Below are 115,343 nucleotides of genomic sequence, written 5' to 3'. Positions count from 1 at the left end.
TCTCAGCAAGTTATTATTGAGACGCTGCGCTAAAGGACTTTTAGAATAAAAGGCAAAATAAACGCTAAAAGCGAGTGTTAAGTTTTTTAAATTAGCGAAGTTGAAGCTAAACCTTATCGTGGCATCAACGTATTAAGTACCAAGTGAAACGCTATAAGCAATCAAGGTAAATACATGTCGAACCCTAAAATGACCCAATCTAAAATCCCCTCTTCGCGTTTAGCAAGGTTAGGTAAATTTGGTGGCTTAACTGCCAAAATCGTTGGCAACATGCTTGTAGATGGCACTAAGGAACTAACCCAAGGCAAAAAGGTGAGTCGAAGTCGTTTATTATTAACGCCAGATAACGTCGAACATGTTGCCAACCAGCTCGGTCATCTGCGTGGTGCAGCGATGAAGTTAGGGCAAATGTTATCCATGGATGCAGGAGAACTACTTTCGCCTGAGCTCAGTCATATTCTTGCTCGCTTACGATCTGACGCAACGCCTATGCTACACAAGCAACTCAAGGCGATACTCGATGAAAATTGGGGCAAAGATTGGCTAAACAGATTTTCTCATTTTGATTTAAGACCCTTTGCCGCGGCCTCTATCGGACAAGTACATCTAGCCCACTTAGAAAACGGTAAAAAATTGGCTGTTAAGATTCAGTATCCTGGTGTGCGACAATCCATAGCCAGCGACATTGATAATGTTGCGGTGTTACTCAAGTTATCAGGGTTATTACCCAAACATCTAGAAATGGATAAGCTGCTAGAGCAAGCAAAGTATCAACTGCAAAATGAAGCAGACTATCATCTTGAAGCAGACTATATCGCAAAGTACCAGACCCATATCAACACCAATGAGTTCTCACTACCTCAGGTCGTATCTGAACTATCAAACAAAAATATACTAGTGATGGATTTTGTTGAAGGGATCAAAATCGAAGAAGCAGTCAGTTATCCTGCAGAGCAAAGAAACAAAATCGTCGCCAATTTAATTGCACTTTTTCTACAGGAACTCTTTGATTTCAGATTGATGCAAACAGACCCAAATTTTGCCAACTTTTTATATCAACCACACACAGAAACAATCGGTCTATTAGACTTCGGCGCCACAAGAGCAATCCCAGAAACCATTTCCAAGGGATATCGTTCACTCATGAATGCCGCTGTGCAAAAAGATAAACAGGCAATGCAGGTTGCCGCCAAGCAAATCGGCTTTTTTGGTTCAGCAATCGATCAAAGCTACCTCGACGACGTGTTGGATATTTTTGAGCTAGCATGTGAGCCTCTTCGCGTTAACCAAGAATATGACTTTGCATCAAGTAACTTAGCAACACGGGTGAAAACCAAAGGCTTGGCAATAAAACAACAAAAACACCAATGGCATACTCCACCAGTTGATGCTGTATTTATTCATCGCAAGATAGCAGGCATTTATTTATTGGCAGTAAAGCTGAAAGCCAAAGTCAACGTGCACAGCTTGTTTCAGGCGTATGTGCTGTAGAGGATCAACTTTCTCGAGGCGTGTGAACATAGGTATGTTGTATGTAGTGAACGAGCTTGACTAAACCACTCAACATAAGGCCAATATGGCCACCCCAGTTTAATTACGAAAGAACCTTATTGCATACCGAGGCATCACTTCTCATCAGCCTCGAAATCCATCTAGCGATAGTAGTAACATGCCATGTTATTACTATCGCAGACTGCAGAAGGTTCATGTGTGTTAGGTTTCTTTTTCGAGAAAATCTACCGCTGTAAAATTACTTTTGAAGCTAAAAGCTCGTGGTGTATCTCCATTTTCCCTTAGATACTCTAGCTTTTCTAAAGCCTCATCTATTGACGGTATGTGCCCCTCAGGAACCCACCATAATACATAGCTATCCGTTGGGATATTATCGAACCATTCCTTTTTACGGCGAAGAAAATCTCGATGGTGAGTTCTAAAGATGAAGTTTTTCAGTGCATCAACAGATTTCCACACTGACATATTTACAATAATATTTGGGTCTTCAAAAGCCTGAATATCAGTAGCATCGCCACTTTCATCTTTTAACCGCCAAATAAAACCATCGCTAAATTCAGCTAACTGATTAATAGGATCTAAATTATCTACAAATTCCTTAATTTCAGGTGCGTCTAATGAATATTTGGCTTTAGCTATATTTAACTGTGCTAGGTGCATTAAATCCTCCTTGATGCCTAACGTCCGCTTAAGGGCCGGATAAAACATGGCAATACTTGCGAGTAACGAGAATGAGCCAAGCGTTTTGCGTCCTTTTGAGTACCCTGTTAGGTGAGTGTTTAATCAAGCCCTAAATCTTTTACAATATGTGACTTTAATGTAATTTGCTCTAACGGAACTCCATAGTCTTCATGCAGAATCCTCTTTAAGTAAGCTATAACCGGCTCTATTTCGATAAGAACACCGTTGTTTTGCTCACACGAATTAACGATATATAGAGCTAAGTCACCTACTTTTCCAAGTAAATAGGCGTCTTCATCTGGAATTGAAATATCATACTCTTCTTCAATTTGTATTAGAATTTCGACTGTCTCTAATCCCATGCTTATTCACCAAACGCCGCGTTAAACGGCTAAGTAATAGTTGGCTAAAATGTGTAGCGAAGCGGAACCGAGCCAACTGTTACGTGTCCGCTTATTTGAACCCCTTGTTATATGCCTAGCTGCACCACTCTGCTAGAGCATCACTTGATGAACAACCATGTAGCTTTAAATCTAAAGGATTTTCACCAAATGCGAGTGCAAATTCCTGCTTTCCTTCGACAGTTAACAACCAGTTCACGCCTGATCTAGCTATACCCCAAACAGTTGCTGTTCTGAACGTGTCAAAGTCAGCATCCTCAATTATTGTAGAGGTGACTTTTACAGAGACCGGCTCAATAACAGACTGAAGTAATTGCTTCGCGAGTTGCTCAATATGCTCCTCATAAGTTTTACCTTTCGGAGTAATAATCTGAGGCTCACTGCTATCAAGAGAAGCTTGAATTTTAGTAATTACGTCGACTTTTCTCATGGCATATAACGCTCCGTTAAGGGGCGGATAATGCGTGGCTATAATCGTGAGGAACGAACGTCAGCCACGCGTTAGACGTCCATGCCTTAAACGGCTTGTTATGATTCGTTTTGCGATTTTATTTTGTGCATAAATGAATACCCATCTACATCTCTGGGTAAAACAACTTGATGGTCGGTTTGCACCTTCGGGTTAGTCACCCAATCAATAAAACCCTGTATATCTGCAACAAACGCCTCAACTTCTTGGTTTGTGAAATTTACATTTAATTCGTTTTCACCAGATAAAGTTAATAGATCTGCATGGGCTAGTACTTTGTTGCGCCAATCTTTGATACCTGAATTTTTGTAAAATTCATACAATAGATCAAATTGATTTTGTAATAGTGAGGATTTGGTTTGATTGATAAATCTACGCAAAGACAAGTTTTCGTTACCCATACTCTTAGGTGGATCCATAAGAGTAGCAACTTTAAGGCATATTCTTTCAAGGTAAGCTCGCTGCAAGCGAGAAAAAACAAAGCCATTAAATTTATTTAATTCAGTTATATTGGCTTCTTGTGAAAATAACTGCATATAAAGTGTTAAATCAGTACATATACCTGTGAAGTATTGTTTAAGAGCTTGTAGTTCATTTTGGTTTATATCAGATAAGCTAAAATCTATTTGATTCATAGGATCAAGATGCGCCATCTCAGGAAACCTTTTGACGAAGTCATCAAAGGTACTAGTAGTTACTTTATCGTTACTCATTGACTTCCTCAGAATCATAACGCCAAGCTAAGTGGTGAGTAACTCGTGCCATGTCTGAGCGAATGCGAGTCGGCACGCGTTACGAATCCATCTTGAGCGCCTTGTTATACGATTATAAATTTCTTGCACAAACACAACCATTTAAAACCGAAACTTCAAATATGACAACAAACCTTGCCACTTAACTAACTACGCGAACAAAAATTAATTTTTGACCTTTCATCTACTTGTATGTGACGAGGTTTCAGCACACGCCTTGATTGCGTTAACAGCAAACTCACAGCGCGACCCAATCTCACTTAAAGCGAACGATTAAACTTAAATTGTGCGAGTTTGCAAACAGATAAAATGCAAACTAAACCGAGCCGAAACACTCAACTCACCCACTGAATACACCCAACTTTCCAAATCGTATAACGCCCTGCTAATAAGTGAACCAAGTGCTGGCGGGCGATTTGCTCAGCAAATGGCATGACAGCCTTGGTGAATCTCAGTTTAGCAGCTTGTTAAGTGGCATTTTCATTCTGTTCTACAGATTTCCGGATCTCCGGCAATTGGTACTGTAGTATGCCAAAAATTACAATAAGCGGAATTAATGCAAGCCATAATAATCCATCAAGAAACCACAATGAGGCGAAGAGGATCTGAATAAATACATATAAGGTCAACTTGAGCAAAGATGGAAGTATGAGCATTTGCCCTATTACTAGAAATGGTAAACCAAAGAGCAAAGTACCAAACACAACAAGTGCTGGATGAAACCCAAGAGATTCTGCACCAACCAACCCTTGGTAGAAGTCATAACCAAAAATTACAAATATTGGAAATAGTGACAAAGCCAAATAGAGCGCACTATGCCTTTCCTTAGCTATCAACTTCGAATGTTCATCATTTTTCTGTTGAAGAGTCTTCATGCCATCTTTTGCCATTTAACGCCCTGTTAAGGGGCTTTTTATCAGCCTGCTAAAATGTGTAGCGAAGCGGAACTCAGCAGGCTATAAAAAGTCCCGATTAAACAGCTTGTTATATGCGAATCATGCATACTTAATTGTTTAATGCATAAATTTTATTTATTTCTTTTACACTTAATTTTGATAAAGAACTTTCAACTTGCTCTAAGCTATGTTTTAAATTGAAATACATTGTATGAACTTCACCTTGAGCATTAGTATGTACAGTCTTATCTTCCCAATCGAGATCGCAAGTTTCAGTTACATAATCGTCAATAAAATCGAAAAGTTCATAATCTTCGATACTTACTTTTACAGCACCGTACTGATCTAGGCCGATTTCAATGTGAGGCAATATTTTCTTCATAGCATATAACATTTGTATAGTGCGCATGCGCGTTTACCATGTCAGACCAGTAAAAACGCGCACCACTAAATTATTGAATTGATTCAGCTTACTTAAATTTTATTCAATACACCAGTCTGAAAAACGCGCATGCGCATTTATCTTGCTCGCTTTGTCAGCACAAGTGAGATTAACCATCTGAAAAGCGGCTATATTCTCATTACTCACAAGTGAAAACGCGCAAACGACACGTCTCTAAAACAGTAAAAAGTGGCTAAACCCAATAATACTGTATAAAAACACAGTTATCGCAAGGCTGGTTCAAATCGAATAAAAACTCAAGCTACTTATAAAAAGCCTATAAGCGAATATCGACCGAAATTGGACAGTGATCGCTTAGCGCATTAGAAAGCTCTCTAGAGTACTCACCTTCGAATACCAGCTGCTCAAAAGAACCTTTGACGTAATTGGCTTTAGCGTTGCTATCAAACACGATGTGGTCAATGTAGTCTTTGTAGTAACCGCCCCAGCATTTTGAGTCTTGGGTTAATGTAGGTGACCACAACTGACTCTTATTTGCGCTTTTGTCGCCGCTTTCGTTTGAGGAAAGACTAGGCTCATTATCAGCATTTTGGTTATTTAATGCCTGCCATAAGCCCTGCTCTGGCGTGAATTCATTGGCAATATCTTGCGAGAATCTGCGGTTAAAATCGCCTAATACAATAAATGGTGTTTGCTCCGTTTTGCGGGCATCAATCCAATTTTTTAGTGGTTCCACCTGTTTACTTAGCACTTCACACGCTATCTTGCGCCTTTGCTGTTTCTCATCGGTATTTGGCATAGCTGCTATCGCTTGTTGCTCTAGCGACTTATCAAAACAACCTGACTTTAAGTGCACCGCAAGCAGTCTCACTTCATTACCGCCTCTACTGATAGTCACGTCCATACCATAACGAACACGGCCGACATCGAGTGCTTTGTATTCTATCGCATCGATTTGTAATCCAGCAGATTTGCGTACGGCGACGCCAACTCGCTGTACCCAGTCTTTAGTCGAGAAATAATAGTCATATTGATCGCCCAAAACCTTGTGCGCCCATTCTTGCCCTTCTACTTCTTGCAATGCGATAACATCAGCGTCTAACTGAACTGCATAGCGAGCTAATTCAGCATAATCCGCCTCAGCTCTTTGGTTGTATTCGTGAGAGCTAAGCCAGGCGATATTCCAGGTTGCTAGCTTGATTTCAGCATTACTATCAACATTCTGTGTGTCAGCACATCCGCCAATAAGCGCTATGGCAGGGAGCAGTGCAATCAGTGTTCTTTTTATCATTATTTTATTAAGCCTTTCGCATGAATAGTTTGATATATGTAGTCTGTAAGACCTAGGTGGTAAAAAATAAAGCCTTCCAATGGAAGGCTTTAACATAAATTTATGTATGACTAACGTTTTAACGCTGCATCAATCATTTGCTGTGCTTGTTCAAGTAGCAACTCTAGATGCTCGTTCGATACCAAACTCTCGCCGTACAGCTTAAACAAAGCCTCGGTACCTGAAGGCCTTGCAGCAAACCAGCCATTAGCCGTAGTGACTTTAACGCCGCCAATGGCTGCGCCGTTGCCAGGTGCATGAGTTAACACAGCGGTTATTTCATCTCCCGCTAGCTCAGTTTCAACAAAGCTCTCTTGAGTTAGCGAGGCAAACTTAGCCTTCTTCTTAGCGCTAATTGGGCTATCGATACGTTTATAGAAGCACTGACCAAACTCTTGCTCAAGTTCAGCATAGCGCTGCGCGGGTGTTTGCCCAGTGACTGCGAGTATTTCGGCAGCTAATAACGCTAGAATGAATCCGTCTTTATCGGTACACCAGGTTGTCCCGTCACGCTTTAAAAATGCAGCGCCGGCGCTTTCTTCGCCGCCAAATGCGAGTGTTGCATTGGCTAAACCATCAACAAACCACTTAAAGCCTACAGGTACTTCAACACACTCGCGTTGATGCTTGTGGCAGACTTTATCAATGATGGCGCTTGAAACTAGGGTTTTACCTATACCTAATTCCTTTGACCATTGCGGGCGATATTGGCACAAATAATCAATTGCGACCGCCAAAAAGTGGTTTGGATTCATTAAGCCTGTTTGCGGACAAACAATGCCATGACGGTCGTAGTCTGGGTCGTTGCCTAGGCAAATATCGAACTCATCCTGGTGCGCAAGTAGTCCCGCCATAGCATAAGGTGATGAGCAATCCATGCGGATCTTGCCATCTTTATCTAAGGTCATAAAACCAAAACTTGGGTCTACAGCGTCGTTCACAAGAGTAATGTCTAAACCGTATGTTTCAGCGATATGCTGCCAGTAATAAATACCTGAGCCGCCCAATGGGTCAACACCTATCTTGATATTTGCTTTAGCAATCGCATCTAGATCGATTACATCGCTCAAGCAATTCACGTAAGGCGCAATAAGATCTTGAGATTCTATCCACGGCATTGTCGCGGCAATACCATAGTTAACCTTAGTGACACCGCTTAGTTGCTTAGCAAGATACTCGTTGGCGCGTGACTCGACCCACTTGGTGATCTCGCCTTCTGCTGGGCCACCGTGAGGCGGGTTATATTTAATGCCGCCATCTTGTGGTGGATTGTGCGATGGCGTAATGATTAGACCATCAGTTAACGCTTGTGCATTTACATTGGCGGCAACAATGGCTTGTGAAATAACAGGCGTTGGAGTAAAGCCATCATCTTGATGAACAATCACTTGCACCTGATTAGCACTTAACACCTCAAGCACTGACAAATACGCTGCGTAAGATAACGCGTGGGTGTCAAAGCCCACAATCATTGGGCCATTAATGTCGGCCTGCTTGCGGTAATCAACCACGGCTTGGGTGATTGCCCAAATATGATTTTGATTAAAGCTTGAGTTAAGTGCACTGCCACGATGACCAGAAGTACCAAAACTCACCGCTTGCGTCGCGTCTTCTACATTTGGAATATTGCGATAGTAAAGGCTCATTAGCTTTGGAATATTAACTAGATCAGCCTGAGTAGCTTGCGTCCCTGCTCTATTGTGTACTGCCACAAATTGCTCCTATTAAATATGCTCTACTAAATATGTTTTACGATCGATAACGCTACGCTTTCATCACAACCTAACTGCAATAGCACTTCTTTTAAAATATTGCGTTTCTTTGCGGTGTTGTTATTGGTGGTAACCCAATATGTTGTATCTTCAATTTGCTTAGGATTAGCAGACTGACTTGCCGCCAATAACTCTTGCTTTGATCGAGCAAAATACAAGCGCCCTTTGCCTTGAACCTGCAAAACTTGCTCAAAACTATCGCCGGCAACTTGTGCCAGGCTTTGTAATAAAAACATAAAACGCCCGACGGCACCTTTTTGCTGTGCAATGAGATGTTCGTTGACGATTGTTGCAAAATCATTACTGCTAGCAACAATATTGCTCTTTGTTGTTTCTTCACCCGCAGCTGGTGATGTGACTTCAGCAACTTGTTCAGCCGTGTTGCCTTGCGGCTCTTTTACATCAGCAATATGCTTAGTGCTCACTAGCTTTTCTACCGCTTCTTTCGCTTTGTTAAACAAAGCGTTTTGTTCTTCATTTGACAGCGGTTTGGTTTCTAGGCTTGGTTGGCTTATATGGACATTGCTTTGTTGATCGATATTTTCAACAGTTAACCCTAATAAGCGACGAAGAATATCTGAGGCGCTTTCACCAATGCGCTCTGTTTTACTCGCAATGAAACTATATAATTCTTCATCAATTTCGATGTATTTCATCTCAGTCATTTCCTTTGGCCTTAGGGTAGGATGGATCTTAATTTTGATTAATTTGTGAGATCGCCATGCGATCGCTTATCGAGTTAGTGTAAGACAAGCTGATAGTGATAATAAAGTGTAAATTAAACAAATACCTTGTGCTTGACCGATATTCGTGATGACTGAGCGTTTTTCATGCTTTATCGGCGCAATAGTTTGGTATTTGAAGCCAAGCTTGATCGCTAGCGATAGATAAATCTCGCCAACTACAGCTTGTGATCTTGATCTCACCTTGTGTTTAGCACACAATCGCCGCAGCAAAATTTACTTCCAAAAATAATAAACAATTTACCTCTGAACACACGTATAGGATAACTATGCATTATGAAACGCGCGGCCAAGGACAACCCGTTATTCTCATTCATGGGTTGTTTGGCAATATTGATAACCTAAAAAATTTAGCCATTAGCCTAGAGTCTGACTTTCAGGTTACCCGCGTCGATGTGCCCAATCACGGCTTAAGTACTCATTGGCAGCACATGGATTACGTTAACCTCGCGAGCGCATTTATCGAATTGTTAGATTCGCTAAACATTGAAAAAGCCAACTTTGTGGGGCATTCAATGGGCGGCAAAATCGCCATGGCAATTGCACTGCTGCACCCGAAGCGTGTGAGCGGTTTAGTTGTCGCCGACATTGCGCCCGTTGCTTATCAGCCAAGACATGACGATGTATTTCGCGCATTAAACTCATTAAATCTTAGTGATACCGACCGTAAACGTGCGCTAGCACACATGCTTGAGCACAATATTGATGAAGGCACGGCGCAGTTTTTACTTAAGAACCTGCAGCGTAGCGATGGCGGGTTTAAATGGAAAATGAATTTGACAGGTTTACAGCAAAGTTATCCTGACATTATTGGTTGGCCATTTACAAAGCAAAGTCAGTTGCCTTGGCAACCTTTTCAGTTACCCTGCTTGTTTGTTCGTGGCGGTGACTCCAACTATGTTACCGCTGAGCATCGACAAGAAATAATTGAACAATTTCCAAAAGTTGCTGCGAAAACGCTTAATGGCACTGGTCACTGGCTACACGCACAAAAACCAGAAATATTTAACCGAATCGTTAAAGACTTTCTTGTACAAAATCAGAGCAATTAGCCTTGGTTTTCAGCAAGCACAGTGGTTTTTTAGTTTGCATCAATAGCAGACACTTAAGCGATGTGATATATTCGCGCCTCTTTTTCACCGTACTTGTTGTTCAGGCTTAAAGGAATATAAGGTCACCCGATGTTAAACCAATACATGGAACAGATTGAAACACTTGGGTTAAACTTTTTCTTTGCTGCCATCTTCTTTTTTATCGGCATGGCAATCCGTGACGTATTAAAACAAGGCGATGTGCCAAAGTTTGGTCAGTACATTGTATGGTTAGTATTATTTCTTGGGTGTGCAGGCTTCGTCGCTAAAGGCATTATCCAAATGACCTGGGAAAGCTCAGGGATTGGTTAACAGTTAAATGGCAAAAGAAACAACAGATAGAACGACAATTGACCTTTTTGCCAACGAGAAACGTAGAGGAAGACCAAGAAGTAATCCTCTTTCCCGTGAACAGCAATTAAAGATCAATAAACGCAATCAAATTCAGCGCGATCGCGCAAACGGTTTAAAGCGAATAGAGTTAAAGGTGTCACAAGATTTGTATGACGCCTTGAACCAACAAGCTTTGGCCAGTAACATCAGTCGAAGCCAGCTAATCGAGAGTATTCTCCAGCAGCAAATCGACAACTGATTCGAATACGTAAACGCTTATAGCGCAACAATTTAAGAAAGGATAGACAATGGCAACTGTAGGTCTTTTTTTCGGTAGTGACACAGGTAACACCGAAGCTGTAGCCAAAATGATCCAGAAAAAACTGGGTAAAACTATGGTTGATGTAAAAGACATCGCCAAAAGCACCAAAGAGCAAATCGCTGAGTTCGATTTACTGCTTTTTGGTATCCCGACTTGGTACTATGGTGAAGCACAATGCGATTGGGATGACTTCTTTCCTGATCTTGAGCAAATTGACTTCACTGACAAGTTAGTCGCAATCTTCGGTTGTGGCGACCAAGAGGACTACGCTGAGTACTTCCTTGATGCAATGGGCATGGTTGGCGATATTGTTGAAGCCAAAGGCGGCATCATTATCGGTCACTGGCCAACAGAAGGTTACGATTTCGAAGCATCTAAAGCATTAGTTGATGACAAGCACTTTATCGGTCTAGGTATCGACGAAGATCGTCAACCAGAGCTAACTGAAGAACGTGTTGATGCTTGGGTTAAGCAAATCTATGATGAAATGTGCTTAGCTGAGCTTGCTGACTAATATGTAGTCATCTATTGTAAATTTAAAAGCGGCTTTAGCCGCTTTTTTACTATCTAACGTTTAAAATTAGCGAGGCTGATATTGCTACAATTTAATCAAACTACACGGCTTGTCATTGACGATGTTGTTGTGCAATATCATATCTTTAACCCTAGTGAACCTGTAATGGTCACCTTCCCGCCTGTTTGTCAGGCAATCGCCAAAGACGCTAACTTGGACGATGCATTTGTTTGGGGATTTGATTACTTCGCCAAGAAACACATGAATGTCATCGCCTTTAATCATATCGGCGAAGGCAACTATTTCGACTCACCCAAGCTGTTAGCATTCATTGACGATTTAGCGCCACAACTTAAGCAATTCCCGGCAAGTATCGGCTATGGCGCAAGCCTTGGCGGCTTCGCGTTAGGTTTGTTGGCTGACAGATTGCAGCTTTCCAAAGCATTATTATTGATGCCCCAAAGTACCTACTGCAAGCAAACAGCACCTTGGGACCCTATCGTTGTAAATTCTGTACCTAGCTCGCGCAGCGACATGGCTACACTTGATGCGAAAAGCTGCAAGACGCCCTTAACCATTATTTATGATCCCCTGTCATTACAAGACAAAAACCACATGGATCGCTTTGAGCAAACGCTAACTAAGTTCAAGGTGTATGCTGTTGGCCATCGCATACCAAGAGCACTGCAACATTTGGGTATTTTAAACGATGTTATTTTGCAGTTCAGAAAAGGCGACATTGATGAAGATGCATTTTATCGAGGAATTAGAGGCCGTCGCTACTTAACTTATTACTATCGCGATGCTTATAAAAAACCGACTTCTAGCTACACCAGTAAACGCCTAATGGTCATCTATCGCCATAAAGCAACATATCGCTTAAAAACAGTGAAATTTGAGCCGGCTAAAATAGCTGATCGCTTAAAAACCAGTGTCCAAAAGCGTATCAACAAAATTCGTAAAATATTCAACAATGACAACTAATCCACTTTTAGCAGATCAAAATGGCGTAAATCCAGACGGAACAAATCAAAACGGCGCAGCAAACGGCAGCTCCAAACACTGGGATATCTTTTGTCTAGTTGTAGATAACTATGGTGACATAGGCGTAACCTGGCGCCTTGCCAAGCAACTCGCCAATGAGCATAAGATTAAGGTTAACCTGTGGGTTGATGACCTAAACAGCTTTGCTCACATTTTACCTGAGCTAACCCCTTCAAGAGCAAAACAATCCTTTAATGGCGTAACCATTTATAAGTGGGACGAGACTAATCTAGCGCCATTTACGCCAGGCTCGGTACTTGTAGAAGCGTTTGCCTGTGAGTTACCAAATGCAGTAAAAGACAAACTGAATCAACACAAGCAGACGTTTGGCACACAACCTGTCTGGATTAACCTTGAGTACCTTTGCGCCGAAGACTGGGTTGAGGGTTGTCATGCTCTGCCGTCAATGCAATCAAATGGCTTACAAAAGTGGTTTTATTTCCCAGGGTTTACCACCAAAACAGGCGGGCTAATTTGCGAAAGCAATTTACTCGAAACCTGCGAGCAATGGCAAAGTGACGCTAGCAATAAACTGGCGCTGCTCAATGAATTTGGCATTACTGGCATAAAGGCCAATGATTATTTTATTAGCCTCTTCAGCTATGAAAATAACACTATTAGCGCGCTATTGAATCACTACGCCAGCAAGCCAGAGCAAGCCACGCATGTACTTGTGCCGCAAGGTCGCAGTGTTGCCAGCGTTGAACAATATCTACAGGCTGAATGTGGTTTGACTTACGCCACACTTACACTGGGCAAGCCAGTCACCATAGGGCAAATTACCTTGCACCTATTGCCAATGACTAATCAAGAAAGTTACGACAAGCTACTTTGGAGCTGCGATCTCAACATTGTCCGCGGTGAAGATTCATTTTTGCGCGCGCAGTGGGCACAAAGGCCGTTTATTTGGCATATCTACCCGCAAGATGAAGACTATCACCTAGTTAAGCTCAACGCTTTTTTAGCGCATTACTGTAAAGACTGGCCACAAGATGTTGCTGAGCATTACGTCGAGCTGGTAAATGGATTCAATGTCTACAACGCACAGCAAGTCGCTTGTGAGCTACAAGCGTTCGACGACCAGTTAGAATTCATTGAGCAAATGGCAAAAATTTGGCCACAGAGTGCGATTAATGATACAGATCTAGTATCTCGACTAGTCCAATTCGTCAAAAGTCGTTAATATACGGCAACAAAACAACACCTTGAAATAGGAACTAATGCAATGAAGACTGCTCATGAACTCCGTCCAGGAAACGTGATCATGTTAGATGGCAGCCCATGGGTTGTGCTAAAAACAGAAACTACTCGTTCAGGTCGTAACGCGGCGATCGTTAAGCTAAAGCTTAAGCACGTGCTACAAAACTCAACCACTGAACAAACCTTCAAAGGCGAAGACAAGATGGAAGACATCATTCTTGATCGCCTAGATTGTACCTATTCATACTATGCAGATCCTATGTATGTATTTATGGATGAAGAGTACAACCAATACGACGTTGAAGCTGAGAACCTAGGCGATGCTAAAGACTACATCGTTGATGGTATGGAAGAGCAATGTCAGGTGACTTTCTACGAAGGTAAAGCGATTTCTGTTGAATTGCCGACAACAATTGTTCGTGAAGTAACTTACACAGAGCCTGCTGCTCGTGGCGATACTTCAGGTAAAGTGATGAAGCCAGCTACCATCGAAGGCGGCGCGACAATCACTGTAGCAGAATTCGTTAAAACAGGTGACAAGATTGAAATCGACCCACGTACGGGCGAGTTCAAAAAGCGCGTATAGTATTTTGCGTGCTAAAGCCTAGTAACGCTTAGTTACCCTAGAAAATGCCAGCACTTCGCTGGCATTTTTGTTTGAATAAGTGATTAGCTCCAAATCAAACCCATCATTCAGTACAACTCTCTACCCGCAACATATCTACAACACCGTAATCAGTAGATTATTTCGCTAACTCGCTCAAATATTTTATAAAATCCCTTTTAACCACTGCCGATATTGGTTATGGTGCGCTTAATCACTCATGAAGTAACGAGACAGCTATGCGCCCTATAATTAAATCTAATAAACTCGACACCGTCTGTTATGACATAAGAGGACCGGTTCACAAAGAAGCAAGGCGCCTAGAAGACGAAGGTCACCGCATTCTAAAACTCAATATTGGTAATCCTGCGCCGTTCGGATTTGATGCACCCGAAGAAATTGTACGCGACGTTATTCTTAATCTGCCTAGCGCGCAAGGCTACTGCGAATCTAAAGGATTATTTTCTGCGCGTAAGGCAATCGTGCAGCATTATCAATCTCATGGTATTCAGGGCATCGACGTTGAAGATGTCTACATAGGTAATGGTGCGTCTGAGCTGATTTGTATGGCGCTACAAGGGCTGTTAAATAATGACGATGAGGTCCTAATCCCCTCGCCTGATTATCCATTATGGACTGCAGCGGCAAACCTAGCTGGCGGTAAAGCTGTGCATTACCGCTGTGATGAAGAATCAGATTGGTTCCCTGATCTTGAAGACATCAAAGCAAAGATCAGCCCTCGTACCCGTGGCATTGTAATAATTAACCCTAATAACCCGACTGGCGCAGTCTACAGCCGCGAATTATTGCTAGAGATTGTTGAGCTATGCCGGGTGAATGACATCATTTTATTCGCCGACGAGATCTACGACAAAATCCTTTACGATGAGGCCCAGCATATTCACGCTGCATCATTGTCAGACGACATCTTAACCGTGACCTTTAATGGCCTATCAAAGGCGTATCGTGCAGCTGGTTTCAGGGTTGGCTGGATGGTGCTCAGCGGTAACTTAAAAGCAGCGAAAAACTACATTGAAGGCTTAGATATGCTGGCCTCAATGCGCCTTTGCTCAAACGTACCTAACCAACACGCCATACAAACCGCGCTAGGCGGTTACCAAAGTATTAATGAGCTTATTCTGCCGTCAGGGCGCTTAACCGTGCAACGAGATGTGTGTATTGAAGCGCTAAATAGTATTCCAGGCGTTAGCGTTAAAAAGCCAAAAGGCGCGTTATACGCTTTCCCAAAATTAGACATCAAGAAGTTCAACTTAAGGGATGATGAGCGTTTAGTATTAGACCTGCTTAAAAGCGAAAAAATGTTATTAGTACAAGGCACCGCATTTAACTGGCCAGAGCCAGATCACTTGCGAGTGGTGTTTTTACCGCACAAAGAAGACTTACAAAAAGCCATGCAAGGTTTTGGTAACTTCTTAGAGCACTATCAACAATAACCACTTAATCTCTGAAATCGCTAAAACAATACTAAAGCCATGCGTTTAAGCATGGCTTTTGTGTATTTAACTAAAAGTACCACGTTAACTAAGTAACAAGTGGTCTAAAGCAAGGGACTGAACAAATAAAAGAACTGCTCTACAAAACGCTTATAAACAGGTCTGCTACGCCATTCATCAATATCAACCGTCTGCGACTGTTCTATGTATTGTTGCTGCAACTGTGCAAGCTTTTGACAGAATTGAACATCATCAACAGCAAGGGTTAGTTCAAAGTTAAGCCACAAACTGCGCATGTCGATGTTAACGGTACCGATTAAGCAGTGCTCGTCATCCATTAGTACAGATTTGGTATGTAATAACCCACCAGCAAACTGATGAATTTTTACACCTGCATCTAAAAGCTCAGAAAAAAATGAGCTGCTTGCCCATTTAACCATAATTGAATCATTATCTTTGGGGATAATGATATTTACATCTACACCCCGCAGTGACGCGGTAACAAGAGCATCAATTAAGTTATCACTGGGAACAAAATACGGCGTAGTGATCACCACCCGCTTTTGGGCCTGATATAAGCTTTGTAGCAGTACCTGGTGAATTACATCTTCAGGCATACCTGGGCCAGATGGAATAGTTTGCACCAAAGACGTGGTAGGTGAGCATTGGGCTAACGTTGGATGCTCAGGCTTAACTCGCTCACTGGTCTCCACCTCCCAATCCCAGGCAAAGATGCAGTTAAGCACAGGAACAACTGGGCCTGTTACTCGCACCATTACATCGACCCACTGACCTACGCCACTGTCCTGCTTGAAATACTGTGGGTCAACTAAATTCATCGAACCTGTATAACCAATGACATTATCAATCACCACTACTTTGCGGTGTAAACGTAAGTCTAAACGCCTAAAGAACATACGAAGCGGACTAACCTGTAACGCTGGGCGGATATCTATGCCAGCCTGCTGCATCTTCTTAGGCAAAGCAGATTTAAAAAACGGTCTACTGCCAGCAGCATCGAGAAGTACCCTAACTTGAACGCCGCGTTGAGCAGCATCAAGTAGAGCCTGCACCACTTCATCAGCTAAGCCTCCCGCATGCCAGATGTAGAATGCCATGTGAATTTGCTCTTGAGCCTGCTCAATATCACTAATAATTGATCGTAGAATTTGATCGGGAGTGTTTTGCAGCGCTAACTCATTAGACACTAACGAGGGAATATGCAGTTGGCTATTACATAGATTGCTAATTGTTGTCGCATAATTGCTTTGATTTTGTGGCTGATGTGAGCTGTGACTATAAAGCTTATTAAACCACTCAGCATAAGGCTCAAACATCGCTTTGGCACGGCTTGCTCGGGTTTTACCTAGGTTTAATTCGCCAAATAACATGTAGGCAAAGATACCGGCGAACGGCAAAAAATAGATGATCAAAAGCCAGGCAAATGAAACACCAATACTTCTGCGCTTGATAACAATACGAATACCAATGGCCGCAAGTATCAGCCAGTAAGCAATAACGCCTACAATCGCTAGAAGTTGGGTTAATTTATCCATTGTTAGCGCAAGTACTCTTCGTTATATATTTAACTACCGACATTGTACTCACATAAGGTTAATTGGGTATAGTGCAAGCAGAAGGTAAATTAAGGTTAAACGCTACAGATGAAAAAAAGGCGGATAATAAAAGGGTTTGCAATCATCACCGCACTTTTTGTCGCGCTAGCCGTGCTGTATTTTTCGCTGATTAAGTATCTAAATGGGGAGCCGCAGATCATGTTGAATAAGCAACAAGCTCAGTTTATTGAGCAATGTGGCGAGCAACACTCTCAGCAGTATTTAGACTCAAACGGAGTGCTAAACCTCGCTGTATGGAACATTTTCAAGCAAAAACGCAGTCATTGGCAGCAAGAGCTATCTAAGTTGGTTCAATCACATCAATTGATATTGTTGCAAGAAGCTAAACTTAATAATGGCCTACATGACTTTGTCAATAGTATTGAGCAACACGCACTTATGGCAAAAGCCTTTAAGCTTTTCAACACTCCTGTGGGAGTGATGAACCTATCACAGAGTAGAGCGACTCAGGCCTGCGTGTACACAGAGGTAGAGCCCTATATACGATTCGCTAAATCAAGTCTGGTAGCCGAGTACCCCTTATCTAACGGCCAATCATTATTAGTCGTCAATCTTCATGGTATTAATTTTGACTTCAAACTGCATCGCTTTGATAAGCAGATAAACCTTGTATTTACCCAGCTAGAACATCATCAGGGCCCAGTGATTTTTGCCGGTGATTTCAATACCTGGAGCCTAGATAGACTTAGCATCATTCAACAGCTTGCTAAGCGCCATCATCTTGTAGAAGTGAGTTATGATGTTGATGTAAGAACGCGTATTTTTGGCTTACCCTTAGACCATATTTATTATCGTGGAATGAATTTAATTCAATCCAAATCTGTCAACTCAAGTGCTTCAGACCATACTCCAATAACCGCTAAATTTAAAATTGAAAGATAACACCAACATAAGATGAATTAATTTGAGCTAAAAAGTGCCCGTTTTTTTACCATGAATCGCTTGCTAGCCAGTAACTTGTTCGCTGTATAAACATTATGGAGAATTCAATGAAACAAAGTACTTTTATGGCGTGGATCACGCGTATGCCGCTACTCAAGCGCTGGGCATTAATGCATTGCTTTCAAGAAGAAAATGTATCTGAGCATTGCCATCAGGTTGCTGTTATCGCCCACCTGCTAGTCGTCATTAAAAATAAACGTTTTAATGGCAAATTAGACCCACAAAAAGCCGCAACGCTGGCGTTATACCATGAGGTGTCAGAAACCAAGCTGCAAGACATGAACAGCAACACCAAGTATCACAGCCCAGAGTTCACCCAGGCCTTTAAAAAGCTAGAAGATTTAGCTGAGAAGGAATGTCTTGCCACCTTACCAGAAGATTTACGTGAAGAAATGGCGCCGCTAATTGTGCAGTCTCAAGTTGACCCTGAGTACAAAGCGATAGTGAAAGCGGCAGATATTCTCCAAGCATATGTTAAAACAGCCAATGAGCTAAGGTTCAGCAATGATGAGTTTTGTCATGTAAAAGACAATCTCGATGCCAAACTAGCAGAGCTGATTGCGACCATGCCCGAGGTAAAGTGCTTTGTAGATATCTTCCTTAAAAGCTGCACTTCAACGCTAGACAAGTTGTCGCAAACAAACTGATCCTTACGCTATGGTTGAACAGATATAACAAGCGCGACTCACTTATACTAACCACATGATATTAGTGTAGTTTAATGATTGCGTAGTCAAAGCTATCTGTTACAGTTAAACGTGTATGTGTTAGATTTAAACCAAGCTTGGCTTCGAGGTGTTCATGGATTCAAAACCACAATTCGACAACCTAACCATTAACCCACAAACCCAAGCCTGGCATCAGCGAATTCACGGTGAAGATAAACATCGACGGCACGATCACCGCACACCATTTCAGCGTGATCGCGCTCGGATCCTCCACTCAGCGGCGTTTAGGCGATTACAGGCAAAAACTCAGGTACTCGGTATTGGCATGAACGACTTTTACCGTACTCGCCTTACCCATTCGTTAGAAGTATCGCAAATCGGCACAGGCATCACCGCCCAGCTAAAACGTAAATACCCGCAGCTTAAACCTGTATTAGATTCTAACAGCCTGATTGAATCACTCTGTTTGGCCCATGACATTGGGCATCCGCCATTTGGTCACGGCGGAGAAGTGGCACTTAATTATATGATGCGCAGCCATGGAGGCTTCGAAGGAAATGGGCAAACCTTTCGCATTCTGACCAAACTAGAGCCCTATACCCCCAACTGGGGAATGAACCTCACCAGGCGCACGTTACTGGGTATTTTGAAGTATCCAGCGCATTATTCCGCATTAGTGGTACCTCAACGCCATCCCGAGGTGAGTAATTTTCGTCAATTAAAGCCGGCTAACTGGTTATCGGTAAAAGGCGTGTTTGATGACGACAAAGCATCACTAGACTGGGTGTTAGCCAACCTGACCGACAAGGATAGACAAGCATTTATTTCATCGGCTCAAGAAGGCACTAACCCTAACTATCCGCATCTAAAACCGCTACATAAGTCGCTTGATTGCTCGATTATGGAGTTAGCTGATGACATTGCATACGCCGTCCACGATTTAGAAGATGCAATTGTGATGGGCATCGTCAATCAGAACCAATGGCAGCATTCAGTGGTTGAAAAACTACAGCAAATTAATGAGCCTTGGTTAAAACAAGAAATCGCCACAATCGGCATTAAGCTATTTTCAAACGAACATCACCTTCGAAAAGACGCGATCGGTACCCTAGTCAATGGCTTTGTTACCGCAATAGAAATCATCGAGAAGAGTGAGTTTGAAGACATCTTGCTTAAGTACAATGCCAAGTTAGATAGCGACTTTGCAAAGGCATTAGACGTGCTAAAAGCCTTTGTATACCGCTTTGTTATCCGTAAACCCGAAATTCAGATGCTCGAGTTTAAAGGCCAGCAAATCGTGATGGAGCTATTCGAAGCCTTTGCCTGCGATCCTGAAAGGCTATTACCAGAGAACACACGTTGTCGCTGGCAACAAGCCAATGCCAACAACGACAATGCCATGCGAGTGATTGCAGATTATATATCCGGGATGACAGACGAGTTCGCCTCTAAGCTCCACCAGCAATTATTTGGCACCAAGAACATGGGGTTGATTGATATCTCACAGGAAAGATAAGCAGCTGAAGCAAGATAAGCGCATCTAACTAAATTTATACGCACATCAAACTGTTAACTATCAGATAAATAATGTAATAATATCGAAATTAACAAGGATAATACCAATTGGGATAAGTGAGTGTTCAGATATTACGCGGAAAAAATCGCTTAGAACAAGGCGGAAATTGCAGCTAGCTAGTTGTTCTACCTTCAAAATGTTCAACGAAGTTATAAGCCATTTTTACAGGTAAAAAGTAGCCAGTAAGAATGATCACATTTTTATGCTGATTGGTATCATAATAAAAGGAAGTTTCATGGCTAGCTGGTGCGTTTTAGGTCACAGCAAAGTACGCAACTTACGTTATGTAAGTTTCAATTCGATCAATTTTTACCTGCGTTTTGTCGCACTTTTTTTCCTAACTTGTGCGCTATTCACCGGCCCTAACGCGATTGCCTCAACGCATTCCACCACGGCTAGCTCTTCAGTTAATAGCTCGTTAAGTCGGCAGCAACTCGATCAAAATTGGACCAATAGCGATTATCGTGATTATGGTTTAACGCAAGCACCCCAACCTAGCTGGGTTAAACCTAATACCATAGATCAGCCTCAAACAAGGCCTGATCACCAAATAACTAACGGCGTTTATTACCTACTCGTCGACAACCAATACAAGGTGACTGACAATCAAACCCGCGTGTTTAATCACTTTGCTACCCAAGCAACCAATAGCAAGGGGCTGGAAGCGACCAGTCAAATTGATATTGAATACGACCCTTTCTATGAAAAACTTGAGCTTCACCAAATTCGTATTCACCGTGGCAATCAAGTTATTGATAAAACACGTACCAGCCAATTTACACTAACCAAAGCTGATACCGACAGCGACCTCATTTACGATGGCACAATGCGCGCATTATGGGTCGTCGACGACGTGCGCCGTGATGATATTGTCGAGTATAGCTATAGCCTTATTGGTCAAAACCCTGTCTATCAAAACCAATTTAGCCGCACCCGCACCCTGCAATGGAACGTGCCAGTTCATAAACAATCAATACGAGTACAATGGCACAAATCCGAGCCTTTATCCTATCGACTCCATAACAGCGCAGACGAATTCATAGTCAGCCAGCATAGCGATTATATTGACTATCAATTAACGGTTAGTCAGCAATCCCTTGCACCTGATCTAAATGATTCACCACAATGGTATAAACCATTTGCCTGGGTTGAATTTGCCCAAACGAGTAATTGGGAGCAGATTGGCAAGTGGGCAGCAGCTTTATTCGAGCAAGCTGCCAACGCAAAACCTACCGAGCCTTTGCAAACATCCATCGCAAGTACCGCTGAAAAACTCACAGCGCCCTATAGTAAAACCCAGGATAAAGTCATGGCCTTGATTGACTTTGTGCAGCAAGACATTCGCTATCTTGGCATTGAAATGGGCGTTAACAGCCACCTACCAGCGAGTCCAGCAGATACGCTTACTCGCAGGTACGGCGACTGCAAAGACAAATCCCTACTGCTGGTGGAGCTACTAAAGCAAATCAATGTCAAAGCATCGCCGGTGTTGGTAAACACCACCATTGGCCCTAAACTCGACACTTACCTGCCTGCCGCCAACCTTTTTGACCACGCCATCGTCAATATTCAAGTCAATGGTGTCGACTACTGGGTAGATGCAACAAGGCAAAACCAGGGTAAGGATTTAACCAGTCTATACTTGCCTGACTACGGCCATGTATTGGTTGCTGACAAGCACACCCAAGCACTCACTAAACTACCAGCTGCGCCAGAGCGGCAAAGAATCGTCTTTAAAGAGGTTTACGATCTTTCTAAAGGCTTAGGTAAAACCGGTGAGCTAACGGTAGAAACCAAGTACTTTGGGGCCCAGGCTGAGCGTATTCGTAATCAATTGCAGCGCAAAGGGTTAAATAAACTTGCGTCGCAATATCAAGATTATTATCAAGGACTGGTAGGAGAGCTAGAGGAGAGTCAACCGCTAAGCTTTGTTGATGATGACAAAACCAATCAAATTACGGCGACCGAGCACTACCGAATTAGCCAACCTTGGGTTGAAGATGAAGCGGCAGAAGAGCCAGGTGAGTTTTATTTTTACGCCTATGAAAATCAGATAACCTCATATCTCACCCCGCCGAAAGGTGAGCCAAGGTTGATGACGCAAGCGTATCCGCTGTCAATCAAAGGCGAGCTAATTGTTAATTTGGATGACCGCAACTGGTCATTTGAAGATGAAACAATTGACGAGCAAAATGAATTCTTTGATTTTAACTATCAAGTTAGCTTCCAAGACTCCAACAATCAGCTAAGGATTGAATACCAATATAAACACAATACTGACGTCATTAACCCCGAGAAATTTGACCAATGGGTAAGTGCATTAAAACGCGTTGATAAGTACGCTAGCTATGGCTTAGTTAGCTATGAGCGCTCGAGTAGTGATACTGCAGCAGCACAAACCGCGGCAACTGATACCGGCTCTTCCGAGCAGAGCTTGCCTTGGTGGGTAGAAGATCTGCAAATGTGGATTTTGGCGGGCATGCTGGCACTACTGTTGTTCGTCTATGCGTTGGTGAGCTTAATCATTGATGAAGAAGTTGAGCACGAAAGTGTGTTTTACCCAGTATCAATCTCGAAGTTTGTGCTGTTAACCATATTAACCTTAGGGATCTATCCATACTATTGGCACTACAAAAACTGGCAGTACATTAAAAAGCAAGACTCGCCAACAATTATGCCGTTCTTTAGAGCATTCTTTGGTACGTTATGGTTTTATCCGCTATTCGCACAAATCAACAAACGTACACAAGAAAGTAAAAGCCACAAGTTCATTCCGTTATGGCTCGGTGCCATCCTCGCATTGTTACTGATCACAGTTACGGTTGCAGACCGCTACTTTGATGAGTCGACCATAGTGCTTTGGGTAACCATTGCGGTGACCTTGCCATTAGTCATTCATATCAATGGCATTAATGGCGCAAACTCTAGCGCACTTAAAGCTAACTCGCGCTGGCGCCCACGTAACTACATTATGGTGTTAATGCTGCCTTTGTTTGCCATGTTGCTGGCAATGGACATCAAACTTCTTCCAAGCGACAAAATAGTATCAGGTGAAGATTTGTGGGGGCACGACATTGAGTTTATTAGAGACAATGGTTTGCTTGCAGAAGATCAAAAGCCCATTTACTTCTACAGCAATGACTTTCTCTCGAATCGTAATGACGGTAATGGCATTACCGAAACTGGGGTGTTCTCATACTGGGTTGAAGAGGATGAGCTTCGCAGTGAACAAGCAAAGTTTGCTGAAATTACTGACGTTGAAGTCTACTACCCTGAATCGAATGACGAAAATACGGAAGTCACCGTTTACTATGGAGATAAATTTTTATTGCTCTATCTTTCATCGATAGACAAATTAGACAAAAAATTTGTCGAACTACTCGAACAACGCTGGCAACAAGCTAACGCTCAAGAGCTTTCCGATCAGTTAGATTCAGACTCACAATTTAAAGTTAATGTGATAACGCAACAAGGCAGTGAGTAAACTTCCAATAGACCACAGCCGCTAAGTTACATTAGCGGCACTTTGGCCGAGACCAATTGCTTCTTACTATTAGTCAAATGTACCAATACTTAGCTTTAAGCTTCGCGTACTTCAATTTGATTCGATTTAGCTATGCCACATGGCTGAGTGCAATTGCTGCAGTGAATCTTTTTTGCGCAATTTATCAAGCACATTTGCCATACGGCTTGCTTAGTTTCACTATCAAGGCAACGAATATCTGCCGCACATAAGGCACCAGTACCTATTAGTTGTGCTAATTGCTCGTATGACAGTGAAATATTCATCTGCTTCATGCTTGTACCCTACTCAAAACAACATGGGTTTACATTAACCTTATTGATAATGATTATCAATTGCATGTTAAAAAATTTCCTGTATCTCTTCCGCCTATGTGAGCTTGATCTACACTTAAAGTAAGCGGAACTGACTAATTGTTTGCTGTTGCGATTAGCCATTGTTTTTTAACCCTGACTTGAGGTGATCAATGCTCCTAGATATGGCCAAAAAAAGTCCGTTGTTTGCAGGTAAGAAAAAAACGAGTAACGAAAAAATATTACCGACATGGAAAATTCTCATTGTCGATGATGAGCCTGATATTCACAGTGTAACTAAGCTGGCATTATCTCGGTTCAAACTTGACGATAGAGGTTTGTCGTTCGTTAACGCCTACAGTGGTGAACAAGCGAAGGAAGTATTAAAGGAACATACTGATATCGCAGTCGCCTTTGTCGATGTGGTGATGGAAAGTGACCACGCCGGATTAGAGCTTGTACGCTGGGTTCGGGATGATTTGAAGAATAAAAACGTGCGTATCATTTTACGAACGGGGCAACCGGGGCAAGCCCCTGAAGAAGACGTCATCGTTAATTATGATATTAATGATTACAAGGCAAAAGCCGAACTAGACTCTCGTAAACTATCTACCAGTATGTACTCTGCGCTACGTTCTTATCGCGACATCATGGAGATTGAAGCCGCTAGGCTCACCCAGCATAAGCACCGTCAAGGCTTAGAAAAGGTCATTGAAGCTACATCGGGTCTGTTTGAGTTAAGAACCCTGCACCGTTTTGCTGATGGCTTGCTTAACCAAGTTGCAGGATTACTTAATCTGCAAGCAGAAACCCTACTCCTAACCTGTAATTCTATCGACGCAATTAGTGGTCATGTTGAATCATCAGAAATTGAAGTGCTTGCGGGTACAGGTAAGTTTGAAAACTGTGGCAGCGAAAAAATCCCCGAGTCTATCTACACCCTGCTCAATCGCGCTTTAGCGGAGAAACAATGTTTATATGTTGATAACGCATTTATTGGTTATTTCCCAACGAAAACCAGTAAGTGGATCAATTTGCTATATGTCGACGGCGTAAACGAATTAAGTGAGCTAGACAAAAAGCTGATTGATATTTTTGCTATTAATGTTGGCGTAGCCTTTGAGAACTTGTTGCTTAATCAGGAAGTTGAAGATACGCAATCAGAGTTAATTCTCCGTTTAGGTGATGTAGTTGAAAGCCGTTCAAAAGAAGCCGCCAATCATGTTAAGCGTATGGCTGAGTACAGTTATGAACTGGCGATATTAGCGGGACTCACTGAGTATCAAGCAGATCTGTTAAAGCACGCCTCACCTATGCATGATGTTGGCAAGATTTCGACGCCAGATGCAGTGCTGCTAAAACCAGGAAAGCTTGACGATGATGAATGGAAAATCATGCAGCAACATCCGCAGATCGGTTATCAAATTCTTGAAAGCTCCAACAGACCAATTCTGAAAGCTGCCGCAACTATCTCACTGCAACATCACGAAAAATACGACGGTAGCGGTTACCCTAATGGCTTAAAGGGTGATGATATTCATATCTACGCGAGAATTGTAGCTATTGCCGATGTATATGACGCGCTCACTCACAAACGTTGTTATAAGGAAGCATGGGCGCTAGATGATGTGCTTGAAGAAATGAAACGCTGTAGCGGTACCCATTTTGACCCGCATTTGCTTGCACTATTTATCGACAATATTGATATTTTTGAACGTATTAAGCTGCACTGGCAGGATGTACCGAGCGCTTAACCAATACTCAATAGCAATTCGCCCCTACCTACATACGAGAAAGCTCAGCATTTGCTGAGCTTTTTGTTGTAGAGTTGCCGCGCTTATCTGAAGCAACTTGCGTATCGCGTGCAATGCGATAAGTACAGATTTACAGTACTGGAATAATCACCGGGTGTAGCACCGTTTTACTGCTATCTTGCAGCTTACCAGCAAACTCTACTTGAAAACGCGAGCCCTTAACTAAGGTCTGCATCACTTTTTCTGGAACCATAAATTGCGATTTAATTGATTTACCCGCAGCTAAAGTTTTGCTACCTAGTGCTTGAGTAAACATCATGTCGTCACTCCATGCCCATACCTTTCTATTCCGCGCATCAAATAACACTAAATCTGCAGTTTTGCCTGAGTTAAAGTTAATCTTCACCGATTGCTCGAGCGGGTTGGTGATGGTTAAGCGAAATACCCCTTTACCGTTTTGACTTGCCTGCTCGTCAAATACTAAATGCCCATGAAGCACTGACTGGGTATGAGGCGCAACTTGTTTACCAATCGTCACATCAGCCATGGAAGACTTAAGCTCCTTGATTGTCGGTTTCGCTTTGAGCTGTTTATCTTGTGTTTGAACAGCGCTTGCCTGCTCGTTTACTTGCGCAGGCTTCTTCGCCACGTCCGCGTCTGCTTGATTGGACTGACTGCAAGCACTAATTATGGTTGCAGACAGAGCTGCAACCACAAGCAGGCTAGAGTTTGTTACGTAACTTGCTGACATTAAAATCCACCTAATTTTTCAAACAATTTGTCTTTTAGCTTGTCTTTGGCTTTTTCAGTTTCTTGCTTAAGCTTTTGATTGAGTAACGCTTCTGTATCAAGCGCAAATTTTGGCTCGGCAAAGCTTCCGCTAATGCTCAATGGTATATCAACGCCTGATAGCGAATCATCACCGCCTTGCCCTGCAAGTGAACCCACTACACTGGTTGTTAAGCTATAGTCGATAGTTTGCGTATCGATATTGGCATTGCCTTTACCGGCAAGCCTCAACAATGGTGATGCCATAGCGAGATCTGGGTTATTTAGTACCGATTTTGCTAAGGTAAATGACCCTGTCAGGCTAGTGAAATCGGTTTTTTGCTCTTCAGGCTTAGCACTTGATAAATCGCCAGACAGCTTTTGTTTAGCACTGCGGATCATTTGCGGAATGTTCACGCCATACAATGAACCGTCTGCAATCTCAAAGTTACCCTTGGCATTAAGGTTGCGCTTTAGGTTATCTGGGATCAAGCTTTTACCGCTGCCAGTCACTTTGATATTGGCGTTGCCTGAAAGCATATCCACTTCAGCAGCATCGGTCAGTAAAGGTCGGAACTGCACGCCATTTACCGACATATCAAAGTTATAGCTTGACACTTTAGCGCGACCATCAAGTTTTGCTTTTGTGAGTAAGCTACCCTCATACATGTCGGCGCTTAAATTACTCAGGTTAATCACGCCATTTTTAATGCTGGTCGTCATGTCCCAGTTTTCAGTCACCAGTTTCTGCGCTTTAATTGATTTGGCCTTAAAGGTGAAGTCAACATCAAGCGTTTTTAAGGCTGATAAGTCAGGTTCAGTAGCAGGAGTTGAAGCTTGGTTACTATCATCAGGTGCTTGTTGACTCTCACCATCTTGCCGAGCAGGCATGTAAGGGTTTAAATCAATTTCATTAAAAGCAAGGTTTACGTCAATTTGCGGCACCTTAGTACCGTAATTGACCTTGATATCGCCGTTACCATTAATGGCATCAACTTGAATTTGGCTAAGAACTAACTCAAGTGCTTTGCTGGCAAGGTTAACGTTAAGCTCGGCGCTGACATTACCCACAACTTTATTATTCGGTAGATTAGCACCCGTCAACGTGTTCTCGATACTAAAGCCAGACACAGACACGCTTTGAATATCCTTACCTACAGTTAATTGCCCTTTGCCTTGAGACTTGGCGTTCATGTCAGGTAACACAGCCTCAAACACATAAGAAAAATCTGCGGTTTTACCTAATTCGAACTCACCCAATTTAAATGACGTCAGGGTAAACGCTTGTTTAGTTGCGCTCTGTTCATCAATCAGGTTTATTTGGGTGTTGGTTACACTAATGCCGCCTACATAAACACTGCTTGGATCAAAGCTTGATTTACCGTCCGCTTTAGGTTCAGATGCTTCAGACTTTGCTTGCTCTTCTTTAGTTAGACCATCAAAACTGGTGCGGCCATCTTTGGTGGTGACTAAGTTAACCACCAAACCATCAAGTACTAGCTCTTCAACTTCAATCTGTTTGCTCAGCAGTGGCATCAACGACACATTAGCCACCACTTGATTGACTTGAACCATTTGCGCATCGCTAAAACCTTGAGGGTTCGATAAAGCAATGCCACCAAGGTTAATGCCAATTGATGGGAAAAAGCTCCAGCTCAAATCTTGATTAATTTGCAGCTTGCGCCCGGTTTCCGTTTCAACCGCTTCAATAATTTGAGGCTTGAAGTCATTCAAGTTAAAGATTTGAGTGATATAAACCACGAAACCTGTTACCAGCAGTGCCAGCGCAATAACAACCCACTTAATAATTTTCATTACCGCATCCTTGAGAGATAAATTAAGTCAATATTAGCTTATTACTGAGAGATCTAACGGTTTGTTACTGCAAGCAACACCATTTAGATCGCCATAGATATGCATACCTGGTCTAATTTCTACGCCAGCTATGTTTATTGAACAGTTTACTTCGCCAAGATCGCGCTTGGCGGTTTTAATCGGATTAGTTCCCAGCGCTTTAACCGCAACATTAAAGCTATTGATAGTACCGGCATCGCGAATACACCCTTTGATCACCACACCTTCCCAACCACTGTCCATTGCGCTTTGCGCGATCATGTCACCGAGTAGCGCACGATTCATCGAGCCTTGCCCATCGACGACTAGCACTTTACCGGCGCCGGGTGTTGCTAACAGCTGTTTGACCTTAGAGTTGTCCTCAAAGCAACTGACAGTGACTACCTCGCCATGGAAAATCGCCTTCGCCCCAAAATCACGCCAGTCAAGCTGGATTAACGTCAAGTCGTCTGGGTAATGGTCAAATAAATCGGGTAGTAAATCTAACATCGCCACTCCTTTGCCGTTCGCGCACAGTGTTGCGCGTTTAATCGTCTAAATTTGTTTAAGTTAGATTACTGATTTAATAGAGGTTCAACAAGCGTATCAAGGTGTTATTACAGCACTATTTACATTAGAGGTTAAATTACACTGAGCCTAAATTGGGTTATCAGCTCTAAAATCAAACACTGCAGTTTGCACGCCGTTTTCGGTTTCGAAGTTTAATGTCATGCGCCAAATCATATAGTCACTACTACATGAGCCATATATGAGGTTGCCTTCAAAGAGTTGCTGGGCATTGTTGACAGGGCTAGCAGCGAGCTTGCCTGGGATAACTCCCATAAACATATCGCGGCCTTCAACTACATAACTGACATTGTTAACAGTTTGATCAAAATTAACTGCTAACTGCAGATTTTCCTCACTTGGCGCATGCTCTGGATAAAGCGTTAACGACACGCCTACCCCATCCACAAGCTGCTTACAAGCCCCTTGCTGAAACTGGCATAAACTTGGGTCTTGAACAAAATTTTCATCTGCGCTAGGGGAAGAGTCACCGCATGCCGTAAGAAAAGCCGAGAAAACTAATAGAAATAAGGTGATGCAACGCATTTGTGTCATTTTTAACCTAATAAACATAATTTTTAACATTATCTTGTAGACCTTGATCTAGATCAAATTTCATCTACGGCCAATAGTATCTTTTTTGAATCAGCTCACGTATCATTAACACGCTTCATGATGAATGTTAAAATCATGTTGTAAACCATTGACAAACGTAAGATTAAACGCGCGTCAACAGCGTGTTTTTTGAGCATTGTTAAAATAAACAGGTAAAGCTTGCCTTTACTATAACTACAAAGTCAAAGTAATAAGCCGTGGAAGCATTATGATGAACCATTCCCAGTCTACAGGCGCTGATTACAACTACACTATTGTTCGCCAATTTGCTCTCACAACTGTGTTGTGGGGTATTGTTGGTATGGCAGTAGGTGTGTTAATTGCGGCCCAGTTAATCTGGCCTCAGCTGAACTTCGAAACTCCTTGGTTAACCTATAGTCGTTTACGACCATTGCACACCAATGCAGTTATTTTCGCGTTCGGTACATCAGCCCTATTCGCAACATCCTACTATATCGTTCAACGCACATGTCAAACCAAACTATTTGCCCCTAAATTAGCGGCATTTACGTTCTGGGGATGGCAAGCCATTATTTTATCAGCAGCAATCACTCTGCCATTAGGCTTTACCTCAGGTAAAGAGTACGCTGAATTAGAATGGCCAATCGACATCGCCATCACCGTCGTTTGGGTGTGTTACGCCATTGTATTCTTTGGCACCATTATTAAACGAACTACCTCGCACATTTACGTCGCGAACTGGTTCTTTGGTGCATTCATCATCACGGTTGCAGTGCTTCATATTGTTAACTCTATGGCTGTTCCAGTCAGCATGCTTAAGTCGTACTCTATGTACTCGGGCGCTGTCGATGCTATGGTGCAATGGTGGTACGGTCACAACGCGGTTGGTTTCCTACTAACAGCGGGTTTCCTTGGTATGATGTACTACTTCGTACCTAAGCAAGCTGGTCGCCCTGTTTATTCTTACCGTCTATCTATTGTTCACTTCTGGGCACTGATTGCACTTTACATTTGGGCTGGTCCTCACCACCTTCACTATACAGCGCTACCTGACTGGACTCAGTCTCTCGGTATGGTGATGTCGCTAATCCTATTTGCTCCATCTTGGGGTGGTATGATTAACGGTATTATGACGCTTTCTGGTGCTTGGCATAAACTGCGTACTGACCCAGTACTGCGTTTCTTAGTTGTTTCATTGTCTTTTTACGGTATGTCTACCTTCGAAGGCCCAATGATGGCAATCAAAACTGTTAACGCCCTATCTCACTACACTGACTGGACTGTTGGTCACGTGCACTCTGGTGCGTTAGGTTGGGTTGCAATGGTATCAATCGGTTCTTTATACCACTTGATCCCAGTACTGTTTGGTCACGGCCGTATGTACAGCACAAGCCTTGTTAACGTTCACTTCTGGTTAGCGACGATCGGAACAGTGTTATACATCGTATCTATGTGGATATCTGGTGTTATGCAGGGTCTAATGTGGCGCGCGGTTAACTCTGACGGTACGTTAACTTATAGCTTCGTTGAGAGTTTAGAAGCCTCTTACCCATTCTACTTTGTTCGTTTTGTGGGTGGCGCATTCTTCCTTGCTGGTATGTTAATCATGGCTTACAACGTGATTCTTACTGTTAAAGCGAAGAAAGATTCTCTTCCATCACTTTCAGAAGCATAAGGAGCCGATTCGATGAAATTTAATCATGAGTTAATTGAAAAGAACATCGGCTTATTGGGTATTTTCACTGTTATCGCCATTAGCTTTGGTGGTCTAGTGCAAATTACACCGCTTTTGTTCCAAAAAGACACCACAGAGCCAGTTGAAGGCCTACGCCCTTATTCTGCGCTTGAACTTGAAGGTCGCGACATCTACATCCGTGAAGGTTGTTATAACTGTCACAGCCAAATGATCCGTCCACTGCGTGCCGAAACCGAGCGCTATGGCCACTACTCTGTAGCAGGCGAAAGTGTTTGGGATCACCCATTCCAATGGGGTTCAAAGCGTACTGGTCCTGATCTAGCACGTGTAGGCGGTCGTTACAGCGACAAGTGGCATGAGGTTCACTTAATCGACCCACGTATTGTGGTACCTCAATCAAATATGCCTGGTTTCCCATGGCTTATGGATAACACCCTAGACGGTAAGTTAACCCGTAAGAAAATGGAAATCTTGAGCAACTTCCATCCTGATCACAACATGTACAGTGAAGAAGAGCTTGCCGGCGCTGAAGAAGCGGTGAAAGGTAAGACTGAAATGGAAGCGCTAATCGCATATTTGCAATCATTGGGTCACGCACTCAAGTAGGAGGCAATGATGGATTACGGCACTTTTCAAGGCATATTAACCATTATCGTAATGGTCACCTTTGTCGGTATTTTCTACTGGGCGTACAGCTCTCGTAGCAAAAAGAAGTTTGACGAAGCAGCAAACTTAGTCTTTACCGACAAAGAACTTGCTGAAATGTCGAAGGACTCAGGAGAACAAAAGTAATGAGTAACTTCTGGAATATTTGGATTATCATTCCAACACTTTTGGTCATCTTTGGCTGTGTAGTTCTACTTATCGCTTGTACTAAAAACAGCACAGGCGTAGAAGAAGGCAAGTCAATGGGCCATAGTTTTGATGGTATCGAAGAACTAAATAACCCACTGCCGAAGTGGTGGTCTTATATGTTCTACGTCACTATCGTATTTGGCGTAGTTTATCTACTGCTATACCCAGGTCTTGGTAGCTACCAAGGTCTATTTGGCTGGACCAGTGCTAACCAAAGCGTACGCTCTATGGAAGAGTCAAAAGCTGCGGTTGAAACTGCAAAAGCAAATAACCACCTTTCACAGTATGATGCCGAAGTCGCCAAAGCTGATGCGAAATATGGCCCTATTTTCGACAAGTACTTAGCAACGCCATTAGAAGAGCTAGTAAAAGACGAGCAAGCATTAAATGTTGGTAAACGTTTGTTTATTAACAACTGTGCACAATGTCACGGCTCTGACGCTCGTGGTTCTAAAGGCTTCCCTAACCTAGCTGATGGTAGTTGGTTATACGGTGGTGAGCTTGCAGATATCAAGAAGAGCATCATGGATGGTCGTAAAGGTATGATGCCGCCAAAAGGTGGCTTACCAATCGAAGATAGCGAGCTAAAAGGTTTAACCGAGTATGTGGTTAAGCTTTCTGGCCGCGAGCATGACGCAGCACTTGCAGCACAAGGTCAAGGCTCATTCATGAAAGGTTGTTTTGCTTGTCACGGTATGGACGGTACAGGTAACAAGTTCATGGGTGCACCAAATCTAACTGATGACGCTTGGTTATACGGTGCGAGCCGTGGCGCTATTGAAGAGTCAATTAGAGATGGCCGCGCAGGCGTAATGCCAGCTTGGAAAGATATCTTAGGTGAAGAGAAAGTTCACGTTATCTCTGCCTATGTTTATAGCTTATCTAACAAATAGTTAGCATAAAACTTCATCAAAAGCCTCGATACAAATCGAGGCTTTTTTTTAAGTGAACATTAAGTTATTTCAAGGTAAAATATCTCTACTAATTTATGTCGTATTTTTATTAGGAATTTGTATGTCTGCTCCCCTTCCCTGGTACAAACAATTTTGGCCTTGGTTTCTGATCGTATTACCTATGTGTGCTGTTGTAGCTAGTGTAACTACCCTTAAAATTGCTATGGATAATTCTGACTCATTAGTTGCAGAGGACTATTACAAGCAAGGTAAAGGCATCAATATGGATCTTAAGAAGATCAAACATGCAAAAACCATAGGTATGCAATACCTAGTGACAGTTGATGACCACCAGCTGGTATTGTCTCAACAAGGCGGCCCAGAATACGGCGCAGCATTGACCGTAGACTTCTTTCATCCAACCCTTGAAGACAAGGACTTTGAAGTTTTGGCAACGGCAGACGCCAAAGGCAATTATAAAATAGCACTTCAAGAATCAATTTCTGGTCCTTGGGAGGTGCGTCTTGAAAGCTTTGATGGTAAGTGGCGTATTCAACAGCGCATTGATATTCAAGATGACGTTGAGTACTGGTTAAATTGAGCAATTGCGCACCACAATCACATGCAGATGAAAACAAGTGTTATCACTGTCATGAGCCTATTCCAGCCAATTTACATCTGACGACAAATATCAATGGTCAAGCGCAGCCGATGTGCTGCCTTGGCTGTCAGGCTATTTCACAAACTATTGTAGATTCTGGGCTAACCAGCTATTACCAATACCGTAGTGAACCTGGCACCAAAGGCGCTGAGTTAGTTCCTTCACAATTACAGCACTTTAACGCTTACGATCTTGAAGAAGTACAGCAAGACTTCGTTCACAAAGACCAACAACGATCCGCTACATCATTAACCATTGAAGGCATTACTTGCGCCGCATGTGCCTGGTTAATTGAACACAAATTAAAGTCTATTGATGGCATTCATTCGATCATGGTTAATTCAACCACCGAGCGTGCGATGGTGTCATGGAACAATGAGCAAATATCGCTCAGTGAAATCCTAACTGCGGTCAGCAAAATTGGCTATCAGGCTGCGCCCTACCAGGTTGATGAGCAAGAAAAAATTGCCAAAAGCAACAGCCGTAAATTCTTATTGCGTTTAGGCCTTGCCGGCTTTGCCACAATGCAAGTTATGATGTTTGCCCTGGCATTGTATTCAGGTTATTTCACCGATTTAGAGCAAGAGTATCGCGATTACTTTCGCTGGGTCAGCATGATATTTGCCGCGCCAGTGGTATTTTATTCAGCTCAGCCATTCTATTTTAGCGCCATAAGAAGCTTACTTGGCGGTAAGTTGAATATGGATTTTTCAGTATCACTTGCTATTGCAGGCGCCTATATCGCCAGCATCGTCGCGACGGTACAAGGCGACGGCGAAGTCTATTTTGAGTCGGTATCCATGTTCACCTTCTTTTTGTTGCTTGGGCGCTATTTTGAGCAAGCGGCAAAACAAAAGGCCAGCGTCAGCTCAAGTAACTTACATAAGTTAGTGCCACTTACAGCAAATTTAGTTACCGATGAAGGCAGTAAACAAATCGCCGCAAAACAGCTAAAACTAGGGGATATAATCAGCGTCAAACCAGGAGAAATGATTGCTGCCGATGGCCTAATAACCAAAGGTTTAAGCGCAATTGATGAATCAATGTTGACTGGTGAACACTTGCCCGTTAACAAAGTGATTGGTGATAAAGCCTATGCCGGCACCATCAATAGCGAGCAGCCTATTGAGTTAAAAGTGACCGCGATTGGACAAGACCAATTAGTTGCCGAGATCATTCGTTTGCAGGAAGTGGCTAGTAACACTAAACCCAAAGTGGCACTGTTGGCAGAGCAAGCCGCCAGTTATTTTTCCGCTATCATTATCGCCATAGCCGCCATTACCTATATTGTTTGGCAGTTTGTCTCTCCTGAAGATGCATTTTGGGTCACTTTGTCGGTATTAGTGGCAACCTGCCCTTGCGCACTCGCATTAGCCACACCCACGGCGATAACCTGTGCCACCACGTTGTTTACCAAACTTGGGATCATCACCCGTAAATCAGGCGTGTTTGAAAAACTCCCCAAAATTGATCAGGTTGTGTTTGACAAAACCGGTACCTTAACCCGAGGTCAATTGACCATAGATAGCATTGAATTGCTAGGCAATGATTTTGATAAACAGCAAGTTTGTGAGTTAATTGCTGCGCTAGAGTCATCAAGTTATCACCCGATTGCGCAAGCCTTTAAACCCTTCCCAGCAATGCAAGATGTCACGGACATAGTGCATCACACTGGCGCAGGCATTAGCGCAACTTTCAATAACCAAGCGACCAGCGCAGATAACAATTCCAATAAGGTTAAGTTCGGCTCTGCAAGCTTTGTTAATGCAAACAATAATTCGCACACTTTGGGCAACGCCAATTCAAGTACTGTAGCTCACCAGAAACAACAAGTTTATTTATCGATTGATGACCAGCTAGTCGCCGTATTCACGCTAAGCGATGCAATACGTGAAGATAGCAAGCACACCATTGCAGATTTGAACAAACTTAATATTGCATCGAGCATTGCCAGCGGCGATCAATCAGGCCATGTCAATTACGTCGCAGACACCCTCGGCATTGCTGAAGTACAATCAGGACTCTCACCTCAAGGTAAACTTGATTATGTACAGCAGCTACAAGTAAATAAACAGGTCGCCATGTTTGGCGACGGTATTAACGATGCGCCAGTACTTGCCGGTGCCAACCTCTCTGTAGCGATGGGCAGCGGTACTGCACTCGCGCAAAATAGCGCTGATTTAATCTTACTTGGCGACAAACTGTCTCGATTTAGCCAGGCAATTGATATCGCCAAAAAGACCCACCGTATTATTCGTCAAAACTTGATTTGGGCGCTGGGATACAATGTGCTGATCATCCCATTAGCGGTAACCGGACACGTGTTTCCTTATATCGCTGCAATTGGCATGTCGTTAAGTTCGATTATTGTTGTCAGTAACAGTCTACGTCTGCTTAGGACTAAATTATGAGTATTATCTACGTACTGATCCCCATTGCGATGTTGTTTGTGCTTATCGCTGTGGGCATCTTTTTTTGGGCTGTGCGCAGCGAGCAATTTGATGATTTAGAGCGTCAAAGCGTGTCAATTTTATTTGACGATGACACTAAGCCTGCTGCCAATTCAGGCTCGTCAAACCAAGCTGACGGCGATAGTAAAACCGAAAATAGAGCCGCAGAAAGTAACCAACAATCATCAGCCCAAAAAGAGCCTAACTAATGGAGCTTTCAATTTGGGGCGCATTTATGGTTGGACTAATGGGCGCCGCACATTGCTTTGGTATGTGCGGAGGCCTTGTTGGCGCGTTTTCAACGAGTATTGCTAACTCCAACCAAGGTAATTATCTTGCACGCCAATTGGGCTTTCTTGTTAGTTACAACCTAGGGCGCATAATCAGTTACACCCTGGCAGGTATGTTAGTCGGTGGCGGCGCAGCTGCGCTAAGTCAGCTATTTGCCATTGATAATTATCTGGTTTTTTTGCGGTTATTTGCCGGCATTATGATGATTGCGACTGGGCTTTATATTAGTCAGCTATGGATGGGTATCACCCACATCGAGAAAATGGGCCAAGTCATTTGGCGTTTTCTTAATCCTATCGCTAAAAAGCTGCTGCCAATACGTCATCAAGGCCAAGCCCTTGTAGCGGGATTAATATGGGGCTGGCTGCCATGTGGGCTAGTTTATAGCACCCTAACCTGGTCTATCGCATCAGGCAGTATGCTCCAAGGCGGCCTTATTATGCTGGCCTTTGGTTTAGGTACTTTACCAGCGCTACTAAGCGCTGGTGTGGCAGCAAAGCAGCTTGCACAATGGGTGCAACACAAAGCGGTACGCCTTATCAGTGGCTTACTGATTATCGCTTTTGGTATGCAGACGATTTACATAGCAATTGCCCAGCTAAGCTAGCTGAAAACTCAGATTTGGTTTAACATAGGCGGGTTAGAATTGATTGAGACAAGGTATGCCTACAGATCTAAATAAAGCTCGTCGCGCGTCAACAGGTGGTTGTGCAATTCATTGCCATGATTGCAGTATGGGAGCATTGTGTATTCCCTTTACCCTTAACGACTCAGAATTAGATCGTCTCGACAATATAATCGAGCGTAAAAAGCCAGTGCAAAAAGGTGATCAGATTTTTAAATCTGGTGATCAACTCAAAGCACTTTATGCGATTCGCTCAGGTACCATCAAAAGTTACACCATTACAGAACAAGGTGACGAGCAAATTACTGGCTTTCATTTAGCTGGCGATGTAATTGGTTTCGATGGCATACATGATTTAGAACATCAGAGTTTTGCGCAAGCGCTAGAAACCTCAATGGTGTGCGAGATCCCATACGATACGCTTGATAACCTTTCAGGCACCATGCCTAAACTTAGACAGCAAATCATGCGCTTAATGAGTAATGAGATCATGAGCGACCAAGAAATGATTTTGCTGCTATCTAAAAAGAATGCTGAAGAACGTCTCGCCGCATTTATCCATAACCTAGCCACTCGTTTTGGTAGCCGTGGATTCTCACCAAATGAATTCAGGTTGACTATGACTCGTGGTGATATCGGCAACTATCTTGGCTTAACCGTTGAGACTATTAGCCGTTTACTAGGCCGCTTCCAAAAAGCGGGAATGATCGAAGTTAAAGGTAAATACATTGTCATTGTCGACCAGCAAGCACTAAGCGTACTTGCCGGAAGTGCCAGAATTGCAACGTAAAAAGTAGCTTTTTTGATCTAATTCAATGTTTATTTTTCCCACAGTAGTGATACTGTATTTAGTAGAAAAAGCTAAAATACAATTGCTTGGGAGTGAACATGAAGGATTACAACAAAGTACTCGTCGTCATCAACCCGACTACAGATCATCAAGCGGCATTAGACCGTGCGGTAGACTTGGCATCCAAAAGCCAGGCTGAAGTTATCGCCTTCTTGTCTATTTTTGATTTTTCTTACGAAATGACCTCTATCTTGTCACATCAAGAGCGTGAAGCGATGCGACAAGGCGTTATCGATCAGCGTAAAGCCTGGCTCGATGATATTCTCGTGCAATACCAACCGCGCGGCGTCAATATTCACTCAGAAGTAGTTTGGCATAACCGTCCATTTGAAAGTGTTATTAACTACGCAATGGAGCATGATGTCGACTTGATCGTCAAAGGCACCCATGACCATGACAAACTCAAAGCGGTTATCTTCACGCCTACCGACTGGCACTTGATGCGCAAGGCACCTATTCCGGTGTTGATGGTTAAAGAGCATGACTGGCCAGTTAATGGCAAGATTATTTGTGCAATTAACGTAGCTTGCGAAGATGAAGAGCACCAAAACCTCAATGGAAAAGTCATCCAATATGCTAAGCACTTAGCTGATAAGTTCTCTGCCTCGGTCCACCTAGTTAATGGCTACCCAGGTACACCTGTTAATTTGGCTATTGAGTTACCAGACTTTGACGCTAACAGCTATAACGACACCATCAGAATGCAACATGAGCAGCGAGTGCAGTACATAGCGCAAACCTATGAGATCCCATTTGAGAACTGTCATGTTGAAGAAGGTTTACCTGAAGATATCATTCCAGATATGGCGCAAAAGCTTGATGCCGAGTTAGTTATCTTAGGGACCGTTGGTCGTACTGGCTTCTCTGCAGCGCTTATTGGTAACACCGCTGAGCATGTGATTGACAGCATTAACTGTGATTTACTGGCAATCAAACCTGATGGTTTTAAATCACCACTTGAAGAAGAGTAACCGCTTCATAAGCGTCACAGAGCTTAACGGTAAGCAAAGTTTGAGCTGGTACATTCGAGCAGACAAAGCCCAATGATTTTTCATTGGGCTTTTGATTTTAACCACAGGGAAAATTCGTACTAGCTGGTCTTACGATTTACCTTTTCATCATCGACTCCATACTGATCAATGCTTCACAACTCCCCCGCTTTTTAATTCACTTTTTGTAGCTAAACTTTTTGTAACTCAACTTTCTGCAACTCGAGAATGTCATCACATACTGCGTTAAGTAGCTCACCGTCGTGACTGACAATGACTAGCGTAATGTTAGTTTCGCGCACAAACGAGACTAAAAGCTGCATCACTTGTTTGGCAGTGATAGGGTCAAGCCGCGATACGGCTTCGTCAGCGAAAATAAACTCAGGTTTCAGTAGCATAAGCCTTAGTAAAGCAAGTCTTTGTAACTCACCACCAGATAATTGGCTAGGAAGCTTATCTAATAAACTAGCGCTCAAATTTAATTTTGGCAGCAGCGTCTGTACCTCATCGGATTTTACATGCGCTAAAGACGTCAAATCTTGCAATTGCACTCTAATGCTGCAACTTGGCTCAAAGCTACTAATTGGGTCTTGATACAGCTTTAACCAACGAGCTTTGTTTTCATGCGCTACTTTGAGCTCACCCGCAATTGGCTCAATCAAACCTAACAAGGTATCACCTAAGGTGGTTTTACCTACGCCGCTGTCGCCTGCTAAGCCAATGATTTGTCTCTTATATATAGTGAAGTCTATCGGCTTGATAATGGCTCGCAGCGCCCTTCCCACTTGCAGCTTTTTTGCTTGAATAAGCGGAGTTCGCTCATCATCTTGTCGACTGACATCATTACCTTTTGCACTAGGAAACACTTGTAGCGGTTTGGCTCGATGATTAACATCAGCGCGCCAATGCTTAGGGTTGGCTTGAATTAGGCTATTTGTGAATTCATGACTGGCATCAAGCTCAATTGTCGCGGCATTAATTGATTCAATTAACAGGCCCTGCTTGATAACTAAGACCTTGCCACCAATGGCTTTTACCAAGTTCAAATCATGGGTCACGCAAATGAGTCCAGCTTGAGCGCCATAAGCATTGAGGTTAGCGTAAAGCCGCTTACAGCAGCCATCATCTAGCCCTTTAGTAGGCTCATCTAGCAGCAATAGTCGCGAGTTGTTGGTGGTAGCACATAAGTAGGCAAGACGCTGCGCCATTCCGCCCGAAAGATGTCTTGGGTACTTGTCATAGGCACTTATCAAGCCCGCATCTTGCATCTGCTCGAGACTATGACTCACGGCTGCTCGCCTACCAATGCCATTTAAGCAGGAGTGGATTTCGCTGAGTTGTTGATAGTTAACCATTAACGGGTCAAGTAATGTCACAGGCTCTTGAGGAAGCAAAGATATGCTTGTGTCCCACAGCGCCGCCAGCTGTTTGTCTGACAAAGCCACGCCATCAAATGTGATTGTGCCTCGTCTAATTAACCCTGGGGGAAGGCAGCCCATAATGGCTTGCAAAATTAAGCTCTTGCCCGCGCCTGTTTCTCCAATAATACAAACAGGGTTATTGATATTAACCTCAAATCTAATTGGCGCGACAAGTAGTTGCTTGTTAGCACTAGCAGTCGATAGCTGATTTGATTTGAGCTTGGTTAACAACTGCTTAAAGTAAGCTGAGTGTGAAGCCAACTCAATGCTGAGGTTTTCAACTTTAAGCAACGAAGGTTTTGACTTGAGTTTAGGCGCAGGTTTGGGTTTAGAGATAGTTTTGGGTTTATAAATAGGTTTGGGTTTAGAAATAGATTTGGGTTTAGAAATAGATTTGGATCGAGAGGCCATCATAGTTTGCTCACCTCGGCCGGAGATTGGTTTTCTGCCGTACTTTCCTTTGCAGAGCTGTCGTTTGCAAAGTTGCCGTTTGCAGAGTTATCACTCGCCAGATGGCACTCAGGCGAAACTTTGCTAGACGTTCTATCACTGTCAGCCATCAAGTGAAAACTTAGCACCAGCAGTGAAATAGCCACTAATGGCTGCGCGACCAACCAAGGTGCTTGTTGATAGTATGGAAATAGCTCAACACTCATTAATCCAAGCTCCGCGGTAGGAGGCTGAATGCCAACATACACAAACCCAAGCCCTGCCATCATCAATATCGCGTTAGCCGCACCAAATGCCATCATGGTAGACAGTGTCGGCGCAAGATCTGGGATGATATGACGCTTTATCAGGTAGCGGTTGTCAAAACCCAACAAGCGTGAATTTTCAGCTCTAGGACTCGCGAGAATGGCTTTAGCTCGTTGACGCGTTACCCGGTAATACTCAACCCATTGCACCAACGCAATGGCGATATAAATCATCAATAATGACCCGGGCACCATTGCAGATAACAACAGCACAATCACTAATGCTGGTAAAGCCAAAACGATATTACTCACCCCATCGATAAAGCCCGCCAGCCTAGCCGGGCTAAATACAGAGACTAAACCTAAGCCTACCCCAACTATGCTCGCCGTTAGTACGCAAATAACCCCAAGCATTAATGACAATACAATGGCACTGGCAAGGCGCATTAACATGCTACGACCATACTGATCCGTACCTAACCAATGCTCTAAACTCGGTATGGTCAACGTATGCTGCAGGTTCTGCCCATCTATCGAAAAACCGCTAAAACAAAGCACCAACAGACTGAGCCCAAGCATGGCAATTAGCAAAACTAGGCCAACAAATTGCTTTACGGACATGCGATTAAAAGCAGATACAGTCAATTGCAACAGACTTGTAGGATAATTTGTTGGCATTTATTCGAGCCCTCTTGGGTCAAGCTTGTAGCAAATCAAATCGGTTATGGTGTTTACCGCGACAAACAAAAAGCCCATCATCAAGGCGCAGCCTTGGATAACAGGTACGTCTCTGGCAAATATCGCGTGGGCAAGCCCGTGGCCAATTCCCGGCCAGCTAAACAGCGACTCAATCATCACTATGCCTTCAATCACAATTACCAGTTGAATGCCAAGATAAGTCACCACAGGCGCGGATATATTCTTTACACCGTGGCGTAGCAATGTTTGCTTAACCGTTAACCCTTTAAAACGAGAGAACTGATAAAAGGCAGATTGGCTCACATCAAGTGCGTTGACGTATATAACCCGATTAGTCACAGCTGCCAAGCTTATGCCTAAGGTAAATGCAGGGAGCAATAAATACTGCCAGGAGCCGTAGCCCGCAACAGGCGCTAAGTTAAGCTCAATGGCAAATATCGCAATCAAAACAATGCCAATCACAAATACTGGCATTGACTTAGTCAATACAGATATCAAACTAATGAACGGGTTTAGGATGCGCGGATACTTCACACTTAACAGTCCAAAAGGGATTGATATGAGTAACGCGATAAGCACCGCAGATATTGCCAGCACCAGTGAATGGCCAACTTGGTGGTATAGCATGTCAGATACGTTCTGGCCGCTAACTAGCGAGGTGCCAAAATTAAAACGAATGAGATCGTTAAACCAATACATCAAGCTCTCAACAAGCCCTGCATCTAGATTCAATTCAATCGCAACTTGCTGCGCAGCCAACATCGACACATTGTCTTGCCCATAGCGCCCTGCGGCAATGCGGTAGGCCATGTCACCGGGCAGAGAGTGCATGATCAAAAACGACAACACGCCCACAACCAGCATTACCGAAAACAGTTGTAATATGCGCCGATATAAAATATCTATTACCATTGTTCACACACCCGCTTATTTTCGCGCCTATTCGTCGTGAACCTCATTGTCGATTTGCTCACTTTCGATTTACTACTTGCTCTGAACCTTGTCATTTGCGCGGCTCACCTTCTGAACGTTCCTTAAAACTCAGCTGATTGATGAAATAGCTGCGCTCAAACGGGTCGAAAGAGAAATTTCTGATACGTTTATTTACGCTGATGTTTTGCCGATAATGGGCAATGGCAAGCACAGGGAATTGTTGTTCAATGACGTTTAGCGCATCTTGTTTTAGTTCACTTGAAACGTTAGATATCTGAGCTTGTTTAAACAGAGCGTCGACAGCATCGTCTCGCCAGTTCATCGCCCCCAATCACCGCCGCCATTGGCGTAATCCTGCAAGATTGTCATCAACGGGTCGGCTAGAAAACCAAAATTTCGCGCCATCAATCCAACTTGTAAGCTGCCATCATGGTGACCTGCGGGGATCATGCTTGAGTTAGTTACATTGATATCAAGCTTAATACCAAGCTTTGCCCACTGCGCCTGCACGGCTGTCGCCACTTTAGTTAACTCAGGTCTATCGGCATAGGTCACTAGCGTTAGTTTAAAAGGCTGCTTGTGAGCATCGAGCAGTATTCCATCGATTTGTTTCCAACCAGCTTGCTTGAGTAACTGCTTAGCAAGCGTTAAACGCTCAGAGCTTGATTGCAGCTGTTTTTGATGTTGTGTACTTGGTAACTTATGCCACTGTGTGAAACTTAGTGGTAATAAGCTTGTACTTGCCGCCGCTTTATCGCCGATGATGGTAGCGGCTATACCTTGCCTATCAAGAGCAAGACTCAGTGCTTGGCGTACACGCACATCGTGAAGCTGGCTATCACCGCTGTTTAATTTCAGGAGTAGCGTTCTTGGGATCGGCGCAGAGATAATCTCAACCGGCGCATCTGCTAATTGTGGGAATGACGATGATGCCAGCGTAAATACAATATCTGCTTCTTGTGATTTCGCTTGCAGCACTCGACTTTCCGCTCTATGACCAGTTAAGTAGCTGGCATAGGTAATTGACGGTTTTTGCCCCCAATAACTATCATTTGCCTTAACAATGAGTTTATGTGGTGGCGAGAAATGCATAAGTGAGTAAGGCCCGGTGCCAATAAGCTCGGTGACCTCGCCATCTGTAAAGCTTGCTGGGGCGATTATCGCATTAGCATAATGGGTGAGCAGTAAACCCAGCATGGGATAAGGCTTGTTTAAAGCAATCATTATCTCTCGCTCATCAATAGCCTCAATTGATGCTATCGGAGCCATTCGCAAACTGCCGTGAGTCGCTAATGCGGCTTGCAGACTTTGCTGTACGGCGTGGGCGTTTAACTCGCTGCCATCATGGAATGTCACCCCTCACGCAAGTTAAAATGCCAGCTCAATCCGTCACTGGTTTGCCAGTAATCTGTTGCTAATGCAGGTTTTAATTGCCCTTTTTTGTCGACATCCAGCAGAGTTTCAATCACCTGCATGCGGGTATAGATATAACCATGCTTGGCTGGCTCAAATGAGGTGAACTCCCATGGGCCACTAATGGATACAGTGTTATGCCGCTGCACCTGATAAAACTTATCCGCAAGAATGTGGTTAAACAGCATTGCAACGAGTATGAATGCAATGCTTGCAACAATAAGCAGTTTGACCCGAGCAACTAACACTCGTCGAATAAGCTGCGCGGTTAATGGATGGGACATATAGGCTCAATAAAACCGTCATTAAACTTGGCGGCTAACAGTGGCACAAAATTTTAGAAGATACAGAGTGTTATACGCAATTACAGCCAAGGTTCTCAAGGGAACAGATCACATATCTTTAAGCTGATTGAGCTAAGCTTTTCAAAAACAGATCTCAGCTGCATTTTGAGTAACTAGCACTTGCTAGTAGTCGAGCAAATGCTTGTTAACAACTCGTTAGTTTAGGTCAAGTAATGCCGCGCAAAGCTTTACCATTCTTGCTAATACTGGAATAATACGCGCCCTGAAACTCAAGTAAGCAAGCGGTCAAAGGTATGTCTGAACTGGCACAAGAAACCATCAAGAAAAATATTACTCGTATGAACAAGTTACAAAAGCGTCTGCGTCGTGAAGTTGGCAGTGCCATTGCTGACTACAACATGATTGAAGATGGCGACAGAGTAATGTGCTGTTTATCTGGCGGTAAAGACAGCTATGCCATGCTAGACATCTTGCTTAATTTGCAGCAGCGTGCACCAATCAAATTTGAAATTGTGGCGGTAAACCTTGATCAAAAACAGCCAGGGTTTCCAGAAGATGTATTACCAAGATACCTAGATCAAGTAGGCGTTGCTTATCATATTCTTGAAAAAGACACCTACTCAATCGTTAAAGAAAAAATCCCTGAAGGTAAAACTACCTGCTCTTTATGCTCGCGCCTACGCCGCGGCACGCTATACGGCTTTGCTCAACGTATTGGCGCAACTAAAATTGCCCTAGGGCACCATAGAGATGACATCATCGAAACCATGTTCTTAAACATGTTCTATGGCGGTAAGATGAAAGCCATGCCGCCTAAATTACTGTCTGACGATGGCGCTAACATGGTGATCCGCCCGCTTGCCTACTGCCGCGAAAAAGACATTGCCGAATACGCAAAACTCAAAGAATTCCCGATTATTCCGTGTAATTTATGCGGTTCACAGGAAAACCTTAAGCGTCAAGCAATTAAAGATATGATGAAGCAATGGGACAAGCAGCACCCTGGTCGCATTGAAACCATCTTTACTGCGATGCAAAACACCGCGCCATCTCAGGGTGTTGACCGTGAGCAGTTTGACTTTGTAAGCCTTAAGCGCGATCCAAATGCACCAATGAAGGGCGACGTGGCTGAAGCTGACTTGCCAGCATTTGATTTCTTAGATATCAGTAACAGCGGCCACATTAATCTTGATGAAGCTGCACCTGATAGAGGCCAGCGCATTGATGTGGTGGAGACCTTCCAGCCATAAGCTTGGTCTAGACATAGCGAAATAAATATCGACTCTGAAACAAAAACAGCCTCAAATGAGGCTGTTTTTTTGTGCTTGACTAGGGCCTGTTAATCTTTGCTGATTAGAATTTGTTCGAATTAAAAGCACTTTAATTGAGGCGTGAGCGATGACGTCTAGTCACCTACACAAATTCGCTCGCAATAATGAGTAAAGTGCTTTTAAACGAACCTTTCAGGCAGCGCTTGTTGTCATTTCTACTATGTTAACGACTTACTCATGTGGAATAACCACACATCAAAGTCGTTGCCTTGTATAAATTTCCAACAAGCAGCTGTAAAAATAATCTTGAAAGATCAATAGGCCCTAACCTCTTATAACTAAATGTAAGCGAACTAATTCAAATGGGGGCTGATCACCGTTGGCATTTGACTAAACTCGACCTGCTTCGCGTTTTCGATTAACTCACGAGTTAAGGTTGCACTGTAGTGTTCACCTTGCATAGATTGCTCTAATTCCACTGATTTGCCATCGATCAACACACTGTTAAGCTCTGATTCAAATTGCAGCTTAATGCCCGCAACAGGATCAGAAAAATACTTCATCGGAAAACCCAGTAAGCTATCAAGCAGTTTATCCATGTCTGCCATCAGGTCTGTTAGCTCGCTTGCTGAGTAACTCTGCTTAACTGATTTCGCGCGCACTTGCACCGCTATCCCACACTGTTTACCATCGCCATCAACGGTTAGGTTGATCAAGGCGCGATCAGATTTAAGCTGCGGGTCGTAAGGAATAAATAGTCGCTGCTCAGCGTTATAGGTCAGTGGGAACTGTTGCTTCTCTGTACGTATATCGCCACTCACTATCTTGCAGCCCGGTTTTTCAGGCACAGAAAAGACTAAATCAACTAATGGATGATTACTCTTATGAGCACGCTTAAGCTTGTCATAAAAGCCGTTGTATTCGAGTGAGATAGTTTCACTGTAAGCAACACTGGAAAACAGGCTAGTTGTGAAAAGACCAGTAACAGATAATGCGACAATAACTGCTTTACGCATTGACGGCGGTTCCTTGTAATAGTTTTTTATTGTGACGCAGCATATCGAGTAGCTCGTCGATATAAGCTTGTTTACGCTCAGAATAATGCATAAGCCCATAAACTAACTCTTCGGCAGTAGGCTCTATGTGCTGGGCACGAAGATCAGCTCGAATTGAGCGAAACATCTTGTATGCCTGATTGTTGTTTAGGTTATTCATATAGGCGATTACTGAGTCTTTCGGTGAGTCAAACACCGCTACCTCATGGTTCAACCCCGGTGTACGCGACAATGGCACGAGACCGCAACCTTTTGAGAAGCACCACTGACCAAAATAGTTATTACCTTTTTGTGAAAAGCGCGAGCTACCCCAACCGCTTTCATTGGCGGCTTGTACCAGCACAAGTTCAACAGGGATAGTGTCGACTTTAAGCAACAACTGCCTGAGCTGTTTAATGCCAATGTCTTTACCCGCCAGTCGGTAACGTTTAGCGATTCTATCAAGTTGAAGCTTTTCTGCTGCAGTGAGCTGCTCGCCTTCTTGCAGGTGGGCAAGAATAGATTGGATTTGTTTGCGCTCATTAATGATCATGGTGTTTTCTTCAATCACTAATGGGCGAAAGTAGTTAAAAAAGGTCAATTTTTTCTGAGTGACATCGTCCACCGCTTTAAAGTCTGGCAGTGGTGTCTCGTCTTTTTCAACTTCAGATTTAATGACTCTTGAAATACTAGGTAACTGTTTATCAATAAATGGGATCACTCCTGCTCTAAACACAATAATCAGTACTACTATGGTTGCCAAAGCTAGGGTAAATTTTCCAACGCGACCTGTTTTCAAGCTGTCATCCTTATCGCAATAATTTGCATGGATTATAAACCGAACTCGTCATAAAACAGAAATCTATTCTTGTTTGGCTTGGGTAACTAATTGCATAAGTAAAAACAAAAAACGAGCACCTAAGTGCTCGTTTTTACTATGTGTTTAGTATTTGGTATCTAGTAACTAATAGCTAAAGCACTTGTGCAATCGCTTTACACACAACTGGTAAGTTTGCCTTTGTTAAGCCAGCGACACTGATGCGGCCAGAGCCAACAATATACACACCAAACTCGTCTTTTAGTCGCGCCACTTGCTCTTTGCTTAGGCCAGAGAAACTAAACATACCATTTTGTTTGGCAATAAAGCTGAAGTCTTGGGTCACCCCCTCTGCTGCCAATGTGGCAACAAACAGCTCGCGCATCTGGGCAATACGGCTACGCATTTGTGCAAGCTCTTGCTCCCACTCAGCGCGAAGCTCAGCGTCGGCTAAAATTGTCGACACAATTAAGCCGCCATGTGCAGGTGGGTTTGAGTAGCTAGAGCGAATGGTTTTCTTAACCTGGCTAAATGCGCGCTCAGCTTCTTCGCTATTTACTGCTACTAAGGTAACTGCGCCAATACGTTCATTGTATAAACCAAAGTTCTTAGAAAATGAGTTAGCAACGATAAGCTCAGACACTTGCGCAGCAACGGTGCGTAGACCTTGCGCATCTTCTTCAATACCCGCGCCGAAACCCTGATAAGCAAAATCAAATAAAGGCACTAGCTGCTGCTTAACACATAACTCGCCAATTTGACGCCATTGGTCGATCGTGAGGTCAATACCGGTTGGATTATGGCAGCAACCGTGCAATAGCACGATATCGCCAGCTTTTGCGTTAGCAAGACTGGCTAACATTGCATCAAAGTCAATGTCGTGTTGTTCAGCAACATAGTAATCGTAAGTTTCGATATTTAGACCAGCGGCACTGAAAATACTCTGATGGTTAGCCCAGGTTGGGTTACTTACCCAAATCGTGTCCGCACTGGTGTTATTAACTAAGAACTCTGCCGCCATACGCAGTGAGCCGGTACCACCTGGAGCCTGCGCTGTACGCGCGCGCTTATCTGCAATAATTGGGCTAGCATCACCAAAAAGCAAAGCTTGTACTGCTTGGTTATAGGCTTGTACACCGTCAATGCCTAAATAGCTTTTAGATTTCTCAATCTCAATCAACTTAGCTTCAGCTTTCTTCACTGAAGAAAGTACCGGCGTCTGCCCTGCTTCATCCTTATAAATACCTACGCCTAGATTAACTTTAGTTGGGCGTGTATCGGCTTTAAATGCATCGGTTAAGCCTAAAATCGGATCCGCTGGAGCTTGAGTGACATTAGAGAAAATCATACTAGGTGTCCTAAATTTCTTTTAAGGGTAACAATTGAGGGTAATTGATGTTTCAACCAGCGTAACTTATACCATTGTATTGCCGTGGTGAGTAGCGAGAACTCATCATGTTGTTAAGAAACTCATAATTTATGAACAATACTCAGTTTTCGTCCTACAAAATTATTAAATCAACAATAGTTTTAACCTAATAGACAAAAATGTCGACTCAAACGCCAGTTTCGCAAAACAGATGGATGGTAGAGTTGAATTAGGGAATAGTTCGCTCAGGACTGAAAACAAAAAAGCACCTTTAAAAGGTGCTTTTTAAACGTCTAATTAGACTCAGTTTAAGGTTTTGAGCCTATTTTTGGCTTGGCAAAGATAGCGTAGTTAAACCTAGCATCTTCTGCATAACACCAACTACCTGGCAGCTATAGCCAAACTCGTTGTCGTACCAGACATAAAGAATAGCGCGCTTACCATCAGCAATCGTAGCTTGTGAATCAACAACACCAGCATAACGAGAACCAACTAAGTCATTTGACACAATTTCAGTCGACTCAGTGAAGTCGATTTGATATTGCAGATCAGATTGCAATGCCATGTGCTTCAAGTAATCGTTCATTTCGTCACGATCAGTTTCACCGTTTAGGTTCAAGCTGATAATCGCCATCGATACATTTGGAGTAGGTACGCGGATAGCATTACCGGTTAGCTTACCTTCAAGAGCCGGTAGCGCTTTAGATACTGCTTTCGCAGCACCTGTTTCAGTGATAACCATGTTTAATGGTGCACTGCGACCGCGGCGGTCAGCTTTGTGGTAGTTGTCGATAAGGTTTTGGTCGTTAGTGTACGAGTGAATCGTCTCAACGTGACCATTCTCAATACCATACTTATCGTTAACCGCTTTAAGAATTGGGGTAATGGCGTTAGTAGTACAACTTGCCGCAGATACGATAGTGTCAGTATCTAGAATGTCACTGTCGTTCACACCGTAAACGACATTTTTGATTGCGCCTTTAGCAGGAGCAGTCAATAGTACCTTGCTAGCACCTTTACTCTTAAGGTGCAGACCTAGGCCATCTTCGTCTTTCCAGATACCCGTGTTATCAACTACTAGCGCATCATTGATGCCATATTTTGTGTAGTCAACTTCATCTGGCGAGTTTGCGTAGATAACTTGAATGTAAGTACCGTTAGCAATAATTGCATTGTTTTCTTCATCGACTTCAACCGAGCCGTTAAATGCACCATGAACTGAGTCGCGACGTAGCAAGCTTGCACGCTTTTCAAGGTCACCCTTCTTACCACCACGCAGTACAATTGCACGTAAACAAAGCTTGTTGCTTTGACCTGTACGTTCAATCATAAGACGCGCTAATAAACGACCGATACGACCGAAACCGTATAATACAACATCACGTGCTGGTGTGTCGTCACCATAGTTCATTGCACCTTCTAGCTCACGAGTCATGTAAGCTTGGATTTCAGATGCATCTGAATGGTTTTTCCAGTAGTTAACCGCTAGCTTACCGATATCAACTTTACAGTGTTTAACAGCAAGTTTGCTTAATGCTTCTACGAATGGGAAGCTTTCACGTAAACGTAGCTTTTCACCAACGTGACGACGTACTAATCGATGAGCTTTGATAACCTCAATGGTTGAAGCACTTAATAACGGCTTACCATACAACATAACCTCAACACCTTGGTTACGGTATAGCTTACCGAGCAATGGTTGCATTGCTTCTGCCATTTCAAATCGTTCTTGCCAGCTACGTAAATGTTTATCTGCGCTCATGAAGGGATCCTTTATCTCACTTTTCGTCATTTATTTGAAGAAAGGTTTGAGTAACAAAAAGAAAAGACCAATAATGATTTTATAATAGGGGCTCAGCCCCGCTAGGTCGGCGACATTGTAATGAAATCTCATCGATTTCGCCAGTAACAAATTTCCTGTAAACATGTAATTTTATTAGACAAATTTAAGATTTGGAGTCAATTTGAGACGGAATTTTGTAATAATTACATCAATTGGTTTGTCGGGGTTATTTTTCGGGCTTTTTGGCTGCGAAAATGACCGAAATAGCGACCAGATTTGTAAAAATAATCCTCAACTTTGTGCTGATCTTCATCGAGATAGTTGGTGTCGATACGAAAAAGGCGACCTGATCCGCCATCGTTACCAATTAATGAACAGCCAAACACCGAGTGGTAAACAATTATTCGACCTTCTCATTCACCTTGAAGATTACAGTAACTGTATTGAACTTGCTGCAGGCGTTGAGCACATCTTGCATCCTGAGCGAACTCAAGACAGAAAACGTGCGTTTGCAGTGAGCACGCAAACGCTAGCTGAGCTGCGCGAATACACTAAAGATAACCCCGATTTACATTTGGCCTACTATCGCTGGCTCAGATTTAATGACTTCCCCTCTTTGCAAATCGTATTAGACCAGTTTGCACAAGGATTAGTTAACGACAACCAAATAAAGGCATCATTAGCAAGTCACTTTGTGCGCATTGACCAAGCAAAATCAAAAGCACTTTATTTAGAACTACTGTCCGTCGACGACCCAGATGGCTTTAATACTGACTGGTTATTGGGTTTAGCTTCGGTTTATCAAAGGTTGCAAGATTTTGAAAATGCCTACTTGTTCACCAAGGCTAATATTCTCATGACAGACAATAAAGCCGATGAAAGACAGCTACTCGGCTTCATTAATGGCAATAAACAATTGGCAAACCAACTAGACACCCAAGCACAAGCGTTAGTTGATTCCATCGAAAGTGGAAATTTTGCCACTTCAGAAATTGGTCAAAAATTAATTAACCTGCAATAAACCAATTCGTAAAAAACGTCTATCATAGGTGTTAACTTGACGTGACACGTGTTTTTGTAAAAAAAATACGAAATTGTTAGTCGATATGACGATAAAAAGCGCATTTTAGCTTGACCAAGTCGTACAATTTGGTAATTTTACTACCAGGCGTTAGACGAACCACCAGATTATTTTCACTAGAGGGATATGAGATGACTATCCGTGTTGCAATTAATGGCTATGGCCGTATCGGTAGAAATGTTTTACGTGCACTTTACGAAAGCGAAAAGGATTACCCAATCGAAATCGTCGCACTCAATGACTTAGGCGATGCTTCAATCAACGCACATCTAACTAAGTACGACTCAGTACATGGTCGCTTCAATGCAAGCGTTGAACATGATGAAGAAGCTATTTATGTAAATGGCGACAAGATCCTAACTTTCCAAGAGCGTGACCCTTCTAAGCTTCCTTGGGCTGATCTAAAGGTTGACGTAGTTTACGAATGTACTGGTATCTTCACTTCGAAAGAATCAGTTCAACCTCACCTAGATGCTGGTGCTAAAAAAGTCATTATTTCTGCGCCAGGTAAAAACGTTGATGCGACCGTAGTATATGGCGTAAACCAAGAAGTATTAACTGCAGACATGACAGTTATCTCTAACGCTTCTTGTACCACTAACTGTTTAGCGCCATTTGCTAAGCCGTTAAACGATGCTGTTGGTATTGAGTCTGGTTTAATGACCACTATTCACGCATACACCAACGACCAACGTCTGTCTGACGTTTACCACACTGACCTGCGCCGCGCTCGTGCTGCTGCTATGTCGATGATCCCAACTAAAACAGGTGCGGCTGCAGCTGTGGGTCTAGTCGTACCAGAGCTTCAAGGTAAGTTTGACGGTATGGCTGTACGTGTACCAACAGTAAACGTGTCATTGGTTGACTTAACCTTTGTTGCTGGTCGCAACACTAGCGTTGAAGAAATTAACCAAATCGTGACTGATGCTGCTAAGCAAATGCCACTAGGCGAAGTACTTGCGGTTAACGAGCAGCCTTTGGTGTCTATCGACTTTAACCACAACCCTTACTCGTCAAACTTTGACGCGACACAAACCAAGGTTAACGGTCGCCTAGTTAAAGTGATGGCTTGGTACGACAACGAATGGGGCTTTAGCAACCGTATGCTAGACAATACAGTTGCACTAATGAACGCCAAGTAATTTCGCTCAATTAGCCAATTCGAATCATCAAAAGCCTCGCTCATGCGAGGCTTTTTGTTTTGGATATTAGCTATGCGCTCTAACTTCCACCCATAAAAAAACCGCTTCGAAAAGCGGCTTTCATATAACAAACTCAAAATTAGAGCAATTAAGCGTTACCCTTCACTTTCATATTTAGGGTTTTAGCAAAATCTAGCATGCGAGTTAGCGGAATGAGCGCCTTTTCACGCAGTGCATCATCTACAAAAACCTCGTGCTCTGCTTTATTTTCTGCAGTAAGCGAGGTGTAAATGGCTTGTAGGCCGTTCATTGCCATCCACGGACAATGAGCGCAGCTACGACAAGTTGCGCCGTTACCGCCTGTAGGTGCTTCAATTAAGGTTTTACCTGGTGCAGCTTGCTGCATCTTGTAAAAAATACCTTTATCGGTTGCCACAATGAAAGTATCATTATCCATTGTCTGCGCGGCTTTAATTAGCTGACTAGTTGAGCCAACCGCGTCGGCAATCGCTACCACATTTGCAGGTGATTCAGGGTGAACCAATACCGCCGCATCAGGGTATTGCTGTTTTAACTGCTTAAGTGCGTTCGATTTAAACTCATCGTGCACGATACAGTCGCCCTGCCACATCAGCATATCTGCGCCAGTTTGTTTGGCGATGTAAGAGCCTAAATGACGGTCTGGGCCCCAGATAATCTTTTTACCTTCGCTATCAAGGTGTTCAACAATTTCTAGTGCGATGCTTGAAGTGACAACCCAGTCTGCACGAGCTTTAACTGCAGCAGAAGTATTAGCGTAAACCACAACAGTATGGTCTGGATGAGCGTCACAGAACTCGCTAAACTGCTCGATTGGGCAACCAAGGTCTAGCGAGCAAGTCGCTTCTAACGTTGGCATGTACACGGTTTTTTCTGGGCTTAAGATCTTTGCTGTTTCGCCCATGAACTTAACACCCGCGACAATTAATTTATCAGCAGGATGATCACGACCAAAACGCGCCATCTCAAGCGAGTCAGAAACACAACCACCGGTTTCTTCCGCCAGCGCCTGAATTTCAGGGTCAGTATAATAGTGTGCAACAAGTACCGCGTTTTGTTCTTTTAGTAATTGCTTGATACGTGCTTTGTAAGTTGCTTTTTCATCGTCAGACAACACGGCAGGTTTAGCTGGAAATGGATAGTCAATAGTTTCAATTTGAGGTGCCGACAGACTCATAATACTTCCCAATACAAAATAAGTGGCGCAATTATACGAAAACGTCACATAAAACAAAAGGACGCAGTTTGCGTCCTTTTTAAATAAATGTTCAATTATTCAACATAATTTGAACAGGTTGAATTACTTCATCGCCATCAGCATTTCTTGTGGATTCTCTAGATAGTGTTTCCACAAGTTACAGAAGCGAGCAATAGTGCCACCATCAATCACGCGGTGATCGCCAGACCAACTTACTTGCATGATCTTACGTGCTTCTACTTCACCATTATCATTAAAGCGCGGTAAGTTTTGCAGCTTACCGAGAGCAACAATTGCCACCTCTGGTTTATTGATAATTGGCGTAGCGACTGTGCCACCTAAGGCGCCAATGTTTGAGATGGTAATGGTACCTTCTTTAAGATCGGCTGGCGCAACACGGCCGCTACGAGCGTCGTTGGTCAAACGGGTGATATCAGCTGCAACATCTAAAATCGACTTAGCTTGTACGTCTTTGACATTAGGTACTAGCAGGCCAACTTTTGAGTCAACTGCCATGCCGATATTGTGGCTTGCTTTGTACGTTAGCTCACTACAATCAGCATTCACTTGCGAATTGAGAATTGGGTACTCATTGATCGCTAGCGACATCGCCTTCATAAAGAATGGCATCATGGTTAGCTTAACGTCTTCAGTCGAGTAGCGTTTCTTCATTGATTCACGCAGCGCAACGAGTTCAGTTAGATCAAACTCTTCGCAATAGGTGAAGTGCGGAATGGTAGACACAGACTCTACCATCATCTTCGCCATCACAGCCTTAACGCCTTTGATTGGCTCAACGAGATCACCAGCGCTTGCCACAGGAGCTGGAGCAACAGGAGCATTTGTAGTAACGGGTGCGCTTGGTGTTGCAACTGTCTTAGCAGCACTAACTTGACCACCTTGACTATGACGCTCAACATCTTCTTTGTATACGCGGCCATTTTTACCGCTGCCTTTTACTTCAGCGATATTAATATCAAGGCTACGTGCTAGGCGGCGAACAGCTGGACTTGCCAGTGCTTTACCTTGCGCAACGCCCTCACTCGGTGCTGCTGTAGCAGTTGTTGCTACTTCAGCTTGTTCAGCTGGCGCAGCTGCCGGCGCAGCACTGCCTTCGACTTCAATCGCAAATAGTGGCGAGTGAACTTTAGCGAGCTGGCCTTTGCGGTAATAGTGCTTGACCATTTTGCCCGCCTTAATTGCTGGAATTTGCACAAGCGCTTTATCAGTCATCACATCAGCGATGGGTTGATCTTCTTCGACCATTTCGCCTTCTTGCACTAGCCATTCAACCAATTCACACTCAACAATACCTTCACCGATATCGGGTAATAAAAAGTCTTCTACAACCGCGCCACCAGTGCTAGTAGTAACAGGGGCAGTTGTATCAGGCGCAGATTCAGCTGCGCTAGCACTTGCTTCATTAGTGTCGTCAGCTTGCTCAGCGGCAACCTCACCCGCGTCACCGTCAACATCGACTGCGTAGAGTGGCTTGTGCACAATAGCAATGTCACCTTTAGCGTAATACAGCTTAGTGATCTTACCTGCGTGCGGCGCTGGGATTTGCACTAATGCTTTGTCAGTCATCACATCGGCAATCGGTTGGTCTTCAACGACGATATCGCCTTCTTGTACTAACCAATCAACCAGCTCACACTCAACTACGCCTTCGCCAATATCTGGCAAAATAAAATCTTTAATCATTGCCAACTACTCCTAGAAGCCAACAGAAGCTTTAATGGCTTCGTATGTTTTATGCTCATCTGGCATGTATTCTTTTTCATGAATTAGCGGGTACGGCGTATCTAGACCACACACTCGGCTAATTGGCGACTCTAGGTACAAGAAGCACTCTTGTTGAATAGTCGCGGCAATTTCACCAGCAAAGCCACCAGTTAACGGCGCTTCGTGGTTGATCAGTAGGCGGCCTGTTTTTTTAACTGATGCGGCAACGGTATCAACATCCCATGGTGCGAGTGAACGTAAATCGATGATTTCGCATGAAATGCCTTCTTTTTCAGCTTTCTTGCATGCATTCTCAACAATTTCCATTTGCGCGCCCCAAGCAAGCACTGTGATATCAGTACCTTGCTTAACCACTTCTGCTTTACCTAGTTCGATCTCGTAATCGCCCTCAGGTACTTCGCCCACCGATGCGCGGTAAAGGCGCTTAGGCTCGAAGAATACGACTGGGTTAGGATCGCGCATTGCCGCAAGTAACAAGCCTTTTGCTTGCTCTGGGTTTCTTGGCACCACCACTTTCAAACCAGGGGTTTGAGTAAAGTAAGCTTCTGGAGATTGTGAGTGATAATGACCACCAGCAATACCACCGCCATAAGGGGTACGGAACGTCAAACCGCCAACGTCAAACTGATTACCACTACGGTAACGAAACTTTGCCGACTCATTGACGATTTGGTCAAACGCCGGGAAGATATAGTCAGCGAACTGAATTTCAGCGACGGCAGTTAAACCTGCAGCAGCGTAACCGTTAGCAAAACCAGCAATACCTTGCTCAGTTAGCGGCGTATTGAAACAACGCTCTTTACCAAACTTTTCTTGCAGTCCTGAAGTTGCACGGAAAACACCGCCAAAGTGGCCAACGTCTTCACCAAATACGATCATTGATTGGTTTTTTTCCATCTCAATGGATAACGCCTCATTAATGGCGTGTAACATATTCATTTGAGCCACGGCTTAAATTCTCCCTGCACTTTTAGGATAAGCATTTGGATACTTGTTAATATGCTCTTTCAATTCACTTAGTTGCTTCTTAAGCGCTGGTGTTGGCTTGTCAAAAACATCTTCAATGATTTCATCAATATGTGGAGCAGGCAGTTTTTCAGCGGTTTTCACAGCTGACAATACTTCTTCACGATACTTTTCGTGTAGCTCAGCGTCTGTGGCTTCGTCTAACCAACCCTTGTTGATCATCCATAACTTAAAGCGCTTAACTGGGTCATGTTGCTGCCATTTTGCTTCTTCTTCTTTTGAACGATAGCCTGATGGGTCATCTGATGAAGAGTGAGCGCCAAGACGGTATGACATGGCTTCAATCAATACTGGTCCATTGTGCTCAAGTGCATAAGCTCGAGCCTGCTGAGTTGCAGCTAACACGGCCAACATGTCGTTACCATCAACACGGATAGTGTGCATGCCGTAGCCTACACCACGGCTAGCAATACCATTGCCTGCATATTGCTCTTCAGTTGGTGTTGAAATTGCGTAACCATTATTACGGCAAAAGAAAATAGTGGGTGATTTAAGTACCGCAGCCATGTTTAGACCTGCGTGGAAGTCACCTTCCGACGCTGCACCTTCACCAAAGTAACATACAGCCACATTGCGCTTGCCTTGTAGCTTAAGACCATAAGCGACACCCGTTGCTTGTGGAATTTGCGTGGCTAGCGGCGATGAAATGGTTTGGTAATTTAACTCTTGGCTGCCATAGTGGATCGGCATTTGACGACCTTTACCAAAGTCTTTCTCGTTACTGAACATTTGATTCATAAACTGCTCAGTCGGAAAGCCGCGGTATCTTAGTGCCGCGTGTTCACGATACTGCGCAAGAATAACGTCGCCATCATCAAGCGCTGCAGCACTGCCAATCACGGCCGCTTCTTCACCAGTACATGTCATATAGAAACTAATACGACCTTGACGCTGGGCACCGAGCATACGCTCGTCTAGCACTCGCGTGAATACGCAAGTGTCATAAATTTTGTTCGCTAGCTCTTGATCAATATTTGGCAAAACCGCTTGTTCATAAGTGGTGCCGTCCGCTTGCAAAATGCGCAAGGTTGGAATGTGCAATGACGCTTTATCTAAGAAGCTGACACGATGCACAGTGTCATTATTCGTTGTTGCGTTGCTCATATTGTGCTCTTAGTTATAGGGTAAATAGTTACCTGATATTATAATCTGCTGATAAACATTACGTTAACGTAAACTACCTAGCAATAGTCATTATTTGCCGTGGCTCATTTTAGCACTTGGGCAAATGTATATAATGGTTTACGACTGCGACAATGTTACTGCACATCTTCATTTGGTGCAGGGATCAAACATAATACTGTGCGTTGCCCGACAGGAACTTTTGCATTTGGGAATACAATTGCTTCAATATCATGCTCAATGATGACTTGTTGGCCACCTTCAGTGGCTAACACCTCGCCTTTATTAAATTGAGTAAAGTTCTCTGTACTATCTGCAAAGCTGAATGTGAAGTCTTCAAAGTGTTTATTCACTGAGCGTGACACTTTATATAGGTTTAGCTGCTCAGCTTCATAGGCTGGTAATTCAACTTCAGTTTGAGTCACAAGCGCGGTTAGCATGGCTTTCGCTTTAGCAAATTTACTCATATCGTTTTGCCCAAACGGCATGACCTTACCTAACTCAACCGTAAACGCATCGGCGCCAAACTCATTAGATGAATAGTAGCTAAATGTGGTTGTCGGTTCGTGGTGATACAAAATGGTATCGACACCACATGCGGCCAAAAACATCATCTGCTCACCACTGTAGCTCTTACCATGACGATAAGGGTAAATGGCAAACTTCTCATGCTTTGATGGTTTTATTGCGGTGTGCAGGTCATAGTGAATACGCTGTTTGTCATCATTTTGCTCAAAGAAGTCTCGTACATAACCTTCTAAGGCTTTAGCGCGCACTCGCTCTTGGTTTTGGGTGTCACCGTTTGCATGCCCGCCGCTAAATAAACGGTTCATGTTCTCTTCGACAAATCGGGTCTTGTTGTGAATAGATGGCGGATTGCCAATTAGAAACAATACTCGTTGCTTTAGCGTTAACTCGCCAGTTAATAAGCCAGTAATCAACTCATTGCAAATTTCAATTGGCGCCGTCTCGTTACCGTGCACAGCGCAAGACAGTACGATGTCCTTTTGATAGTCCTTAGGTGTAAAGCAAATTACCCCAGTATCGAGCACTTCAACGTTAACATTGCTGTTGGTATTTACCTTAAATGGTGCGTCGATTGCTTGTGGGTGAGCTAACGTAAATGCGAGGAAATCATTATCTTTAATTGATGCTTGTAACACTCTTCTCTCCTTAACGGTGTTTTATTTGGCGCAGATTCTAACACACGCCACCATCCTTAGGGTTATATGCTAGGTAAATTTGTTTTCACAAATGACTTGCAATCAACTAATAATTTTTTATTATAGCCATCTAAACGTCTAACAATCTAAATATCTAAACGTTTAAACATCTATTGTATGAGTGAGGGGTTATCCATGGCATTAGCAACATTTGGCGCAGGCTGTTTCTGGGGTGTTGAGTATTTCTTTCGTGAAGTTGAAGGTGTATCAGATGCTGTTTGCGGTTATATGGGCGGAGATGATAGCAAGGTAACCTACGAGCAAGTAAAACAAGGTAATACCGGGCATGCCGAAGTGGTGCAAGTTGAGTATGACCCAGAACAAGTCAGTTACGAGCAGCTGCTTGATATCTTTTGGACCAACCACAACCCAACCACCCTTAATCAGCAAGGTGGTGATATTGGCAGTCAATATCGCAGTACAGTGTTCTTTCATAACGCAGAGCAAAAGCAATTAGCCGAGGCTGCAAAAATAGCGCTAATCAAGAGCGGCAAATGGGGCATTAAGCAAATTGTTACTGAAATTGTGCCTTTGCAAAGCTTCCACCGCGCAGAAGAGTATCATCAGCAATATTTAGAGAAAAATGGTCTGCCGAGCTGCCATATTAGTTACTAGATTGATATCCACCTTGATGCTGTAGTGCATGGATAGCTTTACAGCACCGATTAAGCTAATCGAAATACTCGTTGTAAGATCCCTTTACCCTCTTAGCTAAATTCCCTACAATCCCCAGATTATGCGAATGCATTTCATTGGAGAATTAAAATAATGTCTGAATCTCGTCACAGTAATCTGCTTATCTTAGGCTCAGGTCCTGCAGGTTATACAGCTGCCGTTTACGCTGCTCGAGCAAACCTAAAGCCTGTTATGATCACTGGTATGCAACAAGGTGGTCAGCTAACCACTACCACTGAAGTTGAAAACTGGCCTGGCGATGCTGAAGGCCTAACTGGCCCAGCTTTAATGGAACGAATGAAAGAGCATGCTGAGCGTTTCGAGACTGAGATTTTATTTGACCACATTAATGAAGTCACATTAACTGAGCGCCCTTTCAAGCTTAAAGGTGACAATGGCGAATACACATGTGATGCACTAATTATCGCAACGGGTGCATCTGCACGTTACTTAGGTTTACCATCAGAAGAAGCATTTATGGGCCGCGGCGTATCAGCTTGTGCAACTTGTGATGGATTCTTCTACCGTAACCAAAAGGTCGCGGTTATTGGTGGTGGTAACACAGCTGTTGAAGAAGCACTTTACTTGAGCAATATTGCTTCAGAAGTTCACCTAATTCACCGCCGTGATAGCTTCCGCTCAGAAAAAATCTTAACTAAGCGCCTAATGGACAAAGTTGAGAACGGTAATATCCTACTACACCTAGACCAAACCCTTGAAGAAGTGGTTGGCGATGACATGGGTGTAACAGGTCTTAAAAAGAAAAGCACTAAAGACGGTAGCATTACCGATTTAGAAGTAGCAGGTGTTTTCGTTGCTATTGGTCACTCTCCAAACACAGGTATGTTTGAAGGCCAATTAGATATGAATAACGGCTACATTAAAGTGAACAGCGGTCTTGCGGGCAATGCGACTCAAACAAGCATCGAAGGTATTTATGCTTGTGGTGATGTAATGGACCAACACTACCGCCAGGCGATTACCTCTGCAGGTACAGGTTGTATGGCTGCACTAGATGCTGAGCGCTACCTAGACGCTAAAGGCTAACCACTAAAGTAGTTACATAAATGCTAAAGGGCTCAACTGTATAAACTCAGCTGAGCCCTTTTGTTTGTCTTGAACAAAGTAATAACTAAACTAGTTTACACTTTGAATTGATCCACTAGTTTAGCCAGATCAGCGGCGCCTTGGTTTATTTGCTCGCTGTTGTCGTTTATTAACGCATTCTGCTGATGGTTCTCTAGCGACATTTCGTTGATACGGGTGATATTAACGTTTAGCTCGCTAATCACTCTATTTTGCTCTTCAGTTGCATTGGCAATATGACCATTCATATCTGAGATTTGTAAAATACTCGCCTTAACCTGCTCTAACACATCAACAACGGTTGCTGTTTCACTGACGGTTTCAGAAGACGAAGCTTTAGCTTTAACAACAGACGCATTGACGCTGGCAACTGAGCTTCTTATCGCTTCAATAATATTATTAATCTGCTGGGTTGAATCCTGGGTGCGACTTGCAAGGGTACGCACCTCATCAGCTACCACAGCAAAGCCGCGACCAGCTTCACCTGCCCTTGCAGCCTCGATTGCGGCATTTAGTGCAAGCAAGTTTGTTTGCTCAGCAATACCGACTATCACCTCCAAAATCTGCCCAATTTCACTTGAGCTTACTGTTAAGCTGTGGGTCATTTGCTCAGTATGTTCAAGCTCTTGCGATAACGAATTAATTCTATCCATAGCGCTGCTGACGGCTAGCGACGCAGTGGTGGTTTCGTTTTCAGCGCTTTTGACGGTGTGATTAGCATCTTGTGCATTGGCAGCGACATCTGTTGCGGTAACCGCCATTTGGTTAACTGCTGTGGCTACGCCTTCGGTTTCGGCTTGCACATTGGTTGAGATGTCGTTGGCTGTATTAGCGATGTTAGATAAGTTGGCCGCTAAATCGCTGCTATCCACCACCAGCTCACTGACTGATTTCACCAACTGCTGGATTTTCTCGGTAAATAAATTGAAGTACTCAGCAATTTGTTTAAGCTCATCACTGCCTTCTTGAGATAAACGTAAGGTTAGGTCTCCCTCACCTCTGGCGATATTTTCAAAGGCTTCAATGGTTTGCTTCATTGGTGAAGCAATACTGACCATGATAACGTAAAGCAACAAGAATACCGGTATCCACACCGCGATTAGTAAGCCAAGGTATTCCCAGATAAAGTCCCACACCGCAACATCTATATCATCCACATAAACGCCGGTACCAATAATCCAACCCCAGGCTTGATGCTTGATCACCATCGACATCTTAGGGCTGGGCTTATCTTGATTAGGTTTATTCCACATGTAGTCTACCCGCGCAGTTTGAGCGCTGCGGGTTTTCACTATCATCTCATCAAACAACATAACGCCATTAGGGTCTTTGAGCTGTCTGACATTAGTACCAACCAACTTCTTAGAAAACGGGTGCTGGATCATCACTCCCTGGTCGTTTATCGAGAAGTAATAGTCATTGTCCGAATACCTTAAACTATTGAGTTTAGTAATCGCAGCTGCTTTAGCTTGCTCTTCAGTCATGCTACCTGACACTGCGTGCTGACGATATTGCTCGACAACAGTGTGGGCAACCTCAACCAGCGAAGTGAGTTTTGACTGCTTTTCATCAACAAGGTATTGCTCAACCTTATTAACGGCAAAGCCGAAAATGAGTAAGGTTGCAATAATGGCTAGTGCAACCATAAACAATAGCCGATTGGCTATGGTAGTTTTACGAAAATATAGGGTAATTGCGTTCATATAATCACCAAACCTTTATTTGTAGGCACAAACACTTCCTGGTGATGCAGACATCAAACTTTAACGATGTGCGGCGTTCCTGCCGTTATTATTAATAATGTGCAACATCATCCATTAACTGTTGTTGTTAAAGGCTTATTTGTCAAAGTGAACATCAGTTTATTCGGCAAAAAACATCAAAAACCGTGAATTTTTTTACTTTGTAGGTAGATGAGCAAGTTAACTACTTTTATGTCCAAATAAAGTAAGTATGGAACTGCGTTAAGTAAGCTGTTGATGCATGAAATGTCATAACTATGACACAACACCAAGGTTCTCAACTTAAACCCTAAGTATCTAGGCAAATAAATTAATAACAGGATTTTGATGAAAGGAGAGTAAAACGAGTAATCGAGAATAATACATGTCCATTAGCGGCCCGTATTATCCAACTGAGATAACAGGCAACTATTTACTGCATGTAGGAAGATCTATTAGATTGGCGCTAATGCACTTAACTAGTACAAGTAGCGGGCACAACTAACTAGCGTGCGAATAGCTTACTTAGCTATGCCGCCACAACCTGTTTGGCTGGCATACGACGCATAGGTTGCAGTCTGTCGTGCATGACTTTAATCGTGTCAAACTGCTGCAGTAACTTAGACTCGGTTAACTGACAGTTATGCGATAAAATCATCACCGTTGATGCTTGTAGGCTGTCATCAACAACCATGACGAGTACTGACTCACCATTGCATTTCAAGTTAAACAACTTACCTACTTCACTGTAAACACATTCATTACTGGTTTCAAAAAACCACGACTTAGGCATTTGCGGCTTAAGTAGGAAATGAGCCGCTGTCGCATTTAAGGCTGTTTGCACAATGGCAGCATCTGATAGCTTTAGGATTTTAGGTAGGCGCTCCAACATAGCAATATAGAATTTTGCGTGCTCGACACAAAACTCACTGGTGCTCAGTGCGTCTGGGATAAGTAGCTTAGCTTTATATGGGGTCAAGAACTCCATCTCGGAACCCAGTGAGATGCTTAATTGGCCATAAGCTTCATTGAATTCCCAATGCCAGTCCTTATTTGGCATCAATAACATCGCTAGTCACACCTTTATGTTGAAGATGATTCATATACTAGATGATATTTCAAGCGATTACAAAATTTTTTAACAAAAAATGAGCTATTAATCATGCAGTTACCGCGATCTAAAGATCTTACTTTTTGATCGCGGCACGATTTTTGATCAACAGCTTAGATCAAATTAGCGATCGTGACTATTTGACGTCACATTGATCGACAATCTGCTTCACTAGCTGTGGTCCTTGGTAAATAAATCCAGAATAGATCTGAACCATTTTAGCACCGGCCGCAAACTTATCTTGCGCATCTTTAGCACTGTTAATACCGCCTACACCAATCACAGGCATAGCACCGTCTAAATTATCTACAAGCTTTTTAATCACTTGCGTTGATAAATCGGTCAGAGGCTTACCGCTTAGTCCGCCGGTTTCTTCTGCATGCAATAACCCTTCTACAGCATCACGGCTTAGTGTAGTGTTAGTTGCAATGGCTGCATCAAAGTTATTTTTGATCAAAGAGTCTGAAATACTTTTGATCTCATCATCAGTTAGATCTGGCGCAATCTTTAATGCTACTGGCACATATTTACCGTGCTTTTCAGCTAGCTCGGTTTGTTTAGCTTTGATTGAACTCAGTAAATCATCAAGCAGTTCACCATATTGCAGTGTGCGCAAACCCGGTGTGTTTGGCGATGAAATATTCACAGCGATGTAGGCTGCATGCTGATAAACCTTGTCCATGCAAATAAGGTAATCATCTTTACCCTGCTCTACTGGCGTATCTTTGTTTTTACCAATATTTACACCAACCATGATATCGGTTTTCTTCGCTACTAGGTTGCGTACTAGGTTATCAACACCTTTGTTGTTAAAGCCCATGCGGTTGATAATGCCTTTGGCAGGCTTTAGGCGGAATAAACGAGGCTGATCGTTACCAGGTTGTGGTCTTGGGGTAACCGTTCCAACCTCAATATGACCAAAACCCATCGCGTGAAACGCATCTATTGACTCACCGTCTTTGTCTAAACCCGCAGCTAATCCAACCGGATTAGGAAAAGTTAAACCCATACACTCTACTGGTGCAGGCTTTACTGTTTGACGATAAAAACAATTCAAAGGGTTGTTTCCCGTCATTTTCAGACTACCGATAGCAATGTTGTGCGCTACCTCTGGGTCCATCTGAAACATCACTTTTTGTGCGAGCTTGTAAAACATGTTTTCTCCTAGGCCTAAAAAAAGCCCTAGCTATTGCTAGGGCCCTTTTATTATAAAGAATTATTGCTGTCCTTCACAATGGAGGATGAGCAAGTTTAATTCACGTAATGCAACTGAGAACTTAGCAAATTCGTGCGTTTGCGAAACTTTGAAGTCAGACAACATATGGTACCAACGTTCTAGTAACGAACCATTGTTAGTAATCCACTCGTTAATCACGGTATCAGCGTCACAACTATCAGTGCAGGTTCTTAGTACTGCTGAGCTTAGTGCGCGTTGTTGCCAATCAAGCTCTTCCCTGAAGGCTGCACGAGCAAGTGCTTGCCAATGGTTTGTTACCGGCTGAGCGCTAATTTGTTCTAAGAACCAATGCAGCTCAACCTTCGCACCTAACTTGAAGTAAGTTTCAGAGACAAGCTCTACCGACTTATCTTCAATCTGTGCAATCTGAGCGATATCGAGCGCTGAGAACAAGGTGCTCATCTTAGCAACCACATTCGCTACGTCTGTTGGCACATTCTCTCTGGTTAACGCATGAATTTCTGCATTAATTGCAGTCACTTCCGCTTCAATCATGTACTGATCAACATTATCTTTAAGCTGATTGAACACTGGCTTAAAGAAGGCAACGGTTTGCTCGATGTTATGTGCACGATTACGGTGGCGGATAAACCAACGACATGCGCGGCGCATGTTGCGGCGCAATTGGTGCAGCATTTCACCTTGAACGATTGCTGGAACAATACCGTTTAAATCAGTAATTGATTTAGTTAACTCCTCTAAACCAAAGACTTCGCGCGCCATAGTATAACTGATGGCAGCTTCTGCAACTGAGGCACCTGTCTCATCTTGCATACGCTGTACGAAATTAAAGCCCATGTCATTAACTAGCTCATTGGCTAAAGAGGTAGCAATAATTTCGCCGCGTAGAGGATGGCTTGGCATTCTGTCAGCGTATTTTTGCTGAAGCTGTTTCGGGAAGTACTCCACCAGTAACTTACTTAAGAAGCTATCTTCAGTGATTTCTGGTGTTACGAGCTGCTCTTTTAACACCATCTTAGCGTAGGCAACTAGCACTGATAGCTCTGGGCGAGTTAAAGTCTTACCGTTTGATAGACGTTCAGCGAGATCATCCTCTGTAGGCAAGAACTCTAACGCACGATCCAGCTTGCCTTCTTTTTCAAGATGGTGAATGAAGCGAATTTGTTCTTTAAGCTGGGAAACACCATGTACTTGAGTTACCGAAATGGTACGAGTTTGGTCATTACAATCCTGCAGTACAATTTCACTCACTTCATCAGTCATATCTTCAAGCAACTTGTTACGTTGCTTCATGGTGAGTTCACCGTCTGCAACCAGCGTGTTCAAGAAGATTTTGATATTCACTTCGTTATCTGAGCAGTCTACACCACCCACGTTATCAACAAAGTCGGTATTCATGCGGCCGCCATTAGCTGCATATTCAATACGCCCAAGTTGAGTACAACCTAAGTTACCACCTTCACCGATAATACGTGCACGTACTTCGCTACCATTAACGCGCAGCGCATCGTTCGCGCGGTCTCCCACCTCGGCATGGGATTCTGACGTCGCTTTAACGTAAGTACCAATACCGCCGTTCCAGATTAAGTCTACTTGCATTTTAAGTAGGCCAGTCAACAGCTCGTTAGGGGTCATTGAATCTTTGTCAGTCTCAAGCATTTGCTTCATTTCATCAGTTAAACTGATTGATTTCGCTGAGCGCTTGAACACGCCGCCGCCTTTCGAAATAAGCTTAGCGTTGTAGTCTTCCCAGCTAGAGCGAGGCAGGTCGAATAAGCGTTTACGCTCTGCATAGCTTTTAGCCACATCTGGATTTGGATCAATGAAGATATGCATATGGTTAAATGCAGCAACAAGCTTGGTGTGCTCAGATAACAACATACCATTACCAAATACGTCACCAGCCATGTCACCTACAGCTAAACAGGTAAAATCTGTGGTTTGGCAATCAATACCAATTTCACGGAAGTGACGCTTAACCGACTCCCACGCACCTTTCGCGGTAATACCCATCTTTTTGTGGTCGTAACCATTACTACCACCAGATGCGAACGCATCACCCAACCAGAAACCATATTCAATTGCGATTGAGTTAGCTATGTCCGAGAAGGTTGCCGTACCTTTATCGGCTGCAACAACCAGGTAAGCATCGTCTTCATCGTGACGAACTACATCTTTTGGTGGAACAACTTCACCGTTAACAATGTTATCGGCCAAATCTAACAGACCGCGAATAAACAAGCGGTAACAAGCTTGGCCTTCATTGAAGAACGCCTCACGACCGCCTTCGGTCGGCAGTTGCTTACAAACAAAGCCACCTTTTGCACCCACAGGCACAATTACCGTATTTTTAACTTGCTGTGCTTTAACTAGCCCCAGTACTTCAGTACGGAAGTCCTCACGACGGTCTGACCAACGCAATCCACCACGGGCAACTTTACCACCACGTAAATGCACACCTTCAACGCGCGGAGAGTATACGAATATCTCGAATTTAGGCAGCGGCTTAGGCATTTCCGGGATCATCTCTGGTGAGAACTTAAAGGAAATGTATGGCTTGTTTACACCGCCTTCTAACTGTTGATAGAAGTTAGTACGCAGTGTTGCGTTAATTAAATCAAGGTAGCGACGAATAATACGGTCGTCATCTAGGCTAGATACGTCATCGAGTTGCTTGTTGATTTGATCAACAAACTTATCAAGTGTGCGTGTCTTAAGCTTAGGATTAAACTTACGGATGAACATTTTCACCAATAAGTCAGCAATTTTCGGGTAACGGCTAAATGTCTCTTCAATGTATGACTGGCTAAACGTCGCATCGATTTGGCGCATGTATTTAGCGTAAGCGCGTAAAATCGACACTTCGCGACCATGCAAACCACTTGATAGCACCATGCGGTTAAAGCCATCATCTTCAAGTTGCTTTTCCCAAACTTGTGCAAGTGCATCTTGGAAGCGGTCTTGGCTATCTGCCAGGTTATCCGTCGCTGCGCCCTGCACTGTCATTAAGAAGTCTAGTACCCAGAAGGTATTTTCATCAGCTGTCTTAATTTCATATGGACGCTCATTAATTACCCGTAGACCAAAGTTTTCAAGCATTGGTAGCACGTCTGATAGATGAATAGGCTCATCTTTATGGAACAGCTTTAAACGCACTTTATTGTCATTTAACGCTGACTCCTGTGGCTGATAAAACAGCATGCCTAGCTTGTGCTCATCATCCAGCGCTTCAAGGTGTTGAATGTCAACCACAGCTGAGCTTGGCAGTACATCGTCTTTATAGCTTTGCGGGAAGGCATTGAGGTAACGCTTGGTTAGCCCTGTACCTTTTTGTTCACCTACAGCATTATTAAGTGCGGTATGTAGTTTGTCTTCCCAAGAGCGCGCCGCTTCAGTTAGGTTTTGTTCGATTGCAGCCACATCCACATCCATATTGTTATTATCGACTTTTACGATGTAATGAGTACGAGCCAAAGTAGACTCTGAGAAGTATGTGGTAAATTCCACGTCTTCATTACTGTTAAAATGACGCGCCAAAATACGCTGAGTATCTTCACGCAGCTTAGTGTTATATCTGTCTTTAGATACATAAACTAAGCAAGAGAAGAAACGGCCAAACCCATCTTTACGAACAAATAACTTAAGCTTGTCACGGTCTTGCATTTGCAGCACACCATGAGCAGTATCAGAAAGCTCTTCTACTTTCGCTTGAATCAACTCATCACGCGGCAGCGTCTCAAGAATATTGGTCAACGCTTTATAGTCATGTGAGCGCGGCGTTAAGCCGGACATATCCAACACGCGCTTAACCTTTTGCGCAAGTAAAGGGATTTCACGTGGGCTGCGGTTATACACATTTGATGCATACAGACCGATAAAGCGGTCTTCACCAATCACATTACCTTGCTTGTCAAAGCGCTTAACACCGATGTAGTCAACATAAGCTGGGCGATGCACGCGGCTTTTAGCTGAGCTTTTAGTTAACACGAGTAAACTTTCATCCAGCGCTTCTTTACGCGCACTTTCAGACAAAGTCGATAACAACAAGCCTTTATCAGATGTATTCTCTTTCGACTTTGCCATCAAACCTAAGCTTGTGCTCATGTCAGGCACTAGCTCCACGTCACCTTTAACACGTTTTAGGTCGTAATAGCGGTAACCCAATAAGGTGAAATGATGGTCATTGAGATAATTCAAGAATTCAATAGCTTCGTTTAGCTCTTCTTTGCCACCTGGGAATGGGCGCTTAGGCATCTGTTTGATGGTATCGCCAAGCTTGTCAGATAAGTTTTTCCAGTCATTGACCGATGCAGACACATCATTAAGCACAGATTGAATTTCTTTTTCTATGGCTTTGATATCAGCGTTACTGTTTTGACGGTCGATTTCGACTAGGAATACCGCAACTTTATCGCCGTCTTGTTTGGCATCTTGGATATACGATACCTGCTCAACAAGTTTACCTTTGCGCTGAACATTCAATGGAGTATGCAGCATCACGTGGGCGGTAATTCCCATGCGATTAAACGCCATAGTCAGTGAATCAACCAAAAATGGCATGTCAGGTTGGATCACTTCAATAATACTGTGAGTCGACTGCCAACCATGCTTGGCCTGACTTGGATTAAATACACGAATATGGGTTTGGTCAGCTGCGGTTTTATTTAAGGCATTCCAAAGACTCACCACAGCGCCGTATAAATCACTGTCGTTACGCGCATGTAAATCGTCTTTTGACATATGCGCATACAAACATGTGGCGAACTGCTCGACTTGTTTAGCTTGTGAATTAGGGATTTTGGAGTGAATAAGAGTGACTACATTTTCCAGTAGTACTGAAGGCATTGCATCTTTCAAGGCCATGTTGCAGATTCCTTAAGCGTCTATGGCAGCGCTTTTATCATTATTTGAATGCTTCGCTTGTGATTCAGATGTCGTTAAACAAAAACGAACTGAGATCTGGCGCAAAGTTTATTACTAAATTGCTGCTTTATCGAGAAAAATTTTAGTGGTAGATCCTGTAATTTTCCAGTTTTAAACGAGGTGCTAGCGTTAAAGTGATAATTGAATCGCATTAATAGGTTATATATGCAAAAAAAAAGAGAAGCATTGCTTCTCTTTTGATAAAAAACACTAACGTTTACTTAGGATTACGCCAGAAAATTGCGGAGAGCGCAGGAAGAATAATAATTGCACCCAGCATGTTCACTAAAAACATAAAGGTTAACAAAATTCCCATATCCATTTGGAACTTCAGCGCAGAGAAAAACCAGGTGCTCACACCGATTGCTAAAGTAAGACCTGTAAAGATAACCGCACTACCACGCTCAACTAAGGCTTCAAAATAAGCTTGCTGCACTGGCATACCGTTAGATAACTTGCCCGACATTGTCGATAAGATATAAATACCGTAATCAACACCAATACCTACGCCCAAAGCAATGACAGGCAAGGTACTTACTGCAAGACCAATTTCTAGCCAGGTCATTAAAGCTTGCGCCAACGTTGACACCACATAAAGCGGGATAATCACTGCAACGGTAGCTTTTACAGAGCGGAAACTGAGTAAACAAAGCACAAACACTGCGCCATATACGTAGAGCATCATAGGTAATTGGGCATCACTTACCGCTTCGTTCGTTGCCGCCATAACACCTACTGGACCCGATGCTAGCTTAAACTGAATCTCATCTGTATTGAGTTCACTTGCAACCGCTTTAACTTTATCAACTACTACCTCAATCGTTTCAGCCTTATGATCTTTTAAGAACAGATATACTGGCATGACTGAACAGTTACCATTTAACAAACCAGACGTCGTCGGAACGCGCCCTACTGCTTGCACCAAGCTTGCGGTAGTACGCGGTAACACCTGCCACTTAGGATTACCTTCGTTAAAGCCCGCGTTCACGCGTTTTGCAACAGATGCCAAACTTGCCGTTGACTCAACGCCAGGCGTGTTTGCTACCAACCATTCAAACTGATCAATGCGCTCTAGAACGCTATGATAAGTACACGCTTCCGGTGTTGCTTCAACAATCACTGACATCACATCTGTGGTAATTGAGAAATGATCGGTAATGAAAAAGGTATCCTGGTTATAACGAGAGTCTTGATGAAGCGCTGGCGCCCCACCTTGTAAGTCACCAATTTTCATCTTGGCAGACTGCTGATAACCAAAACCGTAAAGCACTGCGGTAAATGCCAACACCACAACGGCATATTTTGGCGTAGCAAACTGCGACAGTTTGTGCCAAATCTGTTTAACCTTTTGCTCGCTCTCTTCACTGCTTGACAGCTTTGACAAGTCAGTAAATGAAATAACCAAAGGCAATAAGATAAGGTTAGTTAAAATAATTACAGCAACACCCAGCGACGCTGAAATCGCAAGCTCACGGATAATACCGATATCAATTGCCAGCAGTGTTAAGAAACCTACAGTGTCAGACAGCAAGGCTACACCACCTGGCACTAACAAACTTCTGAACGCACTTGCTGAAGCCGCTTTTGTCGCTTGCCCTTTCACCACGCGGCTACGCACGCCGTTGATCATCTGTACGCCATGACTCACACCAATGGCAAATACCAAAAACGGTACCAGAATTGACATAGGGTCGAGGCCAAAACCGACAACGGTTAATAAGCCTAACTGCCATACAACCGCCATTAAGCTGCATAGTAAAGGTAGAATCGTTAGGATGATTGATTTAGAAAACAGGTAAACCATCACTGCTGTAATAGCGATAGCGATTAAAAAGAACAGTAATACGCCTTTAGCGCCTTCCGCCACATCACCAGCCATTTTAGCAAAGCCAATGATATGAATTTTAATTTTGTCGTTTTCATACTGACCGCGAAGCTGCTCTTCAAGTTGTTTCGCAAACGCAATAGTATCAAGTGGCTCGCCCGTTTGTGGGTCAAACTCCATCAACTGAGCAGACACCATGGCAGCGGAGTAATCGGTTGCGATTAGACGTCCTACAATCCCTGCCTTTTCAATGTTGTCACGCACCACACCTAAACCGTATTCGTCTGTGGTGAAGTCTGCCGGAATAACTGGCCCGCCAGCAAAACCATCTTCAACAACCTCAGTGAAACGAGTCGATGGTGAAAACAGCGATTTAACCTGCGAGCGTTCAACGCCGGGAATAAAGAATAATTGGTCATGCACATTTTTCAGTGCATCAAAGAACACAGGATTGAAGATATCACCACTGGTGTCTTCAACTGCCACCATAATACTGTTGGCCCCACCAAAATTCTTTTGGTGTTTGGTGTAGGTTTTCATGTACTCATGGTTTAGCGGGATGTTCTTACTAAAAGCCGCATCCATTTTAAGTTGGCTTGCTTGATAGCCTAAAAACACTGTCATTAAAATAAATGACAAAATCACCCAAACGCGATTGCGAAATAAATGGCTCTCAAATCCATTAACGAGTTTCTCTAACATCGTGAAGCCCTATTATTGTTGTTATATCCACTTATACAGCGCCTTAAGGCAACTGAAATAGCCCTTTGGAACCGGCAAACCATAATTGGCCTTGATTGTCGCTAGCGACACTAACAATGTTTTCACCTTGTCTGCGCGCTAACACTTCAGCAGTGCCATTATTCATTTGTAAAATAACCCCGGCATTACCGACAAGTAGTAAGCCTTTGTCATCAGTCACTATGGCGTTGTTGATTGAAGACTCAACTGGCAACTCAACTTCTTGCCACTGAGATAAGCTCAAATCAGCTTTAAATACATTGCCTCTGAGGCCCATTACATAAACATCTTGCTGATGCTCAATGGCGCTGAACATGGAGCCATCATAATAAAAATCAGTTTTGGTAAAGGTTTTACCTTGGTCATTTGAGTAACTCACTAAACCAAGCTCACCCACCATCAATAAACGACCATCTTTGAGCGCCAAAACTCGATTGAAGTGAGGCAGCAATGCCGCTTTTTCTGACTCATACAAGGCAATATCTTCTGCCTTTAAGTCAGCTAAATAAGCAATGTCTTCTTCAAACAGCAACTCTTCATGGAACTCCTCATTCCACAATTCGCCGCCATTACCAGTGCGATAGAACAAACCATAGGCGCCAACAGCAATACCATGGTTTTCATCAAAGAAATACACATCTAAAAACGGCTTTTCGATTTCCTGAGATTGCATCTGCAAGCTCCAGGTTTTACCGCCATCTTTCGTATGAATAATGGTTGCATCATGCCCTACAGCCCAACCTAAGTTGTCATTATGGAAAAACACCTTAGTTAACTGAGCTGACACAGGCGTCGTAACCTGCTGCCATTCAGTTCCTTTAACTAGTACATGCCCGCGCTCGCCAACTGCAATCATTGAGTTAGACGTTGAAGCGATATCGAGAACTAACGAAGAAGATGAGAGAGGTTGAATTTGTGCAGCGACAACCTGGTTGTCAGCAAAAGCAGAAACAGAGCTAAAATACCCTACAGCTACCAATACTGCGCTGCGAAGTATGCTATACGACATACAAACTTCCTTAACAGTGAATGGGGCACCAATGTGCCCCACCTATTGGACGACTATCGAATACCTGCGCGGCGCAGTGCATCTGGGGTGAAGTTACGACTTGATAACTTAGCATCGAAGTTATACATCTTGCCTTCGTTATCTAAGCCCATTGCTAGATAGCGGCGAGATTGTAGATCATGGAAGATCTCCAACGTACTCCAGTGCGTTGGCACTTCGTAGTAGTTAATGCTGTGCGCAGTCGCTACACGATATAGCTCATCGCGATTATCGTACATTTCAGCTAACGATACCTGCCAAGAATCTTCATCGATATAGAACACGCGAGTTTTATAAATGTGGCGCATGCCATCTTTCAGGGTAGCTTTCACTTCCCAAACGCGGTGTTTCTCCCAACGGGCATACTCAGGATTAATGTGACCTGGCGTCAGGATATCCTTGTATTTAAGCTTATCTGAATGCAGACGATAATCATTATAAGGAATATAGATTTCCTTCTTACCCACTAGCTCCCAGTTGTAACGCTGAGGTGAGCCGTTAAACATATCGAAATCATCTGTTGTACGCAGACCATCAGACACTGTACCTGGCGTATCAAATGCAACATTTGGCGCTTTACGAACGCGGCGCTGACCTGTGTTATACGTCCATGCCTGACGTGGCAACGCTTCTTGGTCCATGGTTTCTTTTACAAGCAGTGCAGTACCTGCAAGACGTGCAGGTTGAGTCACGATTTGCTTAAAAAAGAATAAGGTATTGGTTTCTTTAAGTTTTTCTAGCGTGATCTCTGGGCGAGAATACTCAAAGCGAATTTGCTCAGTATTTTCAATCAGCGTATAAGAACCTGATGCTGTAGGTGCAGCCTGACTACGGCTAGTCGCCACATCAACGCCACGATAACGCAAAATATGGTTCCAAATTGCTTCTAAACCGTTGGCAGGAATTGGGAAAGGCACACCAATTGACGCACCGCTAATTCCATTACCGCCAGACACTAGCTCGGCGTTAACCGCATTGGCTTTAGTAGCATCATATACATATTGCGGCACAGACGCTGTACGGCGTGTTTGATACACATTCATCTTGTAAGTGTCAGGATACAGTTCAAACAACTTCATCTGACCTGGAGTTAAAAACTCTTGATACTGCGCCTTATTAGCATTAGTGATAGTAAATAGTACTTTGTCACCAGCGAAAGGATCTGGGTGATGCATACCTTTTTCATAACCCGCAACAGGCTGAGTAATACCTCCATCCCATGCCGGGATTGAACCATCCGCGTTGCCAGCTTTCTCACCACCAAGTGGCGTTAGCGTGGTCCCCAGTTTGTCAGCTTCGGCTTGAGATACCTTAGCTGATGCTATTGGTGCGCCCAGCGCAAGAACAATAGCAGCAGAAATAAGTGTCAGTTTTTTCATTATTGTTATCCTTATTATATTGAGAACTTAACGTTAAACGACACGTAATCTCTGTCGCTCATCGCGTTCGTCGTCCCTACACCACCAAAGAAATTGTTATACGAGAAGTCGAAACCCCAACGGCTTTGGTAATCAAAGTTAACCCCAACAGCAACCGACTTACGACCTTCTGTGAATAAGAACATAGGATCAGGCGTAATACCGTCTACGTCATGGGAGAAGATAATACGTGGCGACATATTCATGCCTGCCATTAAGTTGTTAAAGTCAGCTTTGGCAACTAAACGGTAACCCCAAGCAAAATCTGTCGGGAAAGGATTAGTTTCCGGGCCATTGTGCAACGCTTCAATAATACCCGGCATGTCTGGGTTGCCGCCCGAGCGAGCCGTACCTGGACCATTTAAGCGTAGCTCGTCAAAGCCAGGCATATCATGGATCCACACACCACCGACTTCGGCCAGCATTACTAGGTTATCTAAACCAAGGGTTGGGCCAAATAAGTGAGTTACTGTCATTTGCGCTTGAGTGGTATCACGCTGGATAAAACCATCAACGGTAGCGCCTGGGTCAACATTACCCATTTGCGAAATGCCGTCTAAATCTGGGCGCAGACCTGCATTGGCTAACTGCTGTGGCATTGCAGCGAACAACAACTCAACGTCATCAATCTGCAGTGGTTCATCTTTACGGTGAGCAACTTCACCGGCAACTGAAGTTTCACCTACAAGCGTGTTGAAGCTTGCACCAATCAATTGAATATCTTCTGGATAAACAATTTGTGCTTTAGTAAAGGTTTCCATGCTTAGCATGACTTCGCGAGTGATGTTACCGCCACTTTGCGCTAAACGGCCGTAGTCTCGAGCAATGGCTTCTGCGGTAAAGTTAGACGCTGTACCACTAATAAGTGGACGGCGGCTATGGTAATTCATGTAATAAAGACCAAACTCAGTTTCCCAAAGCTCAGGCGAGTAGTAACCCAACTTGATACCAAACTGGCCATCATCGGGTGCTGACTGTGAGTCTTGAACCAAAGCAACTTTAGTTGAGTAAGCTGTCATAAGTGGTGCCAAGCTCGGGTCAAAACCTGTCGCCGCAGCCATTTGATACAAGTTGCCATACTCTGACATTAAGAAATCAAGATTGATATCTGGGTTGGCGTTGAAGCCTAACTGCGCATTTTGGTTATAACCACCAAAGCCGGCAAAGTCATTTGTTGCGAAAATTGAGCCTGGTGTTGGTACCCACACTTCTTGCCAGTCATATTGATAGTACGCTTCAACGTTCAGGTTATCGGTAAGACCAAGCGATGCCCAAACCATACCTTGTGGACGGAATGCTTCTTTAAGCTCCGCACCCGGCGCATTTAGGATGTTAAGGTCTACAGGGTTAATTACACCGATACCGTGTGGAATAAGTGTGCTTTCACCCCATGACACAACCTGATTACCAACACGTACTGATAATGGGTTGTTACCATCGTTTAGGTCCCAGTTGGCATAGATGAATGCATCAAGTAAGCGAATATCTTTACATTGCACCTCAGCAGCTTTTGAGTCTGCACAAGGGTCATAAGTTTTACCTGTAAGCGGGTCATTGAAATCATAGTGACCGTCATTTAGCTTACGATCGTAGAAATACATACCACGCATAAACAAGCCGTAGTTTTCCCATTGTAGAGAAAGTTCATGTAAGCCTTTGAAGATTTCAGAAGTGCGGTCACCTTGAGAGTAAAGCAGGTTACTTAAATCGTTGTTACTTGAATAAGAACCGTTTTGTGACCAGATTTGCGCAGAGGTGTATTTTGTGTTGCCGAATGCCGAGTAGCCTGACCAATCGAATTGAGGTTGGTTAACTTTACCAATTTGCCCCGACCAGTCTCTTTCGCTAACTCGCCAACTGGCGCCTAATGTCCATGTAGAGTCAAATGTGCCGTCAATCTCTCCCCAATTAAATGAGACTGCAGACGCAGAAGGACTCATACCTAGGTATAAAGCCGACACCACCCCCAAAGCAAGTGCTGACTTGTTGAATCGTTTCTTCACAATTTGCATTTTATTATCTCCGTAACCTGCCGGATCTGTTGTTATAAGAATTAGCCAACATCTTGTTAGCCTACAGGTAACACCATTGTTACAGCATTTAACATCTGTGAGCAAGGTCAAAAACAAAGAAATGTTCAATAAAATGAAAGGGATTTGAGGCTTCTAGCGAGAAATAAACAGTCGTTTATTTAAATAATAAAATCTAGTGCAGTTACTGCGAATAATTAGGTCGTTAAACCATCGTTTATTCATACACTTAGCATTAAAGCAATGACTTGAACGCACAAGTAAAAACTAAATCAGTCGTTTGAAGTTTTTACTCTAAACTTGAGTGAGGGAAATAAAGTTGCCATTACTGTCTGTTTGTAAACAGAAATGTCCTCGTATGCCATCTCGAGTCAGATAGGGTTTGAAGTATTTGGCATTGATATGCAATACACGTCCAGCGTTATCAGTTACTTCGACTTTATTGACCGCACCTTGATAATAGGCAAGAAAATCGTCATATCGAACATAACAACTAAAATAGAACTGCATGTAAATCTCTTATACTGCATTTTATCAAAGCCAGCACTATGCAGTTACGCACAGAGCTGGCTTGGAATTGATAAATTAAAGCTACAAATTAGCGCGCTTACGAGTTATTGCGCATACAAACTAGTGCTCTAACGCTTTATTCACTTTTTCAAATAGATCTTTAGACAGATTCGGTAAGTCTTGAAGCACTTTAAGCTGCTGCTTCATCAGTGCTTGGCGATTCGCATCAAACTTAGCAAATTGAATTAGCGGCGTAATAAGCCTTGCTGCAACCTGAGGGTTGGTGTCATTGAGTTTAACCAGTACCTTAGTTAAATACTCATACCCTTTGCCATCTGCACGGTGGAACTGCGCTGTGTTACCACTTGCAAATGCGCCTATTAATGAACGAACGCGATTAGGATTACTAAAGCTAAAACTCGCATGTGCTGTCAGCTTATCAATGTTGCTAATAACAGCGTCACTATTAATGCTCGCCTGCAACATAAACCATTTATCCATTACCAGCGGCGTATCATTCCACGTAGCTTCGAACTCTTTAAGCAACGCATCCATATTATCGGTATTGTTATACACAGCCGCTTTTAGTGCGCCCAGAGAGTCAGTCATATTGCTTGCCTGGCTAAACTGATCACTAACTAAGTTATTAGCATCAACATGGACACTGCAGAGCAAGTTCAAACATGCATTTTTAAGTGCACGTGCACCAGCGCTGTCGATTTGGGTTACTTCGCGATAGCGAGCGATAAGCTCATCTTCACAATCAGTGGCAATTTGTTCAAGTACAAAAGCACGGCTACTGATAAGGTTATCAAGGTCAACTTCTTCAACCTGTTCAATCAGCGTGTTCAAAGTAGGTAATGTAAGCACTTCAGCGATAAGAGCAAGATCAAGTTCGCTATCGAGCACCATTCCTTTGAAAGCATCAACAACGCGGGGATCGACTCGCATTGCTTCGCCGCTTTGCAGATGCTCTACGTTTTGCCAAATGCTGTCACTAACTAGCTTAACTGACGCTTCCCAACGCGCGACTTCACTGCTAGCAAAACGCATCAAGTGGGCAAGTTGCTCAACACTTGAGTCAAATACCAGTTTTACCGGTGCAGAGAAGTCTTGCAGCAGTGAAGCTACTGGCTTTTGCGCGATATCATTAAAGGTAAAACGCTGGCTTGCCTTTGTAACATCAAGCACTTGATTAAACAGGCTCCTTCCCTTTGAATCGAGCAGTTCAATACTAAATGGGATGTGTAGCTCAGCGCCCTTCTCACCTTGGGCAAACACTTGCTGAGAAACATCTAAATGATAAGTATTTGACGTAGTGTCATACTCTTCGCTAACGGTTAACTCAGGCGTGCCGGCCTGACTATACCAACGTTTAAATTGAGTGAGATCTTTACCTGATGCATCAGCCATTGCATCCACGAAGTCGTCACAAGTCACCGCTTTGCCGTCATGACGCTCAAAGTAGCAGCGCATCCCAGCCTGAAATGCTTCCTCACCTAAGATGGTATGCATCATACGGATAACTTCTGCACCTTTATCGTAAACTGTCACTGTGTAGAAGTTGTTCATTTCAATAACAGATTCTGGGCGAATTGGATGTGCCATCGGGCCAGAGTCTTCGGCAAACTGATGGTTCTTCATCACTTTAATTGCATGAATCCGGTTCACTGCCCGTGAGCCAACATCAGAACTAAACTCTTGATCTCTAAATACTGTTAACCCTTCTTTAAGGCTTAACTGGAACCAGTCTCGACAAGTTACGCGGTTCCCTGTCCAGTTATGGAAGTATTCGTGGCCAACAACTGACTCAATGCCGTGATAGTCTTCATCGGTCGCACTTTGTCTATCAGCAAGTACATACTTGGTGTTAAAGATATTTAAACCTTTGTTTTCCATTGCACCCATGTTGAAAAAATCAACCGCGACAATCATATAGATGTCTAGGTCATATTCTAAATCAAAGCGCTCCTCGTCCCACTTCATAGACTTCTTTAAAGACGCCATTGCGTGGTCGGCTTTATGTAAGTTGCCTTTATCAACAAACACCTGCAGCGCCACATCACGACCAGAGCGAGTTACAAACTTATCTTCTAATAAATCAAAATCACCGGCGACTAAAGCAAACAAATAGCTAGGCTTTGGAAATGGGTCTTGCCATTTAACAAAGTGACGCCCTGAACGTGGCATTTCGCCCTGCTCGACTTTATTGCCGTTACTCAATAAAAATGGAAATGCTTGCTTGTCAGCCTCGATACGGACCTGGTATTTCGCCAGTACGTCGGGTCTATCTAAAAAGTAGGTAATTCGTCTAAAGCCTTCTGCCTCGCACTGGGTACAATATGCACCATCTGACATGTACAAACCTTCAAGGCTTGAATTAGCAGCTGGGTCTAACTTGGTGATCACTGTCAGCGTAAAATCATCTAAATCCGCTTCAATAATCAAATTAGTATCAGTTTGTTGGTAAGATGCAGGCTTACCGTCAATCAGCACAGCTTCTAACGTCAGCTTGTCACCGTCTAGCACAAGTTGGGTTGCGCTCTTTAAACGAACAACTTTACTCACAGCGGTGACTTTTGTAGCTTCGCCATCAAGAATAAAGTCTAAATCGATATCTGTAATGGTAAATTCTGGAGATTGATAATCTTTTAAGTGCTTTGCTTGTATTTGCGTCATAACGCATCCTTTTTTATTGTTCGCATTAAAAAAACGCGCTGAATGCGCGTTTTTTTGTATTAAGTTTTGCTAATTACTTGCTAGCGTTTTTGGCCAACCTTTTAGCATCTACCATATCTAACGTGATTAAGGCGGTTTCATCCAAGAACGGGTCCGGTTGATCTTCCGCTTTCACATCTTCTACATCATCAAGCGATTCAACAGGTTTTAAGTTGTTGCGAACGCGGCGCTCGTTTTCACGTTTCAGCGCGCGAGCATCATCATCTTCACGAGACGCGATACGCTCTGACTCAACCAAAGAAATTGTTTTGTCTTCTTGATGCTTTTTAAACTCTTCAATGTCTTCAAGAATATAACCAAATTCAACATCGCCAACGATACGAGAGCTGTGTTTTTGAGTTAGGCTATCAATCAAACTGGTTTGAATATTACCAAGCACACCGTATTGCGCTGCTGGCACCTTATCCCAAGGTAGTGCATTTTTCTCTTCAGACTCGCCATATTCGCCAGGCTCTAACGCACTCGGGAAGGCTATATCAGGAGTAACGCCTTTTAATTGCGTGCTACCGCCATTGATACGGTAAAACTTAGCAATGGTGTACTGGACATGGCCGACAGGCTTTTCGTACATATCGTAAATTCGGCCCAGGCTCTTATGCTGCTGCACCGTACCTTTACCAAAGGTCGACTCACCCACAATTAACGCGCGGTCGTAATCTTGCAGCGCGGCTGCGAAAATTTCAGACGCTGACGCACTGTAACGGTCAACCATCACAGTTAATGGACCTGAATAAGCGCTCTTACCGTCATTATCACGATTTTGCGTTACGCGGCCATTAGCATCACGGATCTGCACCACAGGGCCTGCATCAATAAACAAACCGGTTAGCAATGTAGCTTCAGTAAGCGCACCACCACCGTTACCACGTAGGTCGATGATAATGCCTTCAACATTCTCTTGCTCAAGCTTGGCTAACTCTTTGCGTACATCTTCAGACAGGTTCATGTAGAAACCTGGAATTTGCACCACACCCACTTTACGGTCAGCGTATGGGCCAGTTTCTGGCGTGACAACTTTTGACGTTGCAGCTCTGTCTTCAAGGCGGATTTTGTCGCGAATTATGGTCACTTCAAAGGTCTTGGCGTTAGCGCCGCCTTTTTTCGGTAAAATCTCTAAAATGACTTCGCTGCCTTTAGGACCTTTAATCAGGTCAACTACGTCATCTAAACGCCAGCCAATCACGTCGACAATTTCTTCGCCTTTTTGACCAACACCGACAATCTTATCTTCGACAGACAACTTTTCACTGCTAGCCGCTGGGCCGCCGGCAACCAAACTTTTAATCACAGTGTAATCATCTGTCATTTGCAGCACAGCGCCAATACCTTCAAGGCTTAGGTTCATCTCCATTTGGAAACGCTCTGCATTACGCGGTGACAGGTAGCTAGTGTGTGGCTCAACTGTGCGAGCGAATGCATTCATTACGCTTTGAAATACATCTTCGCTGTGGGTTTGGCTCAAACGTTTAATCGCATTGTTATAACGTTTGCCGAGCACTTCTTGGATTTCTTTCCACTCTTTACCGGCAAGCTTAAGGTTTAGTGCGTCATACTTTACGCGTTGACGCCAAAGCTCATCTAACTCGGCTTCATTTTTAGGCCAGCTTGCGTCTTTACGGTCGTACTCGTACTTATCACTCGCTTTGGCGAAGTCAAACTCGTTTTCAAGTAACGACAGCGCATAGGCAAAACGTTCATAACGGCGTTTTTGAACCACTGCATACATTTTATACGCAGGGCCCATATCGCCTAGCTTCACCATGTCATCAAATTGGTTCTGATACTGGTTAAAACTATCAACGTCGGCTTGAGTAAGGATGTTTTTGCGGAAATCTAACTGCTCAAGAAAGCGCGTATAGATTTGCTGGGAAAATGCATCATCCAATTGGAAGCGATGATAATGGGCACGAGTAAAACGATTAGTGACACGTTTACTCGCGACCTTGTGTTGCGGCTCTTGCGCTAACTCAGGTAACTCGCTGATTTGAATAGTTGGTGAAATTGCCCACGCCGATAATCCGACAAATAAACTGGCAATTGACGCAGCCAAGGTTAGTTTTCGCATCAACAAGTTACTCCTTATTTATACCAAGATGTGTTCAACTTTTACTTTTACAGATAATCCTGAATCTAATTGAACTTGAACATCATCTTTTTTGATGTCAGTGATCACACCAGCTACTGGTGCAGCACCTAATTTTACGTTTACGCGTTGATCTTGTTTTAGATCAGACATGTTGGCCTGAGTTAAGTTCAAATCAACTGGCGGTGTTTTAGCCGGACGATCTTTTTTGCTCGGTACACGCTTGTTAACTGCACGTTTAGTATCTTTACGTGGCGCTCGTTTCGCGGCATCTTTCTTAGGCGCTTGTGCTTGACGCTTAGCTCTAGCCTTTTCTTGGCTTTCCTTTAATGTAGTTTGAGCATGTTCAATATGCTCTTGCTCAAGCTCACCACATTCATTGCCATCAAGATCAACACGTTGAACACCCGCTTTGATCCCTTTTAAATAACGCCAGCTGCTGGTATAGCGTCTTAGCGCTACACGTAACTGAGTTTTACTTACTTTAGAATCATCAGCTAACCGTTCAGCTAAATCTTGAAATAAACCAATTTTTAGAGGTTTAGTTTCACCTTCTTTAATAAAACATAAAGGAAAGGTTTCGTATAAATACGCTAAAATAGCGTTAGTGTCGGTCAACTTTTCTGTTGATTCCATCATTACTTCCACGTTAATAAAAGGGACTCTTAAGGTAGTGGTTACCACGAGTCGTTCATCTTTTGTTAAGCGCTTAATGGTCGCGACAGCATGTTTACCATCGCATTGTTTACCTAGCTCTTAACCTACAAATTAGCACTATAATATATTTTGCAAAAGGAAATGAAACAATCCTTAACAAAATACTCGCCGCCAGTTGCGCACAAACACAAGGCTGCAAGTAGCGGCTTATTATAAAGCTCATGACGACGATTGCGACCTAGAATTACGTAATATTGGTCGCAAACTAACCAAATAAGACTTTTTCGAAGCTAGAAACGAGCATTTCTAAGCCTTGTTGATCTTGCTCATCAAAACGATCAAAGCTTGGGCTGTCGATATCGAGTACCCCAATCAGCTGACCGTCATTGCAAAACGGCACCACAATTTCTGAGTTACTGGCTGCATCACACGCAATGTGTCCGGCAAATTGATGCACATCTGCAACACGTTGGGTTTGCTTTTGCTGCGCGGCAGTACCACACACACCTTTACCTAAGGCAATACGTGTGCAGGCAAGTTTGCCTTGAAATGGGCCAAGAACCAGTTGATCATTTTTAAGCAGGTAAAAACCAACCCAATTAATGTCTTCTAAGTTGTCATTTAACAGCGCAGAGAAATTGGCCATGGCACAAACTAAGTCATCTTCACCTTCAAATAATGCAGTTACTTGACGGTTTAGTACATCATAAAACTCTTGCTTCATCGTGTTGCCTTTATCTAGACGTAAAATCAGTAATTATTCAGACTCTTGCTTAGCTTTTGCTTTTTTCGCAGGAGCGGGTTTAGGTTTTACCACACCTTTTAACAAATTGCCGAGTTCATCTTTATTTTGTGCAAGATAAAATGCCAGTTGCTCACAAGCTGTTTCATCTAAACTTAACTCTGATTTTTCTAGAAACGGAATCAGGTTATCCGCAATATCGAGCATTTTGTCATAGGCATCGGCTTCTTTTTTGGTTGTGAAGGTCATCTTCTCTTCCCCTTCTCTGACTACGACGAATTTGGTGATAACAGCCATGATTCCTCCGCTACTGTTTTTATATACAGTAAACAAGGTTCTCATACATTGAAGTTATGATGCAAGTATTCTGATTAATCTGATATTATTTAATTTTTATGCAATGTGATCTTGAGCAATTTATTTGTTTGCTCAATCTTTGATGGTTCACACGATATAGGGATTTCACGGTCAATATGGCTCATACGGATCAGCATCAGTGTCATGTACTTTGCCGCTCGTGCGATTTGGTGGTACAAAAGCGCGCACTACCCTCGCCAGTTAGAGCACTGTGCCCGCGTTGTGGTACGGCGCTTTACGATACACCTTACTGCTCAATTAACGGTATGCTGGCTTTGTGTATTGCTGCGTTAATTATGTTTTTCCCCGCCAACTTGCTACCAGTGCTTGAAATCCACTTCCTTGGCAGCATACGTAACACCACAGCATTTCAAGCTGCAATCGCTGTGGGCGACCAAGGTTATTGGGTTGTTGGAGTCGCGGTCGCGATATCAGCGGTAATCGCGCCCTTGTTACTACTTAGCTCAATACTCGCGCAAGTATGTATTGCAAAATTTGCCCTGCATTTAGAACTTGGTAAGAAAACTCTGCGGATGCTACTTAAACAGCAAGGGCTGTTATCACAGTTAACCATGCTTGAAATATACGTGTTGAGTTTTTTAGTTTCGGCTTTCCAGCTGTCTGATTTTGCCGACGTACACATGGGCATGGGCACGTTTTGTTTTACCATGTTATTTTTATTGCTGTTGTTTTTACAACGAGAGTACAACCTTGAACATATGTGGGGCTTGTTAGATGACAACTAGCTCTTCCCTAGACAATCAAACACAGATTCAAGGTATGAATAAGGGCTTATGCCTTTGTAAAGTCTGCCGCAAGATAAACCTAACAAGTAACGGCTCTTGTACCCGCTGTCATGCCCCGTTAGCAACTCGAAATTATGCGAGTATCGGCCAAAGCTGGGCTTTACTAATCACAGCGGTTATCTTGTTGGTGCTTGCCAACATTTATCCAATTACATTGATTACTAATCGCGGCGTCGTTACTAATGACACCATTTTCAGTGGCACCGTACACCTGGTAAAAACTGGCATGATCCCGATTGCCATCATTGTATTTACCGCCAGTGTGTTGGTGCCATGGCTAAAAATCATTGGACTTGCGATTTATTTAACAGCGATTAGCTTTAACTTACCAGTTTCTAAGAAGAAATTAATGGTAGGCTTTCATATAATTGAATGGATTGGCCGCTGGTCGATGTTAGATTTGTTTGTTATTTCTATTACCGTAGCTTTGGTTAATATGGGGCAGCTTCTCGATGCAAAACCCGCCCCAGCAGCTACCGCATTTGCACTAGTTATATTGCTGACACAATTAGCAGCGAAAGTACTTGATACTCGCTTACTATGGGATCGTTTGGAACCTCAAAATGACGCAAAGTGAATCACCTAAGATCGTTAAAAAGAAATTATTCTCTCCAGTATGGCTGTTACCTATTGTTGCGCTTGTACTGGCTGCCTGGCTTGGATATAAAAGCGTAAAAGAAGCCGGCGTTGAAATTCAGATTCACTTCCCAAATGCCGCTGGTATCGAAATTGGTAAAACCCTAGTCAAATACCAAGGTCTCACCGTAGGTAAAGTGACTGACATTAGTCTCGATGATGACTTGGTCGGGGTAAATGTGCGTGTATTAATGGACTACCGTTCAGAGCCATTTTTAAACGAAAGCAGTCAATTTTGGCTGGTTAAACCAAAGGCAAGTATCACTGGAATTGAAGGACTAGACACCTTGTTCTCGGGAAATTATATCGCGGTTCAGCCAGGTGAAGGTAAAGCCACTACAGACTTTGTTGCCAAGCAATCTGCACCAGCTATTCTTCCAGGTTCTCGGGGAATGGTGATTTCGTTAAAGGCGGATAAGCTTGGCTCACTTGACGTTGGCTCACCACTTTTCTTCAGACAAATTCCTGTTGGTAATGTCGTTAGCTTTCATCTTCAAGACGATAAAACCATCATCATCAATAGCTTTATTGAAGATCAATACGCTCACCTAGTTAAACAAGACTCACGCTTTTGGAATGTTTCAGGGTTAAAAGTTGACGCGTCTTTGTCAGGCATTAGCGTTAACACCGAAAGTATTGCATCTATTCTTGCCGGCGGCATTAGCTTTAGCTCAGGCGACGGTGAACAAGCCACTTATGGCGATCAATACCAATTATACGACTCACAAGAACTCGCCATTGACGGTATTGAATTAAAATTCAAAATCGACACTGGCGATGATGTAAGTAAAGGTACGCAAATTGTTTACCGCGGACTAACGGTCGGTGAAGTCACTCAGGTTACCCTTGACGGTGACAAGGTTGCTGTGGATGCCAAGCTTGAGCAAGAATACCAAGGGCTACTAACCGCAGACAGTCAGTTCTGGCTTGCTGGCGCGCACATCTCCCTTGATGAAGTCAAACATCTTTCACGTCTTGTTACAGGCCATGTCATCAATATTTTACCTGGTAACAGCAAAGAATCATTACCGGCTTACTTTGAACTGCAAGCTGAGCAACCTGACTTATTACTAGCAGACAAACTACCACTCACATTAAGTGCTGACATTCACACAGGTGTCAGCGTTGGCGCGCAAATTCGCTATAAACAGTTGCCTATCGGTGAAGTACTAGATATAGCATTGAGTGACGATTTCAATAAAGTTAGCTATCAAATTGAGATTTACCCTGAATATAAAAAGCTACTTACCCAAGGAAGTTACTTCGTTCATGAAGCGGCTTTAGACATAAAGGCATCGCTTGATGAGGTAAGTGTCAAAACCCGCGATATTAATACGTTTATGAAGGGTGCAATTAGTTTAATACCTAGCTTTAAAGGTGAGAGTGTACAAGCAAATGCGCAAATGAAGCTGTACGAGTCAGGTGATGTCGCACAAGATGAATTTAGACTGGCAAAAATGCACAAACTGAGTTTAAGCGCCAACAACGGTGCTGACTTGTCTGTGGATTCTCCTATCTACTACAAGAAAATGGTGATCGGCCATATCAACCGTATTGACTGGATAGCCGAGCAAGATAGCTTCGAGTTTGAGTTGGCTATTGAGCCCAAATATAAAAAGTTGATAAATGAACGTACCGTTTTTTGGCGTAACAACGCCCTTAGCGTAAATGCGTCACTTGCGGGCGTAGAAGTCGACGTAGCGCCTTTGGCCGGCGCAATTAAAGGTAGCATTTCTCTCGGCATGATAGATGAAGGCATAGAGGTTCAACCAAGCGCTAAAGGGTTGCTTTATGAAGATAAACAGCTTGCCATGCGTCAAGCGCAACTGGTCACTCTTACTGTGCCGGCTAGTGTCAAACTCAATGACAACGCAGCTATTCGTTATCAAGGGCACCAAATCGGCTTTGTGAAACAAGTCAAGCTACAAAGTGACTTAGCATTCATTCAGGCAAACGCTTATTTATATGGTGAATACGCTGATCACTTCAGTAAGTCCGACAGTGAATACTATATTGTTGATGCCAGCATTTCGCTTGCTGGCATAGAAGCTCCTGATACTTTAATTACCGGCCCTTATCTTGGAGTACTACCAGGTAGCGCCGATACCAAAGCCCGTAGTTTTAAGGTTAACCTTGAATCCAAGTTTGATTCCCATCGCCCATCTGGCTCGGTTGATTTCGTCCTAAAAGATGAACAACTCGGCTCAATTAAACAAGGCACACCTGTGTTTTACCGCGGCATTGCCATTGGTCAAATCGACGGTTACCAACTAAGTAGCAGTGGCAGTCATGTGGAAATTTTTGGCCACATTGAAAAAGAATACACTTTCTTGATAAACCAAAGTAGTAAGTTCTGGGATGCATCTGGGATCAAGCTAGAAGTAGGCTTATTCTCTGGCGCGCAAATCGAAACAGGGTCATTAGAAACCTTGCTAGCAGGTGGCATCTCAGTAGTGACTGAAGAGATCACAACCGATAACAACAAACTCACCTCAGGCTCACGCTTTATCCTGCACCATAAAATGAACAAGGAATGGCAAGATTGGTCACCTGAGCAGCAACGTTAACTCTTATCTTTTTATAACGAAAGCCAGCAGTCACGCTGGCTTTTTTACTTTCAAACATATGCGCTTTATCCGCGTAACTTTACTAGGATTAACTTGGCTTACATAAAACCATCAAACACAAATTTACCCTAGCCATAAAACCAATAGCAAACAGATATCGCAGCGACAATCCCAGCAAAATCTGCGGCAAGTCCACAGCCCAAAGCATGTCGACCATGTTTGATCCCAACTGAGCCAAAATACACAGCTAATACATAGAAGGTGGTTTCAGTGCTACCCTGCAATACTGCGCTTAGTCTACCTGCGAAAGAGTCAACGCCATGATGCTGCATGGTTTCCAGCATCATAGCCCGCGCACCCGAGCCGCTAAATGGCTTCATCAAGGCTGTTGGCATCGCATCAATAAACCGAGTGTCGGCGCCAAATGCACTGACTATTGCGGCTACCAGACTGAGTAAATAGTCTAGTGCTCCTGAACTCCTAAGCAGGCCAATCGCGAGCAACATGGCAAGTAGGTATGGAATAAGCTTAATTGCTTGCTCAAACCCTTGTTTAGCACCACTGATAAACTCGTCATACACGGCAACACGCCTAACGCCAGCTACCAGCACAAAACTCAAGATAAGTAATAGCAAAATACCATTACCTAATGCTGTAGAAACCGCACCAATCGCTTCACTTGTTAAACCAACGAGGCTCCAAACTAACGCGCAAAGCAGGGAAACTATCACCATGCCATAGCCAAGTACCACTGTGTTAAGTAAAGATATCCTCTGCACTAAGGCGACAATGATTAAGCCCACCAGCGTTGAGCATGTTGTTGCTAATAAAATCGGTAAAAAAATATCTGCTGGCGCCGTCGCTCCCTGCTGTGCTCGGTATAGAAAAACCGTGACCGGCACTAAGGTGACTGAGGATGTGTTGAGCACCAAAAACAATATTTGGGCGTTGGTGGCAACGGACTTGTTTGGGTTAAGCGATTGCAAATCGTTCATTGCTTTCAAGCCCAGTGGTGTAGCTGCGTTATCTAGCCCTAAAATATTCGCAGTGAGGTTCATCGTCACACTGCCATATGCTCTGTGCCCTCTTGGCACCTCTGGCATTAATTTGGCAAGCAAGGGCTCAAAGGCTTTGGCAAATACACCAACAACGCCAGCTTTCTCACCAACTTGCATTAGCCCCATCCACAGTGCAAGTACGCCGATTAAGCCAAGCGAGATTTCCGCAGCCAGCTTAGCACTAGCGAAAATGCCAGCGACACTTTCATGCAGAACCTGAGTATTGCCCGAAAAAAGCTGAGCGGTTATCGCTAGTGCAGCGACGATAAAAAACGTAAACCAAACTCGATTTAACACACAAGCTCCAATTATTTATCAGCGTTGATGCAATAGTTGATTTTCAAGTCAATTCAACCAAACTAGATCACGCTTTCGCATACAAGTGCAGCCAGTTAAGGTATGATCGCTGCAAACTTAGCATGACCGCAAAACTCAATGGCAAATATCAACCCTAACTTTATCAAACATATCGAGCAAGAGCTGCCTGAACACCTCAATATTGATGATTTAATTGAATATTGTCAGCGCCCACTGCGTAAATCAATCCGAGTGAATACCTTAAAAATTTCGGTAGACGAGTTTAAGCAGTTAATGCATCCCCATGGTTGGCAATTTGAGCCTATTCCTTGGTGCGACTCTGGCTTTTGGATAACCGTTGAAGATGACGCAAACCTGGGTAATCTTGTCGAGCACTTGCAAGGCCTGTTTTATATTCAAGAAGCCAGCTCTATGTTGCCGCCAACCGCATTATTCTCAGCATGTGATAACGATGATTTTAGTGATCACTATGTGCTCGATGTTGCTTCAGCGCCAGGCTCTAAATCGACTCAGCTCGCCGCTTTAATGAACAATCAAGGGCTACTCGTTGCCAATGAGTACTCGTCTAGCCGAGTAAAAGTGCTGCACGCTAATGTTCAGCGTATGGGCGTAAGTAACTGCGCCCTCACCCACTTTGACGGTCGTGTGTTTGGCGAATACATGTATGAGCAATTTGACGCTATCTTACTCGATGCGCCTTGTGGCGGTGAAGGTACGGTGCGTAAAGATGCTAATGCACTAAAAAGTTGGGACATTAGTGATGTCGAAGCAATTGGTGATACCCAGCAAGATCTCATCGAATCTGCATTTTTAGCCTTAAAACCCGGTGGCAGTTTAGTTTACTCAACCTGTACATTAAGCCGCGCTGAAAACCAAGCTGTATGTCATCACCTCAAGCAAGTATTTGGTGAAGCAGTAGAGTTTGAAAGTTTGGCTAACTTGTTTGAAGATGCCGACAAGGCCACAACTGAAGAAGGCTTTCTACATGTTTGGCCGCAAATTTATGATAGCGAGGGCTTTTTTGTTGCCAAAATCAACAAGCTAACTTCAGTTGAACGAGCTAAAAAGCAACCAAAGCCGCAACGCAAATTCCCGTTTAGCGATATCAGTAGTAAGCAACTTTCGCAGCTGCAAGTCTACCTAGATAACATTGGGTTATCGATACCTGAGCACTTTAACGCCAAAGTCCGCGATGAAGAAATTTGGTTATTCCCGCAAGCATTCGATGAGTTTGTCGGTAAGATGCGCTTTCAGCGGATTGGCTTCAAGCTGGCCGATATTTTGAAAAAGGGCTTCAAAATCCGTCACGAGGCAGTGATTGCTTTAACTACAGTAGACACCAACAACCAAATTGATACTCAACACAGATTTGAGCTCACCCCAGAACAAGCCAAACTATTTTTAATGGGGCGCGATATTCAAGTTAGCGAACTAAACGACGCTCAACAAACAAAGCTTGCGAGCTACAACAATGGCGAGTTAATCGTCACCTTACATCAAGTTACTTTAGGTGTAATGAAGTTTCTCGGTCACAGACTAAAAAATGGCTTACCAAGAGATTTAGTCCACGACAGGGTTTATCACTATTGATCAAACGAAAGCTGCCAGTTAAATAAGAAACGCTAATTCAATAGGTTATAAATAGATACATTTTTATCAACAAAAAACTGTGCAAAACTTGTGTAGAATTTGTGCAAAACCAAAATCACTGTCTATAATTTATTCATCTTGAATTGAAGATAGCGCACGGCTCTGAGAAGAGCCATTCCCCTAGGCCCAAAACAATTGGATAGTTTTGGGTCTTTTTTTGTCTGAAATTTGTAGCCTGTCACCAAAAAATAAAGCCTTAACATAATTCAATGTTAAGGCTTACTGTAGCAACGCAGTTATTTAGAAACTGGCGCTGTTAACTTAAGAAGAAATTCAAACTCAAACTAAATAAGGCTTTTAGCCTGAGTGAACAAGTTGAAGAAGTTCTCTGTGGTGTAGTTGGCAAGATCTCCAAACTTTTCACCACGCAGCTCAGCAACAAACTCGGCAACATCACGCACATAAGCTGGCTGATTCTCTTTACCTCGGTGCGGCACTGGCGCAAGATACGGTGCGTCAGTCTCGACTAACAATCTGTCTTTAGGGACTTTTCGGATCACCGAGCGTAGTTCACCTGCATTTTTAAACGTAACAATGCCTGAAACTGAGATATAGAAACCTAAGTCTATAGCCGCTTTCGCCATTTCCCAGTTCTCGGTAAAGCAATGCAGTACCCCGCCTACTTTGTCAGCATTGCCGTTTTTCAACATAGCAATGGTATCTTCACGGGCATCACGAGTATGGACAATCAGCGGTTTATCGATATCTACGGCAAGTGCAATTTGCTGCTCAAAGCAGCTTTGCTGCAGAGCTTTAGTTTCGTTAGCATAGTAATAATCTAGCCCAGTCTCACCGATCGCAACCACGCGCTTTTCGGCGGCGAATTGGCGAATTTGCTCCACGTTTAAGCCGTCTTGCACATCAAGCGGATGCACGCCTGAAGATAAAAACACATTTTCAAATTCAGCCACTTTATCGCGCATGGCTTCAAAACCTTGCTGACGCACGTTAACGCAAAGAAAATAATCAACGCCGCGTGCTTTCGCGCCATCAATAATGGCTTTTAAACTCGGTTGATCTGGCGCAGATTTAAGACGGTCAAGGTGACAGTGTGAATCAATTAACATGTTTAGCAGGTTCTATGGTGAATAAAGCGCAGAGGATACCGACCTACATAGTGCAGGTCAAATCTCCTGAAGAAAGCTCATGGGACAATAGCTTTTCAATATGATGCTTATGGCTTTCCGCTTCGGTGTTGATCTTCAAACCGATACCGGCAGGACGACCGCCTGATGCACCGAGTGGATTAATCCAAACGACTGTGCCTTGAAACTCATTTGATTGTGAAGCGCCAGGTAAACGGTAAGAAATAGTCAGTTCTTGACCCAAAAAGTGGCTTTCTGTTGTTGCAACAAACAGCCCTGCGGGCTTAATAAACGGCATATAAGCACGGTAAAGCTGATGTAATGTATCGTAGTTAACAACTAAATCGACCATAATAAATTCACATATTCCAATAACATAGTTGTTGCTAAGACAAAATTAGTTGCCTAAAAGAAATGATGTACTGCTGACATAAAGCCGTCGTATTGACGTTTGGCATACTCGACAAGCGTTGACACATCTGCATCACCTCACCTGCAAGTGAAATAATTTTAGCCTGAATAAAAGGTGATGTCTTGGTATTTTTTAACACATATTGGCGTAAGTACAAATAAAAAACATTAAGAGCATCAATTATTTGCTCCTCACTTACCTTGCTAAGTTCCCCACTCACATAGCCTTGTTTAGCGGCAAGTGCCCAATCCTGTCGGTAGGCAAGTAATTGTTGATAGCGTCCGTTAGCTAAACTGTCAACCAAAGCAATTGGACCACCGAGAATGCCAATACACCAGGTAACATCTTGAGGTTTATCGTTTTTATCTAGCGGTAGCTGAATATTCAATGCCCCTAACCAGGACAACAGCTGTGCTTTATTGGGGCGGGTAAACTCTAGAGCCTGACAACGACTCTTAATGGTTGCCAGCAACTGAGCACCATGATTCACTTGCAAAATAATCAAGGTCTCTTGACCTGGCTCTTCTAATGTTTTCAACAGCGCATTTGCCGCGGCAAGGTTAAGTCTTTCTGCTTGATGAATAACGGCAACACGTCGCCCACCCTGCTGAGCCGTTTGGCTGAGACTGCTACAAAGCTGACGAATTTGATCGACTTTAATCTGATGCCCATCAGGTGCCACAAGGTGTAGATCAGGGTGTGAGCCAGCAGCAATCAATTGACAGCTCTTACAATGACCACAAGCGCCTTGTTCACTTGGGTTATAGCAAAGTACAGCTTGCGCCATCACACTGGCCTGCAATTCACCGCCATAAGCCTTATCGGCATTAAGCATGTATGCATGACTGTAGTGCTCATCAACAACTTGTCGATAAAACTGCTGCGTCATTGCACTAAGCCATGGCAGCTCGCCATGGTTAAGCACAATAGAATTTAGCGCAGTATCTGGGCTGCTCGATTTAAAAGGCAATGGTCTTCCTTCCCAAACGTCTAGTTTAAATTTGCTAAATGTTGATTAAGCTGGCTACGTATATCTTGATGCACCTTTTCCATCGGCTGTGAGGCATCAATGACCACAATTGATTCGTCTTGATCTGCAAATGATAAGAAGGTTTCACGTGCCCTATCAAAAAAGGCAATCTTTTGCGTCTCGATGCGATCGAGCTCACCACGCTGTGCTGCACGAGCAAGCCCTAGTCTAGGGTCAATATCAAGGTATAAGGTTAAATCAGGTTTGAAGCCTTGCAAGCTAATATCACTGATAGATTGCACGAGTGTCATTAACCCTCTACCACCGCCCTGATACGCAAGTGAAGATAAGTTGTGACGGTCACCCAACACCCATTGACCTTTGTTAAGTGCAGGCTTGATGACGTTGGCGATAAGCTGGGTACGTGCAGCATAGAATAATAAACACTCTGCTTCATCACATAGTGGATCCGATTCATCAGCAATTTTCACTAAATCGCGCATTTTCTCGGCAAGTGGAGTGCCACCAGGCTCGCGAGTACATACTGGCTCTTGCTCAGTAAACTCGGTGATAACCTGCTTAACTAACTCGATTGCAGATGACTTGCCCGCACCTTCTAGGCCTTCAATGACGATAAACTTACCTAAACTCATTATTGGTTTCTCTGAAATTTATTAACAGCATTATTGTGATCGCGAAGATTGGTTGAAAACACATGAGTGCCATCATTACGCGACACAAAATACAAATAGTCGACGTCAGCAGGCTTGGCTGCTGCGATTAACGATGCGCGGCTTGGCGCAGCAATTGGGGTTGGTGGTAAACCATTAATTCTATATGTATTAAATGGCGTATGCTCGCGTAAGTCTTTACGAGTAATATTACCGTTGAAGCGATCGCCCATGCCATAAATCACGGTTGGGTCCGTTTGCAGACGCATGCCCTTTTTCAGACGATTATTAAACACCGCTGACACCCAATCACGCTCAGTCGATTGCGCAGTTTCTTTTTCGATAATCGACGCCATGATCAACAGTTCATAAGGTGTTTTTAACTTTAACTGCGGATCACGTTGTTGCCAGGCATTGTCAATCTCCGTCTGCATACGCAAATAACTACGCTCAAGCACACTTTGCGCGCTGTCGCCGGCATGAAATTGATAAGTGTCAGGATAAAATTTGCCCTCTGGAAGCCCAGACGTATCACCGTGTTTTGCTAATACCTTATTGAACACATCTTCATCGACGGTCAGTCTTGATTGTTCATTGAGCAATGCTTGCCATTCTTTAATGGTTTTTCCTTCGATCAAGGTGACAGAAAACACCATTTGCTCACCAGATTTAATGCGATTTAATACGTCCGCTAGGTTGTCACCCGGCTGTAGCGCAAATAATCCCGTTTTGATTTGCGCCCAATGTGGCTCAAGTTTAAGCAGGTATTTCATTTTCCAGGCATCGGTGATTAAGCCATCATTTTGTAGCCGATGAACTAAACCGATAGCAGTATTACCGCGAGTGATCTCTATCTCGATTGGCGCATCAAGGGAAAGCTGTTGCTGTGGAAATGCACTTAACTGTTGGGTAAACCAATAAGCAGCAACAATCGCCACACTAGCCAAAGTAAAGGTACTGGCTAAAATCCATTTAATTATTTTTGTCATAACCTGTAATTATAATTGTCATCAATCATTATCGCTTTTTAAGCGCTGAGTTTTTAGCACTGAGATTTTAGCAAGTCGGCAACCATAGTGGTCTTAAGCTTGAATCGCGCCATTATAACCATTGCCTTTCGCTCAAAGCTATTAATCCTAAAGTGCCTCTAACTGCCACCTCTTACACGAAGCATTTGTGTTAGCGCTTTTCGTTTGCATAGATTAACTCAGTAAGCTTTTTAGTTTCAGCAAAACGCTCAAAAACCTGGTTACCTATTGTAGTCACGTCAACCACGCCAAATAGACTATTGCTGAGCATCACATGATCACAGCTTTGCAAGAAAGTAACATCAAACTCAGTACACTCCACACTCAGCCCAAATTGCAGCAAAGCATCAATTACCCGTTCACGGGTAACACCAGCCACACCAGAGTATGCCATTGACGGCGTATAGACCTTACTTGATTTAATCGCAAACAGGTTCGCCATTGACGATTCAATCACTTTGCCTTGAGTATCGACAACAAGCCAATCTTGAACATCATTTGCAAGGGGCTGCGCCTTAATCAACACTTGCTCCAGACGATTTAAGTGCTTGATACCGGCAAGCAATGGTTGTCTGCCAAGCTCAACTTCAGACAGCGCAAGCTTAATGCCCTCACGCTGCCAAATCGGATAATGCGAAGGCAACGGGTGCACCGAGGTAATTTCGGTAAGCTTTGCATGCTCTGGCGGCATATAACCGCGCCCACCATTGCCGCGAGACAATATTACCTTAATACAATGATTAGGATTACTAGCAGCCAGTTGCTTTAGATGAGCAATAAAAGATTCAGTTGGCGACCAATTGATACCGAGCCTAACAGCACCTTGATGCAAACGTGCTAAATGGGCATCAAGCAATAAAATAACGCCATTATTTGTTTGAATGGTAGCAAATAAGCCATCGCCATAAGCAAGTCCGCGATCAAACGGGCTTATGGTGCCAGCCTCATCTTGATTGACCCATACGTTAGTGTCTAGGTTTTGCGTCATGACTCATCCCATAAGTACGCAGGTACAAAATCTCATATAAAAAAGAGCCGTAATAACGGCTCTTTCTAGACTGCATTAGCAAGGGTTAATTAGCAATGCTTTTAACCTCAGCTAATTGCCCATTGGTTATTTGCCCAACAAGTGCTGTAATCGCGCTTTAAGAATATCGATTGCAATGCGGTTTTTGCCGCCACGTGGCACGATAATATCAGCGTATTGTTTTGACGGTTCAATGAACTGCAAGAACATAGGCCGAACCGTTGCTTTGTACTGACTAATTACAGACTCCATGGTGCGCCCTCTTTCCTGCACGTCACGCTGTAGGCGGCGCAAAAAACAAATATCTAAAGGCGTATCCATGAATACACTCGCGTCCATCAGCTCACGCAATTTTGGATCGGTTAACAGCAAAATACCTTCCAAAATAATCACCTTTTTCGGGCTCATACATTGGGTTTGCTCCATACGCGTGTGCTCGGTGTAACTATAAGTCGGGATCTCTACCGGCTTTAGTGCTTTTAACTCGCGAAGGTGGCTCGCCAATAACTCATGATCAAGCGCCTTAGGATGGTCATAGTTAGTCTTAACACGCTCATCCATGGTGAGGTGACTCTGGTCACGGTAGTAAGCATCTTCATTGATCACACCAATTTGATCTGTGCCCAAATCGCGGCATAGCTCGTTAAAAATAGTGTTAGCAATTAGGCTCTTACCAGACGCAGACGCGCCAGCAATTCCAATAATGACACATTGCTGTGAATTCATATAAAACCTTATTCGTCGTCTGTAATACTGATTGCGATGCTAGATTGTACCGTTTGCTGGGCTAGCTGTGCACCTAATTTGCGAGCTATCTCGCGGTAAATGCCCGCAACTTCACTTTCTGGCTGACTCACGACACATGGCGCGCCATCATCCATCGACTCGCGAATATTAATATTTAGCGGCAGTGCGCCCAATAAAGGCACATTGTATCGCTCAGCAATCGCACTACCACCATGGGTTCCGAATGGGTGCTCTTTATGACCACATTCTGGGCATAAGTGGAAGCTCATGTTCTCAACAATACCAAGTACAGGAATACTCACCTTGTTAAACATGGTGATGCCTTTTTTGGCATCAGCAAGTGCAATATCTTGCGGTGTGGTGACTATCACAGCGCCGCTTACAGGGAACTTTTGCGATAAGGTTAGCTGAATGTCACCGGTTCCTGGCGGCATATCGATAACTAAATAGTCTAGTTCAGGCCACTGGGTTTCATTTAACAGTTGTGACAGTGCGCCCGCAGCCATTGGCCCGCGCCAAACCGCAGCTTCTTCATCGGCTAGCATAAAACCAATTGATTGCGCAGCAATGCCGTGAGCCTCGGCCGCTGTCATGATCTTGCCATCTGGAGACTGAGGCTTAAAGTGCGGCACACCCAGCATGATAGGGATTGACGGTCCGTAAATATCAGCGTCAAGAATACCGACATTAGCACCTTCTGCTTTAAGGGCTAATGCTAAGTTAACCGCGGTGGTTGATTTACCTACGCCGCCTTTACCAGAGGCAACAGCAATCACTTGCTTAACATTTTTGACCGGCGCTACTGAGGTAATAGCTGAGTATGTTGCTGGTTGAAAGTCTATCTCACATTCAACTTCATCAATTTCATCCAATACCGCGAGCTTGTTGGTCACAGCCATAACTGTATCGCGGTATTGAGTCATACATGGGTATGGATATACCAAACCTAGCTGCAAGCGCTTATCTTCAATGGCAAGTTTGTTTACCAAACCTGCAGCAATGAAACTCTTATTTAAATATGGGTCTTGGAAATCGTCGAGAATAGCAAGAACTTGGGACAATAATTGATCAGGTAACTGATAATCTGGATGCGGATTAGACAAAACATCAACTCCTCATTGTAATTTCGAGCTAGTGTAGCAGAACTTAGGCAGCAATTTACTGCTTTGTTGAAGAATTTGTATCATCTAATAATGAAAAGGTGACCGCAATCAGGTAGTATCTTGGCAATATTTTTGAAGTAGATCGATATAGAGATAAAATGACAAATTCAACGCGTAAAATTTTGGTCACCAGTGCCCTTCCATACGCTAACGGCCCAATCCATTTAGGCCACATGCTGGAATATATTCAAACTGATATTTGGTCACGTTATCAAAAATTACGTGGCCATGAGTGCCACTATATTTGTGCAGATGACGCTCACGGCACACCTATCATGCTAAAAGCGCAGCAGTTAGGTATGACACCTGAAGAAATGATTGCTCAGGTGCAAAAAGAACACGAGCAAGACTTTGCAGATTTTCATATCCAGTTTGACAATTTCCACAGCACTCACAGTGATGAAAACCGTGAGCTGGCCAGTCAAATCTACCTAAAGCTTCGTGATGGCGATTACATCAAAACCAAGACCATCTCGCAATTGTTTGACCCAGAAAAACAAATGTTCTTGCCAGATCGCTTCGTTAAAGGTACTTGCCCGAAGTGTAAGAGTGAAGATCAATACGGCGATAACTGTGACAACTGCGGCGCGACCTACAGCACCACAGATTTGATCAACCCATATTCGGCTGTATCTGGCGCAACACCAGTAATGAAAGACACTGAACATTTCTTCTTCGACCTACCAGCGTTTGAAGGCATGTTAAAAGAGTGGATCCAGTCTGGTTCATTACAGCAAGAAATGGCCAACAAGCTAAATGAGTGGTTTGAGCAAGGCCTGCAACAGTGGGATATTTCTCGTGACGCGCCTTACTTTGGTTTTGAGATCCCAGATGCACCAGGCAAATTCTTCTATGTTTGGTTAGATGCGCCTATCGGCTACATGGGTTCGTTCAAAAACCTATGTGACAAACGTGACGACCTTAACTTCGATGATTACTGGGGCAAAGATTCAGACGCTGAGATTTACCACTTCATTGGTAAAGATATTGTCTACTTCCACAGCCTATTCTGGCCAGCCATGCTTGATGGCGCTGGAATTCGTAAACCAACTAGCGTATACGCCCACGGCTATGTCACGGTTAACGGTGCGAAAATGTCTAAGTCTAAGGGTACCTTTATTAAGGCACGTACCTACTTAGACAACTTAAATCCAGAATACCTACGTTACTACTACGCCGCTAAGCTAAATAGCCGTATTGACGATTTAGACTTAAACCTTGAAGATTTTGCTCAGCGTGTGAACTCTGATCTTGTGGGTAAGCTAGTTAACCTGGCATCACGAACTGCCGGCTTCATCAGCAAACGCTTTGACGGCAAACTTGCTGCTGTGGAAGATAAATCACTTATCGACTCATTCTTAGCTAAGCGTGAAACCATTGCCGAGCTTTACGAAACTCGTGAATTTGGTAAAGCGATGCGCGAAATCATGGCGCTTGCCGATATTGCTAATGCTTACGTGGCAGATGCTGCGCCTTGGCAATTAATTAAGCAAGAAGATCAGCAAGATGCCGCGCACCAGGTTTGTTCAAACGCGCTAAACCTGTTCCGCATTCTTGTGACTTATTTAAAACCAGTGCTGCCAAAACTTGCTCAAGACGTAGAAAGCTTCTTACAAGTTGAACTAACTTGGGACAACATGGGCGATGACTTTGCTGGCCATGAAATCGCTAAGTTTAAGGCGCTAATGCAACGCATTGAGATGAAGAGCATTGAGGCTATCATCGATGCGTCGACTGAAAACCTACAAGTATCTCAGCCGGAACCCGCAAAAGCTGAGCAAACTGAGCTAGAAAAAGAGCCTATTGCCGATGAAATCACCTTTGACGATTTTGCGAAAGTTGATTTACGTATCGCCCTGATCGCCAAAGCGGAGCACATAGAGAAGGCGAATAAACTGCTACGCCTAGAGCTAGACTTAGGCGGTGAAACTCGCCAAGTATTTGCTGGTATTAAGTCTGCTTATGCTCCAGAAGACCTAGTTGGTAAACACACAGTAATGGTTGCTAACCTAGCTCCGCGTAAAATGAAGTTTGGTGAGTCGCAAGGCATGGTGCTAGCTGCAGGCCCAGGCGGTAAAGACCTATGGATCTTAGAGCCACACGCTGGTGCAAAACCTGGCATGCGCGTCATGTAATTCGCATTTGCATTCATTAAAAAATGGCGACCAATTGGTCGCCATTTTTGTTTCCCCCTAAATCACCTACTTCATTAGGTGGTTATCATTCGATTTGGCTTTGCCTGTAAATTCTGGTTTTCTTCAGTTCCGACGACTTTAGTAACGAGCTCACGTTGCAATGACATTTAAAACTCTCAGCACTCACATCTCAGTAGGCTCAACGAACTCAAAAGCCGCAAACCTTTATACAGGGTTGTAAATATCAATAAACTGATGTTCTAGGCCAAATTTGTCTGCTAGATGTTCGCCAAGCGCCTGAATACCGTATCGCTCAGTTGCGTGATGCCCTGCGGCAAAATAGTGAATGTTTTGCTCCATAGCGGCATGGAATGTTCGCTCCGACACCTCACCACTGATAAATGCATCCACACCTAATTCCACTGCAGCATCTATATAATCTTGTGCCCCGCCAGTACACCAGGCAACAGTTTTAATTAGCTCAGGAGCTTCACCAATATGAAGCGGTTTATGCGCTAGCGTTTCATTAAGTCGCTTAGCTAACTGCTGCGGAGCTAATGCTTGTTCAAGCTCGCCATGCCAAAGCAGGTTTTGTTTAACTGACTCGGCGATTTTTGGTAAGGCTACGCCAATTTTACTTGCAAGCTGAGCGTTGTTGCCTATTTGCGGATGTCCATCAATCGGTAAGTGGTAACCAAATAGATTGATGTCGTTTTTAATTAACGCGCTAATACGCTGGTATTTCATCCCCGTTAACACTTCTGGCTCACTTTTCCAGAAAAAGCCATGATGAACCAAAATGGCATCTGCATTAACTTCAACCGCTTTATCAATCAGCGCCTGACATGCCGTTACACCGGTCACGATACGAGTAATTTGCTCACTACCTTGTACCTGAAGGCCGTTGGGCGCGTAGTCTTTATATTGGTCAACTTGTAGGTAGTCAGCTAAATATTGGGTAAGTTCAGTTGTAGAAATGGTCATAAGGCTATTATTACATTAACGTTTAATATGTGAAATTGTACGGCACTAATCATACTCAATCATCAAAAATCACCTAAAAAGCCCCACTTTGGCCTCAAATACGGCATAAAAAGTAATGAAATTGGACTTTTTGGGTCATTCCCCATTAGAATTGTCCGCTGAAATTAATTTACCCTAAAAATAGGTTATAGATAAAATGACTGCACTAAGCAAAGAAGAAGTCATCAGCGCATTGTCTGCTGCGCTAGAGAAACAATCTGGTAAAGCGGTATCGATTGAGCAATCTGGTAGCTGGTACAAAATTGATGGCGGTAAATCGGTTCGTTTTAGCGAACTAGAAAAAATGCTAGCTGAGTTTGATGGTGGTGAAGCACCTGTACAAGCTGAAGAAACCAAAGCAGAGCCGGTAAAAAAAGAAGTAAAAGCTAAGCCTGCTAAAAAAGCTGCGGCTAAATCAGAAAAGAAAAAACCAGCAACTTCTGCAAACGGTGGTCTAACACCTAAGCAGCTATGGCGTCAAAAACTTGCTAACGCAGGTAAAAATACCCTACCTCGTGGTTTCTAAATAGTCTCGTAAGTGACAACCATTAAAAAAGGAGCTTAATGCTCCTTTTTTAATGCGCTTAGCATACTACATCGCAATATCAACACGCACAAATCCTGGCAAATACACCACACGCACTTCATCTCCTGCAGCTAACGGCATACCTGGATCTAGATCCTGAATCACCATTACTTGGGTGCCATCTTCTTGCTTGATCATTAACTCGATAAGCTTGTGCTCTATATAGTATGGCTGTTTGTGATATTCATTGGCAGCACGGCCACCAATCAAGGCGCCTAGTACCGTCGCCGCATCCTTACCACGACCACTACCAAACTGGTTACCAATTAAGCCACCAATTAACGCGCCACCAAAGGTACGCCAGCCATTATTGCGATCTTCAACTAACTGCTTTTCAGTAATATGCTTAATTGACTCTACATTACCATAAAGCACCTTCTCAACTTGCTGAGCAGTATTACGCTGATAATTAGCCTCAACCGAAAAACTTGCGCTCAACAACGCTGCAATCATCCCAAATAGACAAGCTATTTGTTTTATCGATATATTCAACATAAGCATTTTCCGCTAAATTATAGGTACCTATTCCCCTAATATACGCGATTTGTGAACGCTCTGTCTTATTTAAATCCATTTGATGATTTCCCCGATCCAAACCTAGCGCTCAGCGAGCCCAATGGGTTGCTGGCTGTCGGCGGACAACTCACACCCGAGCGGTTAGAGCAAGCCTACTTTAATGGCATCTTTCCCTGGTTTAACGTTAATGATCCCATTTTATGGTGGAGCCCAGATCCAAGAGCTGTTTTTACGCCTAAGCCAAACGCTGGCAGTAAAAGCCTCATTAAGTATCTCAAGAAGCAACCCTGGCGTTATACCATCAATCACGCCTTTGAACAGGTCATTGAAGCTTGTGCAGGCCCAAGGCAAACTCAAGATGGCACCTGGATAACTAAAGAGATCCAGCTGGCTTATATCAAGCTACACCAGCTAGGTCACGCTCACAGCGTTGAAGTTTGGAGCAAAGATGAATTGATTGGCGGACTATATGGGATCAATGTGGGTAAAGTGTTTTGCGGCGAGTCCATGTTCCATCATCAAACGAATGCGTCTAAAGCGGCTTTTTTTGCGCTCAATAGGTTTTTAGTTGAGCACGATTTTAAGCTCATTGACGCGCAAATCATGAACCCACATCTTCAAAGTCTAGGCGCAGTTGATATCCCTAGAGTCGAGTTTTTAGCCCAATTGCATGAGCTGCGCCATCAAACAACAGATACAAGTATCTGGCAAGCCAAGGAGTTAGCACTTGAGTTCTAACAACTTAATGGTGGGACTGACCAACACCTTTGATTGCAATTACATTCCAGGCAATCAGGAGCGACTGTTGGTCATTCAAGAACAGCAACTCAATGATCACCTATTTGAACAACTTTTAGGAATGGGCTTTAGGCGTAATGGTAACTCAATCTACAAACCACACTGCCCAGCCTGCCAGCAGTGTCAGTCTATTCGGGTGCCGATAGCCGAATTTAGCCCGTCAAAGAGGCAGAAACGTACACTAAAACAAAATGTTGATATCCAATGGCGACTCAGTCATCAGCACGCTGAAGGTCACTTTGAACTATATGAGCGTTATATTAATGCTCGTCACAGTGATGGTCCCATGTTTCCACCAAGCCGCGAGCAGTTTAACGAGTTCTTAATATGTGATTGGCTAGAGCCAACCTTTATCGAATTGTTTCATCAAGATAAATTAATCGCTGTTGCGGTAACCGATCTCATGCCTAATAGTTTATCGGCAATTTACAGTTACTTTGACCCTGACTACAGCAAGCGCTCGCTCGGTTCTTTAATGATCTTATTGCAATGTGAGCTCGCTAAGGTCCTTGGTAAACGTTATCTATACCTGGGGTATCAAATCGATGAGAACGCTAAAATGAACTACAAGCGCTTGTACCGCCCGTACCAAATTCTTACTGCACAAGGTTGGCAACAACAGCAATAACTTTCATGTCAAAGTACAACGGACTTTACAGCGCGGCTATTTTGCGGCATGATACGCCCGTTTTTTATATTTAAAGGCTAATGGGATAACTAATTAATGGCGAAAGAAGATAACATTGAAATGCAAGGTACGATCCTTGAAACCTTGCCAAACACAATGTTCCGCGTAGAGCTAGAAAATGGCCATGTGGTCATTGCTCATATTTCTGGAAAAATGCGTAAAAACTATATCCGTATCTTAACTGGTGACAAGGTAACAGTTCAGCTAACACCTTATGACCTATCTAAAGGACGTATCGTTTTCCGTGCGCGTTAATCGTTAGCCCTGAAGTTAAAAACCGACACTATGTCGGTTTTTTTGTGCCTGAATTTAACTAATTTGTTGTACCAGCCTTAACGTTAATGGGTAGTGAACCAGCGCGAGCGCATGAGTGATTAATTATCAACCATGTAATAAGAGTTAACGGAATTTGATTGCACAAGACACCGTAAAATCATCCCCTATGGTTACTTTAGGGGCTCCGCTTTAGCATCCATGCTAAAGAGGCTTGCTTACTCAAAGCTCATTAACTCCATAAGAAAATGCGCGATATATGTGCATGATCTCGCCCTAGGTAATGAAGCGCTTTAAATAGGCTACAGGTAAAAACCAAAGTAAAACTAAATGTTTATATAAACTCATCAAAAACAAAGCCACGACGATGCGTGGCTTTGGAAGTGGTATCTGTTAGCTTTGAAGCCAGAGCTTAAACTTATGAAACTTTTTCTGTCGTCTGACAATCAATGTTAATCTCGCCGTCTTTGACATCAATTACGGCGACGCCACCTGACTCTAGCTCACCAAATAAGATTTCATCGGCTAAAGGACGTTTAATCAGCTCAGTCACAACACGTCCCATTGGGCGCGCGCCCATGGCTTTATCGTAACCTTTCTCAGCAAGTAAGGTACGCGCTTCATCGCTCACGTCCAGAGTCACGCCTTTATCATCAAGCTGAGCCTGTAACTCTACCAAGAACTTATCGACCACTTTGGCGATAACCGTCATATCAAGGTGATTGAACCACACAATTGAATCTAAACGGTTACGGAACTCTGGTGAAAACACCTTATTGATTTCTGCCATGGCGTCTTGTGAATGATCCTGCTGCCTAAAGCCTATCGACTTACGCACAGTCTCTTGCACACCCGCATTGGTTGTCATCACTAAGGTAACGTGTCTAAAGTCAGCTTTGCGGCCGTTATTATCGGTAAGCGTGCCGTGGTCCATCACCTGCAGCAGCAAGTTATAAACATCTGGATGGGCTTTCTCGATTTCATCCAGCAGCACCACACAATGCGGATTCTTAATCACGGCATCCGTTAGCAAACCGCCTTGGTCATAACCAACATAACCTGGCGGTGCACCGATTAAGCGTGACACAGTGTGACGCTCCATATATTCGGACATATCAAAGCGGATTAGTTTTAAGTTCAAGCATGCCGCCAACTGATTCGTCACCTCGGTTTTACCCACACCGGTTGGGCCTGCAAACAAGAAACTGCCCACAGGCTTTTTATCGACACCAAGACCGCTACGAGACAAACGAATTGCTGAGCTAAGGCTTTCAATGGCTTTATCTTGACCAAACACCACCATCTTAAGATTACGCTCAAGGTTCTTAAGTAGGTCTTTGTCAGATGACGAGACAGTTTTTTCAGGAATACGGGCAAGTTTAGCGATGATTTGCTCAATCTCGCCCTGCCCAATGGTCTTTTTACGTTTGCTTTGCGGCATCATAACCATGCGCGCGCCCGCTTCATCAATCACGTCAATGGCTTTATCTGGTAAGTGACGATCATTAATGTGTTTATCAGATAAACTTGCAGCGCAGCTAATCGCCGCCTGGGTGTAGCGTACGCCGTGATGCTCTTCGTACTTAGACTTGAGTCCCATCAAAATCTTAGTGGTTTCAGCAACACTTGGCTCATTAATATCAATTTTTTGGAATCGACGTGCCAAGGCACGGTCTTTCTCAAAAATGCTTTGATATTCCTGGAATGTGGTTGAGCCCATGCAGCGTAGCTGGCCACTTGATAACAATGGCTTTAATAAGTTAGATGCATCCATCACCCCGCCTGACGCAGCGCCTGCGCCGATAATGGTGTGGATTTCATCGATAAATAAAATCGCGTGCTCGTTGGCCGTGAGTTCTTTTAGTAAACTTTTAAAACGTTTTTCAAAGTCGCCGCGATATTTAGTTCCGGCAAGCAACGCGCCCATATCAAGCGAGAACACTTTGGCGTCGTTCATCACGTCCGGCACTTGGTTATTAACAATGCGGTAGGCTAACCCCTCTGCAATGGCAGTTTTACCGACACCGGCTTCCCCCACTAGTAATGGGTTATTCTTGCGGCGACGACAAAGCGTTTGGATTGCGCGCTCAACTTCAGCGTCACGGCCAATTAATGGGTCGATATTGCCATCTAATGCTTGTTGATTTAGATCGCTGGCAAATTGCTCAAGCATTGTGCGAGTTTCAGATTGCTCTGACTGCTCATCGGTATGCTCGTTCTCAATGCCCTCGTTAGCTTTCTCATCTTTCGAGAAGCCATGTGAAATGTAATTAACCACATCAAGGCGAGTAATATCGCAGCGGCGCAGTAAATACACAGCTTGTGATTCTTGTTCACTAAAAATCGCAACTAATACGTTAGCGCCGTTTACTTCGTTACGGCCAGAAGACTGCACATGAAATACAGCGCGTTGCAGTACGCGTTGAAATCCTAACGTTGGCTGAGTTTCTTTATCTTCGATTGGTTCAGCGATCAGCGGTGTGGTTTGCTCAATGAAAGTCGCAACTTCATCTCTAAGTTTGTTGATGTCCGCACCACATGCAACGAGTGCATCGTAAGCCGCTGGGTTGTCAATTAACGCTAATAACAAATGTTCTACCGTCATGTACTCATGACGCGAATCTCTCGCTTGCTGAAAGGCAAGGTTCAAGGTTACCTCTAAGTCTTTATTCAGCATAAGCTCCCCCCAAAATTAACTGCTGCGGCGTTAAGAATCGGCATAAGGTTTATGCCTTTTCTAATGTACACAATAATGGATGTTGGTTTTCTTTAGAAAATTGGTTTACCTGTAGCACTTTGGTTTCTGCTATCCCGAAAGGGTAAACCCCGCAAAGCCCTTTTCCTTTATGATGGATGGCTAACATGATGTCAGTCGCTTGTTGTTCAGTCTTATTAAAAAATCGCTGTAATACTTCTACAACAAAATCCATTGGCGTGTAGTCATCGTTATTCAAAACAACCTTATACATACTAGGAGGTTGTAGATCTGTCCCTAAGGTCTCTTCCGTGTGTTCTACGCTACCTAATTTAGCCATGAGTTAATACTAGCCTCTCGTTTGATATACTACCACTTGATAACATTAATTTACTTAAATGTTGAGTTTTTGTTAATTTTAGCTTGACTTCTTTTCGTACAAATTTCATTCTGTTTGCTAGGCGGCGACATGAGACCGCTGGATAATAAGTTTTACTATCTTACTGGTAAGTAGACAACAGAAGGAAGTGGAAGTATGGCAAGCGGAACTGTTAAATGGTTCAACAACGCCAAAGGATTCGGGTTTATCTGCCCAGATCAGGGTGGCGAAGATGTATTTGCGCATTATTCAACAATTGAGATGGAAGGCTACCGCACATTAAAAGCGGGTCAGCCAGTTTCCTTCGAAGTTGAGCAAGGCCCTAAAGGGATGCACGCTTCGGCCATTTCACCAACAAAATAGTGTGGTGAAACTATAAAACAAAAAGACAGGGAGTGTAATCCCTGTCTTTTTTTATGCGCGTTTTTTATACCATCAAAATGAACACGTTGACTTACCACAATATGCAACTTTGTAAGTACCAATAAAAAACGGCCAGATGTTCGCACATCTGGCCGTTTTTATGTCTTTATGTCAGCGCTTATTAGGCTGAGATAATTGCATTTAGCGTCGAACTTGGGCGCATTGCAGCAACGGCTTTATCAGCATCTAAGCGGTAGTAACCACCTAGATCAACTGCAGGGCCTTGTGCTTGATTAAGCTCGGCAACAATAGCAACCTCGCTTGAAGACAGCTTTTCAGCTAACTCACCAAACTGAGCGGCAAGTTCAGCGTCAGTTGTTTGAGTAGCAAGCGCTTGTGCCCAATACATCGCAAGGTAGAAGTGACTACCACGGTTATCTAGTTCACCAACGCGGCGAGATGGCGATTTGTTGCTATCAAGGAACTGACCAATTGCACTGTCTAGGCTATCAGCAAGCACTTGCGCTTTAGCAATGCCAGCTGTTTGGCTTAGGTGCTCAAGTGAAGCTGCTAATGCTAAGAATTCACCAAGTGAGTCCCAACGTAGGTGGTTTTCCTTCTCTACCTGCTGAACATGCTTAGGTGCACTACCACCCGCACCCGTTTCGAATAGGCCGCCACCATTCATTAGCGGCACAATTGACAGCATCTTAGCACTGGTGCCTAGCTCAAGAATTGGGAATAAATCGGTTAAGTAGTCACGCAGTACGTTACCTGTTACTGAAATCGTATCTTCACCTTTCGCGATGCGAGCCAACGTGTGCTTTGTTGCTTCAACGGGTGAAAGAATACGTAAGTCTAATCCGTCAGTGTCGTGCTCTGGAAGGTATTGCTCTACTTTCTTAATAAGCTGAGCATCATGGGCGCGATTTTTATCTAACCAGAATACTGCAGGTGTGTTACTTAAACGCGAACGTTTAACAGCAAGTTTCACCCAGTCACGAATTGGCGCATCTTTAACCTGACACATACGGTAGATATCACCTTGCTCAACCTCGTGGCTCATTAACACATCGCCAGCTTGGTTAATCACTTTTACCGTACCTGCAGCAGGCACTTCAAAGGTTTTGTCATGGCTACCGTATTCTTCTGCTTTTTGTGCCATTAGACCCACGTTTGGCACGCTACCCATAGTGGTTGGGTCGAATGCACCGTGTTGTTTACAGAATGAAATGGTTTCTTGGTACACGCCGGCATAACAACGATCAGGGATCATTGCTTTGGTATCTTTTAATTGACCATCTGGGCCCCACATTTGACCTGAAGAGCGAATCGCAGCTGGCATAGATGCGTCGATAATGATGTCGCTTGGTACGTGTAAGTTGGTGATACCCTTATCAGAATCAACCATAGCCAACGCTGGGCGCTGAGCATAAACCGCAGCAATGTCTGCTTCAATTTCTTCTTTTTTAGCAGCTGGCAGGCTAGCAATCTTAGCGTAAACATCACCAAAGCCATTATTTGCATCAACACCTAGCTCTTCGAAAAGCTCAGCGTGTTTAGCAAACACATCTTTAAAGAATACTTTTACTGCATGACCAAATAGGATTGGGTCAGATACTTTCATCATGGTTGCTTTCAAGTGCAAAGAAAGCAACACATCTTCAGACTTAGCGGCTTCGATTTCACGAGTGTAGAAATCAACTAGCGCTTTCTTGCTCATAACAGCAGCGTCGATAACTTCACCAGCTTGCAAAGCAACAGACGCTTTTAGCACTTGCTCACTACCGTCAGTCTTGGTCAGTACGATTTTTACGTCATCAGCAGCGCCAACAGTGGTTGATTGCTCGCTACTATAAAAGTCGCCTTCACTCATGTGGGCAACGTGAGATTGAGAGTCACTCGCCCACTTACCCATTGAGTGTGGATTTTTCTTGGCGTAGTTTTTCACTGAACCTGGAGCGCGACGATCTGAGTTACCTTCACGCAATACTGGGTTTACCGCACTACCTTTGATCTTGTCGTAACGTGCTTTTACTTCTTTCTCTGCATCGTTTTGTGGCTCGTCAGGATAGTTTGGAATGTCGTAGCCTTTTGCTTGTAGCTCAGCAATACATGCTTTTAACTGAGGAATTGAAGCACTGATATTAGGCAGTTTAATAATGTTGGCTTCTGGTGTTTTCGCCATTTCACCTAACTCTGCAAGTGCGTCAGAGATTTTCTGCGCGTCAGTTAGGTTTTCAGGAAAATTAGCAATGACACGACCAGAAAGTGAAATGTCACGGATCTCAACTTCTACGCCAGCAGCGTTAGTGAATTTGCGAATAATAGGTAGAAAAGAAACTGTGGCTAGCGCTGGCGCTTCATCAGTTTCGGTATAGATGATCGTTGGAGCGTTATCTTTCATGTTGATTCCTACATTATATAAAATAATTTTTTAGAATAATTATGCTGTCTCGCAATGGCTGCGAGTTAAGATAAATCCAAGAAAGGTATCTGTTGCGTCACGCTGCTGAGCTAATAATAAATCAGCGGATAATGTGAGCTTGCCTATCCCGGTGTTCATCAAAGTTGCAGATAATGAACGGCCACCTCTGCAACTTAAAATTAGGTGTAGATCACATTTTTACGGCAACATAATATACCCAAAACGTCACATTTAGCGAGTTTAGCGCCAAAATTTTTTACACTTCTGGCTGTAAACCGCGAGCAAAAACAGTTAAAGCACTGATTTATAATCGAAAAATATTGGTCAGACAAACTAACCAACTTTAGTCTAAGCTAACATTCTTAAGAGCAAGTGAATCCACTTAGATGACGTGCCGCTTGACAGCGATGCAGCATAGTTCGTCCAACACAGACAGGTATGGATTTAACATGCTAAAATAGCCCGGTTATTTCATTACTTAGCGCAAATTACCTGTTATCTATGCCTGTAGACTCCAACGCTCGCAAATCAAATAGCCACAAACCTCGCCATAAATCGAGTGCCAATAAAACCGGTGCTCGTAAACCCTTTTCGAACATAGGCAAAAGTCATTCACGTGCTGCGCATAAGAAGACCAACAAGCCTGCTCGCCAGGTTAACGATCCTAAAATTGTATTATTCAACAAGCCATTTGATGTCTTGTGTCAGTTTACCGATGAGCAAGGCCGTAAAACGCTAAAAGACTTCATTGATGTCAAAGACGTGTATGCTGCGGGCCGGTTAGATCGAGACAGCGAGGGCTTATTGCTACTAACTAATGACGGCAAGCTACAAGCACAGATCACCCAGCCGAAAAAGAAAACCTTTAAAGGCTATTGGGTACAAGTAGAAGGCGAAGTGACACCAGCTGCGATAGCAGCACTGCAAAATGGCGTAGAGCTAAAAGATGGCCCAACTTTACCCGCCAAAGTAAAGCTGATTGAGCAACCAAATATTTGGCCGCGAACGCCACCTGTGCGCGAGCGAAAGTCTATCCCTACCAGCTGGCTTGAGATACAGATCTGCGAAGGACGTAATCGTCAGGTTAGGCGCATGACGGCGCATGTTGGCTTTCCAACACTGCGACTGATCCGCTACAAAATAGGTCAATGGCAATTAGACGAACTTAAAAATGGCGACTATAAAGTGATAAATCAACTGATAAAGCCTCTAAATAAGCAGCCTAATAAGCAATAACTATTAAAACTAAGCTATACAGGAATTTGCCATGACTCGCTATAAACCCAACACAACTGTCGCTTGCATCATCCACTGCCAAGGAAACTACTTGTTAGTAGAAGAACAAATCGACGGACAAAAGCGTTTTAACCAAGCAGCGGGTCACATCGAAGCCGGTGAATCAATTGTAGCGGCTTGCACTCGGGAAGTATTAGAGGAAACCGGCTTAAGCGTCACCCTTGATGGCTTGGTTAAAATCTATCAATTTACTGCAGCCGATGGCACTCGTTTTGTGCGCTATACCTTTGCCTCTGAAGTACAAGAGTTAGTTACGGCCGTCCCACAAGACAGTGCGATAACTGCCTGCCACTGGCTGAACCTAAATGAGGTTAAACAATGTGAAAATCAGCATCGCAGCCCATTAGTACTGCAGTCAATTATCGACTTTGAGCAATCTCAGCAATTACTGCCATTAAACTTTATTGATACGCAATATCTGTAGCATTTAAATTCTGCGCGATAGCTTTAGCGCGACGGTGGCGATATTGATGCAGGTCTTAATAGAGATGTTCAATAAAAACTGTCAAAATCCACTCAGTAATGCACGTAATAACATCAATGAAACCTAAGCATTACACTATTACCCACACATCATTAGTTAGCTCACCACAATCATAGCCCGATAACTTAATGCGTGATAGAATACGCGCCGCACAAAACACCGAGTTTTGCGAGCTAGTTTCAGGTATTTGCCATCAGTTGGCTTACGGAATCCATAGCCAGTTGGCTAACTTGTATCAATCAATGCCCTTAAGGGGTTGAAGATACAAAGGCAGTCCCCATATTGAAACTCTCAAACGCGGTTTTTCGCAATTTTTCAAACATAGTGACGGTTTAGGATATATGACATCAGCAAATCCCAATCATGATAAAAAAGTCATTGTCGGCATGTCTGGCGGTGTGGACTCTTCAGTTTCAGCATACTTGCTTTTAGAGCAGGGATATCAGGTAGAAGGTCTGTTCATGAAGAACTGGGAAGAAGACGACACTGATGAATACTGTGCCGCTGCCGAAGATTTAAAAGATGCCCAAGCGGTTTGCGACAAGCTAGGGATCAAACTGCACACAGTTAACTTCGCCGCAGAGTACTGGGACAATGTATTCGAGTACTTCCTAGCTGAATACAAAGCAGGTCGCACGCCAAATCCAGACATCATGTGCAACAAAGAAATCAAGTTCAAAGCTTTTCTAGACTTTGCTGATGATATTCTTGATGCCGATTATATTGCTATGGGTCACTATGTTCGTCGCTTTGACGCGCAGGATGGCAGCACACAAATGCTGCGCGGCGTTGATAACAACAAAGATCAAAGCTACTTCCTTTATACCCTAGGTCATGAGCAAGTAGCGCGCAGCCTCTTCCCTGTGGGCGAACTTGAAAAGCACGAAGTTCGCGATATTGCTAAGAAAATGGGCTTAATCACCCATGACAAAAAAGACAGCACAGGTATCTGTTTTATCGGTGAGCGTAAATTTACCGACTTCTTATCAACCTACCTACCTGCTCAGCCAGGCGATATCGAAACGCCTGAAGGTGAAGTAATTGGCACCCACCAGGGCTTGATGTATCACACGCTTGGCCAACGTAAAGGTTTAGGCATTGGTGGCCTTAAGAATTCAAGTGAAGATCCATGGTATGTGGTAGAGAAAGATCTTAAGCGTAACGTGTTGATTGTAGGCCAAGGTGCGAACCACCCTCGCCTGATGTCAAATGGTATGATGGTAAATCAGCTGCACTGGGTTGACCGTAAAGGCCCTGCAGATAAAGCAAGCATTACTGTTAAAACTCGCTATCGCCAACAAGATGTCGCTTGTACTGTGTACCATAAAGATGAAGGCACAATTGAAGTCGTCTTCGACGAGCCAGTAGCTGCAGTTACCCCAGGTCAAAGCGCAGTATTTTATGATGGTGAAGTTTGCTTAGGCGGCGGCATCATCGATAGCTTAATTCGAGGATAAACATGGCTCAGTCAGGTACTGACAATTTATATGAGCGTACCATGGCGTTTGCAGGTATCTTGCACGCCATTGGTCAAGTTCAGTTTATCGCCAGACACGGCGACAGTGACAATGATGCCCTAGGTGCTAGCCTAAACACCATTATTGTCACTAACCCAGATTCTATTAGCGACATCTATCCAGACAAAGCCATGCTGCGTAAAGGCTATCAGTTAATCCAAGATCAGCTTGGTGACGGTAGCAACAAAGATGTTGAAACCACGCGTTATTTGGTCGGTATGCTAGCACTTGAGCGCAAACTCAGTCGCTCTGCTAACGGTCTTGGGATGCTAGCTGAGCGTATTAGCCAGGTTAATCGCCAACTACACCATTTTGATATCACTGACGAGCAAGTTGTTGCCAACTTTGCCAGCATCTACAGCGATATCATTAGTACCCTTGGGCCTAAGCTGCAAATATCGGGTAATCCAACCTATTTGCAACAGCCAAGCGTACAGAATAAAATTCGCGCCTTATTACTTGCAGCAATGAGAAGCGCAGTGTTGTGGCGTCAACTTGGTGGCAAACGTCGCCACCTAGTATTCAGTCGCAAAGCAATATTCGAAATGGCTAAAAAAAGCCAACATAATCATTAATCTCACCCTACAGAAAGTTCATTAAGGAGCTTAAAATGGATCTTTCCGCATTAACAGCTATCTCGCCAGTAGACGGTCGTTACGGTAGTAAAACAGCCTCTCTACGCGCTATTTTCAGCGAGTTTGGTTTAACTAAGTACCGCGTACAAGTTGAAATCAACTGGTTAAAGCTGTTATCTAGCTGCCCAGAAATTGAAGAAGTACCGCCATTTAGCGAAGAAGCACTGACTTTGCTAGACAGCATTAAAGACAATTTCTCTGAAGAAGATGCACTTCGCGTTAAAACCATTGAAAGCACCACCAACCACGACGTTAAAGCGGTAGAGTACTTCATTAAAGAAAAAATCGCAGACAATGCAGAGTTAGCAGCAATTGATGAGTTTGTTCACTTTGCTTGTACTTCTGAAGACATCAACAACCTGTCACACGCTTTAATGCTTAAAGAAGCGCGTGAGCAAGTACTTGTGCCTTACTGCCAACAAATCGTTGACGGCATTAAGCAGATTGCTCGCGACAACAAGTCTGTGCCTATGATGTCTCGTACCCACGGCCAGCCAGCATCACCAACAACGCTTGGTAAAGAAATGGCGAACGTGGCAATCCGTTTAGAGCGCCAATTAAACCAAATCAACGCAGTTGAAATCATGGGTAAGATTAATGGCGCGGTAGGTAACTACAACGCTCACCTATCTGCATACCCAGAAGTTAACTGGCATGAGCTTTCACAGCGCTTTGTGACTAGCCTAGGCATTAACTGGAATGCATATACAACGCAAATTGAGCCACACGATTACATCGCTGAGCTATTTGATGCAGTTGCACGTTTCAACACTATCTTGATCGACTTTGATCGCGATATCTGGGGTTACATTGCATTAGGCCACTTCAAGCAACGCACTATCGCTGGTGAAATTGGTTCTTCAACCATGCCACACAAAGTTAACCCAATCGACTTTGAAAACTCTGAAGGTAACCTAGGTATTGCCAACGCGCTAATGCAACACTTAGCCGCTAAACTGCCTGTTTCTCGCTGGCAGCGCGACCTAACAGACTCAACAGTGCTACGTAACCTAGGCGTGGGTATGGCTCACTCGCTAATTGCTTACCAAGCAACCCTAAAAGGCATGAGCAAGCTACAAGTTAACGAAGAGTCACTACTTGCTGAGCTAGACTCAAACTGGGAAGTATTGGCTGAGCCAGTGCAAACCGTTATGCGTCGCTACGGTATCGAAAAGCCATATGAGAAGCTTAAAGAGCTGACTCGTGGTAAGCGTATCGACGGTGACCAACTAGCGGTATT

Annotated in this window: 102 protein-coding genes (1 of these 102 running past the window's edge); 44 read left to right on the top strand and 58 right to left on the bottom strand. The window is 43.6% G+C overall.

Features of this window, described 5'->3' with window-relative positions; genetic code table 11:
* Nucleotides 1-174: 174 nt before the first annotated feature.
* Entirely contained in the window at nucleotides 175-1,491 is a 1,317-nt protein-coding gene (locus EXU30_RS19640) for an ABC1 kinase family protein (RefSeq protein ID WP_130602949.1), read from the top strand.
* A gap of 222 nt (nucleotides 1,492-1,713) precedes the next feature.
* On the opposite strand, the gene EXU30_RS19635 is transcribed toward EXU30_RS19640, so the two are convergent.
* The 9 genes from EXU30_RS19635 to seqA all read right to left on the bottom strand — a co-directional run bounded on the left by EXU30_RS19635 (nucleotide 1,714) and on the right by seqA (nucleotide 8,872).
* Complete coding sequence (locus EXU30_RS19635; RefSeq protein ID WP_130602947.1) at nucleotides 1,714-2,172, bottom strand: DUF3291 domain-containing protein; 459 nt, start codon at nucleotides 2,170-2,172, stop codon at nucleotides 1,714-1,716.
* Between the two features lie 119 nt (nucleotides 2,173-2,291).
* Nucleotides 2,292-2,555 carry an acyl carrier protein gene (locus tag EXU30_RS19630; RefSeq protein WP_130602945.1) on the bottom strand — a complete coding sequence of 88 codons (264 nt, stop codon included), beginning with the start codon at nucleotides 2,553-2,555 and terminating at the stop codon, nucleotides 2,292-2,294.
* Between the two features lie 115 nt (nucleotides 2,556-2,670).
* Nucleotides 2,671-3,024, bottom strand: a complete 354-nt coding sequence (locus EXU30_RS19625) for a hypothetical protein (RefSeq protein WP_130602943.1) — start codon at nucleotides 3,022-3,024, stop codon at nucleotides 2,671-2,673.
* A gap of 98 nt (nucleotides 3,025-3,122) precedes the next feature.
* Entirely contained in the window at nucleotides 3,123-3,776 is a 654-nt protein-coding gene (locus EXU30_RS19620) for an AbiU2 domain-containing protein (RefSeq protein WP_130602941.1), read from the bottom strand.
* Between the two features lie 506 nt (nucleotides 3,777-4,282).
* The gene (locus EXU30_RS19615) at nucleotides 4,283-4,705 is read right to left on the bottom strand and encodes a hypothetical protein (protein WP_130602939.1); all 423 of its coding nucleotides are present in this window, start codon (nucleotides 4,703-4,705) and stop codon (nucleotides 4,283-4,285) included.
* Between the two features lie 115 nt (nucleotides 4,706-4,820).
* Nucleotides 4,821-5,120, bottom strand: coding sequence for a hypothetical protein (locus EXU30_RS19610; RefSeq protein ID WP_130602937.1), 300 nt, complete (start codon nucleotides 5,118-5,120; stop codon nucleotides 4,821-4,823).
* Nucleotides 5,121-5,430: 310 nt separating this feature from the next.
* Complete coding sequence (locus tag EXU30_RS19605; protein ID WP_130602935.1) at nucleotides 5,431-6,405, bottom strand: endonuclease/exonuclease/phosphatase family protein; 975 nt, start codon at nucleotides 6,403-6,405, stop codon at nucleotides 5,431-5,433.
* Nucleotides 6,406-6,515: 110 nt separating this feature from the next.
* On the bottom strand, nucleotides 6,516-8,156 hold the full coding sequence (pgm, locus tag EXU30_RS19600) for a phosphoglucomutase (alpha-D-glucose-1,6-bisphosphate-dependent) (protein ID WP_130602933.1): 1,641 nt from the start codon (nucleotides 8,154-8,156) through the stop codon (nucleotides 6,516-6,518).
* 26 nt (nucleotides 8,157-8,182) lie between these two features.
* Nucleotides 8,183-8,872, bottom strand: a complete 690-nt coding sequence (gene seqA / locus EXU30_RS19595; protein ID WP_130602931.1) for a replication initiation negative regulator SeqA — start codon at nucleotides 8,870-8,872, stop codon at nucleotides 8,183-8,185.
* A 356-nt stretch (nucleotides 8,873-9,228) separates the two neighbouring features.
* Between seqA and EXU30_RS19590 the strand changes: the two genes are divergently transcribed.
* The 8 genes from EXU30_RS19590 (at nucleotide 9,229) to EXU30_RS19555 (ending at nucleotide 15,521) form a co-directional block, all read left to right on the top strand.
* On the top strand, nucleotides 9,229-10,011 hold the full coding sequence (locus tag EXU30_RS19590; protein WP_130602929.1) for an alpha/beta fold hydrolase: 783 nt from the start codon (nucleotides 9,229-9,231) through the stop codon (nucleotides 10,009-10,011).
* A gap of 129 nt (nucleotides 10,012-10,140) precedes the next feature.
* Complete coding sequence (locus EXU30_RS19585; RefSeq protein ID WP_130602927.1) at nucleotides 10,141-10,362, top strand: DUF2788 domain-containing protein; 222 nt, start codon at nucleotides 10,141-10,143, stop codon at nucleotides 10,360-10,362.
* Nucleotides 10,363-10,369: 7 nt separating this feature from the next.
* Nucleotides 10,370-10,642 (top strand): LexA regulated protein, encoded by a 273-nt coding sequence (gene ybfE, locus EXU30_RS19580; protein ID WP_130602925.1) that lies wholly within the window; start codon nucleotides 10,370-10,372, stop codon nucleotides 10,640-10,642.
* 49 nt (nucleotides 10,643-10,691) lie between these two features.
* Nucleotides 10,692-11,219 carry a flavodoxin FldA gene (fldA, locus tag EXU30_RS19575; protein ID WP_130602923.1) on the top strand — a complete coding sequence of 176 codons (528 nt, stop codon included), beginning with the start codon at nucleotides 10,692-10,694 and terminating at the stop codon, nucleotides 11,217-11,219.
* A gap of 129 nt (nucleotides 11,220-11,348) precedes the next feature.
* Nucleotides 11,349-12,203: an alpha/beta hydrolase gene (locus EXU30_RS19570; protein ID WP_130602921.1), complete on the top strand. Its 855-nt coding sequence runs from the start codon at nucleotides 11,349-11,351 to the stop codon at nucleotides 12,201-12,203.
* A complete protein-coding gene (gene earP / locus EXU30_RS19565; protein WP_130602919.1) occupies nucleotides 12,193-13,446 on the top strand; it encodes an elongation factor P maturation arginine rhamnosyltransferase EarP in 1,254 nt (417 codons plus the stop codon). The genes EXU30_RS19570 and earP overlap by 11 nt, the downstream gene beginning before the upstream one ends.
* A gap of 42 nt (nucleotides 13,447-13,488) precedes the next feature.
* The gene (efp, locus tag EXU30_RS19560) at nucleotides 13,489-14,049 is read left to right on the top strand and encodes an elongation factor P (RefSeq protein WP_130602917.1); all 561 of its coding nucleotides are present in this window, start codon (nucleotides 13,489-13,491) and stop codon (nucleotides 14,047-14,049) included.
* A 257-nt stretch (nucleotides 14,050-14,306) separates the two neighbouring features.
* Nucleotides 14,307-15,521 (top strand): pyridoxal phosphate-dependent aminotransferase, encoded by a 1,215-nt coding sequence (locus EXU30_RS19555; protein WP_130602915.1) that lies wholly within the window; start codon nucleotides 14,307-14,309, stop codon nucleotides 15,519-15,521.
* A gap of 104 nt (nucleotides 15,522-15,625) precedes the next feature.
* Here the strand turns inward: EXU30_RS19555 and cls are convergent, their stop codons facing one another.
* On the bottom strand, nucleotides 15,626-17,077 hold the full coding sequence (gene cls / locus EXU30_RS19550) for a cardiolipin synthase (RefSeq protein ID WP_130602913.1): 1,452 nt from the start codon (nucleotides 17,075-17,077) through the stop codon (nucleotides 15,626-15,628).
* A gap of 108 nt (nucleotides 17,078-17,185) precedes the next feature.
* On the opposite strand from cls, the gene EXU30_RS19545 reads away from it, so the two are divergent.
* The 4 genes from EXU30_RS19545 (at nucleotide 17,186) to EXU30_RS19530 (ending at nucleotide 23,828) form a co-directional block, all read left to right on the top strand.
* Nucleotides 17,186-18,040 (top strand): endonuclease/exonuclease/phosphatase family protein, encoded by an 855-nt coding sequence (locus EXU30_RS19545; RefSeq protein ID WP_130602911.1) that lies wholly within the window; start codon nucleotides 17,186-17,188, stop codon nucleotides 18,038-18,040.
* Nucleotides 18,041-18,147: 107 nt separating this feature from the next.
* Complete coding sequence (gene yfbR / locus EXU30_RS19540; RefSeq protein WP_130602909.1) at nucleotides 18,148-18,747, top strand: 5'-deoxynucleotidase; 600 nt, start codon at nucleotides 18,148-18,150, stop codon at nucleotides 18,745-18,747.
* Nucleotides 18,748-18,901: 154 nt separating this feature from the next.
* Nucleotides 18,902-20,284, top strand: coding sequence for an anti-phage deoxyguanosine triphosphatase (locus EXU30_RS19535; protein ID WP_130602907.1), 1,383 nt, complete (start codon nucleotides 18,902-18,904; stop codon nucleotides 20,282-20,284).
* Between the two features lie 295 nt (nucleotides 20,285-20,579).
* Complete coding sequence (locus EXU30_RS19530) at nucleotides 20,580-23,828, top strand: DUF3857 domain-containing protein (protein WP_165399057.1); 3,249 nt, start codon at nucleotides 20,580-20,582, stop codon at nucleotides 23,826-23,828.
* Nucleotides 23,829-23,923: 95 nt separating this feature from the next.
* Here EXU30_RS19530 and EXU30_RS19525 read toward each other — a convergent pair whose 3' ends face one another.
* Nucleotides 23,924-24,142 (bottom strand): hypothetical protein, encoded by a 219-nt coding sequence (locus EXU30_RS19525; RefSeq protein WP_130602903.1) that lies wholly within the window; start codon nucleotides 24,140-24,142, stop codon nucleotides 23,924-23,926.
* Between the two features lie 191 nt (nucleotides 24,143-24,333).
* Between EXU30_RS19525 and EXU30_RS19520 the strand changes: the two genes are divergently transcribed.
* Nucleotides 24,334-25,914, top strand: coding sequence for a DUF3369 domain-containing protein (locus EXU30_RS19520; RefSeq protein ID WP_130602901.1), 1,581 nt, complete (start codon nucleotides 24,334-24,336; stop codon nucleotides 25,912-25,914).
* Between the two features lie 130 nt (nucleotides 25,915-26,044).
* On the opposite strand, the gene EXU30_RS19515 is transcribed toward EXU30_RS19520, so the two are convergent.
* The 4 genes from EXU30_RS19515 to EXU30_RS19500 all read right to left on the bottom strand — a co-directional run bounded on the left by EXU30_RS19515 (nucleotide 26,045) and on the right by EXU30_RS19500 (nucleotide 29,637).
* Nucleotides 26,045-26,665: a BsuPI-related putative proteinase inhibitor gene (locus EXU30_RS19515; protein WP_130602899.1), complete on the bottom strand. Its 621-nt coding sequence runs from the start codon at nucleotides 26,663-26,665 to the stop codon at nucleotides 26,045-26,047.
* Complete coding sequence (locus EXU30_RS19510; RefSeq protein ID WP_130602897.1) at nucleotides 26,665-28,497, bottom strand: AsmA family protein; 1,833 nt, start codon at nucleotides 28,495-28,497, stop codon at nucleotides 26,665-26,667. The genes EXU30_RS19515 and EXU30_RS19510 overlap by 1 nt, the downstream gene beginning before the upstream one ends.
* 33 nt (nucleotides 28,498-28,530) lie before the next feature.
* Nucleotides 28,531-29,025 (bottom strand): putative 4-hydroxy-4-methyl-2-oxoglutarate aldolase, encoded by a 495-nt coding sequence (locus tag EXU30_RS19505; RefSeq protein ID WP_130602895.1) that lies wholly within the window; start codon nucleotides 29,023-29,025, stop codon nucleotides 28,531-28,533.
* A 147-nt stretch (nucleotides 29,026-29,172) separates the two neighbouring features.
* Entirely contained in the window at nucleotides 29,173-29,637 is a 465-nt protein-coding gene (locus EXU30_RS19500) for a hypothetical protein (RefSeq protein WP_130602893.1), read from the bottom strand.
* Nucleotides 29,638-29,905: 268 nt separating this feature from the next.
* On the opposite strand from EXU30_RS19500, the gene ccoN reads away from it, so the two are divergent.
* From ccoN to uspE, 10 genes are all read left to right on the top strand, one after another.
* Nucleotides 29,906-31,333: a cytochrome-c oxidase, cbb3-type subunit I gene (gene ccoN, locus EXU30_RS19495; RefSeq protein WP_130602891.1), complete on the top strand. Its 1,428-nt coding sequence runs from the start codon at nucleotides 29,906-29,908 to the stop codon at nucleotides 31,331-31,333.
* Nucleotides 31,334-31,345: 12 nt separating this feature from the next.
* Nucleotides 31,346-31,960 carry a cytochrome-c oxidase, cbb3-type subunit II gene (ccoO, locus tag EXU30_RS19490; protein WP_130602889.1) on the top strand — a complete coding sequence of 205 codons (615 nt, stop codon included), beginning with the start codon at nucleotides 31,346-31,348 and terminating at the stop codon, nucleotides 31,958-31,960.
* Nucleotides 31,961-31,969: 9 nt separating this feature from the next.
* Nucleotides 31,970-32,146: a cbb3-type cytochrome oxidase subunit 3 gene (locus EXU30_RS19485; protein WP_130602887.1), complete on the top strand. Its 177-nt coding sequence runs from the start codon at nucleotides 31,970-31,972 to the stop codon at nucleotides 32,144-32,146.
* The gene (gene ccoP, locus EXU30_RS19480; RefSeq protein WP_130602885.1) at nucleotides 32,146-33,102 is read left to right on the top strand and encodes a cytochrome-c oxidase, cbb3-type subunit III; all 957 of its coding nucleotides are present in this window, start codon (nucleotides 32,146-32,148) and stop codon (nucleotides 33,100-33,102) included. Before EXU30_RS19485 ends, ccoP begins: the two co-directional genes overlap by 1 nt.
* Before the next feature lie 121 nt (nucleotides 33,103-33,223).
* Complete coding sequence (locus EXU30_RS19475) at nucleotides 33,224-33,703, top strand: FixH family protein (protein WP_130602883.1); 480 nt, start codon at nucleotides 33,224-33,226, stop codon at nucleotides 33,701-33,703.
* Nucleotides 33,700-36,174: a heavy metal translocating P-type ATPase gene (locus EXU30_RS19470; protein ID WP_423213351.1), complete on the top strand. Its 2,475-nt coding sequence runs from the start codon at nucleotides 33,700-33,702 to the stop codon at nucleotides 36,172-36,174. Before EXU30_RS19475 ends, EXU30_RS19470 begins: the two co-directional genes overlap by 4 nt.
* Entirely contained in the window at nucleotides 36,171-36,422 is a 252-nt protein-coding gene (ccoS, locus tag EXU30_RS20755) for a cbb3-type cytochrome oxidase assembly protein CcoS (protein WP_242620272.1), read from the top strand. The genes EXU30_RS19470 and ccoS overlap by 4 nt, the downstream gene beginning before the upstream one ends.
* Nucleotides 36,422-37,111 (top strand): sulfite exporter TauE/SafE family protein, encoded by a 690-nt coding sequence (locus tag EXU30_RS19460; RefSeq protein WP_130602881.1) that lies wholly within the window; start codon nucleotides 36,422-36,424, stop codon nucleotides 37,109-37,111. Before ccoS ends, EXU30_RS19460 begins: the two co-directional genes overlap by 1 nt.
* 55 nt (nucleotides 37,112-37,166) lie before the next feature.
* Entirely contained in the window at nucleotides 37,167-37,919 is a 753-nt protein-coding gene (gene etrA / locus EXU30_RS19455) for an electron transport transcriptional regulator EtrA (RefSeq protein WP_130602879.1), read from the top strand.
* A 98-nt stretch (nucleotides 37,920-38,017) separates the two neighbouring features.
* Nucleotides 38,018-38,950: a universal stress protein UspE gene (gene uspE, locus EXU30_RS19450; protein WP_130602877.1), complete on the top strand. Its 933-nt coding sequence runs from the start codon at nucleotides 38,018-38,020 to the stop codon at nucleotides 38,948-38,950.
* Between the two features lie 209 nt (nucleotides 38,951-39,159).
* Here the strand turns inward: uspE and EXU30_RS19445 are convergent, their stop codons facing one another.
* From EXU30_RS19445 to EXU30_RS19420, 6 genes are all read right to left on the bottom strand, one after another.
* Nucleotides 39,160-40,803 (bottom strand): ATP-binding cassette domain-containing protein, encoded by a 1,644-nt coding sequence (locus EXU30_RS19445; RefSeq protein WP_130602875.1) that lies wholly within the window; start codon nucleotides 40,801-40,803, stop codon nucleotides 39,160-39,162.
* Nucleotides 40,800-41,762 (bottom strand): ABC transporter permease, encoded by a 963-nt coding sequence (locus tag EXU30_RS19440; protein WP_207234084.1) that lies wholly within the window; start codon nucleotides 41,760-41,762, stop codon nucleotides 40,800-40,802. Before EXU30_RS19440 ends, EXU30_RS19445 begins: the two co-directional genes overlap by 4 nt.
* Nucleotides 41,763-42,695 carry an ABC transporter permease gene (locus tag EXU30_RS19435; protein ID WP_130602873.1) on the bottom strand — a complete coding sequence of 311 codons (933 nt, stop codon included), beginning with the start codon at nucleotides 42,693-42,695 and terminating at the stop codon, nucleotides 41,763-41,765. It lies immediately after the preceding gene.
* A 91-nt stretch (nucleotides 42,696-42,786) separates the two neighbouring features.
* Nucleotides 42,787-43,038 (bottom strand): hypothetical protein, encoded by a 252-nt coding sequence (locus EXU30_RS19430; protein WP_130602871.1) that lies wholly within the window; start codon nucleotides 43,036-43,038, stop codon nucleotides 42,787-42,789.
* Nucleotides 43,035-44,072 (bottom strand): ABC transporter substrate-binding protein, encoded by a 1,038-nt coding sequence (locus EXU30_RS19425; RefSeq protein WP_130602869.1) that lies wholly within the window; start codon nucleotides 44,070-44,072, stop codon nucleotides 43,035-43,037. The genes EXU30_RS19430 and EXU30_RS19425 overlap by 4 nt, the downstream gene beginning before the upstream one ends.
* On the bottom strand, nucleotides 44,069-44,413 hold the full coding sequence (locus EXU30_RS19420; protein WP_130602867.1) for a hypothetical protein: 345 nt from the start codon (nucleotides 44,411-44,413) through the stop codon (nucleotides 44,069-44,071). The genes EXU30_RS19425 and EXU30_RS19420 overlap by 4 nt, the downstream gene beginning before the upstream one ends.
* A gap of 314 nt (nucleotides 44,414-44,727) precedes the next feature.
* On the opposite strand from EXU30_RS19420, the gene ttcA reads away from it, so the two are divergent.
* The gene (ttcA, locus tag EXU30_RS19415) at nucleotides 44,728-45,684 is read left to right on the top strand and encodes a tRNA 2-thiocytidine(32) synthetase TtcA (RefSeq protein WP_165399056.1); all 957 of its coding nucleotides are present in this window, start codon (nucleotides 44,728-44,730) and stop codon (nucleotides 45,682-45,684) included.
* Between the two features lie 374 nt (nucleotides 45,685-46,058).
* On the opposite strand, the gene EXU30_RS19410 is transcribed toward ttcA, so the two are convergent.
* From EXU30_RS19410 to EXU30_RS19395, 4 genes are all read right to left on the bottom strand, one after another.
* Nucleotides 46,059-46,721: a DUF2987 domain-containing protein gene (locus tag EXU30_RS19410; RefSeq protein ID WP_130602865.1), complete on the bottom strand. Its 663-nt coding sequence runs from the start codon at nucleotides 46,719-46,721 to the stop codon at nucleotides 46,059-46,061.
* The gene (locus tag EXU30_RS19405) at nucleotides 46,714-47,538 is read right to left on the bottom strand and encodes a glucosaminidase domain-containing protein (RefSeq protein WP_130602863.1); all 825 of its coding nucleotides are present in this window, start codon (nucleotides 47,536-47,538) and stop codon (nucleotides 46,714-46,716) included. Before EXU30_RS19405 ends, EXU30_RS19410 begins: the two co-directional genes overlap by 8 nt.
* Nucleotides 47,539-47,710: 172 nt before the next feature.
* Entirely contained in the window at nucleotides 47,711-48,904 is a 1,194-nt protein-coding gene (locus EXU30_RS19400) for an amino acid aminotransferase (RefSeq protein WP_130602861.1), read from the bottom strand.
* A 343-nt stretch (nucleotides 48,905-49,247) separates the two neighbouring features.
* Nucleotides 49,248-50,687 carry a glyceraldehyde-3-phosphate dehydrogenase gene (locus EXU30_RS19395; protein WP_130602859.1) on the bottom strand — a complete coding sequence of 480 codons (1,440 nt, stop codon included), beginning with the start codon at nucleotides 50,685-50,687 and terminating at the stop codon, nucleotides 49,248-49,250.
* Between the two features lie 202 nt (nucleotides 50,688-50,889).
* Between EXU30_RS19395 and EXU30_RS19390 the strand changes: the two genes are divergently transcribed.
* Together EXU30_RS19390 and gap are read left to right on the top strand one after the other, a co-directional pair.
* On the top strand, nucleotides 50,890-51,729 hold the full coding sequence (locus EXU30_RS19390; RefSeq protein ID WP_130602857.1) for a DUF2989 domain-containing protein: 840 nt from the start codon (nucleotides 50,890-50,892) through the stop codon (nucleotides 51,727-51,729).
* Between the two features lie 191 nt (nucleotides 51,730-51,920).
* Nucleotides 51,921-52,931 (top strand): type I glyceraldehyde-3-phosphate dehydrogenase, encoded by a 1,011-nt coding sequence (gap, locus tag EXU30_RS19385; RefSeq protein ID WP_130602855.1) that lies wholly within the window; start codon nucleotides 51,921-51,923, stop codon nucleotides 52,929-52,931.
* A gap of 148 nt (nucleotides 52,932-53,079) precedes the next feature.
* On the opposite strand, the gene nadA is transcribed toward gap, so the two are convergent.
* The 5 genes from nadA to astE form a co-directional block, all read right to left on the bottom strand.
* Nucleotides 53,080-54,147, bottom strand: coding sequence for a quinolinate synthase NadA (nadA, locus tag EXU30_RS19380; RefSeq protein WP_130602853.1), 1,068 nt, complete (start codon nucleotides 54,145-54,147; stop codon nucleotides 53,080-53,082).
* A 123-nt stretch (nucleotides 54,148-54,270) separates the two neighbouring features.
* Nucleotides 54,271-55,872 carry a dihydrolipoyllysine-residue acetyltransferase gene (locus EXU30_RS19375; RefSeq protein WP_130602851.1) on the bottom strand — a complete coding sequence of 534 codons (1,602 nt, stop codon included), beginning with the start codon at nucleotides 55,870-55,872 and terminating at the stop codon, nucleotides 54,271-54,273.
* Nucleotides 55,873-55,884: 12 nt separating this feature from the next.
* Complete coding sequence (locus EXU30_RS19370; RefSeq protein ID WP_130602849.1) at nucleotides 55,885-56,862, bottom strand: alpha-ketoacid dehydrogenase subunit beta; 978 nt, start codon at nucleotides 56,860-56,862, stop codon at nucleotides 55,885-55,887.
* 3 nt (nucleotides 56,863-56,865) lie between these two features.
* A complete protein-coding gene (locus EXU30_RS19365) occupies nucleotides 56,866-58,044 on the bottom strand; it encodes a thiamine pyrophosphate-dependent dehydrogenase E1 component subunit alpha (protein WP_130602847.1) in 1,179 nt (392 codons plus the stop codon).
* A gap of 155 nt (nucleotides 58,045-58,199) precedes the next feature.
* On the bottom strand, nucleotides 58,200-59,225 hold the full coding sequence (gene astE / locus EXU30_RS19360; RefSeq protein WP_130602845.1) for a succinylglutamate desuccinylase: 1,026 nt from the start codon (nucleotides 59,223-59,225) through the stop codon (nucleotides 58,200-58,202).
* Nucleotides 59,226-59,420: 195 nt separating this feature from the next.
* Here astE and msrA point away from each other — a divergent pair, with 195 nt between their 5' ends.
* Nucleotides 59,421-59,900 (top strand): peptide-methionine (S)-S-oxide reductase MsrA, encoded by a 480-nt coding sequence (gene msrA / locus EXU30_RS19355; RefSeq protein ID WP_130602843.1) that lies wholly within the window; start codon nucleotides 59,421-59,423, stop codon nucleotides 59,898-59,900.
* 153 nt (nucleotides 59,901-60,053) lie between these two features.
* Nucleotides 60,054-61,007, top strand: a complete 954-nt coding sequence (trxB, locus tag EXU30_RS19350; RefSeq protein WP_130602841.1) for a thioredoxin-disulfide reductase — start codon at nucleotides 60,054-60,056, stop codon at nucleotides 61,005-61,007.
* Between the two features lie 95 nt (nucleotides 61,008-61,102).
* Here trxB and EXU30_RS19345 read toward each other — a convergent pair whose 3' ends face one another.
* The 14 genes from EXU30_RS19345 to EXU30_RS19280 all read right to left on the bottom strand — a co-directional run bounded on the left by EXU30_RS19345 (nucleotide 61,103) and on the right by EXU30_RS19280 (nucleotide 84,089).
* Nucleotides 61,103-62,749, bottom strand: a complete 1,647-nt coding sequence (locus EXU30_RS19345) for a methyl-accepting chemotaxis protein (RefSeq protein ID WP_130602839.1) — start codon at nucleotides 62,747-62,749, stop codon at nucleotides 61,103-61,105.
* A gap of 547 nt (nucleotides 62,750-63,296) precedes the next feature.
* Complete coding sequence (locus tag EXU30_RS19340) at nucleotides 63,297-63,836, bottom strand: cell division protein ZapC (protein ID WP_130602837.1); 540 nt, start codon at nucleotides 63,834-63,836, stop codon at nucleotides 63,297-63,299.
* A 178-nt stretch (nucleotides 63,837-64,014) separates the two neighbouring features.
* Nucleotides 64,015-65,034: a quinone-dependent dihydroorotate dehydrogenase gene (gene pyrD / locus EXU30_RS19335; RefSeq protein WP_130602835.1), complete on the bottom strand. Its 1,020-nt coding sequence runs from the start codon at nucleotides 65,032-65,034 to the stop codon at nucleotides 64,015-64,017.
* 60 nt (nucleotides 65,035-65,094) lie between these two features.
* Nucleotides 65,095-69,939, bottom strand: a complete 4,845-nt coding sequence (locus tag EXU30_RS19330) for an NAD-glutamate dehydrogenase (RefSeq protein WP_130602833.1) — start codon at nucleotides 69,937-69,939, stop codon at nucleotides 65,095-65,097.
* A 277-nt stretch (nucleotides 69,940-70,216) separates the two neighbouring features.
* Nucleotides 70,217-72,526, bottom strand: a complete 2,310-nt coding sequence (locus tag EXU30_RS19325; protein WP_130602831.1) for an efflux RND transporter permease subunit — start codon at nucleotides 72,524-72,526, stop codon at nucleotides 70,217-70,219.
* A gap of 43 nt (nucleotides 72,527-72,569) precedes the next feature.
* Nucleotides 72,570-73,574, bottom strand: a complete 1,005-nt coding sequence (locus EXU30_RS19320) for a WD40/YVTN/BNR-like repeat-containing protein (RefSeq protein WP_130602829.1) — start codon at nucleotides 73,572-73,574, stop codon at nucleotides 72,570-72,572.
* Nucleotides 73,575-73,627: 53 nt separating this feature from the next.
* Entirely contained in the window at nucleotides 73,628-74,992 is a 1,365-nt protein-coding gene (locus EXU30_RS19315) for a DUF1329 domain-containing protein (protein ID WP_130602827.1), read from the bottom strand.
* Nucleotides 74,993-75,006: 14 nt separating this feature from the next.
* Nucleotides 75,007-77,043: a DUF1302 domain-containing protein gene (locus tag EXU30_RS19310; RefSeq protein WP_130602825.1), complete on the bottom strand. Its 2,037-nt coding sequence runs from the start codon at nucleotides 77,041-77,043 to the stop codon at nucleotides 75,007-75,009.
* 312 nt (nucleotides 77,044-77,355) lie between these two features.
* Nucleotides 77,356-77,571: a DUF2835 domain-containing protein gene (locus EXU30_RS19305; RefSeq protein ID WP_130602823.1), complete on the bottom strand. Its 216-nt coding sequence runs from the start codon at nucleotides 77,569-77,571 to the stop codon at nucleotides 77,356-77,358.
* A gap of 120 nt (nucleotides 77,572-77,691) precedes the next feature.
* Nucleotides 77,692-80,250 carry an aminopeptidase N gene (pepN, locus tag EXU30_RS19300; RefSeq protein ID WP_130602821.1) on the bottom strand — a complete coding sequence of 853 codons (2,559 nt, stop codon included), beginning with the start codon at nucleotides 80,248-80,250 and terminating at the stop codon, nucleotides 77,692-77,694.
* Between the two features lie 73 nt (nucleotides 80,251-80,323).
* Nucleotides 80,324-82,375, bottom strand: a complete 2,052-nt coding sequence (gene prc, locus EXU30_RS19295; protein WP_130602819.1) for a carboxy terminal-processing peptidase — start codon at nucleotides 82,373-82,375, stop codon at nucleotides 80,324-80,326.
* 18 nt (nucleotides 82,376-82,393) lie between these two features.
* On the bottom strand, nucleotides 82,394-83,029 hold the full coding sequence (gene proQ / locus EXU30_RS19290) for an RNA chaperone ProQ (RefSeq protein ID WP_130603637.1): 636 nt from the start codon (nucleotides 83,027-83,029) through the stop codon (nucleotides 82,394-82,396).
* Between the two features lie 286 nt (nucleotides 83,030-83,315).
* On the bottom strand, nucleotides 83,316-83,774 hold the full coding sequence (locus EXU30_RS19285; RefSeq protein ID WP_130602817.1) for a GAF domain-containing protein: 459 nt from the start codon (nucleotides 83,772-83,774) through the stop codon (nucleotides 83,316-83,318).
* Between the two features lie 33 nt (nucleotides 83,775-83,807).
* Nucleotides 83,808-84,089: a YebG family protein gene (locus tag EXU30_RS19280; protein WP_130602815.1), complete on the bottom strand. Its 282-nt coding sequence runs from the start codon at nucleotides 84,087-84,089 to the stop codon at nucleotides 83,808-83,810.
* A 176-nt stretch (nucleotides 84,090-84,265) separates the two neighbouring features.
* Between EXU30_RS19280 and EXU30_RS19275 the strand changes: the two genes are divergently transcribed.
* From EXU30_RS19275 to EXU30_RS19265, 3 genes are read left to right on the top strand one after another with little or no spacing between them, the layout of a single operon-like run.
* Nucleotides 84,266-84,895 carry a paraquat-inducible protein A gene (locus EXU30_RS19275; RefSeq protein WP_130602813.1) on the top strand — a complete coding sequence of 210 codons (630 nt, stop codon included), beginning with the start codon at nucleotides 84,266-84,268 and terminating at the stop codon, nucleotides 84,893-84,895.
* The gene (locus EXU30_RS19270) at nucleotides 84,885-85,532 is read left to right on the top strand and encodes a paraquat-inducible protein A (protein ID WP_130602811.1); all 648 of its coding nucleotides are present in this window, start codon (nucleotides 84,885-84,887) and stop codon (nucleotides 85,530-85,532) included. The genes EXU30_RS19275 and EXU30_RS19270 overlap by 11 nt, the downstream gene beginning before the upstream one ends.
* Nucleotides 85,519-88,158: a PqiB family protein gene (locus tag EXU30_RS19265; RefSeq protein WP_130602809.1), complete on the top strand. Its 2,640-nt coding sequence runs from the start codon at nucleotides 85,519-85,521 to the stop codon at nucleotides 88,156-88,158. Before EXU30_RS19270 ends, EXU30_RS19265 begins: the two co-directional genes overlap by 14 nt.
* Before the next feature lie 128 nt (nucleotides 88,159-88,286).
* On the opposite strand, the gene EXU30_RS19260 is transcribed toward EXU30_RS19265, so the two are convergent.
* Nucleotides 88,287-89,513 carry a nucleoside recognition domain-containing protein gene (locus EXU30_RS19260; RefSeq protein WP_130602807.1) on the bottom strand — a complete coding sequence of 409 codons (1,227 nt, stop codon included), beginning with the start codon at nucleotides 89,511-89,513 and terminating at the stop codon, nucleotides 88,287-88,289.
* Nucleotides 89,514-89,651: 138 nt separating this feature from the next.
* Between EXU30_RS19260 and rsmF the strand changes: the two genes are divergently transcribed.
* Nucleotides 89,652-91,124 carry a 16S rRNA (cytosine(1407)-C(5))-methyltransferase RsmF gene (gene rsmF, locus EXU30_RS19255; RefSeq protein WP_130602805.1) on the top strand — a complete coding sequence of 491 codons (1,473 nt, stop codon included), beginning with the start codon at nucleotides 89,652-89,654 and terminating at the stop codon, nucleotides 91,122-91,124.
* A gap of 344 nt (nucleotides 91,125-91,468) precedes the next feature.
* Here rsmF and EXU30_RS19250 read toward each other — a convergent pair whose 3' ends face one another.
* From EXU30_RS19250 to apbC, 8 genes are all read right to left on the bottom strand, one after another.
* Nucleotides 91,469-92,251 (bottom strand): TatD family hydrolase, encoded by a 783-nt coding sequence (locus tag EXU30_RS19250; RefSeq protein ID WP_130602803.1) that lies wholly within the window; start codon nucleotides 92,249-92,251, stop codon nucleotides 91,469-91,471.
* Nucleotides 92,252-92,294: 43 nt separating this feature from the next.
* Nucleotides 92,295-92,621, bottom strand: coding sequence for a PilZ domain-containing protein (locus tag EXU30_RS19245; RefSeq protein WP_130602801.1), 327 nt, complete (start codon nucleotides 92,619-92,621; stop codon nucleotides 92,295-92,297).
* Between the two features lie 34 nt (nucleotides 92,622-92,655).
* Nucleotides 92,656-93,570, bottom strand: a complete 915-nt coding sequence (gene holB / locus EXU30_RS19240) for a DNA polymerase III subunit delta' (protein WP_130603635.1) — start codon at nucleotides 93,568-93,570, stop codon at nucleotides 92,656-92,658.
* 101 nt (nucleotides 93,571-93,671) lie between these two features.
* Nucleotides 93,672-94,304 (bottom strand): dTMP kinase, encoded by a 633-nt coding sequence (tmk, locus tag EXU30_RS19235; protein WP_130602799.1) that lies wholly within the window; start codon nucleotides 94,302-94,304, stop codon nucleotides 93,672-93,674.
* Nucleotides 94,304-95,311: an endolytic transglycosylase MltG gene (mltG, locus tag EXU30_RS19230; RefSeq protein WP_130602797.1), complete on the bottom strand. Its 1,008-nt coding sequence runs from the start codon at nucleotides 95,309-95,311 to the stop codon at nucleotides 94,304-94,306. The genes tmk and mltG overlap by 1 nt, the downstream gene beginning before the upstream one ends.
* 190 nt (nucleotides 95,312-95,501) lie before the next feature.
* Nucleotides 95,502-96,338: an aminodeoxychorismate lyase gene (gene pabC, locus EXU30_RS19225; protein ID WP_130602795.1), complete on the bottom strand. Its 837-nt coding sequence runs from the start codon at nucleotides 96,336-96,338 to the stop codon at nucleotides 95,502-95,504.
* Between the two features lie 126 nt (nucleotides 96,339-96,464).
* Nucleotides 96,465-97,103, bottom strand: a complete 639-nt coding sequence (gene udk / locus EXU30_RS19220) for a uridine kinase (RefSeq protein WP_130602793.1) — start codon at nucleotides 97,101-97,103, stop codon at nucleotides 96,465-96,467.
* A gap of 8 nt (nucleotides 97,104-97,111) precedes the next feature.
* Complete coding sequence (gene apbC, locus EXU30_RS19215) at nucleotides 97,112-98,227, bottom strand: iron-sulfur cluster carrier protein ApbC (protein WP_130602791.1); 1,116 nt, start codon at nucleotides 98,225-98,227, stop codon at nucleotides 97,112-97,114.
* A gap of 158 nt (nucleotides 98,228-98,385) precedes the next feature.
* On the opposite strand from apbC, the gene metG reads away from it, so the two are divergent.
* A complete protein-coding gene (gene metG / locus EXU30_RS19210) occupies nucleotides 98,386-100,422 on the top strand; it encodes a methionine--tRNA ligase (RefSeq protein WP_130602789.1) in 2,037 nt (678 codons plus the stop codon).
* A gap of 225 nt (nucleotides 100,423-100,647) precedes the next feature.
* Here metG and EXU30_RS19205 read toward each other — a convergent pair whose 3' ends face one another.
* The gene (locus EXU30_RS19205; RefSeq protein WP_130603633.1) at nucleotides 100,648-101,400 is read right to left on the bottom strand and encodes a Nif3-like dinuclear metal center hexameric protein; all 753 of its coding nucleotides are present in this window, start codon (nucleotides 101,398-101,400) and stop codon (nucleotides 100,648-100,650) included.
* A 202-nt stretch (nucleotides 101,401-101,602) separates the two neighbouring features.
* Between EXU30_RS19205 and EXU30_RS19200 the strand changes: the two genes are divergently transcribed.
* A complete protein-coding gene (locus EXU30_RS19200) occupies nucleotides 101,603-101,971 on the top strand; it encodes a hypothetical protein (RefSeq protein ID WP_130602787.1) in 369 nt (122 codons plus the stop codon).
* A 66-nt stretch (nucleotides 101,972-102,037) separates the two neighbouring features.
* On the opposite strand, the gene EXU30_RS19195 is transcribed toward EXU30_RS19200, so the two are convergent.
* Nucleotides 102,038-102,484, bottom strand: coding sequence for an outer membrane lipoprotein (locus EXU30_RS19195; RefSeq protein ID WP_242620434.1), 447 nt, complete (start codon nucleotides 102,482-102,484; stop codon nucleotides 102,038-102,040).
* Nucleotides 102,485-102,577: 93 nt separating this feature from the next.
* Between EXU30_RS19195 and aat the strand changes: the two genes are divergently transcribed.
* The 3 genes from aat to infA all read left to right on the top strand — a co-directional run bounded on the left by aat (nucleotide 102,578) and on the right by infA (nucleotide 104,288).
* The gene (aat, locus tag EXU30_RS19190) at nucleotides 102,578-103,285 is read left to right on the top strand and encodes a leucyl/phenylalanyl-tRNA--protein transferase (protein ID WP_130602783.1); all 708 of its coding nucleotides are present in this window, start codon (nucleotides 102,578-102,580) and stop codon (nucleotides 103,283-103,285) included.
* 7 nt (nucleotides 103,286-103,292) lie between these two features.
* Complete coding sequence (locus EXU30_RS19185; RefSeq protein WP_130603631.1) at nucleotides 103,293-103,973, top strand: arginyltransferase; 681 nt, start codon at nucleotides 103,293-103,295, stop codon at nucleotides 103,971-103,973.
* Between the two features lie 96 nt (nucleotides 103,974-104,069).
* The gene (infA, locus tag EXU30_RS19180) at nucleotides 104,070-104,288 is read left to right on the top strand and encodes a translation initiation factor IF-1 (protein WP_011496276.1); all 219 of its coding nucleotides are present in this window, start codon (nucleotides 104,070-104,072) and stop codon (nucleotides 104,286-104,288) included.
* 436 nt (nucleotides 104,289-104,724) lie between these two features.
* On the opposite strand, the gene clpA is transcribed toward infA, so the two are convergent.
* A complete protein-coding gene (clpA, locus tag EXU30_RS19175; protein WP_130602781.1) occupies nucleotides 104,725-106,983 on the bottom strand; it encodes an ATP-dependent Clp protease ATP-binding subunit ClpA in 2,259 nt (752 codons plus the stop codon).
* A 49-nt stretch (nucleotides 106,984-107,032) separates the two neighbouring features.
* On the bottom strand, nucleotides 107,033-107,341 hold the full coding sequence (gene clpS / locus EXU30_RS19170; RefSeq protein WP_130602779.1) for an ATP-dependent Clp protease adapter ClpS: 309 nt from the start codon (nucleotides 107,339-107,341) through the stop codon (nucleotides 107,033-107,035).
* Nucleotides 107,342-107,536: 195 nt separating this feature from the next.
* Here clpS and cspD point away from each other — a divergent pair, with 195 nt between their 5' ends.
* Entirely contained in the window at nucleotides 107,537-107,743 is a 207-nt protein-coding gene (gene cspD, locus EXU30_RS19165; RefSeq protein ID WP_130602777.1) for a cold shock domain-containing protein CspD, read from the top strand.
* 181 nt (nucleotides 107,744-107,924) lie between these two features.
* On the opposite strand, the gene EXU30_RS19160 is transcribed toward cspD, so the two are convergent.
* Nucleotides 107,925-110,150: an NADP-dependent isocitrate dehydrogenase gene (locus tag EXU30_RS19160; RefSeq protein ID WP_130602775.1), complete on the bottom strand. Its 2,226-nt coding sequence runs from the start codon at nucleotides 110,148-110,150 to the stop codon at nucleotides 107,925-107,927.
* 522 nt (nucleotides 110,151-110,672) lie between these two features.
* On the opposite strand from EXU30_RS19160, the gene EXU30_RS19155 reads away from it, so the two are divergent.
* The 5 genes from EXU30_RS19155 to purB all read left to right on the top strand — a co-directional run.
* Nucleotides 110,673-111,407: an rRNA large subunit pseudouridine synthase E gene (locus EXU30_RS19155; protein ID WP_130602773.1), complete on the top strand. Its 735-nt coding sequence runs from the start codon at nucleotides 110,673-110,675 to the stop codon at nucleotides 111,405-111,407.
* A 31-nt stretch (nucleotides 111,408-111,438) separates the two neighbouring features.
* Entirely contained in the window at nucleotides 111,439-111,891 is a 453-nt protein-coding gene (locus EXU30_RS19150) for an NUDIX hydrolase (RefSeq protein ID WP_130602771.1), read from the top strand.
* Between the two features lie 401 nt (nucleotides 111,892-112,292).
* The gene (mnmA, locus tag EXU30_RS19145; protein ID WP_130602769.1) at nucleotides 112,293-113,408 is read left to right on the top strand and encodes a tRNA 2-thiouridine(34) synthase MnmA; all 1,116 of its coding nucleotides are present in this window, start codon (nucleotides 112,293-112,295) and stop codon (nucleotides 113,406-113,408) included.
* A 2-nt stretch (nucleotides 113,409-113,410) separates the two neighbouring features.
* A complete protein-coding gene (gene hflD, locus EXU30_RS19140; RefSeq protein ID WP_130602767.1) occupies nucleotides 113,411-114,043 on the top strand; it encodes a high frequency lysogenization protein HflD in 633 nt (210 codons plus the stop codon).
* A gap of 35 nt (nucleotides 114,044-114,078) precedes the next feature.
* Nucleotides 114,079-115,343, top strand: partial view of an adenylosuccinate lyase gene (gene purB / locus EXU30_RS19135; RefSeq protein ID WP_130602765.1) — the 5' portion only. It continues 106 nt past the right edge of the window; only the first 1,265 of its 1,371 coding nucleotides appear in the window; its start codon is at nucleotides 114,079-114,081; its stop codon lies beyond the right edge, outside the window.

It is taken from the genome of Shewanella maritima (assembly GCF_004295345.1).
Classification (GTDB): Bacteria; Pseudomonadota; Gammaproteobacteria; order Enterobacterales; family Shewanellaceae; genus Shewanella; species Shewanella maritima.
This window is presented reverse-complemented; position numbering and strand designations above follow the sequence as displayed.

Excerpts from the sequence above, each read along its gene's own strand:
- EXU30_RS19640 (WP_130602949.1), top strand. The coding sequence starts at position 175 with ATGTCGAACCCTAAAATGACCCAATCTAAAATCCCCTCTTCGCGTTTA.
- EXU30_RS19635 (WP_130602947.1), bottom strand. The coding sequence starts at position 2,172 with ATGCACCTAGCACAGTTAAATATAGCTAAAGCCAAATATTCATTAGAC.
- EXU30_RS19630 (WP_130602945.1), bottom strand. The coding sequence starts at position 2,555 with ATGGGATTAGAGACAGTCGAAATTCTAATACAAATTGAAGAAGAGTAT.
- EXU30_RS19625 (WP_130602943.1), bottom strand. The coding sequence starts at position 3,024 with ATGAGAAAAGTCGACGTAATTACTAAAATTCAAGCTTCTCTTGATAGC.
- EXU30_RS19620 (WP_130602941.1), bottom strand. The coding sequence starts at position 3,776 with ATGAGTAACGATAAAGTAACTACTAGTACCTTTGATGACTTCGTCAAA.
- EXU30_RS19615 (WP_130602939.1), bottom strand. The coding sequence starts at position 4,705 with ATGGCAAAAGATGGCATGAAGACTCTTCAACAGAAAAATGATGAACAT.
- EXU30_RS19610 (WP_130602937.1), bottom strand. The coding sequence starts at position 5,120 with ATGCGCACTATACAAATGTTATATGCTATGAAGAAAATATTGCCTCAC.
- EXU30_RS19605 (WP_130602935.1), bottom strand. The coding sequence starts at position 6,405 with ATGATAAAAAGAACACTGATTGCACTGCTCCCTGCCATAGCGCTTATT.
- seqA (WP_130602931.1), bottom strand. The coding sequence starts at position 8,872 with ATGAAATACATCGAAATTGATGAAGAATTATATAGTTTCATTGCGAGT.
- EXU30_RS19590 (WP_130602929.1), top strand. The coding sequence starts at position 9,229 with ATGCATTATGAAACGCGCGGCCAAGGACAACCCGTTATTCTCATTCAT.
- EXU30_RS19585 (WP_130602927.1), top strand. The coding sequence starts at position 10,141 with ATGTTAAACCAATACATGGAACAGATTGAAACACTTGGGTTAAACTTT.
- ybfE (WP_130602925.1), top strand. The coding sequence starts at position 10,370 with ATGGCAAAAGAAACAACAGATAGAACGACAATTGACCTTTTTGCCAAC.
- fldA (WP_130602923.1), top strand. The coding sequence starts at position 10,692 with ATGGCAACTGTAGGTCTTTTTTTCGGTAGTGACACAGGTAACACCGAA.
- earP (WP_130602919.1), top strand. The coding sequence starts at position 12,193 with ATGACAACTAATCCACTTTTAGCAGATCAAAATGGCGTAAATCCAGAC.
- efp (WP_130602917.1), top strand. The coding sequence starts at position 13,489 with ATGAAGACTGCTCATGAACTCCGTCCAGGAAACGTGATCATGTTAGAT.
- EXU30_RS19555 (WP_130602915.1), top strand. The coding sequence starts at position 14,307 with ATGCGCCCTATAATTAAATCTAATAAACTCGACACCGTCTGTTATGAC.
- cls (WP_130602913.1), bottom strand. The coding sequence starts at position 17,077 with ATGGATAAATTAACCCAACTTCTAGCGATTGTAGGCGTTATTGCTTAC.
- EXU30_RS19545 (WP_130602911.1), top strand. The coding sequence starts at position 17,186 with ATGAAAAAAAGGCGGATAATAAAAGGGTTTGCAATCATCACCGCACTT.
- yfbR (WP_130602909.1), top strand. The coding sequence starts at position 18,148 with ATGAAACAAAGTACTTTTATGGCGTGGATCACGCGTATGCCGCTACTC.
- EXU30_RS19535 (WP_130602907.1), top strand. The coding sequence starts at position 18,902 with ATGGATTCAAAACCACAATTCGACAACCTAACCATTAACCCACAAACC.
- EXU30_RS19530 (WP_165399057.1), top strand. The coding sequence starts at position 20,580 with ATGGCTAGCTGGTGCGTTTTAGGTCACAGCAAAGTACGCAACTTACGT.
- EXU30_RS19525 (WP_130602903.1), bottom strand. The coding sequence starts at position 24,142 with ATGAAGCAGATGAATATTTCACTGTCATACGAGCAATTAGCACAACTA.
- EXU30_RS19520 (WP_130602901.1), top strand. The coding sequence starts at position 24,334 with ATGCTCCTAGATATGGCCAAAAAAAGTCCGTTGTTTGCAGGTAAGAAA.
- EXU30_RS19515 (WP_130602899.1), bottom strand. The coding sequence starts at position 26,665 with ATGTCAGCAAGTTACGTAACAAACTCTAGCCTGCTTGTGGTTGCAGCT.
- EXU30_RS19510 (WP_130602897.1), bottom strand. The coding sequence starts at position 28,497 with ATGAAAATTATTAAGTGGGTTGTTATTGCGCTGGCACTGCTGGTAACA.
- EXU30_RS19505 (WP_130602895.1), bottom strand. The coding sequence starts at position 29,025 with ATGTTAGATTTACTACCCGATTTATTTGACCATTACCCAGACGACTTG.
- EXU30_RS19500 (WP_130602893.1), bottom strand. The coding sequence starts at position 29,637 with ATGACACAAATGCGTTGCATCACCTTATTTCTATTAGTTTTCTCGGCT.
- ccoN (WP_130602891.1), top strand. The coding sequence starts at position 29,906 with ATGATGAACCATTCCCAGTCTACAGGCGCTGATTACAACTACACTATT.
- ccoO (WP_130602889.1), top strand. The coding sequence starts at position 31,346 with ATGAAATTTAATCATGAGTTAATTGAAAAGAACATCGGCTTATTGGGT.
- EXU30_RS19485 (WP_130602887.1), top strand. The coding sequence starts at position 31,970 with ATGGATTACGGCACTTTTCAAGGCATATTAACCATTATCGTAATGGTC.
- ccoP (WP_130602885.1), top strand. The coding sequence starts at position 32,146 with ATGAGTAACTTCTGGAATATTTGGATTATCATTCCAACACTTTTGGTC.
- EXU30_RS19475 (WP_130602883.1), top strand. The coding sequence starts at position 33,224 with ATGTCTGCTCCCCTTCCCTGGTACAAACAATTTTGGCCTTGGTTTCTG.
- ccoS (WP_242620272.1), top strand. The coding sequence starts at position 36,171 with ATGAGTATTATCTACGTACTGATCCCCATTGCGATGTTGTTTGTGCTT.
- EXU30_RS19460 (WP_130602881.1), top strand. The coding sequence starts at position 36,422 with ATGGAGCTTTCAATTTGGGGCGCATTTATGGTTGGACTAATGGGCGCC.
- etrA (WP_130602879.1), top strand. The coding sequence starts at position 37,167 with ATGCCTACAGATCTAAATAAAGCTCGTCGCGCGTCAACAGGTGGTTGT.
- uspE (WP_130602877.1), top strand. The coding sequence starts at position 38,018 with ATGAAGGATTACAACAAAGTACTCGTCGTCATCAACCCGACTACAGAT.
- EXU30_RS19445 (WP_130602875.1), bottom strand. The coding sequence starts at position 40,803 with ATGATGGCCTCTCGATCCAAATCTATTTCTAAACCCAAATCTATTTCT.
- EXU30_RS19440 (WP_207234084.1), bottom strand. The coding sequence starts at position 41,762 with ATGCCAACAAATTATCCTACAAGTCTGTTGCAATTGACTGTATCTGCT.
- EXU30_RS19435 (WP_130602873.1), bottom strand. The coding sequence starts at position 42,695 with ATGGTAATAGATATTTTATATCGGCGCATATTACAACTGTTTTCGGTA.
- EXU30_RS19430 (WP_130602871.1), bottom strand. The coding sequence starts at position 43,038 with ATGAACTGGCGAGACGATGCTGTCGACGCTCTGTTTAAACAAGCTCAG.
- EXU30_RS19420 (WP_130602867.1), bottom strand. The coding sequence starts at position 44,413 with ATGTCCCATCCATTAACCGCGCAGCTTATTCGACGAGTGTTAGTTGCT.
- ttcA (WP_165399056.1), top strand. The coding sequence starts at position 44,728 with ATGTCTGAACTGGCACAAGAAACCATCAAGAAAAATATTACTCGTATG.
- EXU30_RS19410 (WP_130602865.1), bottom strand. The coding sequence starts at position 46,721 with ATGCGTAAAGCAGTTATTGTCGCATTATCTGTTACTGGTCTTTTCACA.
- EXU30_RS19400 (WP_130602861.1), bottom strand. The coding sequence starts at position 48,904 with ATGATTTTCTCTAATGTCACTCAAGCTCCAGCGGATCCGATTTTAGGC.
- EXU30_RS19395 (WP_130602859.1), bottom strand. The coding sequence starts at position 50,687 with ATGAGCGCAGATAAACATTTACGTAGCTGGCAAGAACGATTTGAAATG.
- gap (WP_130602855.1), top strand. The coding sequence starts at position 51,921 with ATGACTATCCGTGTTGCAATTAATGGCTATGGCCGTATCGGTAGAAAT.
- nadA (WP_130602853.1), bottom strand. The coding sequence starts at position 54,147 with ATGAGTCTGTCGGCACCTCAAATTGAAACTATTGACTATCCATTTCCA.
- EXU30_RS19375 (WP_130602851.1), bottom strand. The coding sequence starts at position 55,872 with ATGATTAAAGATTTTATTTTGCCAGATATTGGCGAAGGCGTAGTTGAG.
- EXU30_RS19365 (WP_130602847.1), bottom strand. The coding sequence starts at position 58,044 with ATGAGCAACGCAACAACGAATAATGACACTGTGCATCGTGTCAGCTTC.
- msrA (WP_130602843.1), top strand. The coding sequence starts at position 59,421 with ATGGCATTAGCAACATTTGGCGCAGGCTGTTTCTGGGGTGTTGAGTAT.
- trxB (WP_130602841.1), top strand. The coding sequence starts at position 60,054 with ATGTCTGAATCTCGTCACAGTAATCTGCTTATCTTAGGCTCAGGTCCT.
- EXU30_RS19345 (WP_130602839.1), bottom strand. The coding sequence starts at position 62,749 with ATGAACGCAATTACCCTATATTTTCGTAAAACTACCATAGCCAATCGG.
- EXU30_RS19340 (WP_130602837.1), bottom strand. The coding sequence starts at position 63,836 with ATGTTATTGATGCCAAATAAGGACTGGCATTGGGAATTCAATGAAGCT.
- pyrD (WP_130602835.1), bottom strand. The coding sequence starts at position 65,034 with ATGTTTTACAAGCTCGCACAAAAAGTGATGTTTCAGATGGACCCAGAG.
- EXU30_RS19330 (WP_130602833.1), bottom strand. The coding sequence starts at position 69,939 with ATGGCCTTGAAAGATGCAATGCCTTCAGTACTACTGGAAAATGTAGTC.
- EXU30_RS19325 (WP_130602831.1), bottom strand. The coding sequence starts at position 72,526 with ATGTTAGAGAAACTCGTTAATGGATTTGAGAGCCATTTATTTCGCAAT.
- EXU30_RS19320 (WP_130602829.1), bottom strand. The coding sequence starts at position 73,574 with ATGTCGTATAGCATACTTCGCAGCGCAGTATTGGTAGCTGTAGGGTAT.
- EXU30_RS19315 (WP_130602827.1), bottom strand. The coding sequence starts at position 74,992 with ATGAAAAAACTGACACTTATTTCTGCTGCTATTGTTCTTGCGCTGGGC.
- EXU30_RS19310 (WP_130602825.1), bottom strand. The coding sequence starts at position 77,043 with ATGCAAATTGTGAAGAAACGATTCAACAAGTCAGCACTTGCTTTGGGG.
- EXU30_RS19305 (WP_130602823.1), bottom strand. The coding sequence starts at position 77,571 with ATGCAGTTCTATTTTAGTTGTTATGTTCGATATGACGATTTTCTTGCC.
- pepN (WP_130602821.1), bottom strand. The coding sequence starts at position 80,250 with ATGACGCAAATACAAGCAAAGCACTTAAAAGATTATCAATCTCCAGAA.
- prc (WP_130602819.1), bottom strand. The coding sequence starts at position 82,375 with ATGCGAAAACTAACCTTGGCTGCGTCAATTGCCAGTTTATTTGTCGGA.
- proQ (WP_130603637.1), bottom strand. The coding sequence starts at position 83,029 with ATGGAATCAACAGAAAAGTTGACCGACACTAACGCTATTTTAGCGTAT.
- EXU30_RS19285 (WP_130602817.1), bottom strand. The coding sequence starts at position 83,774 with ATGAAGCAAGAGTTTTATGATGTACTAAACCGTCAAGTAACTGCATTA.
- EXU30_RS19280 (WP_130602815.1), bottom strand. The coding sequence starts at position 84,089 with ATGGCTGTTATCACCAAATTCGTCGTAGTCAGAGAAGGGGAAGAGAAG.
- EXU30_RS19275 (WP_130602813.1), top strand. The coding sequence starts at position 84,266 with ATGGCTCATACGGATCAGCATCAGTGTCATGTACTTTGCCGCTCGTGC.
- EXU30_RS19270 (WP_130602811.1), top strand. The coding sequence starts at position 84,885 with ATGACAACTAGCTCTTCCCTAGACAATCAAACACAGATTCAAGGTATG.
- EXU30_RS19265 (WP_130602809.1), top strand. The coding sequence starts at position 85,519 with ATGACGCAAAGTGAATCACCTAAGATCGTTAAAAAGAAATTATTCTCT.
- rsmF (WP_130602805.1), top strand. The coding sequence starts at position 89,652 with ATGGCAAATATCAACCCTAACTTTATCAAACATATCGAGCAAGAGCTG.
- EXU30_RS19250 (WP_130602803.1), bottom strand. The coding sequence starts at position 92,251 with ATGTTAATTGATTCACACTGTCACCTTGACCGTCTTAAATCTGCGCCA.
- EXU30_RS19245 (WP_130602801.1), bottom strand. The coding sequence starts at position 92,621 with ATGGTCGATTTAGTTGTTAACTACGATACATTACATCAGCTTTACCGT.
- holB (WP_130603635.1), bottom strand. The coding sequence starts at position 93,570 with ATGACGCAGCAGTTTTATCGACAAGTTGTTGATGAGCACTACAGTCAT.
- tmk (WP_130602799.1), bottom strand. The coding sequence starts at position 94,304 with ATGAGTTTAGGTAAGTTTATCGTCATTGAAGGCCTAGAAGGTGCGGGC.
- mltG (WP_130602797.1), bottom strand. The coding sequence starts at position 95,311 with ATGACAAAAATAATTAAATGGATTTTAGCCAGTACCTTTACTTTGGCT.
- pabC (WP_130602795.1), bottom strand. The coding sequence starts at position 96,338 with ATGACGCAAAACCTAGACACTAACGTATGGGTCAATCAAGATGAGGCT.
- udk (WP_130602793.1), bottom strand. The coding sequence starts at position 97,103 with ATGAATTCACAGCAATGTGTCATTATTGGAATTGCTGGCGCGTCTGCG.
- metG (WP_130602789.1), top strand. The coding sequence starts at position 98,386 with ATGACAAATTCAACGCGTAAAATTTTGGTCACCAGTGCCCTTCCATAC.
- EXU30_RS19200 (WP_130602787.1), top strand. The coding sequence starts at position 101,603 with ATGACTGCACTAAGCAAAGAAGAAGTCATCAGCGCATTGTCTGCTGCG.
- EXU30_RS19195 (WP_242620434.1), bottom strand. The coding sequence starts at position 102,484 with ATGATTGCAGCGTTGTTGAGCGCAAGTTTTTCGGTTGAGGCTAATTAT.
- EXU30_RS19185 (WP_130603631.1), top strand. The coding sequence starts at position 103,293 with ATGGTGGGACTGACCAACACCTTTGATTGCAATTACATTCCAGGCAAT.
- infA (WP_011496276.1), top strand. The coding sequence starts at position 104,070 with ATGGCGAAAGAAGATAACATTGAAATGCAAGGTACGATCCTTGAAACC.
- clpA (WP_130602781.1), bottom strand. The coding sequence starts at position 106,983 with ATGCTGAATAAAGACTTAGAGGTAACCTTGAACCTTGCCTTTCAGCAA.
- clpS (WP_130602779.1), bottom strand. The coding sequence starts at position 107,341 with ATGGCTAAATTAGGTAGCGTAGAACACACGGAAGAGACCTTAGGGACA.
- cspD (WP_130602777.1), top strand. The coding sequence starts at position 107,537 with ATGGCAAGCGGAACTGTTAAATGGTTCAACAACGCCAAAGGATTCGGG.
- EXU30_RS19160 (WP_130602775.1), bottom strand. The coding sequence starts at position 110,150 with ATGAAAGATAACGCTCCAACGATCATCTATACCGAAACTGATGAAGCG.
- EXU30_RS19155 (WP_130602773.1), top strand. The coding sequence starts at position 110,673 with ATGCCTGTAGACTCCAACGCTCGCAAATCAAATAGCCACAAACCTCGC.
- EXU30_RS19150 (WP_130602771.1), top strand. The coding sequence starts at position 111,439 with ATGACTCGCTATAAACCCAACACAACTGTCGCTTGCATCATCCACTGC.
- mnmA (WP_130602769.1), top strand. The coding sequence starts at position 112,293 with ATGACATCAGCAAATCCCAATCATGATAAAAAAGTCATTGTCGGCATG.
- hflD (WP_130602767.1), top strand. The coding sequence starts at position 113,411 with ATGGCTCAGTCAGGTACTGACAATTTATATGAGCGTACCATGGCGTTT.